Genomic DNA, 115,343 nt, shown 5'->3' with positions numbered 1-115,343 from the left:
CGTCATCAGGTATTATTGCCCGCTAGTGCGTTGACAGGGGCGCTTCTTATGATTACTGCTGATACTATCGGCAGATGGGTGTTACAGCCTGCAGAAGTTCCAACAGGCATCGTGGTTGCGATCATTGGTGCACCTTACTTTTTATATTTACTCGCCAAATCGAAAGCATAATGCGTACGAAGCGAGTTTTACTATGTAGTTCATTCTAGGAGCATAGCTCCATAAAACTTTTAAGGAGTTGTTAACATGTCAGAACGTTTGAACACAGAAGAGTTAAGTATTGGGTATGCAGAGGCTACAATTGTTAAAGGGTTGAACTTAACTATCCCTACGGGAAAAATAACCGCACTAGTGGGCGCTAACGGTTCTGGTAAATCTACAATTCTTAAAACAATGGCCCGGATCATGAAGCCTAAGAGCGGCAGCGTAATGCTGGACGGCAAATCGATCCATAACTTCTCAACGAAAGAGGTAGCTCGTCAGCTTGCGATCTTACCGCAAAACCCAACGGCTCCAGACGGACTAACGGTCTCTGAACTTGTCAGCTATGGCCGTTTCCCGCATCAAAAAGGATTTGGCACAATGACAGCAGAGGATCGCAGCATTATCTCCAACGCAATCACTGTTACAGGTATGGAGCCTTTCCATGACCGTCCGATTGACCGCTTATCTGGAGGACAACGTCAGCGCGCTTGGATCGCTATGGCATTGGCGCAAGAAACTGACATTCTATTTTTGGACGAACCAACAACATTTCTAGATATGGCTCACCAGCTTGAAGTTCTACAGCTTCTGCAAAAGCTGAATGAGGAAGAAGGCCGTACCATTATCATGGTCGTGCATGATTTGAATCATGCTACTCGTTATGCACAGCATATGGTAGCTATTAAATCCGGTACTGTGGTTAGTGAAGGCTCACCTACTGAAGTTATGACACCAGATGTACTGCGGGAAGTGTTTGGAATTGAGGCAGATATTGTTCCAGATCCACGCACCGGTGTGCCGCTGTGCCTTCCTTACGAGCTTGCTGCATACAAAGCTGTGTAATCATAATTGAAAATCATACAACGAACAGGCTCCCGTCATTGACAAGGGAGCCTGTTCGTTGTTACAGTTGTGGTTGCCTACAAATCCATGATACCACTACTAAAAATAGATCAAGGACCATCATTTATACATGGTTAAAGGAGCATGAAACATGAATATTGACAAAATTCAAAATGACCTAGAGCAGCTAATGACTGCAGGGATTGTGAAGAGTCATGAGAACTTAAAAGATCACGTGTATACCAAAATGGGCGGTAAAGCTGATATTTTGGCAGCACCAGCTACTTATGAGGAAATTCAAAAGATCGTTACATATGCGGAACAGAATGGGATAAACCTTACGGTACTTGGGAACGGCTCCAATGTGATTATCCGTGATGGAGGTGTGCGTGGAATAGTTCTGCAAACGGCAGGACTAACGGATGTGGGGATTCGAGACAATCTCTTATATGCGGAGTGTGGCGCTAAGATTATTGATGTTTCCAGATATGCGCTGGATATGGAGCTTACGGGTCTTGAGTTCGCCTGTGGTATTCCAGGAACGGTTGGTGGAGCGTTATACATGAACGCAGGCGCTTACGGCGGAGAAATTAAAGATGTACTGCATAGTGCACTGGCTATAACTAAGAGCGGACAATTAGTGACTCTGCAAGGGGATGAGCTGCAATGGGGTTATAGAAAAAGCGTGTTCGCAAGCGGTGAATACATCGTACTTGAGGCCAATTTTGCTATGACTTCTGGTGATGCATTAGCTATCAAGTCGAAAATGGATGAACTTACTTATCTGCGTGAATCCAAGCAACCGCTTGAGTATCCTTCCTGTGGTAGTGTCTTTAAACGTCCTCCAGGTCGGTTTGCAGGTCAGTTAATTCAAGAGAGTGGCTTGCAGGGAACAAGAATTGGTGGTGCTGAGGTATCCAAGAAACATGCAGGGTTTATTGTAAATGCAGATAATGCAACCGCCAGCGATTACATTGGGCTAATTCACCATGTAAGAGCAACTGTGAAGGATAAATTCGGCGTGGAGCTTGAAACTGAAGTGGAGATCATTGGGGAAGAGTAACTATTAATTAGAAAGAGCCCACAGATTACTGTGGGCTCTTTTGCTGTCATTACATATGGCTTAATCCACTGAAAGGGTATATTTAGCTCTCTCAGTAGTTATTCCAGCCTTGCGATCACTTATGTCCTCAATCCGAAGCCCGTCAATAGCTAAGTCATAGGTGGAGTGTGGTAGCGATACTAGCTCACCATCGGCGTTTAAAGTGCTGCCAAATCCTTTTAATATTAATGCACTCCCAAGATAATCATCGATAACATCCTCCGCACTCCGAAACTCAACAGCCTCTAGATTAAAATGAATCTTATCCAGATCACGAAGCTCTTTCTTTTCAATTACAATAGTTTCATTCACATGACTGTTAATCCAGTCCATAAGTTTCTGTATACTTTGTTCCATTAGATGATCCCACCCTTACCTCGAAGATTATTATGTTTAAGTTACCCTTTTCTTAGGATTTGAATCCTTACTTTTGCCACATCTGAGCGGATTTGAACAAAGGAAGGTACTGAGGAATAGCGAATGTTACAGAATAGCAACAACAGAGATAATCCTCTACAACCAGAATAAGGATAGAAGAAAGTTAACTATTCTAAAAAGGGGGGAGTGTTATTGATTCAGCTAACTGAGGTCTCAAAATATTATCAGGAGAGGTGTGCAGTTGATCGAATTACTTTCACGGTGGAGAAAGGTGAGGTCTTTGGATTTCTAGGTCCCAATGGTGCAGGGAAGACTACAACGATGCGAATGATGACAGGGCTTCTTCAGTCTACAAGCGGAGAAATTTTAATTAATGGCATGAATATTTCATGTCATAAAAAAGAAATCCATGCTCAAATTGGTGTTGTTTTCGAGCTTCCGAACCTATACATGCGTAGTTCTATTCGAAATAATCTGGAGCTGTTCGCTGATCTGTATAGGGTAGCAGGAAATCGAGTGAATGAAGTCATGGAAACCCTCCAGCTGTTAGATAAGGAAAAAGCTAAAGTAAGCAGCTTATCCAAAGGCTGGAAGCAGCGTGTTCTAATCGCCAGAGCATTATTACATAAGCCTCAAGTGTTGTTTTTAGATGAGCCTACGAGTGGATTAGATCCAAATTCAGCCTCACTCATTCGTAATCACATCAAGAGAATTCAAGATGAAGGTACAACTATTGTCTTAACAACGCATGATATGCACGAGGCAGAAGAATTAAGCGATAGAGTAGGGATCATGCACGCTGGTGCATTGGTGGCACTTGATGAACCCCATAGACTTAAGACCATGTATGGTAAACCAGAAATTGAAGTGAAATATCAGCAGGATGGAGAAGTGATTATGAAATCCTGGCCGATAGCAGAAGAGTCTTCAAAAGATCATATTTATCAGCTAATGTCTAATCATCAAATGATAAGTATGCACAGTAAAGAGGCTTCGCTGGCAGATGTATTTGCTGCCTTGACGGGAAGTGAGTTAAGTTGAGTTATCCGTTATGGAAGCTGTTTAAGCATGAGTGTAAGGATATACTACGTAATCCAGCGACTGTAATTCTAATTGTGCTGCCTATATTTATGGCAAAAATAATCATCACTGTAGTGGACAAGAGCGGTCTAGATTTCATGCTTCTTTCTACTTGGATCTTGTTTGCGCAAGTAATGGTTGGAATCATGATTACCGGCCCAGGATTAATTGAGGAGCGAGAGAGTAAAACTTATGATGCACTCTTGATCTCACCGTTAAGCAGAGGTCAGATCATTACTGCTAAGGCGGGGTCTGTTCTTGTCTTTTCGTTATTTTCACAGCTGATAGTTTATGTACTTAATCAAGGGTTGAACATAGATTTATTGTCTTCGTTGATATATATGTTATTGGGTGGAATAATCTTTGTACAAGTTGGAATTATCATCGGATTAAAGGTAAGTTCCTCCAAAAATGGCTCGGCCATCAGCTCTGCTTTTATGGTTGTTTTTTTCTTGGTGGCTTCTGTTTACTTAGCTCTTCCAGAGTGGACCTATCCGATCTTTGTTATTCTGCCAAGTATTGAAATCGTCCAGAATTTGAACAGTATTCTAAATGGAGAAGGAGTATTGCTCCTAGAAAGCCTGCTTTTGCTCTTGTGGATTGTGGTGCTTTCGCTCTGGATTTGGAAGACGGGCAAAGCGTAGAACTTGTCAGAAGCAAATTACCATGGTATAGTTCAAGACGCAATATGCATGAAGAAGAAGTCTGCACGGATTGTGCAGGAGAGGTTCGCGAACTCCCTCTATAAAAAACTAAGAGTATATTAAATCTTATAAGCGGATGCAGCCCTTAACCCGGATGTTGCTTCCGTTTCTTCTTAGTGGAGCAAAGTTTTCGAAATCTCGTTCTTCTTTCCATTACCGGCCAAGGCCGAAGGAAAAGAGAGGGGTTTTTTGTCGTGTCAGAAGGAAGATTGAAAGAGGAAATGCAAGAAGTCACTTTACTTGGTAATCAGGGAACGCAGTACAAGTTTGGTTATGATCCAGCTATTCTTGAGGTGTTTGATAACAAGCATCCAGGGCGTGATTATTTTGTTAAATTCAACTGCCCTGAGTTTACTAGCTTATGTCCTGTTACAGGTCAGCCGGATTTTGCCACATTGTATATTTCGTATATTCCTGAACAGAAAATGGTGGAATCTAAATCATTAAAGCTGTATCTGTTTAGCTTCCGTAACCACGGTGACTTTCATGAGGACTGCGTCAACATTATTATGAATGATCTGATCTCACTGATGGACCCACGATATATTGAGGTATGGGGCAAGTTCACTCCGCGTGGAGGCATATCTATTGATCCTTATTGCAACTATGGAAGACCGGGTACGAAGTATGAGGCGATGGCGGAGCACCGCTTAATGAATCACGACCTCTATCCGGAAAAAGTGGATAACCGCTAATCCCAACAAGTTGATAAGGAGAGATTAAGATGAACAAAAAAGCACTCGTCGTATTTAGCGGCGGACAAGATAGCACCACTTGCCTGGTTTGGGCATTGAAGCAGTTTGAGGAAGTGCAGGTAGTTACCTTTAATTATAATCAGCGTCATGCGGCTGAAATCGAAGTTGCTACAGAAATAGCAGCTAAGTTTAATGTAAAACAGCATATCCTTGATCTTGGGCTGCTTAATCAGCTGGCACCAAATGCACTAACCCGCCAGGATATTGATATCGTTGCTGGCGAAGGTGATGAGCTTCCTAGTACATTTGTTGACGGACGGAATCTGTTATTTTTGTCTTTTTCCGCAATATTAGCTAAACAATTGGGTTACTCCCATATCGTCACTGGTGTCTGCCAAACGGACTTTAGCGGGTATCCGGACTGCCGTGATGTATTTGTGAAATCATTGAATGTTACGCTGAATTTATCTATGGACTATGAGTTTGCGATACACACTCCATTGATGTGGCTGGATAAAAAAGAAACATGGAATATGGCAGATGAACTGGGTTATTTTGATTATGTTCGCGAACACACATTGACCTGTTACAACGGTATTATTGGCAGTGGCTGCGGTACTTGTCCAGCCTGTCTGTTGCGTCAGCGTGGTCTTGAGCAATATGAGGCGGAGAGAATGGAGGCCGGTTCTTAATGCTTAACGAGGTTTCAGTCTGCAAAATATTTACGTTTGATGCGGCGCACCAATTAATTGGTCACAAAGGGAAATGCAGCAATCTGCACGGACATACTTATAAGCTCGAAGTAGTGCTTAAGGGCAAACCAGAGGCTACGGAAGGCCATTCAGACGAAGGGTTTGTTATTGACTTCAGCGATATCAAGACGACTGTGCAACAAAGCCTTGTAGATCGTTTAGATCACGCTTTTCTTGCTATGGGAAATGAACCTGTGTTAGAAACGTTAACGAATACGGGCTCCAAAGTAGCTTTGTTGTCTTTCCGCACCACAGTGGAGAATATGTCTTCATATATTGCCTACAAGCTTAAGCAAGCAGGGTTGCCTTTGTACTCGGTAAAGCTATGGGAGACTCCAACCTCCTGGGCAGAGGTGCTGGCTGAAGATGTTCCGGATGAAGGGCCATCCTACCGTTTATATGGAGGCTGTGACTGTGAGTAAGATTCCTGTAATTGAAATGTTCGGTCCGACTATTCAAGGCGAAGGTGCGGTAATTGGAGTGAAGACGATGTTTGTCCGCACCTATGGCTGCGATTATCGCTGTGGCTGGTGTGACTCTGCTTTTACTTGGGATGGTACTGCTAAGGATAAGGTTCGAATGATGACCTCGGATGAAATTATGAATGAACTTTTAGCTATAGCTGGAGATAATTTCGACTGTGTTACGATTTCAGGCGGAAATCCTGCTTTGATTGGTGACGGGATGGGCACTTTTATTAACCTGCTACATGAGCGAGGGATACAAGCTGCAATAGAAACTCAGGGGAGTAAATGGCAGGATTGGTTCAATGACGTGGATGTGCTGACAATTAGCCCTAAACCCCCAAGCTCAGGAATGACGACGAATTGGGAAATGCTAGATAACATCATGAGTAAAATGGAGAAACTGGGTCGTTCTACGCATAGCTTGAAGGTCGTAGTGTTTGACGATAAGGATTTTGATTATGCAAAAGACATTCACCAGCGATATCCCAATGTGCAGCTCTTTCTGCAGCCTGGGAATGATGATGTCACTGAAGAAGGCGACATTTCTGCTCGACTTTTGGGAAGGCTGGAATGGTTGTTTAATAAAGTAATCGTAGACGCTGATATGAATAGAGTACGTGTCCTTCCACAGCTGCATGCATTGATCTGGCATAATAAGCGTGGCAAGTAAAAAGTATTTAAATGTAACGGGTGTCTGCTCAGCAGATGCCCTTTTTTTATTGATTTAAGCCTTTAAATAGGTAGATAGAATGTCCCATAATCTGGTATGATTTTCATAAAAGTTGTAGGAGGTACTAAATGGGAAATTCAACTGCACTATTAATTATCGATGTTCAAGAAGCTATGTTCTCCTATCCTGATCAAAAGCTGTACGATGAAGAGGGTGTAATGGAGAGAATTATTTCCCTTCAGAACAAAGCTAGGGTAGCAGGTACTCCAATAGTTTATATTCAACACACCGAAGATGAGGAATATACAAAAGGTACGCCCACATGGCAGATCAGTCACCGCATCACACCGCAGGAAGGTGAAGTTATTGTGGAGAAGCCTACTTGGGATGCTTTTCACCGAACCGAACTGCAAGAGGAGCTACAGAAGCTGGGGATCACGAATCTGGTGATTTGTGGGATGCAAAGTGAGTTCTGCCTAGATACGACAATAAGACGCGCATACAGTATGGGTTATAAGAGTGTTCTCGTACAAGATGCTCATAGCACCTTTGATAATGGGGTACTGAATAGTAGTGAGATCGTTAAGCATCATAATGCAGTAATCGGAGGGAGATTCGCCCAGTTACGAGCTGAAAGCGAGGTTCAGTTCTAGATGAGTACACCTCAGGCTGCCATGAAACCTATTCAGCGTTCTCGACTTAGACTATTTGCCGGAAAGCGATATTTTATTTGGAAAAGATATTTGAAATGGTGCACTAGCCGCAGCAAGGTGGCGAAGCAGCGCACTAGTGAAATTTTATCTAATGAAGTGATGACTCATGCTACACCGTTATTAAGAAGTCTACGGAATGTAGATATGGTGCTTCAATACAATAAAATAACCAATTTACGTCTGGCGATAACGAAGCTGGATGGGCTCATGGTGCGCCCGGGTGAGACTTTTTCCTATTGGAGAAGCATCGGTAAGCCCAGTAAGCGAAAAGGGTATCTAGAGGGGATGGTGCTGCATTATGGTGGCTTCCATTCTGGAGTCGGCGGGGGACTGTGCCAGTTGTCCAATCTGATCTACTGGATGACACTGCATACACCTCTTACGGTTACAGAACGGCATCGGCACAGCTATGATGTATTTCCAGATGAACAGCGTACACAGCCATTTGGAAGCGGGGCCACCTGTTCTTATAATTATTTGGATCTTCAAGTGAAGAATAACACGAATCAAACGTATCAATTAAAGCTCTGGCTGGATGACAGCCATTTGCATGGGGAATGGAGATGCGATGAGCAGTCCCTTTATAAATATGAAGTGTACGAAAGTGATCATCGGATAAGCCTAGAACCATGGGGCGGATATATTCGTAGCAATAAGATCAGTCGAAAAATATTCACACGTACCGGCGACCTAGTTGGAGATGAAGCTGTAACGGATAACTATGCGCTTATGATGTATTCTCCGCTTCTTCATGGATAAGAGGATAAGGTAATGGGTTATAACATAGAAGACACGTTATCGTTCTATCCTATGCTATACTCAAAGGAGCGGCTTAACAGCATGAAAGCATTAACCTACCAAGGGAAGAAGAAAGTGAAAGTTAAAGAGGTTGCTGATCCGAAGATTGAGAAAAAGGATGACATTATCGTTCGAATTACTTCTACAGCGATTTGTGGCTCAGATCTGCACATTTTTAACGGTGAAATTCCAGGTATGCATGATGACTATGTTATTGGTCATGAGCCCATGGGCATTGTTGAGGAGACCGGTCCAGACGTAACTAAGGTCAAGAAAGGCGACCGGATCATTATTCCCTTTAATGTAGCCTGTGGTCAGTGCTACTTCTGCCAGCATGAGATGGAGAGTCAATGCGACAATGCTAATGACGCCAAGGATACAGGCGGATATCTGGGTTATTCCGATACTTATGGGGGCTTTGCAGGAGGGCAAGCCGAATTACTGCGGGTTCCTTATGGTAATTTCGGCCCTTTTGTCGTTCCTGAGGATGCAGAAATGGAAGATGAGAAAATTCTTTTCTTATCTGATATTGTTCCTACTGCTTGGTGGGGAGTAGAAAGCGGCGGAGTGAAGCCAGGGGATACAGTCATTGTTCTCGGCTGCGGGCCTGTTGGTCTGCTTACTCAGAAGTTTGCCTGGATCAAAGGTGCCTCAAGAGTCATTGCGGTTGATCATATTGGCTATCGTCTGCAGCATGCGAAGCTGACCAATAATGTTGAAGTTTATAATTTCGAAGAGATCAAGGACATTGAGGCTCATTTGAAGGAGATCACTCGTGGGGGCGCAGATGTGGTTATTGACTGTGTGGGTCTAGATGCCAAAATATCTGCCTTGGAGAAAGTGGAAACGGTTCTGAAGCTGCAAGGAGGCTCGCTTAGTGCATTCAGAATGGCCGGAGATATCGTACGTAAATTCGGAACCATCCAGCTTGTAGGAGTCTATGGACTTAATTACAATATGTTCCCGCTGGGTCAGCTATTTGAACGGAACATTTCATTAAAGATGGGACAAGCGCCAGTGATTCACTATATGCCGTTGCTGTATAAGATGATTAAAGAAAATAAATTTGATCCTACAGATATCATTACGCATCGCCTGCCAATTAGTAAAGCGGAGCATGGCTATGACGTTTTTAGTGAGAAAAAAGAGGATTGCATCAAGGTTGTTCTGAAGCCGTAGCCTTTTAAGAAGCATGAGCTTTCGTCAGAAATGACATTGCTTATGCTTTTTTTAGTGAAATCTAATGAAAATAGATGCATTTTTTCACGGTCTGCGTTAAATTAACATAAGTGACTTAAGATAGTGAAAGGACGCGTACCATGTGAAGCTTAAAAAACCGCCACTTCCTATTCCGATTTTAATGTTGATTGGGATTGTGGCCATCTCTTTTTCCGCCATTTTTATTAAGTGGTCAGCAGCGCCAGCATCTATACAAGGAATGTATCGGCTGTTGTTCACCTCGCTGCTGATGTTGCCTTTTGCAAGACCATACAGCGGAGCAGCGTTCGCTCTTCGTAAAAAAGACTGGATCATGCTAGTGCTCTCAGGCACTATGCTAGCTCTACATTTTTTGCTTTGGATGGGCTCTTTGAAGTATACTTCGGTAGCTAGTTCAACGATGATCATGGCGCTGGAGCCAGTGTTTATTATGCTGGGCGTTTATTTTTTGTATAAGGAAAAAACGGCTGTGTCTGCTATTCTGGGGCTGAGTATTGCTATTGGCGGAGTAGTGTTTATCGGTTGGGGCGATATTGGTATCTCTGCAGATAATCTTAAAGGTGATTTGTTATCGGTTGGAGGAACAGTAGTGGTAGCTGTGCATATGCTTATCGGTCAAAAGCTTGTAGTGCGCATGCCCTCATACCTGTACAGCTTGATAGTCTTCTTATCAGCGGCTGGTGTGTTTGCCATTTACAATCTGTTCATGGGGATTTCCTTTTTTAATTATCCTGCGAATGAGTGGGGGATTTTCCTATTGCTAGCAGTTGTTCCTACGGTGTTTGGCCATATATTATTTAATTGGTTGCTTCAGTATGTATCCGCAACTACGGTATCTATGAACATCTTAGGAGAACCAGTGGGGGCTAGTATCCTTGCTTATCTGCTATTAGGTGAACAATTAACTGCGCTACAATGGGCAGGGGGACTTTTGGTTATGTTTGGACTGGGCGTATATTTGTACGCTGGAAGAAAGAAAACGATTCAGGTGGCAGATGCCATTCAGAATGCTTCATAACAGATATTTTAATCATAAAGGGGTCGCAAGGTATGGAAGAACAAGATCAAAATTTAGAACTGCATCCTGGAAAAGGCACTGCGCCAACGAGTGAGGAACTATGGAACGAAGACACGTACACAGCTTGGGTTGCTCGATTTGGTACACCGTCTGAGGCTGCAGCCAAGTTAATCAAGGAACCAAGTGCAAAGCTGTACCCGCTCTCTTCTTATTTTGGAGATGTACAGGGTAAAAAGATGATGAATCTCATGGGATCAAACGGAATGAAGGCAGTCGCGCTGTCATTACTTGGAGCGGACGTTACTGTTGCTGACTTCTCAGAAGCTAATGCGCGTTATGCAGCTGATCTCGCACAAGAAGCAGGTGTTCAGCTTAACTATATCGTATCAGATGTTCTTAAGCTGCCAGATCACGTGCTCGATGGTTCATATGATATCGTATTTGCTGAATTAGGAATTGTACACTACTTTACCGAACTAGCACCGTTTATGGAAACCGTCCGCCATTTACTTTCTCCTGGTGGGATTTTTGTTCTACGTGATTTCCATCCTGTGACAACTAAGCTGATATCCTCTAAGGGTTCTACAGCGAAGGTTCGTAAGCACAAAGTTAGCGGGGACTATTTCGATACGACATTGGAAGAAAAAAAGGTCTCGTACTCTAAGTATTTGCCTTCCACAGGCAAACCAATAGACGAACAGGAACATAGCGTTGTATATTGGCGCCGCTGGACGCTTGGAGAAATTGTAACAGCTGCTGCCAGTTCCGGGCTTGTGATCCGCCAATTGATCGAAGAACCCAATCTATCCTCGGATGTTTATGATAAAGGAATACCAAAGACATTCACCTTGGTGGCAGGAAAGGGTCAGAACCTGTAGGCTATTCGAATGTAACTGTTATACACATATGAGCTTATCTAAAGGCTACTTCGTCCGTAAAAGGACGGTGTAGTCTTTTTTGCTTGCTTCAAAACATAAAATTTTAAACTTTTTTACGGAGATTATTCCATTACATTGGAAACTTATAGGTAATACAATAATTTTACATTCAACATTTGAAAGCGATTACTTTACAAAAAGGCATTTATAAAGGATTTGAGGTGGATATGAAATGGACGAAGTATTGCTACGAATGGCGGGGATTGATAAATTTTTTCCTGGTGTTCATGCATTGAATCAATGTCAATTTGAGCTGAAGCGTGGGGAAGTGCATGCCTTAGTCGGTGAAAATGGCGCAGGAAAGTCTACCTTAATGAAGATTGCAACAGGAGTCTATTCCAAGGATGCGGGTCAGATGTGGTACAAGGGATCTGAGGTGGAAATTGCCAATACTCGTGCTGCGCAGGAACTCGGGATTAGTATTATCCATCAGGAACTGAACCTAATGCCGCATCTTACAGTGGCCCAAAATATATTTATTGGTCGTGAGCCACGTAAGGCATTGAAATGGTTCGTTGATGATCTGGAGCTAAATCGTAAGGTGCAGGAACTGTTTGATCAGATGAATCTAAAGCTTGATCCGAAGACCTTGGTCTCAGACCTGACTGTTGCCAATCAGCAAATGGTTGAAATCGCCAAAGCCTTGTCCTTTAATGCGGAGGTACTCATCATGGATGAACCAACCGCAGCGTTGACTGATACGGAAATTAACGAGTTATTCCGTATGATCGAGCAATTACGAGAAGAAGGTGTGGGCATTATTTACATCTCTCACCGCATGGATGAGTTGAAACGGATCACAGACCGCATTACAGTCATGCGGGATGGTTGTTACGTGGATACTGTTCGGACGGATTCAATAACCATTGATCAGATTATTAGCATGATGGTTGGTCGTGAACTGTATCAAACGTCGAAACCAACACATTCGTTACAGACAGAGCAAGTCGTACTAGAGGTTCGAAACTTATCCAGTGGGCAAATGTTGAAGAATATCAGCTTTCATCTGAATAAAGGTGAGATTCTGGGCTTCGCTGGATTAATGGGCGCTGGACGTACTGAGGTTGTTCGTGCCGTATTTGGGGCTGATCCTATCGATAAGGGTGAGATTAAGCTGCATGGAAATACGGTTCGTATAAAACAGCCTCACCAAGCCGTGCAGCATGGAATTGGCTATTTGTCCGAAGATCGCAAACGCTACGGGCTGCTTGTAGATATGGACATTAGCATGAATAATGCGATTGCTTCCTTCTATAAATTCCGTAATGCATTCGGATGGATGAGGGATCGGGAGATGCGAAAGTCCGCGGAGCAGCATGCGGAAGCACTAGCAACCAAGACTCCAAGTGTAAGTCAAAAAGTCAAATTCTTATCCGGTGGGAATCAGCAAAAAGTAGTTATTGGGAAATGGTTAACGAGAGATTGCGATGTGTTGATCTTTGACGAGCCAACACGTGGTATTGATGTAGGAGCGAAAAGTGAGATCTATAAGTTGCTTGATCAGCTAGCAGGTGAGGGAAAAGCGATCATTATAGTCTCTTCAGATCTCCCAGAGATTCTAAGAATGAGCCATCGCATTATTGTCATGTGTGAAGGACGTATAACTGGTGAACTACTCGCAGAAGAAGCATCGCAAGAAGCGATAATGAAATATGCGACGATGCGTTCATAATCGTTCAATGTTTATCGGAGGTGTCAAGGTCATGAAGATCGCAGATAAAGGGATTAGCCAGCCTATCAGCTCGAAGCAAACCGGGGCGCAATCAGGGTTTAAACAAAAATTACTAGCATTCGCAAGTTTGATCATTCTGGTCATCGTATTTTCAGTAGCATCAAGTAACTTTTTTCAGTTTTCTAACCTAGTTGGAATCCTCGTCTCGACAGCTGTAATTGGGGTATTAGCGCTGGGCGCAACCTTTGTAATTATTACGGGCGGGATCGACCTTGCTTTGGGTACTGTGATGACCTTCTCCTCGGTGATGGTTGGCGTCATCATTACATTCTGGGGCCTACCTGTTCCACTCGGAATTGTAGGCGGGATTCTAGCTGGTGCACTATGCGGTTTTATAAGTGGTTTAATGGTGGCGAAAATGAATATTCCACCTTTTATTGCTACTCTGGCGATCATGATGGTCACTAAAGGATTGTCACTTGTCATAACGGGTGCCAAGCCGATTTATTTCAATGATGATCCGATTTTTGCCAAGATTGCAATGGGCAAGATGATCCCAGGCATTCCTAACACCATCGTAATCTTCCTATTGCTCGGTGTTATCGCAAGCATCATCTTATCGAAGACAATTATTGGACGCTATAACTTTGCACTTGGGAGCAATGAAGAAGCAACTCGCTTATCAGGTGTGAATACGGTCAAATGGAAGATTGTGATCTATACCATCACAGGGATTTTCAGCGGAATCGCTGGTATCCTGATGGCATCACGTCTAAATTCAGCCCAACCATCACTTGGCACTGGTTATGAACTTGAAGCTATAGCGGCTGTTGTCATTGGAGGCACATCTTTAAGCGGGGGCGTAGGTTCTATTCTAGGTACAATTATTGGTGCACTGATTATGAGTGTACTGACGAATGGCTTACAGATTATGTCCGTTGCTCAGGAATGGCGGACAGTCATTGTTGGTGTTGTAATCATCATAGCAGTGTATGCTGATATTCTTCGCAGACGGAAGCAATGAACGAGGTATTATCTCCATACGGAGTGATATACAAAGCAAATGACGAGGGGGAAGATTTAAATGAAACAACGTCGAAGAGGGATTATCATGCTTGCCAGTTTGTTATTGGCTACTACCTTACTTGGTGCTTGTAACAACAGTGATAGCAAAAAGAGTGCATCCGGTTCAGACAAACCATATATCCCAGTCATTTCAAAAGGCTTCCAGCATCAATTCTGGCAAGCGGTGAAGCAAGGAGCCGAGAAGGCTGCCAAGGAGTTTAATGTCGAGATTACGTTTGAAGGACCTGAAAACGAGAGTCAGGTAGATAAACAAATTGAAATGCTGCAGACGGCGCTAGATAAGAAACCAGCAGCAATCGCGTTAGCAGCTCTCGATAGCAAAGCAGCGATTCCATATCTGGAAAAGGCAAAGGAAAACAATATTCCAATCATTGGCTTTGACTCTGGTGTAGATAGCGATATTCCTGTAGCAACCGCAGCGACTGACAATAAAGCGGCAGCAGCTTTGGCAGCTGATAAAATGGCTGAGTTGATCGGCAAAAAGGGTAAAGTAGGTTTAGTTGTACATGACCAAACAAGCAGTACAGGTCAACAGCGTCGTGATGGCTTCTTAGAACAAATGAAAGCGAAATATCCAGATATTGAAGTGTTAGAGCCGCAATATGGCGGTGGAGATCAGTTAAAGTCCACGGATCTTGCAAAAGCGATGATGCAAGCCAATCCGGACCTTAAAGGAATCTATGGCTCAAACGAAGGATCTGCAGTAGGAGTAGCTAATGCAGTAAATGAATTACAGATGGGTGGTAAGATTGTAGTTATCGGCTTTGACTCCGGTAAACAGTTAATGGATGCTATTCGTAGTGGTGTTGTAGCTGGCGCTGTTACACAGGACCCCATTGGTATTGGGTATCAAGCGGTGAAGGCAGCTGTGCAGGCGATTAAAGGGGAAACCGTAGAAAAGAATATTGATACCGGGTTTCACTGGTACGATAAGAACAATATAGATTCCGATGAGATCAAACCTCTGCTGTACGAATAGAAGAGATTAATAATAGAGGTTGCCTCAAGAAGGCAACCTCTATTATGCTTATCCCAAAAGGTAAACATTTACATTACATGTACTCGATGAGTCAATAGCTGAGGAGGTGTTGGATGTATAAGATTATTCTAGTTGATGATGAAGACGAGGTTCGTGAGGGGATTAAACAGAAGATAGCATGGAATAATCATGGTTTTGAACTTGTTGGAGATTTCGATAACGGCAGAGATGCCCTTGATGCAGTCGAGCAGTATCGACCGGATGTGATTATTACAGATATTTGCATGCCCTTTATGGATGGACTAGGATTGGCTAAAGCTGTAATGGAACGATACCGGGACATGAAGGTCATTATCGTAACTGGTTATGAAGACTTCGAATACGCTAAACAGGCTATAACCTTGAAGGTGACGGAATATTTGTTAAAACCAATTAATGCTCGTGAGTTTGCCGAATATCTAAGCAAGATGAAGCAGGATTTGGATGAAGAGCATTTACAAAAGGCCAATATCGCTAAGCTTCGTATGCAATTAAATCAGAGCTTTCCTTTGCTTCGCGAACGTTTTCTGGAGAAGCTTGTTACTACTCGTATGAAAAACGACGAGATCGAGAATAAAATGAATTATTTTCATATACAGCTGCAGGGTGAGGCTAATCTTGCAATCGTAATCGATATAGAAATGGACAATCGTAGCCTGGATATTGCTTCTGATGCTGAGCTACTGCGCTTTGCTGCTTTTAACATTGTGCAGGAGCAACTTGAGAAGGAGCAGGGCGGTGTCGTATTTCAGACGAGAGATGGGAAACTCGCTGCGATATTATCAGGGGATTCCGAAGAGATCGAAGTCACAACACAACTTCTTGCAGATCAAGTACAAACCAGCCTGAACAAGTACTTGAAGCTGACTGCAACCATCGGCATCGGTAGAAAATACGCTGATTTACAGCAAATTCCACAATCATTCCAGGAAGCGATTTCATCCATAGAATATCGATATCTTTTAGGTATAGATAAGGTTATCTCCATACAGGATCTTGAGTTCGGCAAAGGATTGGATCAAGCACATTTCTCTTCATGGGAAAAGCAATTCATATCCGCGTTGAAGACAGGTAAAGCATCAGCGATCTCGGAGGTCCTCACAAAATGGTTTCAGGAGCTAAAAAGCAATAGCTCTTCTATAGAAGACTGCCGCAGTAGCCTCTACCAAATGCTCGTCTCTCTAATGAACTATGTGGTCGATATCGGATTCCCAAATACAGAGCTTGTTTCGCATAATATGTTTGCTGAGGTTGCAGCCCTTAAGACTTTAGATGAAGCTAGGAATTATTTGGAGAGAACTTGCCATGAGTTGATACTCAAGCTATCGGAACAAAGAACAACCGTCAGAACCTCTCAGATGAAGGCAGCAGAAGCTTATATTCGGGAGAATTATTGTAATGACAGCTTTTCACTTAATCAACTGTGCAGCCATATTTTTATGAGCATCAGTTATTTCAGTGTGACTTTTAAACAGCATACTGGAGAGACTTTTATTGAGTATTTGACTCGTCTCCGTTTGGAAAAAGCTAAAGAGCTCCTTACCGTCACACAGTTGAAGACTTATGACATCGCTGCTAGAGTTGGCTATGCTGATCCACAGTACTTTAGTGTGATTTTCAAACGTAATGTTGGGATCACACCGAAGGAATATCGACAGCGACAGAAGGAGAATCTCCTTCTATGAAACCTCATCGCTTCTTCCGAAGTCGAAGTATTCATAATAATATCGCTATTTCTTTTTCCCTTCTTATTCTCTGCACAACTATAGTTCTGAGCTATACTTCATACCGACTCTCCTCAGCTGCCGTCATGGGGAATTCCGTAGCCTATACTTCACAATTAATAGAACAAGTAAAACTGAACATCGAGAATTATATTAGTAACATGGAGAGTATTGCTGCTTTGGTATTAACTAGTAGTGATCTTGAGAGATATGTAAAAGGTTCGAGTTCGGGACAAGATGGAAAAGTCAAAGATAAGCAGTTAGCCAGCCAATATCTTCGATCTGTCGTCCAATCCCGCACCGACATTTCTTCTATAGTGTATGCAAGCTCAGAGGGGATAACGGTTTCGGATCGACTGGACGCGGTTTTGAAACCTCTTCCTGAGTTGATTGCTCAAGAGTGGTATCTGCAAGCTTTGAACCAGACGGGAGTGGCTGTCTCCTCTTCACATGTGCAGCACTTATTTCAAGATGAATATCGTTGGGTAGTATCGATCAGTAGAAAGCTATCAGATACCTTTTCAGAAATGGAAGCAGATCGACAAGGTGTGCTACTTGTAGATCTTAATTACAGCGTTATTAACAATTTGTGCAAACAAATCGAACTGGGAAAACGCGGTTATGTATTCATCGTAGATCCGTCAGGGAGCCTAGTCTATCATCCTCAACAGCAGCTGATCTACTCGCAGCTCAAGTTCGAGCAATTGGAAACCGTTCTTGGGATTAAAAGCGGGTCGGTTACAGTGAACACAGGGAACGAGCAGAAGCTGTACACGGTGGATACAACCAGCTTTGGTTGGAAGATTGTGGGGGTGACCTATCCAGATGATCTGGTTGCTAACAAACAGCAGATGCAAGGTACAGCTGCCTTGTGGGGAGCAGTAAGTCTCATCTTTGCCATGGCTATATCTGTGCTTCTTTCGTACGCACTAACTAAGCCACTCAAGAATCTTGAAATAAACATGAAAAAGGCTGAACGCGGAGAGTTCGACATTCGTGTGGAAATTGAGAGCACGAACGAAATTGGCAAGCTTGCCCGAACATTTAATCTGATGATCATGAAGATTAAAGAGTTAATGAGCCAGATTGTGATGGAGCAAGAGATGAAGCGTGTGAGTGAGTTGAAGGCATTACAAGCACAGATTAAGCCCCACTTTTTGTACAATACGCTAGACTCGATCATCTGGATGGCAGAGACCGGTAAGATGGAGGAGGTGGTCGAAATGACCTCATCATTATCGAAGCTGATGCGTTCTACGATTGGTGAGGGCGAGGAATTGATTCCGATCGCAAGAGAATTAGAACATATTCGACACTATCTAACGATTCAGAATATGCGCTATCGCCATAAATTCACATATTCGCTAGAAGTGGATGAAGACATTCTTGAATGTAGTATATTGAAATTGGTCCTTCAACCCTTAGTTGAAAATGCGATTTATCATGGGATAAAGCATAATCCTGAGCAAGGCCACATCCTGATAAGGGGCAAAAGAGAGAATAATGATATTACCATTCAGGTTATAGATAATGGTGTTGGTATGAATCCAGAGCAGATGAACAAGTTATTGCTTCAAAAGGCAGATTACAGGATTGGCAGTGGGGTTGGCGTCGCAAATGTGAACCATCGCATTCAGCTATATTTCGGGGACCATTACGGGTTGTCTTTTACGAGTGAAATGGAAGAAGGGACGACGGTCACTTTAAGAATTCCTGCGCTCTATGAGGAGGAGAATCCATGAGCTCACTATGGTCGAAAATAGGCTTGTCTGCTCTACTGGTAATCTTCATTGTAGCGCTCGGGTGGGCAGGTTATCATATGTTTATGAACGATCTTGATCCAAAGGTCAGAACCATTATCTACGTTCCTAAGACTATCGATACCAGTATTGAATTCTGGGAGGTAATGAAACAAGGAGTGGCGACTGCTGCCAAGGAATTCGGTGCAGATGTCCATACGGTAGGAACAGATACCGAGCTAGATGTAGATAAGCAGATTCAATTACTGGAACAGGCGATTGAGGAGAAGCCCGATGCCATTATTTTAGCTGCTACCGACTATTATCGTCTCGTTCCGGTTGCAGAGCAGATTAAGGCGGCTGGTATCACTCTTATTACGGTGGATTCGGGACTGAACGGCGGTGTATCGGAGAGCTTTATCGCCACAGATAATTATGAAGCAGGCCGTAAAGCAGCGCAGAAGTTGATTGAAAATATTCATAGCGACGATCAAGTCGCCATTATGAATTTTGTACAAGGCTCCGCTACAGCTATCGAGAGGGAGAAAGGGGTTCGGGATGCTTTATCTCAGAATGGAGTTAATCTTGTGCAGGATACCCTTTACAGTAACGGATCTTCGAAGAAGGCATATCAATTAACTGTTGATCTTCTAAAGAATCAGCCACAACTAAAGGGAATCATTGGCCTAAATGAGCCCTCTACATTAGGTGCGGGACTGGCGATTATGGATATGGGCTTAAAATCAAAAGTGAAGCTGGTTGGGTTCGACAATTCCAGTAGTGAGGTTCAGTTGCTGGAGAACGAAACGATGCTGGGAACGGTGATTCAAAAACCTTTTACTATGGGGTACTTGGCTGTGAAAACTGCACTTGAAGTCGTTTCAGGTCACAAAGTAGCTCCTGTTATGGATACAGGCTCCGAATTCATTACGAAGGAAAATATGTACACAAGTGAGAATGAAAAGTTAATGTTTCCCTTTATAGAATAAGCAAATAAGAGCGCTCAAAACCATTTTGGCTTTGGGCGCTCTCTTTTATAAAATAGAAGGACCTATTAGTTGTTGTTTAATATATCGGCAAAAGATTGCTGCAACGGTGTTAATATATGATCTTTTCGCCAAGCCAGTACAAAACCACCGCTCTCAGGCAAAACTCCCGGTAGTGGAGCACAACAAAGACGACCTAACGCAAGTTCTGCTTCAATGCTAACTCTAGAACAAATGCCTACGCCATCTCCCTCGCTAACTAACATCTTTAGAGTTTCAGGTGAATTCAACTCGGATCGGTTCCACAAGCGAATATGATTTATTTCTGCCCATTGATCCGCAAATCCCCGTAAACAAGAACCACCCTCATACTGAATCCAAGGCTCAAGCGCGATCTGTTCTAGTGTTAACTTCTCTATAGTTGCAAAAGGGTGACTAGGGGCAAAAATGAGCACAGGCTCGTCGCGGACAACCAGCTGAAAGTTAAAGGATTCATCATGCCAATCAGAAGTATGTAAAATAGCCATTTGAATTTCTCGGCTTCGGAGTCGTTCCTTTAACAAAGTATCACTTTGGATCGTCATTGAATTATTAATCCCAGGATATTGTTTCATGAATTGGATTAGCGCTTTAGGTAAAATATAAGTTGCAGGTATATAACTTGCTTCCAGCTTTAAAGTACCTTGTGTTGGTGAAGAAAACTGTTTAACAGTACGTTCAGCTTCGGCTGTAAGTGAGACAATCTTGAGCGCATATTGATAAAGGGCCCGACCCGCATCTGTGAGCAGTACTCTTCCACTTCGATATTGGAATAAAGGCGTTCCAAATTCATTCTCTAGATTCTTCATATGAAAAGATACTGTGGGTTGTTTAAGGCCTAATTCAGCAGCTACATCGGTTACTTTCTTATATTTTTCAAGTAGGATAACGATCTTTAACTTCATAATATTCATGACTTTCCTCCGTACAATGCTAAGTTGGATAACAAATTATATCTCCATTATAGATTAAATCTATACATATATATAGTTTCTATTGGTATTTTTATCGTTGGCTTTACAAAGTTAAGAAGTTTCTCTAACGAACGAGCTCTAGAATAAGAAGAGTCAGAGGGGCCAAGAAGCTCCGGACAACAACAATAACATATGCGTACAATGCACTTTTACAGTAAACAAGCATATGGGGGCCAAAGCTCCACAACACCATGTTAAAGCTTGCGAAGCCAGTTCCGTATGAACTGTATGAGGAAGCCGTGCTAACAAAACATTTAGGAGGAGACAAAACAATGCAATTCAAAAAATCTTGGGTTATGACTTTGGCTTTAACAAGCGTACTAGCACTTTCAGCTTGCGGTAATGGTGGGGCAAACAACACGGGAGGAAACGCTGCAGCTACAAATGAAGGTAGCGGCGCTAAAATAAGTGGTTCGATTCTAGCTTCAGGTTCAACAGCACTACAACCATTGGTTGAGCTGGTAGCCGAGAATTTCATGGATAAAAATGCTGGAGTGGACATCCAGGTTCAAGGCGGCGGCAGTGGTACTGGTCTTACTCAAGTAGCTGAGAAACAAGTAGATATCGGTAACTCTGACGTATTCGCAGAAGAAAAACTAAAAGATGCAGATGCAGAAAAAGCAGCAGCTCTTGTAGATCATCAAGTAGCAGTAGTAGCGATCGCAGCAGTAACCCATCCGGATGCTGGTGTAGACAGCTTGACTAAGCAACAGCTTATCGATATTTTCACAGGAAAAGTTACAAACTTTAAAGAAGTTGGCGGTGCGGATCAAAAAATCCAAATCATCAACCGTCCAGGCAGCTCCGGTACTCGCGCAACCTTTGAAAGCTTTGCACTTGGAACTAAAACTGAAGATATCCCAGGATCGATTCAAGAAGATTCCTCCGGTACTGTTAAGAAAATGATCGGAGAAACTCCAGGGGCTATCGGTTATCTGGCTCTTTCATACCTTGATGATTCAATCAAAACACTTAGCCTTGATGGTGTAGAAGCATCTGTAGACAATGTTATTTCTGGTAAATATCCAGTATGGGCTTACGAGCACATGTACACAAACGGCGAACCAAATGAAACAGTAAAAGCATTCCTTGACTTTTTCTTGACAGACGAAGTACAAACAGGTGAAGTCGTTGAGCTTGGATACATTCCAGCAGTAAAAATGCAAGTTACTCGTGACGTTGCAGGAAATGTTACAGCTAAGTAATTCACTTCTAAGTAATTTGTAAGGATTAGAATCTCAAGTGATTAGAGGCGGATACATCTGCCTCTCTTTTCACTTTAGAAAGAGGGAGCAATTGAGGGTGAAACTAAAGAACTCACGCATCGAGAAACATCATATTGAAGATTTTGTGGGACGTACATATATGTCCTTCTGTGTACTGCTATTGATAACAATCATTGTATCGATGGTATATTTTGTAGCGTCTAAAGGTATTTCAACTTTCACAAGTGGTGATGTTAGCGTTACTGATTTTCTATTCGGAACAAAGTGGTCACCTGAAGCAGATACGCCATCCTTTGGTGCTTTTCCGTTTATCACGGGATCCTTCTTAGTTACTCTACTTGCAGCATTGATTGCTAGTCCACTTAGCCTTTGCGCTGCGCTGTTCATGACTGAGATTGTCCCAGGGTGGGGTAAAAAATTGCTTCAGCCCGTAATCGAGCTGTTGGCAGGTATCCCTTCAGTTGTTTATGGTTTCATCGGATTAAGTGTTATTGTACCGTTTCTACGCAACAACCTGCCAGGTCAAGGCATCGGGGTAGCTGCAGGCGCGCTTGTGCTCTCGGTCATGATTCTTCCGACGATTACAAGCGTGGCTGCAGACGCGCTGGCTTCATTGCCGCAAAATTTAAAGGAATCCTCCTATGCGCTTGGTGCCACCCGGTGGCAGACGATCTCTCGAGTGATTATTCCGACAACGTTTCCTGCTATTATGACTGGTATTGTACTGGGGATGGCACGTGCATTCGGTGAAGCCCTTGCTGTACAGATGGTTATCGGGAATGCGCCATTCGTACCAAAATCACTCTTTGAATCAGCTTCTACCCTGACGAGTGTAATCACACTTGGAATGGGGAACACAACCATGGGCTCTGCGCACAATAATGCTCTGTGGAGTATGGCACTGGTTCTTATGCTGATGACCTTTGTATTTGTCTTCTTTGTGAGACTGCTTGAAAGGAGAAATAAAATTTGAAGCCGAGAACCGTAAATAAAATTGCCACAAGCCTTATTGTGTTTTTCGCATTGCTCATCGTAGCTATTCTGGTTGGTCTATTAGGATATATCCTCTTTCGGGGTCTTAGTCACATTAGTTGGGATTTTCTATTCTCTGCACCGCAAAAAATTCGAGCAGGTGGAGGAATTGGCCCTCAGCTATTCAACTCCTTATTCCTTTTGGTACTCACGCTAATAATTACAGTACCTCTAGGACTGGGTGCCGGTATTTACATGGCTGAATATGCTCGTCCGGGAAAAATCACCGGCTTTATTCGCTTAATTGTTGAGGTATTATCTTCGTTCCCTTCAATCGTAGTCGGCTTGTTTGGTCTATTGCTGATTGTTAACTATTTTAATCTTGGCTTTTCCTTAATCTCTGGAGCACTGGCATTAACGGTCTTTAATCTACCGCTGATGGTTCGGATTACGGAGCAAGCTTTCCGTAGTGTTCCGAAGCAACAAAAAGAGGCTGGTTTTGCACTAGGATTGTCCAAGTGGAAGATCGTAACCTCCGTGTTGTTCCCAGTAGCATTACCAACGATTATTACGGGTACTATTTTGTCTGCTGGCCGTGTCTTTGGGGAAGCAGCCGCGTTGATGTTCACTGCAGGAATGAGTAGCCCAAGACTAGATTTCACTAACTGGAATCCACTTAGTCCGAACTCACCACTGAATCCTTTCCGTCCAGCTGAAACACTGGCTGTTCATATCTGGAAGGTAAATAGTGAAGGCCTTGCTCCTGATGCCGCGCAAATTGCTGCGGGAGCTTCAGCAGTACTTGTAATTATGGTGTTGATCTTCAACTTGGCAGCACGTTATTTCGGTAGATTTATTTATCGTAAGCTTACAGCTTCAAAAAGAATGAACTAATTCCTAAAAACTAAAGTAGAGATGTAGGAGGAGTAATCGATGGGAACGTCGGCAACAGCAGTGCGTGAATCTTTTCAAACCGAGGACCTGAGTATTTTTTATGGAACATATGAGGCTGTAAAGGGGATTAGTCTTCCTTTTGCTGAAAATACGGTTACTGCACTGATCGGCCCATCCGGCTGCGGTAAATCAACCTTTCTTCGTTCACTGAACCGTATGAATGACGAAATCTCCGGATCAACAACCAAAGGAAGCATCTGGATTGATGGCGTTGATATTAATGCACCTGGCACAGACGTTATCAAACTGCGTCAGAAGATCGGTATGGTTTGGCAAAAGCCCAATCCGTTCTATAAATCCATTTATGATAACATCGCCTTTGGACCGAAGTACCATGGTGTAAAAGGAAAAAAAGCACTCGATGAGATTGTAGAGAGCAGCCTTCGTAAAGCAGCGTTGTGGGATGAAGTGAAGGACCGGTTAAAAGATTCAGCATTAGCTTTGTCCGGTGGACAACAGCAGCGCCTTTGTATTGCAAGAGCGTTGTCAGTTAACCCACAAATTCTACTCTTGGACGAACCAGCATCCGCACTAGATCCGGTTTCCACTGGTAAAGTAGAGGAGCTCATCAAGGAGTTAAAAGAAGAGCTACGCATAGTAATCGTGACACACAACATGCAGCAAGCTGCACGGATTTCTGATTATACGGCTTACTTCTATCTGGGATCCCTTATAGAATACGATAAGACGGATAAGGTCTTTACTAATCCTGAGAATCAAATGACACAAGAATATATCATGGGTCGTTTCGGCTGAAGCCTTTCAACATCGTTCCTTAGGGAACGGTGTTTTTTGTTTCTATTATTTGCAAAAGGCAGATAGATACTGTATCATTAATGATAATGATTATCATTATTACTATAGGGAGTGGATCTCATGACACAAACTCAACCGACTCAAAAGAATAGCGTAGCTGAAGTAATAAGAGAAAGACGCTCTATTAAGCTTTTTAAAAAAGATCCACTGCCACAAGGTCTCTTAGAGGAATTGTTAAATGTAGCTGTATGGGCGCCGAATCATGGGGTGCGTGAGCCGTGGAGATTTATTGCTTTTCAAGGTGATGGTACAAAGTTCTTGGCTGAAGCGGCATTTGCTTTCGTGAAACGTGCTTTTTCTGATCCTGAAGTGGCTGCTAAGCGAAAAGAATATATCTCAAATATTCCTTTAACGTTAATTGTGGTGATGCCTGAGGATCCTCGGCAGAGAGAGTGGGATGAGGATTTTGCAGCAGCGTCAGCACTTGTGCAGAACTTCCAGCTAGCAGCTTGGGAGCAAGGTGTGGGAACGATTTGGAAGACCGATCCTTATATCAATAATCCTGAATTCCGTAACAAAATTGGTGTGAAGCCAGGAGAGAAGATCATAGCTATGATCCATGCCGGATACCCGGAGACTGTGCCAGACAGCCGTCCACGCACGGATGCTTCTGAACTATTGAAGATCATTGATAGTTATCCAGAGAACGATGTAGTGGAATAAGCAGAAGGTTTTACGTTATTTGAATAATGAATATTAAAAGAATATATATCCGAAGCATCCGAAGGGGTGCTTTTTTGTTGTAAGTTCAAGCTCCTAATGTCGTATGGTCGGATAGCAAAATCGCGTTAAATGTTTATAGCAATATATAATGTACATAATGAATGATATTGATTACAATTGGGTTATGTGGATGAATTTAAATAAGGAGGGAAAAGCGTGGGGGAGAACAAGAACATCAAGATGAAACTGGCACGTATACAAAAAGATCTTTCCCAAGAACAGTTAGCGGAAGTTGTAGGGGTTACAAGACAGACGATTGGTCTGATTGAAGCTGGGAACTATAACCCAACGCTTAAGTTGTGCATAGCTATCTGCAAGACATTGGATCGATCTTTAAACGATATTTTTTGGGAGGAATAAGGGTGAGCAGGACAAGGATTAAGGATGAGCGGATTATCAGTGAAATTCAGAAGTTTAGTACGCATGGTTTTATGATTGTGTTCGTGGGCTTTATGGTTAGTCTTTTGGTAAAAGTGTTTATTCTGCAATGGGACATTAAGTATTGGTTGGATACGTTTGTGATTGTGATGGGAGGGTGTTTGTATATAACTGTTCGTTCCGTCAAAAATGGAATATATCTGCTACCGAGTAAAGAAGGCGATGTAAGACGGTATAAGAAAATCAATTTAATTTGGGGAGCTGTCAGTACATTAATATGGGCCGCTTTAATGTTCCTATCTGATTTTAGAGAAGCCGGGGAGTTGGATATTGCTAAAAGTATCATGAGCACCCTTTTGGGTTCCGTTATATTTTTCGTTGGGATTACATGGATGCAGTGGTTCATTATTAAAAGATCTAATAAAAATGCGGACAAAAGTCTAGATGGATAAGAAAACTAATAATTCACTCTTGTAAAACTAATATGATTAGTTTATATTTAAGCTAATACCATTAGTTTTTGGAGGGGTAATGATGAGAGTAACGCGTGAAGGTCATTTATTACAGCTAACTTGGATGCCAAGAGTGTTTCCTGTGAATTGTTACATCATTGAGGAAGAGAATGAGTTGACTTTGATAGATGCGGCATTGCCGTTCAGTGTAAAAGGAATTATAGATACCGCAGCGAAGCTTGATAAAAAGATCACTCGTATTATATTGACGCATGCTCATGATGATCATATAGGTGCACTGGATGAGCTAAAGAGACAGCTTCCAGAGGCTCAGGTGTACATTTCAGAAAGGGATGCAGCATTGCTTAGTGGAGATCGTTCACTTCGTGAGGGAGAACCTCAGACTCCTATAAAGGGAGGCGTGCCCAAGAAGGTAACAACGAGACCAGATGTATTGCTCTATGATGGAGATACCATTGGTTCATTAACAGCAATTCTAACTCCTGGTCATACCCCTGGATCTATGTCTTTCATTGATTCACGAAGCGGCGCTGTTATCGTTGGAGATGCTTTTCAAACCTTCCGGGGAACTGCAGTTTCAGGAACCATAATTCCTTGGTTTCCGTTCCCGGCTCTGGCAACCTGGAGTAAAGATCAAGCATTAAAGAGTGCAATTAAGATTCTAGAGGCTTCCCCGACTATACTGGCTACTGGACATGGAGACTTACTTAGAAACCCAGTACAAACCATGGAGAAAGCTATTCACAAAGCACAAATGATTCAAGATAGGAGTAATTAAAATGTCACCTAGAGCAGGATTAGATCGTCGTACGCTAGTTATTGCAGCAGCAGAAATTGCCGATCATGAAGGAATAGAGGCCGTAACCTTAGCCGCATTGGCTAACAAACTAGGTGTTCGGTCTCCGTCTTTATATAATCACATTAACGGGCTACAGGAATTGCGCACACAACTTGCGATTTATGGACTAGGTGAGCTTTCCAATGCAATGAGCAACGCAGCTAAAGGCTTTAGTGGAGACGCTGCTGTACAGGCGATGGGGCGAGCGTATGTGGACTTTGCTAGAAGCAGACCTGGATTATACGAGACAACGTTGCGAGCCCCTGAACAGGCAAATACGGAGCTGGAAACGGCAAGTGATCATATTTTGAAGCTTATCATTCATGTGATGAAGGATTATCAATTGGGTGAGGAAGGAGAAATTCATGCAGTACGCGGGTTACGAAGCATTCTGCATGGCTTTGCCTCTTTGGAACAAAAGGGCGGTTTTGGAATGGCGCTTGATACGAATGTAAGCCTATCTCGGCTCATCAGTACTTATATTGCTGGGATCGGAAATATGAAGTCTAAATAATGGAGTACATAGGAGATGATGTTGTGATGTATAAGGAATATGAAGAGGAAAGTGTTATCACCTTTGAGGAAACTGCAGAAATCGTTACCAAGATTGGGATTTTGCCGCTTGCCACTCTGATTCCTGAGCACCCATCTTTAAATGGATTAACGAAAGCGGAGAATTGGCATACGGGTTCAGAGCTAGATCCATGGTCATGGCGTGTAAGGTTTCCTGGTGAAGGCCTGGCTGGATACGGTAAATTTGTTAAGAAGAAAGCTATCTTGGTCTCTAGGGAGTGGTTTCCAGCATTTGTGGCAGCTGTAGGTAGTACTAAATCTATAGAAGAACGTTATAATGACGGATTGGCCAGCAGAGAAGCAGTGACTTTACTGCAAATTATCCGTGAACATCAAGGGATTGATACGCGTATACTTCGTGTTGAAGCTGATATGAAGGCTAAAGAAAAGAAGACGGCTTTTGATAATGCGGTTACGGAGCTTCAGGCAACGCTGGACATCGTTATTTCAGGTGTAAAAGAACGACAAAATGCAGAAGGTGAGAAAAATGGCTGGAGCAGTACCTCGTTTGAGACTGTACGCCACTGGATGGAAGCTAACGGTCTTTCCTCATTTGAAGGCGATAGAGAAGAGGCAATAGCTTGGCTACATTCCAAAATGAATGGCATATGGTCGCCTACAGCAATAGCCTGGACGAACAAAGCATTCTCATGGAAATAAAAACGGTTAATCACTACTCCCATGAGAGTGATTAACCGTAAGCGTTTTCTAATAAAATCATATCCATCACATTATTGTTCCAACATAGGTGCCAAGTAAGCAATCAGGAAATACAAGAATCCGAAAAACAGCATAACATAGGCGGTATATTTGATTGCATTAGATGCAACAATTCTTGAATCCACCGGTGCTTGAATTTCGAGCTGTTCTTCTTCAACGCTGTCAATTTCATTGGATATTGGGTCTCTCAACATGATAATCCCCTCCTTGGAAATTAGATCCTTAACTGTATTGTGACATATTTGTGAACGGAAATCAACAATAGTGTGAACAAATATTGAACTTTTATTCAAATTTGGACTATTTATTTTCTGGATATCTAGTATGCAATAAAAAACAACCTGCTTTTGTCCTCGGAAGAGGAACCAAGCAGGTTGTTTGGCATTTCATTTATTCAATAATTTAAGCGAACAATTTAAGCCCAATCTCCATCACGGAAGATCGGTACAGTGGTTCCATCATCCTTAATACCATCAATGCTCATTTCAGGTGAACCCATCATAAAATCAACATGTGTATGACTTTGGTTCATTCCTTTTTCCTGCAATTGTTCTTTGGTCATTGTTGTACCCTCTTGAAGGGTAAAGGCATATGCTGCACCTAACGCCAAATGGCAGGAGGCATTCTCATCATATAATGTGGTGTAATATAGAATTCCGCTCTCGGAGATCGGGGAGTGGAAAGGCACCAAAGCGACTTCTCCAAGATAAGCAGAGCCTTCATCTAACGCGATAAGGGAAGCTAGCGTTTCTGAACCTTTTTCAGCGGTGAAATCCGTTACTTTGCCGTTCTCAAAGGTGAGGGTGAAATTGTCAATAAGATTACCCCCATAGCTAAGCGGCTTAGTGCTGCTTACCTTACCATTCACACCAGACTTCAGTGGGGCAGTAAATACTTCTTCTGTAGGGATATTGGCTAGGAAGGGAACTCCTTTGCCATTGACAGCTCCTGCCTGACACCAAATATGCCCTTCTGGTAGCTCAATCGTCAAATCGGTTCCATGTCCTGTATAGTGCAGCTTGCGGAACTTATTATCATTCAAAGCAGTACAACGTGCTTTCAGGCCATCTAAATGTTGACTCCATGCTTGAATAGGGTCAGCTTGATCCGCACGTGTAGCTTTAAAGATAGCATCCCATAGCAAATCAATCTGCTGATCAGGTGATGCTTCAGGGAATACCTTTGCCGCCCACGATGCTGATGGGAATGCTACAATACTCCAGCTTACGTGATTCCCCATTAACAACTCACGATATGGAGCTAATGTCTGTCCAGAGATCCGCTGATTATCCGCAATTCTTCCTGACTCAACACCGCTCAATAGATCTGGATTCGTTGAAGTTATCGATAGAAATGCTGCACCTTTTTTAGCTAGATCTTCCAATTCATCTGCTTGCCATTGTGGCGGTTCCAAAAAGGAATCGGATGGAGCGAGGTCATAACGAGTACGTGTAACAACCTCATCACTATAATTAACCTTGACGAGCTTCGCACCCGCTTCATAAGCTTTACGTACTACAAGTCGCACTAGTTCTGCGGAAACGATGTCGGAATTTACAACAAGGGTCTGTCCAGGTTGGATATTAACCCCAATCTTCACTGCCAGCAATGCATAATTCTCCAGTTTTTGCTTGAAATCCAACATAGTTTCTACTCCTTTCAATATCTCTAGTCTTTATTTCATATTTACAGTTATTAGAACGCCCAGTTTCCATTAAGGAATACAGGTTCTTCTGTTCCATCAGCAGTAATTCCGTAAATATTCATCTCGGCAGAACCGATCATGAAATCCACATGGGTAACGCTATTATTCAATCCATGTGCAATCAGTTCATCCGGAGTCATATCTTTACCGCCTTCTAAACAGAAAGCATAAGCCATACCTATAGCTAGGTGATTGGATGCATTCTCATCAAACAAGGTATTGTAATAAAGAATATTGGACTCTGAGATAGGGGACTTATGTGGAACTAATGCAACTTCACCTAGGTATTTTGCTCCTTCATCCATACTAATGAGGTGCTCTAGTGCTTCTTGTCCTTGCTCTGCACTAACACTAACAATTCGTCCGTTCTCAAAAGTAATAGAGAATCCATCGATAATGTTGCCGCCATGGCTAAGAGGTTTGGTGCTTCGTACGGTGCCATTTACACCAGTCTTTAGAGGAGCGGTAAATACTTCCTCGGTAGGCATATTGGCTACAAAAGAATGACCTTTCGCATTAATGCTGTCACCTTGTGCCCAAATATGACCTTCTGGAAGCTCGATGCTTAGGTCCGTACCAGGTGCTATGTAATGCAGTTTCTTATATTTTTTTGCGTTGAGTACATTTGCTTTTTGATCTAAGGTGTCGAGATGTTCTTGCCATGCAGCTACTGGATCTTCACGATCAAGACGTACGGTGTGGAAAATAGCTTCCCATAGCTTACTTACACGTTCTTCAGCTGGAACATTCGGGAATACTTTATCCGCCCAAGCCTGACAAGGTACGGCAACAATACTCCAGCTAACTTTGTCGGACATTTGCATTTCACGATATTTGGTGAGTGCGGCTCCCCGTACTTTTTGATAATTTGAAATGCGTACAGGATCAATACCTTTAAGTGCATCAGGATCTTCCGCGATCACGTTAAGAATAGCTGCACCCTTCTCGGCGAGTTCGGTCATTTCACCTGCGTACCAAGTAGGAGGCTCAGTGAACACTTCTGATGCAGCATGTTCAAACTGCTGGCGTGTAATGCTTGCATCACTCCAGTTCACCTTCACCAAGCTTGCTCCAATCGCATATGCCTTGGCGGTAATCATACGAACGAAATCAGCTGCAAGAATCGGTGCATTCACCACCAGAATTTGCCCTGGTTGAACGTTAACCCCAATTTGCACAGCTAAATCTGCATATTTACTAAGCTTTGCCTCGAAATCAGTCATCGATATTTCCTCCAATTACTAATAGTTTGGTACTTTACAAGTATTGTACTAAATTATTAACCGCCGGATGAAAAAAGTCAATTACATGGAATTTACAGTGTAAATTGAGGAATTACATTCATTTCAATGCTATACTGAGAGGGGAAATGATTTGATGAATGGAAGGAAGATTAACGGATGAATTTAGAGATCGTAAGTGCTGAAATGAGCCGTAAAGAGGATAAAAGCTATGTAGGGAGGACGGTATTTACTCTCGAAAACCATAAGGCTCCATATGAGATTACTTTTTTCAGTACAAGAGGAACGGAATGGGATTACAGCCTAAGCTTTGCTGGTGAGCCTGGAAGTGAAGAGCAGTTCTTAGAAACTGACGCGCTACTTGAAAATGATGACGATATATATAATCAATTGCTTGATGCCGCACTAGATAAACAAGAGATCGTTGAAGAGTAAAACATACAAGTGTTGATTGATTACCAGCGGCAATATTCATTGCCGCTGGTTACATCTCGCCTTATCCGATTGTAATCTTACCTTCAGGATATCTGTAAAGTTCCTTACTACCCTTAGGTTTGAGTGCATAAGCTAGAGTAAGCGGACCTGTCCGACCCAGAAACATTAGAAAAATAATGAGCACTTTACCCGCCGTAGTCAATTCTGGAGTAAGTCCCATGGAGAGACCAGAAGTCCCGAATGCAGATACGGATTCAAAGAGTACAGCAAGAAAGTCAGCCTTTTCTGTCACGGATAACAACATCGTAGCAATGACCACTAACATTAGAGACATCAGTGTCATCGTCACGGCTCTATAGACATTTTCTTTGGCGATCCGATGACGAAACATTACAATATCCTCTTTACCCCTTAGTCTTGCAGAAACCGCAGCCACTAGAACAGCGAACGTAGTAATCTTAATTCCCCCACCAGTAGATCCAGGCGCAGCCCCTATGAACATTAGCAGAATCATTAGAAATTGCGTTGATTCCCGCATCAGTGGAATTTCAATTGTAGTGACGCCACCTGAACGTGGTGTTATCGCTTGTAAAAATGTAGCCATCATCTTTCCACCTGCACTCAAGGGCTTCAGTGTAGAATTAAATTCTAGTAAGAAAAATAGAGCAGCCCCAATGACAATCAATATCATAGAGGTCGAAAGAACAACCTTAGAATGTAGAGTAAGCTTTTTGCGTTTTGGAAAGTCAAAAACATCAGATAGGACGATAAAACCGACCCCTCCAAGAAAGATGAGAATCATTGAGGTGAAATTCACTATAGGATCATTTACAAAACGAGTAAGTCCACTAAAGGGCCCATGAATGTCACCGAATAAATCAAAGCCTGCATTATTAAAAATAGATATGCTGTGAAAAATCCCATAATATACAGCTTTCCCGAAAGGCATATCCATCATAAACCTACCGGCAAACACGATGGCACCTGTGAGCTGAATAACAAGGGAATAGATCAGGACTCTGCGGATCAACTGGACAATACCTTGCATGGAATTCTGGTTCATAGATTCTTGCATAAGAATTCGCTCTTTAAAGGATATTCGTTTATTAAGGACCAAAGTAATCAAGGTGGCCATCGTAATAAAACCCAATCCCCCAAATTGAAATAATACGAGTAGAACAACTTGTCCAAAAGTAGTCAGCTGTGTGCCCGTATCAATGACTGCCAAACCTGTAACACAGGTTGCCGATGTAGCCATGAATAATGCATCAATAAAAGAAATGTGCCCTTCTACGGAGGAGACCGGCAAACTAAGTAAAAAAGTTCCGGCAGTGATAAGTATTACAAATCCTAGTGATAAGACTTTTGGTGGAGTTAATTTCAATCCACCGAAGTTCAGATTAGCCAATTCAATTCTCCTGTCATACGTGAAATTAGAGTAGTGCACACAAAATTATAACATAACTTGCCAGACCTTCCCTAAGTGGAGGGAGGGAATTGACATATTTTATCGAATTATTCTAGAATAACACCCTATTCTGCAACTTTAAAGAGGAGGCTTTCTTAATGGTGGTAAGTCCGATTCTGAATCAGATTGGTGCAGTTTTTATTCCGGTAAAGGATATTGAGAAATCCAAAGAATGGTATTGCCAATTGCTTGGTTTGCCTTTGGATGGTGAAGTATTATTCGGGCATCTATACGTGATCCCCATGCAAGGACCAGAAATCGTATTAGACAGCAAAATTTACACTTCTGAGTCCGTTCTTAATATCCCCTCTTTTCATCTAAATACCGAGGATATTGATGCTGCTTATGACTATGTGAAAGCAAATGGCGGGGAGATTCTTACGGATATCGAGCATGACCATTGGTTTAATTTTAAAGATCCGAATGGCAATGTTATCATGGTCTGCCGTTGTTAAGAACGATTAAGAAAGGAATAAACAAATGATAAGAGAGGCTGTTCCTGAAGACGCATTGTATATTGAAAACTTATATCGAATGTTGTTGCCTGAGCAGACAGCTATACAAGTGTCACCGGACCGACTGAAGCGGATAGCTGACAATACGGATAGTTTTCTTTATGTGTACGAAGAAGAAGGGGCTATTGTTGGGACGCTTCATCTTCATTTATGTATGGATGCTTTATGTGACGATCGACCCTTTGCTGTCATTGAAAGAGTCATCATATCACAAGAGGTGAGAGGGAAAGGATACGGTGCGAAACTAATGAGATACGCTGAGCACGTAGCCACCTCTAGGGGCGCCCTTAAGATCATGCTATCGAGTGCGGTCAGAAGAGAGGATGCACATCAATTTTACGAGCATCTTGGATACAATAGCAGCACCAGTAAGCTGTTCAAAAAGTACTTATAGCTATTTATGATTGGAAGTGATGATATGATGGTTACACTTAAAGTGCTTATACCAGAGGATGCAGAAGAATTACTTCGATTACAGCATCAGTTGGATCAGGAATCCAAATTTATGTTATTAGAGCCGGATGAACGACAATCCAGTCTAAATCAGGTCAAAGAGATGATCGAAAGCTTCGCTTTAGCAAATACTTCAATCCTTATTGGCGCAGCGGTTGATAACCATTTGATAGGTTATATATCGGTTAGAGGTGGAAGTGTTAGACGCAATCGTCATAGTGCGTACATAGTCATTGGCATTCTAAGACAGTATCAAGGTCAGGGGATCGGTACAGGGCTATTCAAAGAACTGGATGCATGGGCTAAGAATACTGAAATTGTTCGGTTAGAGCTAACAGTTATGACCCATAATGAGCTAGCTATGTCGCTATATATCAAAAATGGGTTTGAGATCGAAGGGACGAAAAGAAAATCACTTGTAATTGATGGCCAATGGGTAGATGAATATTACATGAGTAAGATTTTGATAAAAGAAAAAAGGATAGAGGATCAGATTTAATCTGATAACTCTATCCTTTTTTTTATGATTAAAAGCTTATGAATTCTCAAGCTCTGACGATTCAGTGTCACCAGTGGTCTCAATGATGACCTCAACCTTGCGTACACGGTATCTGTTCATTTCACGAATGATTAAGGTTACGTTGTCATGTACAATGCTTTTGCCAACGGCCGGATCTGGGATATGACTGTATAACCAGCCTCCAATCGTTGTCACTTCCTCATGTTCGAAATCAAGACCGGTAAGCTCCTTGACCTCAATTAAAGATACCTTACCATCGAACAGATAATTTGTATCGCTTAGTTTCTCAATTTCTCTGCGCTCATCACCGTCAAATTCATCTCGAATTTCACCAACGATTTCTTCCAAAATATCTTCAATCGTGATGAGTCCAGACGTTCCACCATATTCATCAAGCAGCAGGGCGATATGCACCCGCTCCAACTGCATACGTGTTAAAAGGTTCTTAACAGGTGTTACCTCAGATACGGTTAGGACTGGCTGAATCAAGCCTTTGAAATCAAAATCAGGGTTATTGTCATATTGCAAATAAAGCTGTTTCGTATTAATCATTCCGATGATATTATCCTTGCTACCTTCTGCAACCGGGAAGCGAGTATATTGTTCCTTACGGATAATCTCAAAATTTTCTTTCAATGAATGATTGGTGAAAAGACATACCATATCTGTTCGTGGAACCATGATTTCTTTGGCCAACATCTCGTCAAAAGTAAAGATACGGTTGACATAGCCATATTCAGCTTTATTGATTTTTCCACTTTCATAGCTTTCGGATAAGATCAAACGAATCTCATCTTCACTATGAGCGTCTCCATGCTCACTGGCAGGCTTCATCCCGAAAAGGCGAACAAGCAGATTTGCGGAACCATTCATAAACCAAATGAGTGGGTACAAAATTCTGTAGAACCAAATAATCAGCGGTGATGTAATTTGACCGATTTTTTCCGGAATGTTTATAGCTACTGTCTTCGGAGCAAGTTCCCCGACAACGACGTGTAGGAATGTTGCAATGACGAATGCGAATAAGAACGCAAGAGGGTGACTCACACTTGGACTAATATTAGCCCAGTCGAATACCGGAAGGAGCAACTGCTCAAACGCTGGCTCGGCCAGTGCACCAATACCCAGTGCAGTGATTGTAATCCCGAGCTGACAAGCAGATAAGTATCCGTCAAGATTAGCAGACACTCGTTGTACAGCTAGCGCGTTCTTCTTTCCCTCGATCACCATTTGACTGATCTGACTACCTCTAAGTCTCACCAATGCAAATTCCGTTGCTACAAAAAAAGCGGTTAAAATAATCAAAATAGCCACCAACGTCAAACTAAGTCCTATACCCATATAATCTTTACCATCCCTTTCGTTCCTAAAATAGGTTATACTCATATTATGAGTTCTTATGAACTATTCTACGAACTTTTCAGAGAAATATCAAATGGTGGAGGGAAACAGATATGGAATCATTTGCATTGACTCGTGTGGAGATGTCCAGTCTTCTGCTCTCATTGACCGGATTATCAGACCGGAAACCGCTGAATATCCTCCAAGAGGCATGGACTAAATTTCATCTTGATGAAGTACAAAAGGGGACTTCGTTACCCGCTTTTTTATCTACAGATGTTCCACCCATTTTTCAAAAGATCATTAAGGGGCATGATGTAAAAGGCTTTTCACTCGGTGAAATTGCTTCATTAGGCCATCTAATAGAGTATTCCACTTTGACTGTGACTACTATGCAAAATTGGGTGAAGCGTGATTTTAAGGAGTATCTCGGTTCTCCAAGAGAAGGAAAGAAGTATTCAGTTAATCAGGCAGCACTTCTGTTTATGATCGATGATCTCAAATCGGCCCTAAATTTCGAAAGTATTCGTCAGCTATTCCGATTAATGTTCTTAAAGCCAGATCGAGACGATGATGATCTTATAGAACCGACAAAGCTGTATTACGCATATGCTGGACTGTTTGAAGAGATCAAGAGCAATCCAACTATACAAACCCAATGTAAAGTAGATCAACTTTTACACAAGGAGTTCTCCTGGAAAGAAGATTCCCTACTTAGAAGTTCCACAGATCGTGTGATCAATCGGCTGACGCATCTTACGAGATCTCAGAGAGAGTCTGTCCGCAACATACTTCTGATAGCCACGATAGCTGTTCAGACCTGTTATTTTCAATCGCTTGCCAGACAATACTTTAATGCAGCTTTATTTCTTGATTTTTGAACGCTTCAATTTTAATATGTATAAGTGAAACAATCAAAAGTAAGTTTCATAAGATATATGTTGGATATAAGGGGGCTTAGAAGTGAATCAAATGACACTGCTGCGGAATCCGAAGCAAAGGAAATTACTCTTCAGTGCAGGCTTAAGCTGGATGTTCGACGCGATGGACGTCGGGATGATTTCTTTTGTTGTAGCGGCTTTAGCCAAGGATTGGAATCTGGGACCGGAGCAGATAGGTATATTGACAAGTATTAACTCCGTGGGCATGGCTGTGGGTGCTGCGGCAGCAGGGATATTAGCCGATCGTTTTGGACGTAAACCGATACTTCTATGGACACTCCTAATTTTCTCGGCTGCGAGTGGGTTATCGGCTTTTGCAACAGGCTTCGGAATACTCTGTGTACTTAGATTTATCGCTGGATTTGGACTAGGTGGGGAGCTGCCCGTCGCCTCAACATTAGTGTCTGAAAGTATGCCTGCCCGTGAGAGAGGCCGTGCGGTTGTGCTACTAGAGAGCTTTTGGGCTGTTGGATGGATCGCTTCTGCTTTAATTGCATTCTTCGTGATTCCTGATTATGGCTGGCGTGTAGCATTCGGTATTGGTGCTGTTCCCGCTCTATACGCTCTATACTTAAGACGTGCTATAGACGATTCACCGAAGTTTGCTGAGATCAAGAAGGCGCCTGTGTCCTTGAAAAAACGTATCACAACAGTATGGTCACCAGAGTATCGTCGTTCTACGATTATGCTGTGGATTTTATGGTTTACTGTAGTGTTTTCGTATTATGGGATGTTTCTATGGCTGCCTACAGTTATGGTACTTAAAGGCTTCAGCTTGGTTAAAAGCTTCGAATACGTGCTTATCATGACGCTAGCTCAGCTGCCGGGTTACTTTACTGCCGCTTACTTCATCGAGAAGTTCGGACGTAAGTTTGTCCTGGTCATCTATATGCTGTTCACTGCCGTTAGTGCGGCATGGTTCGGAAATGCAACTACAGAAGGAATGCTGATGGCTGCTGGAATCTGCTTATCATTCTTTAATCTCGGAGCATGGGGTGGCATGTACGCTTATACACCAGAGTTGTACCCAACAACTATTCGTTCAACAGGCGCTGGTTTAGCGACTTCCTTTGGACGGATTGGTGGCATCATCGCTCCTTTGTTAGTAGGGGTGCTGGTAGGTAAATCTATAGCGATTGGCTCGATCTTCATGTTATTTTTTGTAACGATTATTATCGGTGCGTTAGCGGTGCTCTTCCTAGGAAAAGAGACAAAGGGAACGGAGCTCCTGTAGAGGATAATTCTTCATTACATACTTGATGTTAATCTACCAACAATGCTAAAATTTAATAAGAACAAAACGGTTCCTTCACAGTTGTGAACAGGGCCGTTTTTTTTAACATTAGAAACTACTATACATTTAGGGCCCCCGCAAAGAAGGCGTTATGCTTGCATTAGTCCTTCTTTTATAAGAACGGAGCGATCGAACATGAGTAAGGATAGGAATCAGCCTCATTTCACGGAATTAGTCTGGGAAAGTACGGAACAAAACGTTCCTATTCCCCCGCGAAATTCATCAGAACCAGCGCTGCCAAAATTATCTACTGCAAATGTAGGGAAGCCTAAAGTGTCGTCTGAACCTTCTTTACAGCTTCAGCTATGGGATCTGGAGACCGACACGCCGGAGCCTGTGACAACTACCGAAGGTCAGTTTGTAGCTAGAGCGAAGGAGTTGGAACATAGAACCGAGGATTCGGCGCTATTTATTCCTTTTAAGAGTTACTGGCCAACGTATGGTCATATGACGGGCACGCAAAGTAGATGGTATTTTTATTGGCGCAATGAAGTTAGACAGGGTAGATATCCGAAAACGGATCTTTCATATATTTTTCTGCACGTGTATGAGCTTATTAATGGTGTAGGTTGGCAAGATCCTTATGATGGCTATAAGCAGCTCAGTCAAATCTGGGAAGCTTATCGTGAAAATTATAAACGTCTGGATCAATATTTGGGTGGTTGGATCGCGGACTTCTCGTTTGTTCATCATTTGAATGTGCCTCTATCTTTAATCGTTGCTCGTTCACGCGGTCTTGCCGGAGATTTGGCAGAGCTAGAGTTAGAGAGATGTCTTACTGTAGCTCCTGAGCAGTTAACCTTTACGGTATTAACAGCAATGTCGGACTACGATATTAGTAAATCGAAGTTTTATATGGGGGAAGGTAAAGAAGCCCTTGAACGATATATTCCACAGGTAGTGGCATTAATCAACGCTTATGTCAGTCGGAAACATGGCTCGAATTTGGTTGAAATGTTCCCACCAGGCCCCTCAGTAATGCGGGAGCGTTATTTATTTCGTAGCGCCGTATATGATATTTCGCTATATGGTTATTCAGTGCTTATACCGGTTGTGCGTATCAGTAAATCTCCACCGCTTCGCAGTTTGATTACAAGGCTATTCCGTTTGACTGAGAATAAATTACGGGAACTGCTGGGGTATCGAGGACGGCTCAAAGGGGTTAATGTGGATGCGGATATGGATGACCTTATCACTCGTTTTCTGAAGCGGGAATTTGAGAAAGAGAAACAGGAAGATAAGGGGCCGGCAGTAGTTATTGATCGTGAGAAGCTTGAAAGGCTGCAGAGTGATTCCGAGATTGTACGAACCATGCTTACGGTTGAGGAAATGAATGAGCTGGAAGAACTTGAGGATAGCGGTTTTGAGATTACTAATGAGGAATCCGAGCTTGAAGAAGTAGTAGAAAAAGAAGAATTTGAAGATATTGAAGATGAAATCATTGTACCGCTTCAGTCTCTTGAGCCTGAATTAACTATAGAAGAAATTCAATCTGCTAACGTAGATACGGAGTGGGAGCAGTTCTCTAATGCTTTAAGTCCACTCCAACACGAAGCTCTGATTGCGTTTATGAACGAGGATGGAACACAAACCATACAGAAGCTAGCGGCTGCAAATGGCACGATGTCAGAACTCTTGATTGATGAGATAAATGATATCGCAATGAACATTCTAGGTGATTTGATCATAGATGGTGAAGAAATTGCAGAAGAATATAAAATTCATCTGCTTAATATTTAATGGGGTGAACTTTGGATGAATGGTTTAAAAATACCCAAACGTATGACGACAGCGCTAGTCAATTCACTGACAGCCGGTGTGGTTCCGCGTATCGGACTAGAACATATAGCCGTTGGCCGCCGGCCAGAGATTGAAGCGATATTGAGAGATATGGATAATATTGCGGAGGGTGGAGCTGCTTTTAAGCTGATTACCGGCAAATTCGGTAGCGGCAAAAGCTTTCTTTTGCAGATGATCCGTAATTATGCGATGGATCGGGATTTTGTAGTAGCCGATGCGGATCTATCCCCTGAACGAAGATTAGTGGGAACGAAAGGACAAGGTCTTGCTACATATCGAGAGCTGATGAGTCATTTGTCTACCCGGACACGTCCAGATGGAGGCGCTCTGGAGATTATTTTGCAAAAATGGATCATTACGCTTCAGCAGTCTGTGATGCAAGAGAATGAATATGGCCCTGATCACCCCCAGCTTGGAGACGAAGTTGAGAAACGAATCTATGCTGTAGCCTCCGAAATGCGCGGTTTGGTACATGGATTTGATTTTGCCAAAGTGCTGGCTACTTATTGGAATGCACATAAACTCGCTGACGATGAATTGAAGCAGGATTCCCTTCGCTGGCTAAGAGGTGAATTCGCTACTCGAACGGAAGCACGAAAAGCACTTGGTGTGGGCGTGATTATTGATGATGATAATTGGTATGATTATATGAAACTGTGGTCGGAATTCACTTCTGCTATCGGTTATAAGGGACTGCTGCTATTCATTGACGAAGGCGTCAACCTCTACAAAATCACGAACAGTATCTCACGTCAGAGTAACTATGAAAAGCTGCTTACGATGTTCAACGATACGATGCAGGGCAAGGCAGAAAGCCTAGGAATTTTTATAGGGGGGACTCCGCAATTTGTGGAGGATGGACGGCGTGGATTATTTAGTTATGAAGCGCTGCGTTCAAGATTAGTTGCAGGAAGATACGGCGCAGCAGGTCTGAACAATTATACTGGGCCTATTATTGCACTGGACATGCTCTCACATGAAGAAATTTTGATCCTTTTGCAAAAGCTTAGAGATATTCATGCCCTTCATTATGGTTACGAAGCACGGTTAACACAGGAACAATTGGTTCATTTTATGGAAGAAGCTGTGGGCAGATTAGGGGCAGACGAGCTCCTGACACCGCGTGAAGTGGTGCGTGATTTCATGGATCTACTTCACACCTTACACCAGCATCCGGAGATCTCTTTCGAGAAGTTAGTGGGCGAACGAACCTCTAAACCTGCTGATACTGAACAAAATGAGTTAGATGGATTCCTCGCGGAGTTTGAATTATGAGTGATAATCCGTTTTATAGGCTGGCTCCCTTTATTAAAGAGTTTATCTATAAGAACCGTTGGGAAACTTTGCGTGAGGCGCAGGTGGATGCCTGTCGTGTGCTGTTTGATACGCCGCATCACTTACTGATTGCTTCGGGTACAGCTTCAGGTAAGACAGAGGCGGCTTTTTTTCCAGCGCTTACTGAGCTGTATGAACGTCCTTCCGGTTCGGTTGGTATTCTGTATATCGCTCCTCTGAAAGCATTGATTAACGATCAATTTACACGGCTGAACGATTTGCTCCGTGAAGGCAATATTCCGGTGTGGCACTGGCATGGGGATGTTCCGCAAGCCGATAAGACGAAACTGGTGCAGAATCCTTCCGGCGTGCTACAGATTACCCCTGAATCGCTTGAAGGACTATTGATGAACCGTCCGAATGCTATCCCGGCGCTGTTCCATGATCTCCGTTATATTGTCATTGACGAGGTGCATGCCTTTATGGGTGCTGATCGGGGGATTCAGGTTCTGAGTCAGCTGGCGAGAATCTCACGAATGGCGGGATGTCATCCGCGTAGAATCGGTCTATCGGCTACGCTTAGTGACTATGCTTCGGTGACGGAGTGGCTGGCGGCAGGTACGCGGGAGAGCGTAGAGGTGTCCGCTCCACAGGGCGGGCGTAAGCTCCGTTTAAGTGTGGAGCATTTCTCTTTCCCGGATGCACGGGATGAAGTGCAGGCGGAGCATTTAGAACGCGCGAAGCAGTCTTATTACGATTTCATTTATGATCATACGCATCTTAAGAAAGCGTTGATCTTCACGAATAGCCGCTCGGATGCGGAGACGGCAACCCTTGAGCTGCGGAGAACGGCCGGGAAGCGTGGGGAACGGGATGTTTTTCACGTTCACCATGGCAGCATCTCCGCGATGCTCCGCGAAGAGACGGAAGCCGCGCTGCGGCAAGGCTCCGGTCCTGCAGTTGCGGCAGCGACATTGACGCTGGAGCTGGGCATTGATCTAGGAGAGCTGGAGCGGGTGCTCCAGGTCGGCGCTCCTTATAGCTGCGCAAGCTTTGTGCAGCGACTCGGCCGCTCGGGCAGGCGTGGTGACGCCGCATCCGAGATGATCTTTGTCACGCCCGAGGAAGAGGATGAGGAAGCACAGCTTCCGGCACGGATGCCTTGGACGCTGCTTCGAGCGATAGCGGTTATTGAGCTATATGTGCGCGAGAAGTGGGTTGAACCACTGGTGGTGCGCCAGCTGCCAGTCGGGCTGTTATACCATCAGACGATGAGCATATTGAAGAGTATGGGGGAGGCGGAGCCGGAGGATTTAAAGGAGGCTGTACTAAGCTTACCTTCCTTCAATAGCATTGATCCTGCCGACTACGATACCTTCATGATTTATATGCTGGGTATGGGACAAATCGAGAAGATGGATGAAGGCAGCTTGATTATTGGGATGGCGGGGGAGAAGATCGTGAATAACTTCCGCTTCTACGCAGTCTTCAAAGACGATGAAGAGCATGTTGTCTATAACGGGACTGAAGAGATCGGTTCGATCACAACAGTACCACCACCAGGTTACTGTTTTACTCTGGCAGGGAAGCTCTGGAAGGTAGAAGAGGTCGATAATCGCCATAAAGCTGTTTATGTAAAAACCTCACGCGGTAAAGTGGATACGTTGTGGCTTGGAGCGGGCGGGGATGTGCATACACGAATTATGACCAAAATACGTGAAGTGTTAGGCGCAACATCCTTGTATCCGTATCTTGCACCGAGTGCGGCTGCGCGGCTTGAACGAGCTCGTCGTTTAGCGAAGGAAAGTGGAATGCTTGAACGTTCCGTTATGCCGGCAGGTGGAGATTCGATGTTTATCTTACCGTGGGCGGGTAGTCGGCAATTCCGCACACTAGAGCGCCTTCTTAGGAACAATTTGAAGAGCTCACAGGGACTTCGATCTATCGTGCCGATGGAACCTTATTATATGGTGGTTGCAGGCAAAACAGATGCAGAAACGCTGGAAGCGGAGATCATCGCTGAGAGTATGGCTGCCGCTGATCCTTTAACATTGTTATCTCCAGATGAAGCACCCTACCTCGGAAAGTATGACGAGTTCATCCCGCATGAGCTGTTGCGCAAAGCTTTTTCTTTAGATGGATTAGATGTTCCGGGGTTGCTTGAAGTGCTAAAACAATGGCGGCAACCACAGTAACTATTTTAAATATTTTTAATCGAGACGCCCGCTTATGCGGGCGTCTCTTTATGTTCGGACGCACAGCAACGTGTATCTCCTTGCGCCGATATAGACTTTCCTCCTATTCCATAAGTTGTATAAAAACAGGGCAGGCAGAGAATAGTATCTAGAAGATTCCTATTAAAGGATGATAACGATGTGGTCTAAAATAGTCTCTTATATTCCAGATTGGACAGTTTTTATGCAGGCAGCCATCACGCTGCTCTTTCCCATAGGGTTATATTACCTTTACAAGCATTTGTATTTTTATGTTGGAAGCGGACGTTCCAAGGAGTCAGGAGCTGACTCTCAGGAGGAACATAAGAAGGCAGACAATGAGGGAGTAAAACAGCAGCAGGGTGCGTCTACAGTGTTTACGCAAGATTATGATGCCGACCTAGCGGCGATAAGAACGGCCTTGGGGGGGAATAGTGATGTGCATTTTCGTGAATTTTCAGTCAAAGGTATTCAGGCACGTGCCGCATTGGTCTATGTGGAGGGCATGCAGGATGAAGAGCTAATCAATCAACAGGTGTTGCAAAATCTGATGTTTGCCGGTGAAATGCAAGCTTCGGAAGGAATATACACCTATATGAAACAGACTATGCTCCCGCTGGCCCAGCTTAGTGATGCTAGAGATTTGGACCATCTGCAGGAGTCTGTCCTGTTTGGATACACTGCACTGATTGTCGAAGGCATGCGTGAGATGCTTCTGGTGGGCTTTCCACATGGAGCAGTGCGCGCAATAACTGAGCCAACCTCGGAAGCTTTACTGCGGGGACCCCGGATTGGCTTTACCGAAGTGCTCAGTGAGAATACCTCTATGCTACGGCGCCAAGGTCTTAATATGAATCTGGAAATGAAAATGGTTGAAGTGGGTAGCGAAATCAAGAAGAGTCTAGTTATCGCTTATATGAAAAACATTGTAAATCCTGATCTGCTACAGGAAGTGAATGAACGGATCTCCAAAATTGATATGGATTTCATTCTGGAATCTGGCTATGTGGAGCAGTTAATCGAGGATGATTATTTAAGTCCGTTTCAGCAAACACAGAATACGGAAAGACCCGATCGAGTGATTGCCTCTTTATTAGAGGGGAGAATTGCAATTTTGCTGGACGGCACACCGTTTGCACTCATTGTTCCAGTGACGTTCAGTATGCTTTTACAGTCTCCCGAGGATTACTATGAGCGCTGGTTTCCAGGTACCCTTTTAAGGGTGTTACGGTTTTGCGCATCATTTCTGGCTCTGTTAGCCCCTGCGCTTTATATTTCCTTTATCTCCTTTCATCCGGGACTAATTCCTACTCAGCTGGCCATTTCCATAATTGAAGCACGCCAAGGTGTACCCTTTCCTGCTTTAATTGAAGTACTGATTCTGGAGATTTCCATTGAAATCTTACGTGAAGCTGGAATTCGTCTGCCGAAGCCCATAGGTCCGGCAATGGGAATTGTCGGAGGTCTGATCATTGGAGATGCCGCGGTACAGGCCGGTATTGTAAGTCCATTTCTAGTAATTGTCGTTGCAGTGACAGCGATCTCTTCGTTTTCCATACCGATGTACAGTGCCGGCATTACCCTCCGGATCTTACGATTCGCAGGCATGTTATTTGCAGCGGTCCTGGGCATGTACGGAACCATCCTGTTCTTCCTGCTGATTTGCAGTCATCTGACTCGCCTTTCAAGCTTCGGGGTGCCTTACATCACACCTATCTCGCCCTTTCGGGTAAGTGACTGGAAGGATTTATTTATCCGTGCACCCTTATCCATTATGAAGCGAAGACCGGAGATGCTGAAGACCCAGAAGAAAAATCGCAAATCCTAGAGAATGTATTCTTGCAGGAGCAGGGGGGAGACTACAGTGTTCAAACGTACGGATGACAAGATCACAACCTCGCAAGCTGCCATAGTATTGACCAATTCAATGCTGGGTGCCGGAATTTTGACCTTGCCAAGAGATCTTGTCAAGGCTGTACAGACTCCTGATGCCTGGGTTTCTGTGGTGCTGGGTGGTATTGTCGTGTTTATAGTGATAATGGTTATGGTGAAGCTTAGCCAGCAATTTCCAGGTAAAACTGTCTTTCAGTATTCTAAAAAAATTGTTGGAAATCTTCCAGGTGGTGTACTGAGTTCTTTGTTGATTCTGTACTTTATTGTGATTGCGGGCTTCGAAATCCGAGTACTGGCGGAAGTAACGTTGTTCTTTCTTCTGGAAGGGACTCCAATTTGGGCGATTGTGATGCCGTTCATCTGGGTAGGCACCTATTTGGTGTATGGGGGGATTAATTCCATTGCCCGTGTGTTTCAAATTGTGTTTCCGATCAGTATCTTTATTCTGATTATTTGTTTTATCTTAAGCTCCAGAATATTTGATATTCATCATTTACGCCCTTTTATGAGTGAAGGCCTGATGCCGGTCATTCGGGGGATGAAGTCGGGCATCCTGATCTTTACTGGATGTGAGGTTGTTATGATCATGACGGCCTTTATGGAGCATCCGCAGGAAGCGGTTAAAGGGATGATGGTCGGATTCTGTATCCCGTTGGTACTGTATTTGGTAACTGTTGTGATGGTTATTGGAGGTCTGTCCATCAATTCTGTAATCACCAGTACCTGGCCTACGATAGATTTGGTACGAAGCTTGGAAATTTCAGGATTCTTTTTTGAACGATTTGAATTTCCTTTGTTAGTCATATGGCTGATGCAGATGTTCTGCAATTTTTGCAGTTTTTTCTTTAATGCGTCACTTGGAATTTCGCAAGTGTTTAATCTGAAGATCCATCCGGTTATGTTCGCCTTAATGCCTGTAATTTTCATCTGCACGATGATTCCTCAACGCATCAACGATGTCTTCAGTCTTGGTGAATCGATTGGCTATATGGGTGTGCTGATTTTTATGTTGTTGCCACTGTTATTGTCGATCGTATTACTGATCAGGAAGAAAGGACTCAAGCAGAATGTTTAGACAGAGGGTAATACACTTACTAATAATATTCATGATTCTGCTTACGCAGCCTGGTTGTTGGAGCAGTAAAGAGATTGAAGACCTGAGTGTTATTACGGGATTGGCGCTTGATAAGGGGGAACCTAGAACGCTCGAACGGGAATTTGAGGAGCGTGGAGGGAGCTACCCAAAGCATAATAAACTTACGGCAACCGTACAAATTGTGCCTGAAAGAACAATCGGGAACTCCGGTAAAGAAGGCGAAAAAACCAAAACCCATTTTTACAATATTTCAGAAACAGGGGATTCTCTGCTTGAAATATTCCGTCAGTTTTCCATTCGCAAGAACCGTCCGATTATAGGCCATCACCTTAAGGTTATCGTCATATCAGAGGATCTAGTGCAAAAGGCGAAGATCAGACAGTTAATGGATTTTGTACTCCGAGATAACGATATCCGTCCCAGTTGTCTCATATTTCTTAGCCAGGGGCTCGCGTCCGATTCGCTTATGACGACTGAGGAGGAGATTCCTTCCTTCCGGCTGGTGGAGATGGTCCGTAACAATTTCAGAACCAGTAAAGTTATGAAGGGCATAACGCTATCGAATCTAGATGCGCTTATGTACTCCAAGCAAAGCTTTGTGTTGCAGAACGTTATAGAGGCACATGGTGAGATCAAATTTTCCGGAGCCGGTATAATCAAGGGAGATACAGGACATTGGATCGGAAATCTCGACCAAAATGACGTGGAGAGTATTGCCTGGATCAAGGGGGATATAAGAGGAGGGAGTCTCAAAGCATATGATCAGTCGAACGAGTCGATTACTTATGAGATTAAATCCGTTAAGAGTAAGATTACGCTGAAAGAGACCGATGATAAGAAGATATCATTTCATGTTGCAATTGAGTCCACTGGACGCCTAATTGAGAATTGGGATGTTGATGCGCATTCCTCGGAAGTTGATTATTTCAAAGAACTAGAGAAGATATTCGAAGAAAAATTAACCCAACAAATCAATGCTCTTATCAACAAAATGCAATCCACTTACAAAGTGGATGTAGCAGGATTCGGAGATTGGTTTAGCATTGAAAGGCCTCATGTCTGGAAACAGATTAAGGATCATTGGGACGAGGAATTTACTCGGATTCCAGTGACCTTTGATCTAAAGCTTAAGATTACCGATTTTGGTACAACATCTGATTGAACGAATTTCCAGACAGAATATCGAAAATTATTTTTAATCGAAGCACCCCAATTAGCGGGTGTTTCGTTATGTTCGGACATATATTGTATTTTTCTAGAAAAAACAAACCATATATCTTAAATTTGACACCTTGTTGAAAGCGCTTAACAGTACAATAATAAGCCTATAACGAAAATAGGGGGCGTCAAACAATGGTCAGCAAAAAAATGAAGGCAACTTCAGCAATTGCGTTATCAGCAGCTTTGGTTTTAAGTATGGCAGCGTGTGGAAATTCAAACAACAACGAGAGTAAAGGCGCTACAGAGTCGAAAGGGAATACAGCTACGAATGCTCCAGATGCCGGAACTACAAAAACCGAAAGCGGTAAGAAGGTCACGATTACTTTTCAAAATATCTACCCGGATCCAGCAACACCTTCTTATAAGATGCTTCATGAATTAGTTGACCAATATGAAAAAGAAAACCCTAACATTCACATCGAACTGGATACTTTAAATACGGACCAGCAAAAGGTCAAATTGAAAACACAAGCCGCTTCCAAAGAAATTCCTGATATTACGATTGTTAACCCGGCTGCACAAATGAAACCTTTCGTTGATGCTAAGCTGTTTGCTCCTCTGAATGACATGCTGGATCAAAATGGACTGAAAGACACTTATCAATCCGGTCTACTTGATTACTACAGCTTCGATGGTAATGTTTATGCGCTGCCAGATGGTAATAACATCGAGGTAGTCTACTATAATAAAGAACTCTTCGAGCAAGCGGGCATCGCAGACACTCCTAAAACATTCGATGAATTACTCCAAGATGTAAAAACCTTGAAAGCAAAAGGCATTACGCCAATCGCGATCGGTGAAAAAGATTCCTGGACGGGTTCATTCTTGTTCATGAATATCCTGCTTCGCACCAATGGAGGACCTGGTTTCCTTCAAGACGTACTTGATGGCAAAAAAACATTTGAAGATCCTGCTTTCGTAGAAGCTGTAGATCGTTTCCAAGACCTCGTGCAAGCAGGTGCATTCCCAGATGGAGCAACTTCCATCGATGCTAATGCAGGTGGTAATATCTTCAAATCCGGTAAAGCTGCTATGTGGGTTATCGGTTCATGGGAAACAGGTGCAATTGACGCTTCCTCAGTCGCTGGTAAAGCAGGAGCCTTCCAATTCCCAAGCGTTAATGGTAAAGGGGATCCAAATGAATTCATGCTCGCACCAGGTAGCGCCTTTGCGATTTCTGCGAACAGTGAGCATTTACAAGAAACGAAAGATTTCTTGAATTTCTTTACACTGAATCTTCCTAAAAAACAATTTGAACTTAAAAATGCTGTAGGGATTGGTCAAAAAGTAGATGGAGACCTGAAAGGCGCAGGATATTCTGATCTGGCGATCAACATTTCAGGATTGTTCAATCAGGTTAAAGGTGGCGACTTGGCCTTTGACAACACCATGAACCCAGCTACGGCACAAGTCCATCTAAGCAGTATCCAAAATCTTTTTGTTCAAAAAGTGGATTCCGCTCAAGTAGCTAAAGAACATCAAACCGCATTTGAAGCTAATAAATAAGAAGGTTTTGAAAACGCGATGCGAGGGTGCTTAAACGCTTCTTCGCATCGTGTTTACATTCTAGGGGGCGGAAATAATGAAGGTACTAAAGGTTCCAGCGCGCACAATCGCCGTCTTCGTGTTACCTTGCCTGCTTTTGTATGTGTGCTTGGTGTTTGCTCCTATCCTAGTATCCTTTTATACAGGATTGCTGCAATGGGACGGAATTACGACTACGAAAACATTTGCTGGACTTGCTAATTTCAAAGAGATGTTTTTTCATGATCCAGTGTTTTGGCCATCTGTAAAGAGAACGTTACTCTATGCTGTGGCTTCCATGGTGGAAATTCCATTTTGTTTGTTGATGGCTATCCTTCTAAATCGGTACGTGAGAAAAGGAAACACTTTAGTTTCTATTTACTTTACGCCGGTTATTTTGTCGGTGGTTATCATTGGTCAGCTCTGGAAAACGATCTATGACCCTGTCTCCATGGGCGGGATGTTGAATGGCGTCCTGATCTCTCTTGGGCTGGATAGCTGGACTCACAATTGGATCACAGAACCTAAAATTGCGATGTTTGCGCTTTATGCAGTATCTCTTTGGCAATATTTTGGCTACCATTTGCTGATTCAATATACCGGTGTTCAGAATATCCCGGATGAGCTGTATGAAGCGGCAAAGATTGATGGGGCTGACGGATTCAAAGCCGATCGATATATTACTTTTCCGCTGATTATTCCAATCTTTAAAATATCTATCGTACTCGCTTTTATAGGATCTTTGCAGGCTTTTGATCTCGTTATGGTCATGACAGCCGGTGGACCCGCTCATGCTACAGATGTTATTTCCACACATATGTACAACAGTTCTTTCTTATCCTTTAAATATGGATATGGTAGTGCTATCGCTTCGTTCTTGGTCATACTGTGCCTTGTGTTTACTGCTAGCATTAATACTATCTTTAATAAGCTTGAGAAAAAATTCAGTTAGCAAAGGAGTGCGCGATCATGCGGAATGTCAAGAAAGGACTCGTGTATCTTCTCTTTGCGATTCCTGTCGTTACCCAGCTATATCCTCTTCTATGGCTAATGCTCTATTCCTTGAAGACCAATGAAGAGATTTTGGGAGGAAGTTTTTTCTCATTTCCTAAAGTATTTCAGTGGCATAACTATAGCGAGGCTTATAAGTCAGGTAGCTATCTAAAGTATTTATCTAACAGTGTAGTGGTTACCGGTGTAACAATGATCTTTGTCATCCTGCTTAGCTCGATGGTAGCTTACGCGATCTCACGGTTCCGTTGGCGTTACGGCAACTTGGTCATGACGATCTTCTTAATGGGGATGATGATTCCCATGCAGGCTACCTTGCTTCCGCTGATGATCATTTTCAAAAATATGCATATTCTGAATACACACTTATCGCTCATATTGCCTTATGTTGCTTTTTCAACCCCTATAGCGGTGTTCATATTAAGTGGCTTTATGAAGAGCATTCCGCATGAAATCGAAGAATCAGCCTTTATTGATGGGGCGAGCGTATATCGGATCTTCCGCACGATCATTCTTCCTGTATCTGTACCACCGGTAATGACTGTGTGTATTCTAACGTTCATCAACATTTGGAATGAGTATATCTTAGCGGCCACCTTCATTTCCTCCGAGAAATTGAAGACCTTACCCTTTGGCGTGTACACATTCGTTAGTCAGTATTCTGTAAACTATGGGAATATCGGTGCATTTCTAGTGATGGGTGCGTTACCCGTCATTTTAATCTATTTCTTCTTATCCAATCAGATTACAAAAGGAATGGTGGCGGGCGCAGTAAAAGGATAAATCTATATTGCAAATTACAATAATGGAATTATAATGAAGAAGCAGCAGGACAGATGAGTTTGAGGAGGGAAGCCTTTTTGAGAAACAGCTTTCATTCCATCCACCATCGATTGTTTTTGCTGTTTCTTTTTTGCATGTCTAGCATTCTATTAATTGTGAGTCTGCTCTATTACAACCGGACAACCGTACAGTTTCATGAGAAAATAAGTGATTTGTCGCAGAAGAATGTCGCTCAGACAGCGGATCTATTCAGCTTACTGTACAAAGGGTATGATAGTCTCTCTAAATCACTCAGCAATAACTTTGAATTGATACGTTTGATTAATGAGACAAGCACAGAGCCCGCGGTAGCTTACATCAATGAACAGACGATTACCAATATTTTAGGAGCTATATTTTATTCTCGGGATGATCTCGTAGGTATTCATGTCATTACAGATAAAGGTAAGATCTATAATTACGGAAACTATATGAATGTGGTTGATCCCGAATATATGAAGGAAGATTGGTACCATCAGCTGCAAGCTTCCTCCGGTAAAATGGTCTGGCTCGGCGTCTATGAACATTCTCTTATCGATCAAGTGGAGGATAGTCCTGTGTTTGCCTTCGGCCGTCAGATTTACGATCTCAATGAACACAAACCGATTGGCATTGTTCTGTACGAGACGAATCCGAAGCCTGTTCTGGATGCGCTGGATAATGTGAAGCTGGGTGAGCATAGCCAGGTGTATTTAATGTCGCAGGATGGACGATTCGTATCCTCTGCCGAAGATCAGGAACCTGATTTAACTCAGCTCCCGTCTTTACAGAACTCCCAGAATGTTGTGGTCGAACAGACAGCCAATCGTCTGCTTGTCGCTTCTAAACTGTCCTTCTCTGGTTGGTGGGTGCTTAGTATCACACCTAATCGCGATTTAAATGTAGAGCTGGTAGAGATGAAACGTTATCTGTTCATTGTATTTTCGATTCTTGTTCTCGTCTCTACTTTGATAGCTTCTATTGTTTCACGAACGATTTCTTTGCCGCTTAAAAAGGTGATTCGAGAGATGAAGCAAGTGGAGATCGGTAATTTTCGGGGAATGGTGAATGTTTCATCTTATCAAGAGATTAATATTCTTGTTGCTTCGTTTAATCGGATGGTTCGCCGGATCGAAGAACTAATCGAGCGGGTAAAACTTTCTTCCGTCAGTGAGAAGAATGCTGAGCTTCATGCCTTACAATCTCAAGTGAACCCACATTTTCTATACAATACTCTGGATATGATTTATTGGATGCTGGATGAGGAAGGGAATGAGCAACTGGGTGAACTTGTTCTCTCGCTATCTTCGATGTTCCGGTACAGCAGTTATTGGGAAGTTGACGTAGAAGTCACGCTACGAGAAGAACTGGAACAAATCGGGCACTATCTAAATATTATTTCTATCCGGCTGGAAGGTCGTCTACGGATTGAGATAAATATAGATGAACGATGGCTTGAGGTTCGCCTTCCCAAGATGACTGTACAACCGGTCATTGAAAATGCTGTAAAACATGGCTTGGAATCGCTCGATCGTCAAGGTATTTTGAAGGTGAGTATACTTGAAGAAGCTGGATTGCTGAATATCGTCGTTCAAGATAATGGCAAAGGTATGGATGCAGAGAAGCTGAATGCGCTGGTGGAATCCTTGGATCGACCTACAACGAAAGAAAATGGAAAAATGGGGATCGGTCTTCAAAATCTGCATCGGCGGCTCCAGCATATGTTCGGAGAATCCTATGGTCTTGTGATTCGAAGCTTACCTGGAGAAGGAACCGTGGTTGCTATTATGCTGCCGATTCCGCAGGAAGGAGAGCATAGTCGTGAACATTCTCATAGCTGATGATGAACGGGTGATCCGAGAAGGCATTAAGCGCACTATAAGAAGTATCTATCCAGATTATTGTGTACATGTTGCTGCGTCGACAGAAGAAGCTGTCAAGATTATGGAGGAACAGTCCATCCATATCGTCTTAACAGATATTCTTATGCCCGGTATGAATGGTCTAGAGTTCATGAGGATTTCTAAGCGGCGGTATCCTTATGTCAAATGGGTGGTCATCTCTGCACACAGTGAGTTTGCCTACGCGCAGGAGGCAGTTCGTCTTGGAGCGAGAGATTATCTACTTAAGCCGATCGGTAAAAGCAAGCTACTTGAGATTATTAGTAACTTATCGCTAGAAATAGAGCAGGATCATAAGCTTATTAAAGATGAAGACCGATTAAGGTCAAGTCTGAAATATTTAAGAGAAGGTGTATTTCAAAGGCTCGCTTCTGGTTTTAATCTCGGTAATTTAGACATCAGCCAATTAATAGAAGACCATCAATGTTTCTATTTGATTTTGCTTCAAATGGAGGCGGGTGATAAAAACATTCGGATAGAACATTTTATTGTAGAAAATGTGTTAACTGAACTGATAGAGCGTGACGGGAGCGGTTTTGTGGTCAGCTATGACCGCCAGAGTCTTCTGGGATTAATCACCTTAAGAGAAGAAGCACGATTAGAATCTTTTCTGGAAGATGGGCGGACCTATTTGAAGCAATATTTAAAAACACCTTTCCAAATGATCCATTCCGGACTTAGCTACGATATAAATACTGTCCCTCAGATCGTAACGAGCTTAAGAGAGGCAGTGAATTCGCAAGTATTGGATTTAACGCCAGCGAAAGGTAGTGGCGAAAAAGCCATCGACATCGCATTGCAATATGTAAAAGAACACTATTTCGAAGACCTTACTTTGGAAAAGATTGCTTCCGTTGTATTTCTGAATCCGGTCTACTTCAGTCAATTATTTAAACAGAAGACGGGTCAAGGCTATAAAGAATACGTGACATCCTTACGATTGGAGCAAGCCAAGTTGCTGCTAGTGAACTCGAAGCTTAAGGTGGCAGAAATCGCCGAACGTATTGGATATCAGGACATGCGACATTTTACACAGATGTTCCGCAAGCGGTTCCTAGTAACTCCGACGGAGTATCGTCAGCAGCTTAACAATGGAACCTACTGAATTTTTGTTCATAGGAAAGGAAAAAGGATCTCTGCAGCCATTAGGGTGGCTATAGAGATCTTTTTTTGTGTGTAGATCAGTATGGGTAACTAGAAGCAGCGTATATAAAAATAACGAAAAATAAAATGATTATGGCGTAAAGTAGAGTGCCGACAATCCCGCATACCAGACCCGCAATAGCTAAGCCTCTTCCTTGCTCATACCGAATCCGTATTTCTTTAAGGGATAAGGCAGACAGAATAACCGCTACAATCCCTAACAAAAATCCGATATAAGGAACAATTATGGAAAGTACTCCTAAAACGAAACCAGCAATTGACTTGCCATTCAGCGGTGTTGGTGGGGGCGGGGGAGGATAATAGTTTTGATTCTCGTTCGGCCCATAACTCATTCAAATCACCTCCTATCAAGCGTGTTATTGGATGTAGTTAATCCAGTGTTCAAGCTGTACACAAGGAATGAGTCCAATAGATTCAGCTAGTCTGATGGAAGCTTGATTTGTTTCAAGCACATGATAGCGTGGAATAAACCCTCGTTCTAACGTTTCTTGTATGGCGGTTTGGACCACCTTTTTCGCATACCCGTTTCTTTGAGAGGATTCTAAAGTATGTACAGCGCCGATTTCCCAGATGGTTTCTTCATTACGGAACGCTAAGCAGGTACTGACCGGATTGTCGTCTAGGAAAATTGACACGGAAAAAGCCCCGTTTTGAAAATAGTCTTCTATTTCGTCTTTCGTGTAATGATTAGCGGCCCACAGCGGAATTAATCTGTCGTCAACCACATGACTGATAACAACATCTTCGTCCTTCGGAAAGATTTGTCCCTCAGCTGTACTGTATGAGTAGAACCCCCGGACTTTCTCCATTGAAAAATGTGATGATAATGCCTTTTTATAGTTCACGTCTTGCAGTTTAAAAACAATTTTTGCTTGCGGAGGCAACAATTGAAACAGAGCCGGAAATACATCTGGGCTGCTGTAATCCATAAATACGATGTAATCCGCTTGAGGATATACTCTATGATCATATGCGTACGCTGAAGCAGGAAGAAGCAATAAAACACCCCATTGATTTCCTTGCTCCACAAGATGAGACTCCATGACTTCATGGAATGAGGTTAGCATTTTTAATAAACTGACATTCTTTAACGGTTCTTTGCGCAATCTGGTCATAATTCGGTCATTCTGGTGCATGTTATTTACTCCCCGCTCAATATATTTCAATATAAATTGCACTTATGCAGATCATTATATTTAGGATAATTATTATATCGCAGAAATACGTCAGCTTGACAGTGACTGTTATAATGTATTAGGAAAATAAAGCTTGCTGTTTGATGCAGCATACGTAATCGGAGGCACAGAATTTCATGACACAATCTATCACACCCGCTGCAGTTCGTGTAGGAGGAGGCCTAACTAAGCAATTCATACTTATTTTAGCCATTGCATCAGGATTAAGCGTTGCAAATATGTATTACAATCAGCCCCTTTTGGCTGATATAGGACGAACATTCCATGCATCCTCTAACGCAGTAGGATATGTATCGATGCTTACTCAGATCGGTTATGCGCTTGGGATGTTATTCTTTGTTCCGTTGGGCGACATCCGTGAACGAAGAACACTAATATCCGGACTTCTTATTGCTGTATCACTATCACTTGTTGGTTTCGCTACAGCTCAGAACCTTATTTGGATGTATATCGCCAGTTTTGCTATTGGCATTACTACGGTCGTGCCGCAGGTCATCATTCCTCTCTCGGCGGAGCTCGCTTTGCCAGAAGAAAGAGGTAAGGTTATTGGAACCGTAATGAGCGGGCTATTTTTTGGTATTTTGCTGGCAAGAACAATATCCGGAATTATAGGAGATATGTTCGGCTGGAGAGCCATGTACTGGATTGCCGCAGCTATAATGCTATTGTTATCCCTTATCTTATACCAACTAATTCCAAAGACGAAACCAGAAAATAATTCATCCTATTCAGATCTACTGAAATCAATGGGGAATTTGATTCGCAGATATTCGACGCTTCGTGAAGCATCATTGATTGGTGCTTGTATGTTTGGTGGCTTCAGCGTGTTCTGGACTTCACTGGCTTTCTTTCTAGAAGGTGAACCTTACCACTATAGTAGCTCTATCACAGGCTTGTTTGGGTTGATCGGTGTAGCAGGTGCTGCGGGCGCTCCATTTATCGGGAGGTTAGCTGATAGGATCGCACCGAAAAAGATAGTAGGTATACTACTATTGCTGACATTGATTGCTTATGGATTCTTCGGTTTAGCTGGATTTACAATTTGGAGCCTGATTGCCGGTGTTATTATCTTGGATCTTGGAGTACAAGGGTCACAGGTTAGTAACCAAACACGAATCTATGCACTTGAGCCGGCGGCGCGCAGCCGAATAAATACGGTGTTTATGGTTAGCACTTTTACAGGTGGAGCTATTGGATCAACACTTGGAAGCTTTGCATGGCAGCATTGGGGCTGGAATGGCGTCTGTCTGATGGGTGGAATGCTAATTGTGGCCGCTATATGCATATGGATAGTCTATAGAGGAATTGAGAAGAAGACATTCAACGCAGGAGGTGCATGAGCATCGCTCAGAAGACGAAAGTCGTAGAAGTTGTCCCTTATGATCCAGAGTGGAAGGTAGAATTCGATAGAATAAAAGAACAGTTGTTATCTTATGTTGGCGACCTCATTATTACGATAGAGCATGTGGGGAGTACTTCCATTGAAGGACTCGCTGCTAAACCCATCATAGATCTTGATCTTGTAATGGATAGCTACGATGTACTCCCACAAATCATAGAACGTTTACAACAGCATGGTTATGAACATCAAGGGAACTTGGGAATCGAGGGCAGGGAAGCCTTCAAAAGACGTCAAGCGGACGAATTCATGAAATATCATCTGTATGTATGCCCTAAGGATGGAAAAGGGTATTTGGAGCATATCGCTTTTAGAGACTATCTCCGTTCAAATGCGGAAGCACGTCAAGCATATGCAGAAGTCAAACAGCATTTGGCGGAACAACATCGCTACGATATGGATGCTTACTGTGAAGGAAAGACAGCGTTTGTCACCTCGATTTTATCAAAAGCCATGAAATAACCCATAAGCAATCATATGCCAGATCGAAGATGGCTTCGATATTCACTGGGGGACATACCGCTCCACTTACGGAACTGCTTGGAGAAATATAACGCATCATTGAAACCGACGGAAGAGGATACCTGGTCGATGGTGAGCGTTCCTCCAAGCAGTTCCTTTGCTTTATCCATGCGAACCTTTAACAAATATTGCTTGGGTGACATTCCGATCTTTTGCTTAAAGGCCTTAGAGAGGTGTGCCCTATGATAACCAAGAGAGGATGCCATGTGGTCGATACTGATCTGTTGATGAAATTGGAGAGAGATCCAGCGGATCGCTTGATTGATCTGGCGGTCGATAACATCCGGTAATTGTGCGGATTTAGGGGTGAGCGAACTTATGTTCGCAAGACCGAATTTGTGCACCAGAAGGCGCAGCCACCCAGAAGCCTCCAAACTTTCCAACCTTGGATAAGCAGACTGCTGAAAGGAAAAACGAATATGCTCATACAAGTTATGTATCTCTACAAGGTTATCTAAGTGTATTAACGGCTTGTCCGGTGTAATCCCCACTTCTTTAAATAGCTGTTGAACGGCTTCCCCTTGCAAGGCCACCCATACATAAGTCCAAGGCTGTTCCATGTCTGCCTGATAGCTGAATAATACCCCTGGGAAAATAACAAAGGTATCTCCTGTACCACATACCTGTGAGTTACTTCCACTCTGAAATATGCCTTTTCCATCTATTACGGTATGTATAAGGTAGTAATCGTGAACGGATGGCCCCATTTTATGTCCAGGAACCGGTTTGCCTTCACCGCTGAACAATACAGTCAGGTCGGGTTCATCTGGAGCAAGATTAAGCCCTGCTGAGAAATGATAATGCTCTGAAGCCATTTGCTTCTGACCTCCTATACATGATTTGAATTACAATTAGATTATAGGACATATCACTAAAATGCAACAAACATCCATATATGAATTGTATTTCTCCATACTCATTGAGACCGCTCTCATTTATAGTGAATAGTGAAGAGAGAGACGGATATCCTCTGACATTCTAGTGTTTATAAGGGGAATTCATTGAGGTTTTCTGAGTGGCTAGCGATGTCGAGACCGTAGAACTCACTACTTAAGGAGGAATATTTCATATGTCCAAAATTACATTTATCGGAGCGGGTAGTACTGTATTTGCAAAGAATGTTTTAGGAGATTGCATGAGAACTCCAGCCCTTCAAGGCTTTGAGCTTGCCCTATATGATATTGATCTTCAGCGCCTGAAAGATTCCGAGAATATGCTGAGTAATATAAAAGCAAGTAGTGGCAGTACTTGTATCGTGAAATCCTATACGGATCGTAAGGAAGCTTTGCGCGGAGCTAAATATGTGATTAATGCGATTCAGGTCGGGGGTTACGATCCTTGTACCATTACAGACTTTGAAATTCCGAAGAAATATGGCTTGCGTCAAACGATTGCGGACACGGTTGGTATCGGTGGTGTTTTCCGCAACTTACGCACGATTCCTGTCATGCTTGATTTTGCGGCAGATGTGAGAGAGGTTTGTCCAGATGCTCTGTTCATGAATTATACGAATCCAATGGCAGTATTGACCAATGTGATGAACACTTATGGTGGTGTGAATACCGTTGGATTATGTCATAGCGTACAGCATTGTATTCCAGGCTTATTCGAGCATCTGGGAATGGATCAGACGGGTGTACAGGCTAAGATTGCAGGGATTAACCATATGGCTTGGCTACTCGAGGTTACGAAGGACGGAGAGGACTTATATCCGGAAATCAAACGCCGTGCTGCCGATAAGCAGAAAGAACATCACGGGGATATGGTTCGTTATGAAATGATGCTTAAATTTGGTTATTATATTACGGAGTCTTCAGAACATAACGCAGAGTATCATCCTTATTTTATCAAGCGTAATTATCCTGAGCTCATCGAACGGTTTCAAATTCCACTCGACGAGTACCCACGCCGCTGTGTAGAACAAATTGAACGGTGGCAGCAAATGCGTGAAGAATTAGTAAATAATAAAGAGCTTGTACATGAACGTTCGCATGAATATGCGTCCTACATTATGGAAGCCATCGAAACGAATGTACCTTTCAAAATTGGTGGTAATGTTATGAATACAGGTCTTATCACCAATCTTCCGAAAGAAGCATGTGTAGAAGTTCCATGCCTTGTAGACCGCAGTGGCGTTACTCCAACCTTCGTGGGAGATCTGCCTCCGCAGTGTGCCGCACTGAATCGTACGAACATTAATACACAATTGTTAACAATCGAAGCAGCGATTACTCATAAGAGAGAGCATATTTATCACGCAGCTATGCTCGATCCGCACACTGCCGCCGAACTGTCGATGGATGACATTACGAATATGTGTGATGAGCTGATCACGACCCATGGAGACTGGTTGCCCGCGTATAAATAAAATTTCATATTGTTACAATTTTATAATTCTAAAGCCTGAGAAATCAGGCTTTTTTTGCTTATCTGTCTAGGACAACTGGGGTCCTACGGAATACAAATATATGGACACCTAAATGCGGAGGTGAAGCATGATGATCATTGAGAACTATACCTTAGCATCGTCCACATCCCATGCCACCCCTTATTATGTGATCAGAGGTGGGCTCCCTGGTCCTGTGTTTATGGTGGTGTCCGGCATACACGGGAATGAAACGGGAAGCATACGTGCTGCTCAAAACCTCGTGTATCGCTTAAGACAAGGAGAACTATATATTTACCGAGGTACACTTATTATTGTTCCTCTTATGAATCAAAGAGCTTATCGCAAACGAATTCGTGGCGTGCCGGATTTGAACCGAACGTTCCCACGTACTCGGAATGGATCTGCTAAACATCCGTTATCCATAGCCTTGCTTCAATTAGTACGGCTTTATCGTCCCACCTGGTACCTTGATCTCCATGAAGCGAACGGTTTATCTCAAAGAAATCCGAAACGACTCGGTCAGTCTATTATCATTAAACCGGGGAGTCAAGGTACAGTTACGGCAAGACGTATCTTAAAAGACATTAATCGTACAATCGCTAATACTTCTTATCATTTTAATATCCGTTTACGAGAGCGCCCCGGCTCGTCACGTGCAGCCGTCTCCCGTATCATAGGAGCGAAGGCATTTACTGTGGAAACCTGCTGGAGTCTTGACCGTGACCTTCGTATTCGCTATCAGATGGACATTGTTAGTCGCTTTTTAAGAAGTGCTGGATTGATGTGATGATGATTATATATGCTGAATGCCAAGCAAGCTGACCCTGAGTTCATAGGAATCGGCTTGTTTTGTGTGGATTTGAAAGATCATTGACAACAATGAGTATAGTGTATATATTACATATATACATTGAATACACATAAACTAGGAGTGAGGGCACGAGTTCATGAACATATTGATATCCAACACTTCCGGTGAACCCATCTATGCACAGATTGTAAGTCAGATCCGCCAGATGATCCTACAAGGAGAGTTAGTCTCAGGTACGCCTTTACCTTCTATTCGACTGTTAGCCAAAGAGCTGCAGATTAGCGTAATTACAACAAAACGAGCTTACGAAGAACTGGAGAGAGAAGGCCTTATTAATTCCATTGTGGGAAAAGGCTCCTTTGTTTCTGGTGCAGATCAGGAGTTTATTCGTGAGCAACGGCTACGGATCATGGAGAACAAGATGAAGGAAATTATTGACGAGAGTAAAATGTTAGGGATTGATTTTGCTGAGTTCAGTGAGATGTTGAAATTGCTGTATGAGGAGGAGACAGAATGAACGATGTCATTCAATTGAATCAAATATCTAAAAAATATGGCCATTTTAGCCTATGCGAACTTACGTTCGGTATCAAGGAAGGGTATATAACGGGGTTAATAGGACCCAATGGGGCAGGGAAAACAACTTTAATTAAAATGATGATGGGTATGGTACAACCCGACCAAGGAAGTATCGAGATTTTTGGCAAAGAAACGTCCATAAAGAATGCAAAGTACAAAGAGCGAATTGGGTATGTTTCCGATGAGAACTACTTTTATGATCAATTAACCATCGATCAGATGAGCAAGATGATTGCTCCCTTTTATAGTCAGTGGGATAAAGAGACTTATAGGAAATACATAGAGATGTTTAAGCTTTCCCCGCGGAAAAAGATTAAAGAACTCTCTAAAGGGATGAAAATGAAGTATTCGCTCGCCATTGCTTTATCACACGGTGCAGATCTGCTCATCATGGACGAACCTACTGCAGGTCTTGATCCCATATTCCGAAGAGAACTGCTTGATCTGCTTAGTGAGCATATCCAGGATGAGAAGAAATCTATTCTTTTTTCCACACATAACACGACTGATTTGGACCGGATAGCAGATTATATTGTTTTTGTGAATGAGGGGCGGCTAGTTTTTAATGAGATGAAAGAATCTCTACCTAATAAATATATGCTGGTAAAAGGCAACAAGGAGTTGCTTGATCGGGATGTGCGAAAATGGTTCATCGGGCTTAGAGAGACGGAAGTTGGTTTCGAGGGTCTTCTGAACAATCGCTCTGAGGGCGAACGATTCTTTAGAGATCATGCCATATGCGAGACACCTACTCTGGAAGAAATTATGTATTTTACGGTAAAGGGAAACGCTTTGTATGTTTAATCTCTTGCTGTTGATTCGTAAAGACATTATTCTCCTGCGGAATTTTATTCCTTTATTTCTCTTGAGTATTTTGTTTGTTGCATATGTACAATTGGATAGCTCCAGTATGTTTGCTACCTTTCAATCTTTACTATTGCTCGTATACTCCTGTTCGATGGATGCACAGAATAACAACACAAAGTTTGTTATAGGACTGCCAGTAAGTCGGCAAGAGATTGTCTTGGCTAAATACTTATCACTGATTCCTTATAGTTTCATTGGTTTGGTTTGCTCTTTTGCTTTGTTTCTAATTTCCTTTTCATTTGGATATTCCATTAGCCCGGTGTATTGGATAGGGGTATCTTTAACGTTACTTATGATTCCTGTGACTGCGTCTATTTATCTGCCGATTCATTATTGGCTAGGATACAAAAACTATTACTTCAATATCTTTTTTAATGTAGTTATAACGATAACCACCATAAATGCTGGATCTTCACTCACCAATTCATTAATTTTCTCAAAAATAACCCATTTAAAGCTGCAAGATCATCTGGTGCAGACAGGTTTGATAGGGATCGTTTATCTATTCATCTTGTACTTCTCATATAAGATTTCACTACGATTGTTTAGCAGGGAAGAGTTATAAGCTAAGGAGGACTTATAGTGTATCATTCATTTTATCTTATTCAAAAAGACTTCATTCTTTTGCGTAAATTTCTGATGCTGCTCATCCCTTTCTTTATTTTTATAGCTTACTCGAACTATCATAGCTTCAGTTTATTTACGGTAATGCCACCCATGCTGTTGTTGATAAGCTCCTGTTCTATGGATACTCAGCAGATGACGCAACGGTTTCTAGTTAATCTCCCTGTGCGGAGACAAGAGCTTGTCCGTGCCAAATACTTCTCAATCCTACCGTATGCGCTTGTTGGGCTGGCAGCAACTGCTTTTACCTATCTCTTGATTATTATGACAGGTAAAGAGGTAACCTCTCATTTTTGGCAAGAGGTTGGTATTGTGATATCTATATTCCCACTCCTCGCTATGCTTTATTTACCGATTCATTACTGGTTAGGGGCTAAAGGAACGCAAGTGGTTAATCTCGTTTTTATGATGATTATAATGGTTGGTCCGAATGTGATTGGTAGTTTGCTTCAATGGTTTCCTAACCTAGAGAACTGGCAGAGCTTTGGCGTGAAGTCTAGCTTTATTCCTTATATCATACTAGGACTCGCTTACGTGTTTTTACTCAGCTGTTCTTATCTCATTTCTTTGCGGATTTTTGAGAAGAAGGATCTCTGATGTTAATAATTTGAGATTTAGATTGAATTCATATACCATTATCACTACAAAGATAAATACTGTAGGGGAAGGGTATACATCCAATGCCTAAAATGATTTATAGTTTTCGTACAAAAATGATTATGCTGCTGATGGCCAGTATGCTAGTATCCGGTGGGATAACCTTTTTAATCTATAAGGCGCTCCAGCGATATTATCACTCTGAGGTGAAGTTTGAGAATCCACTAACCAAAGTTCGCTATGTAATAAGAGATATTGGAGATGTGAATACATTTTTAATTATCTTTATACCACTAGCCATTCTATTTTTCTTCTTATTCACTAAGCCGTATGCAAAATACTTCAAAGAAATATCAAAGGGGATTCATCAACTAGCGTCAGGTGATTTCTCCGAACGAGTAGATATACCCTCCAAAGATGAATTTGGGATGATTGGTCATGATCTCAATCTAGCCATTGAGAATATGCAAGAAGCCATTGAGCGGGGAGACATTGCCGAGAGCAGTAAAGATCAACTCGTGTTGAACCTAGCGCATGATTTGCGTACACCCCTAACGTCGGTTATCGGCTATTTGGATTTTATTTTGAAAGACAATCAATTAACCCCTGAACAGACCAGGCATTACACGACGATTGCTTATACTAAATCTCAACGTTTAGAAAAATTGATTGATGAGCTGTTTGAAATTACAAGAATGAATTACGGCAAGCTTAAGCTTGAGAAATCCTCGATTGATCTCAGTGAGCTTCTCTTACAATTAAATGAAGAATTATATCCAGTCTTTGAGAAAAATGGCCTAACCTCCAAATTGGATATGACACAACCTCTGATGATTTACGGTGACGGGGAATTGTTAGCACGTGTATTTGAGAACCTTCTTACGAATGCGGCCCGATACGGAAACGATGGTCAATTTATTGATATTCACGGTTACTTAGACGCTAACGAGGTAGTCGTTGAAGTAATTAACTATGGAAATTGTATTGAGCCGGAAGAGCTGCCACGAATTTTTGATATGTTTTACACGGGTGATCGTGCACGAACACATCCAACAGGAAGTACGGGACTTGGCTTGTTTATTACTAAAAATATAGTAGAGCAGCATAATGGAACCGTATCTGCGCAAAGCGGTGTGGTGCGGACAATCTTTGAAGTGAGACTCCCGAGAAACAGTAATTGAAGACCATTTCTATACGATGAAGTACCAACCTAAAGAGGATTCGTTGGTGGGTGATATCTAAAAATCGTCCACCTTTGAAATCCTCTTAAAAATATGATATAATTAGCATGCTAATTAATTTGTAAGGTGGTTCGGGGGAACAAGCTGTGATTGAAAATGAGATAAGAGAACTACTGGATAGAATTTCAGCGGAAATGCGTAGAGATTATGCAGCATTGCTTAGAGAATTTAATCTTCATGTGGGCCAAGAACAGTTATTATGCCGGTTATGGAGATCAGATGGAATGACACAGATCCAGTTAAGCGAAAGTCTGAATTGTGAGCCTCCAACTATTACGAATATGGTGAAATCACTTGAGAGTCATGGGTTTGTTGTTCGAAAAAGAGATCCTGAAGATGGCAGAGTAAGCCGAGTGTATCTAACTCCAGCCGGACGTAATCTTTGTGAACCTGTGGAACGTATATGGAATAAGCAACTGGATAAATTATTAACAGGAATTTTACCCGAAGAACGTTTATTATTAAGAAGGCTTATGAAACAGATGGCGGATAATTTATCTTGAATCTGGCATTACTCACCACATCCATTAGCAAGCTAATCAAAACTTAGAAAAGAGGAACATAGATGATTAACAGTTTGACTCGTATTAATGAACTAGCCAGGAAAGAACGTGAAGAAGGTCTGACAAAAAGTGAATGGGTGGAACAGATCGCTTTGCGTGAAGATTATCTACGTGAAATTCGTGGACAAGTTCGTAACAGTCTATCGGGAGTAACGATTGTAGATCCTGAGGGAAATGATGTTACGCCTGAAAAAATTCGTTTATCGCGTAAAGAAACTTTGAACTAATATTCAGCTAATGAAGTGAATTTACACCTTTAGAATATCGTTGAATGGTCTTATGGGCTAATCAGCGAATATCTAAAGGTGTTTTTTTATGATATCAAATGGACGAAAGTGGAATCATATTTATAAAAGTTATCTTAACGGAAGCTTAATTTGATTTTGTTAGCTGATGCTGAAAGTTAAGGTTCACTTAAACTTGTGTTTCACAGGATCTAAGACTGGATTGTTAGAATGAAATGGACAGAAGAGAAGATATAAATATGTGGGGAGCGGGAATTACATGATGAAAAAGACATTTTTCTTTTTACTGAAAGCAATAGGAGTTATAGTCATAGCCATAGCGCTTTTTCTAGCCATTGTTTTTACTGTTAATGTGATCTGCAACAAAATCGAGAAAGGAAAAATTGAACCCTATGGTCAGCTTGTACCTGTAGATGGAAAAAACATGAACGTCACGATTCATGGAAGTGGTGAAGAGACGGTAGTATTATTACCAGGATATGGAACTGCAGCGCCGGGTATTGATTTTAAGCCGCTTGTAGACGAGTTATCTCCATTTTACAAAGTGGTTGTGATTGAGCCATTTGGCTATGGATTAAGTGATATCACCGAAAAAGAACGAAGTACTGAAAATATAGTGAGTGAGTTACATGAAAGTTTACAACAATTAAATATAGACCGTTATATTCTGATGGGACACTCCATATCCGGAATTTATGCTCTAGACTATGTAAACAAATACAGAAACGAAGTTAGTGCATTCGTAGGGATCGACAGCAGTGTTCCGGCACAAGGAGCCGGCGATGAACTTCCAACAGCAGCCTTAAAATCACTTAAACAATCAGGTTTCTACAGATTGCTGGTTAAACTCTCGCCTGATCAAATCATTGCACCCGATGTTGATGCTAAAACGAAAGAGCAAAATAGAATGCTTTCGCTTAAAAACATGATGAATCCAAATATCATCAACGAAGCAGATCATTTCTCAAGCAACTTCAAAGCCGCAGAAAACTTAAAGTTCCCTAAAGAACTTCCCGTGATGTTCTTCTTAGTAAAAGATAATTCGGATGTTGAGGGCTGGGCAGCTTTACACGAAGAACAGATCAAAGATTCATTACATGGGAAGATGATGATGTTTGAAGGCGATCATTATTTACACCATACCCGATCGAAAGAAATCGTGGAGAACTTCAGAAACTTCATGAGTGAGATAAAATAAGAGTGAATAAGAAAACGTCGAACGATTCATATAGTGAATCATTTGACGTTTTTTTTAGCTTATATCATACTACTCATATAACAAGAGATAAACAGCGAGGTAAATCATGAGCAAAAAAAATAGAAAAAGAAACATTCTATTAACGATATTGGCAGCAATAGTTGGAATATGCACGGTATCGATTTTATTAAATAAGACCTACCGTACTACGTTTGAATCCTTGTCTGAAACCGATCGGCGGATGCTGACAGAGTTATCCGAGTTGTATAACCATTTTGAGCAATCCAGTGATCAGCTCTGGAATGAGGATTATCGATTTGAATCCAAACCCTTGTTACTGATACGAACGTCTAAGGACAGCGGTCTGTTTCGTAGAGAAGGGTTTGCTGTGAATGTGCCTATGAAGAAAGGGATTTTTGCTCAAGAAATCAGTCTGCCTGAGTCGATGGGCTTACCGAAGGTATATCGGATTAGTCGTTTTTCACCGACAACCCTCTCAGCATGGTTTCCAGCTAATTTTGGAACGCTAAATCTGAAAGGTACGGAAACAATGTATTTTAAGTATTATCCCAAAATGTTCAGCGATCCCGCGCTGTATTTTGATTTTTCATCTTTTTTATTGCACGAAGGGTTTCATATCTTCAAACAAAAAGACTGGACGTATGATGCCAATGGTGCTGAGCATATCGAAAACTATCCTATAAATGAAGAAAATTACGTATTGATGGGTATCGAATTCAAACTGTTGGATCAAGCAATGGCTGAAAGCAATCCTGAACTAGTTCAACAGTATTTACATGATTGGACAGTTGTACGAAATTACAGATACTATAAATGGCCGCAATTAAATGGCGAGACGAAGACAGAGGCTATCGAAGGTTCTGCAAGGTATTTGGAATATCGTTATAGTAAGTTAACTGGCGGTAATTTAATGGTGCTGGCCACTAAGCAGGAGCCTTACCATGTGACATTTATGCAAGCGTATGATTTTATTGCTAACGGACAAGCGGAGTCGCCTTCTTTCTTAGAAAGAAGTATCCGTTATGAAACTGGGGCTGCTTTGGAGCTAACGATGGATAAGGCAAACTTACCATGGAAAGAAGCGATAGAAGATGTACCTGGGAAGAAACCAGGAATGACACCGTACGAGATTTTGAGTAACTATTATAAAATGAATGATCTAACTACTATTGAAAGCCAGTTAGGTGAAATTAAAGAAGTATACGATTACGATGCCTTACGCAAACAGGGGGCGAAGATCGTTAAGCAGCTTATTGGCGAACAGTAACTTTATATAGCCTTATCCAAACACGTCGAACGATTCATATAGTGAATTATTCGGCGTTTTATTATGGATTAAAGTACGATTCACCTGCGTGATTCTAAAAAAAGATGATTGATCAACGCAATTGTGGGCACTCTATATCCTAATCTTTACTATAGGAAGGACTACAATAGCATGTGCGGAATAGCAGGAATCTTAAAATGTAATGGACAACCCCCGCAAGAGGAAACCTTAAAACAAATGACAGGTGCAATGAATCACCGAGGTCCTAATCATGAAGGCGTATGGCTCGATTCTCAAATTGGGCTCGGTTTTCGTAGGTTATCCGTTATAGATTTACGTGATGGAAATCAACCGATGACGAATGAAGATCGTTCCCTTTGGATTGTTTTTAATGGTGAAATCTATAATTATAAAACACTACGAGATCAGCTTAAGTTAAAGGGACATCACTTTCAAACGCAATCAGATACAGAAGTCATTGTGCATTTATATGAGGAATTCGGTAAGGACTGTGTCCATCATTTACGAGGAATGTTTAGTTTTGCGATTTGGGATGTTAAGGAACAGACGCTTTTTGCTGCCAGAGATCATTTTGGCATCAAGCCTTTTTATTATTACAAAGATGAGAATAACCTTTTATTTGCTTCGGAAATTAAAAGCATTCTTGCAGTTCACGGAGTACCAAGAAAGCTTCAGTATCAAAGTTTATTTAGCTACTTAACTTTTCAGTATGTGCCGCAACCCGATACGATGTTTGAACATATTCATAAATTAGGACCTGCAGAGCGAGTATTTGTTAACGCTAAAGGTGAAATGAAGATCGAGAAATATTGGGAACCCCATTTTCATCCGGTAAAACGATCTTTAGCAGACTATGCGGAAGAAATTCAGTGGAAATTGAAAGAGTCTGTAAACCTTCATTTACAAAGTGATGTGAATAGAGGGTGTTTTTTGTCCAGTGGAATTGACTCCACAGCAATAGCTGCAATGATGAAAGCAGAAGAATCAACAAAGACCTTTTCGATTGGATTTGAAGGGGTAAACAATGAAACCATCATTGCAAATCAAACGGCAGCTAAACTGGGAACGGATCATTATTTTCACATTTTATCTACAGAAGACTTTTTTGATAGTATCCCGAAAACAGTATGGCATCTAGATGAGCCTGTCGCGGATCCTTCCGCCATCGCTCTTTATCATCTCAATCAGCTTGCAAAAGATCATGTCACGGTTGTCCTATCGGGGGAAGGCGCTGATGAATTATTCGGAGGATACCGGATCTATAGAGAGCCAGATGCACTAAGACCCATTTCATGGATGCCCAATTTCATAAAGGATTCGTTACGAAAATCATTGTCTATATATCCATATCATTTTTATGGAAAAAACTATTTACTTCGGGGGCTGACACCTTTAGAGGAACGCTTTTTCGGTAATGCTAATATCTTTAACAAAAGCGGAAAGATGAACTTGCTCCATGAGTCGGTACACGCTCAAAATAGCTTTTTACATCCGACGGATATCGTTAAGCCTTTTTATGATAAGACAGTACACCTAGATCCTACGACAAGAATGCAGTTTATTGATATGAATTTTTGGTTGCCTGGCGATATTTTGTCAAAAGCAGATAAGCTGTCTATGGCACATTCATTGGAATTAAGAGTCCCGTTTCTAGATAAAGAGGTTTTCGAAACGGCTAGTAAAATTCCAGTCTCCAATCGGATTGGCAAAAATACAACAAAACTCGCTTTGCGTAAAGCTATGGAAGGAATTGTTCCTGATGCTATTGTGAATCGCCCGAAATTAGGATTTCCCGTACCGATTCGTGATTGGCTTAAGACCCCGATTTCAGATATAATGTTTGAGCAAATACGCTATAGTGGTATTGAAGAAATATTCAATATGAATATCATCGAAGAAATGTTTATCCAGCATCGGAGTAATAAAGGTGATTATTCGCGTAGAATCTGGCTAATTTACATTTTTTCAGTGTGGTACACGCTTTTTATGAAAGAAGATCTGAAACAACTAAAGAGTGCCGTGCTGTAATGGGGGAGAGATCGTTTGAACATTGGGGAATATGCTTGGAATAAACATGAGCAGCAAATAAAATCAACTAACGAATTTACTTACAGTAGTCCTAAGATAAAGATTGTAGACAATATTGAATTAAGAAATCAACTTGAAGAGACACTTGAAAAATTACCGCAGAAGTTCCTGGCCAAATGGGCTTTGAGCGTTGCTGTTGAACACCTGGATCATCTGGATCAACATCTTATAAATGACCCGCGAATTGATTTAGGGATAGAAACGCTAGAAAAACGTATAGCTGGTGGTATCAGAGCCTTTGACTTAAGAAAAGTTGGATTCATAGTCAATGAATTAGCGAAAGAGTCCACAACCGAAGCAAGTAAGTATGCTGCTCGTTCTTTTGCACAAGCCATTGCAACTGGACATATGAGAGGACACGCTATGGTAAGCAGTGACTATGCTGTTAAAACGGTAAACATATCCAATAATTCCTCGGTGGCTGAGGCTGCCACTAAAGAACGGGAAAGACAATTAAGGATAGCTAAAGAAATGTTTTAAAATTGAAGCTATAAGACTGAACGGTATGAAGATACTGATATAAGTTAATTAATGGTAATAATTAGCTTTTTTATTTAAGAGGTACGTAAAGAACAATCAACAATAAACATATAAATATAACTACACAAAGTTTAATCCGAGATTCTGATACACTTTAAAGTTTAATACTCGTTAGAGACAAATCAATATCTAAAAAGAGATTCAATTGTTCATGAAAGGGAAGCTAGTATGAACAATTTGGAATATTGTATAGATATCAATTATGGACAGCTAATTGGCATTAGTATGGTTTAAATTGGCTTGCTCCATTAATTTATATACTACTTCCTCACAAAACCCGTATTTTGTACATATGTCTATGAGTTGGAATAAGCCCTGTTTACATCTAGGATGTTGTACAATGACAAAAAGTTACCTACATAAATATAAATGTCACCCTCCCTATAATGATAACAAAAAATCTATCATCAAAAAAAAATTTTCTTCAATAAGACTATCTCCATTAGGTAATAGCCTTCGGTATTTAGAAATCATGATTTTGCCAGGAAAAACCCTATCTAACATATCACGCATTTCTTAATGGATATTCTCTTATGTAGCGGTTCTTTAATGTTGTTCTAATTCAGTCAATTTATCTTCGAGATACAAGTACGAGTCAATCCCTCGATGGAATTTTTTACGAACCGTTACACGCTAGATTTTAGGGTCCGAGCCGTACTCTCGTCTAGTAAAGGTTGTGGCTGATTGGGATCCAATTCGCTGGGTAACCTTGTTTTGTTCTCCCCCATTCGAATCCGCCATCTCTTGAAATGGACGAGGTAGCTGCTGAGCAAACTACCAAGCACGTCTCAGCCGTTCATCAAACCGTATGCAGAGTGAAACGAAGTAGTCTTCTTCTCGGTCACAGACAGTCGGCTAGATTCGCTCTCTCCCTTAGAAAGTTATAATAACTTTGCCTTGTGAGTGACCAGTAGAAACTTGTTGTAGCGCCTTATTAATATCATCAAATTTGTAAGTAGAATCAATTGAAGGTTTAATATTGTCATTTTCAATAAGGCTAGTAATCTCTTGTAGCTGTCTTCCATTGGCTTGCACAAATAAAAAGTGATATTCTTTTTTATCTCTTGCTGCTAAACGGTCTAAACGTGCACCTATTAAAGCAAACAACATTTTTTTCCACATTGGAAGATTATTTTCAACGGCAAAGCGATAATTTGGTAAAGCCTTCAATGATACTAATTTTCCTTGAGGTTTTAAAATATCAAGTTCCCTTTTTATTTCGTTTGTACCCAAGGTGTCTATAACATAATCTATATTGGATAGAACCTCAGCATAGTTTTCCTCCTTATAATTTATAAATTCATCTGCTCCAATCGACAGTACACGTGATCGACCTCTTTCACTGCCACTTGTAATAACGTATAACCCCATTGCTTTAGCAATAGGGATTGCCATAGCACCGAATCCGCCAGTTCCGCCAGGAATAAATAGTTTTGCATTAGGCTGAGCGTTGAGCACTTCTTTCAATGCTTGATAAGCTGTTAAAGCAGTAAGTGGGACCGCAGCTGCTTCAATAAAGGATAGATTTTTAGGCATTTTAAATATAGCTTCATCTTTGACCGCCACATATTCAGCGAAAGCTCCTATTTTATTCACCGGCAACCTCGTATAAACTCGGTTACCAACCTGAAAATCAACAACATCTTTACCACATGCTTCTATAACACCAGAAAGTTCATTGCCTAATGTTAATGGGAAATCATAATCAGCAATCATTCGGATACTGCCATTTATAATAAGAATATCTAAAGGATTTACACCTGCAGCTTCTACTTTAACGAGTACCTCACGATTATCGATTTTCGGTATTTTAACATTGTTTATTTCCAAATGAATTTCTTTTGAGTATTTCTGTATTTGAGCAGCTCTCATGTTGTGCCAGCTTCCTTTCCATTTGCAAATCTTATGGCGTACAATTTTCAGTTGTACGCCATTTGTGGTTTCACTTATTCTTATTGCTGTTGAGCTTTTAATTCTTCCATTATAGGGTAGTCTGTATAACCTAAGCTTCCGTTACCAGCGTATAATGTTTTAGGATCAACTTCATTTAAAGGTGTTCCTTTTTTTAGACGTTCCACAAAATCCGGATTAGCTAAAGACCAGATACCGACTGGCACCACATCAGCAGTACCACTATCAATATCTACACTGATATCTTCAAGTGCCCGCCCTGCTCGATTGACCAATAATGGATTTGACCAAATTGAACGAATTTCACGGAGCAGTATTTCATTCCCTAAATGCATAACATGGAGGTATGCTAAATTATACTTAGCTAATTCTTTTACAAGATGGCGATAAACCTCTGGTCCTTGTGCGCCTTCATCAATCCCACCAAGAGGTGTTCCTGGTGAAATCCGGAAACCGGTTCTTTCTGCTCCAATTTCTTCAACTACTGCTTTTGTTACTTCGATTGCAAAACGAGCACGATTCTCCACAGATCCACCGTATTTATCGATTCGTTTATTAGAATTCTCACCAATAAATTGATTAATTAGATAACCGTTGGCTCCATGAATTTCAACCCCATCAGCACCTGCTTTAATAGCTGCTGCAGCTGCTTTTCGAAAGTCTGCAATAGTATTTTGAATATCTTCTTCGCTTAGCTCTCGTGGAACGGGTATTTCCTGCATTCCTTTATCAGTAAACATTTCTACACCAGGTGCGATCGCTGAAGGTGCAACTGCTTGTCGATGATGCGGAGTATTGTCGGGGTGCGATATACGGCCCACATGCATTAATTGTATATACATAAAGCCCCCTGCTTCATGTAATGCATCGGTAACCTTTTTCCAACCTTCTATTTGCTTTTCAGTATAGATGCCAGGTGAATTTAAATAACCTTGTCCATCATCAGAAGGTTGTGTACCTTCACTAATAATTAATCCCATTGATGCTCTCTGAGCATAATAAAGGGAGCTTAGTTCTCCCGGTGTGCCGTCCTTTTGTGCTCTACTACGTGTCATAGGTGCCATTGCTAATCGATGAGGTAATTCCATATTTCCAATTTTCGTATTACTCCACAATTTGTTCATTTTGTAGTCTCCTCTATAAATTAAGTTAGAAATGAAATTGTTATTAAGAAAGATGAGGGTACAGTGCAGGAACGCCACCTGCAAGTCCACCTTGTATCATTCGGCTGTTATCATCAGCAATAATTTCAAAACTGCCAGATTCTATGCCATCAATAGCTATTTTTGCGATATCTGCAGGGCTTACTTTGGGAACTTCTAAGCTGGATGTCATGTCTGTCTCCATAAAGCCAACATGTAATCCTGCTACTCTCACATTATGTGGATACAAGTTTATACGTAAATCGTTCGTCAATGCCCATGCTGCAGCCTTCGCGGCTGTATAAGCACCCGCAGTTCCGGAACTAAACCAAGATAATGCGGAAAGAATATTTAAAACCGATCCTCCCCCGTTTTTCTCAATGATCGGTGCAAAAGCACGAACCATGTATAGCGTACCGAAGAAGTGCGTATCAAACTCCAACTGTATTTTGTCCACATCACCTTCCAGCAAAGAAGCGCCAGTAGATGATCCTGCATTGTTGATTAAAAGCGTAACGTCCTTAGCCAGGATAGCAGCTGCTTCAACTTCTTGAGTGTTGGTAATATCAAGCTTTACAGGTATAACGCCTGGAATATCAATGGTTTCCGGATTTCTTGCACCTGCATAAACCTTAGCCCCTCTGGATAGAAGTTCAAGGGTGAGATGGCGGCCAAAACCTCGGTTTGCTCCAGTTACAAATGCCACTTGTTCAGAAATTATCATTTTATTTACTCCTTTTATTCATCTATTAACTACTATATGGGAATGATCATTCTAAAATGTACACAAGAATAGATCATTCATGAAAGAAAACTAAAGCAAGGAAAGAAACATATTTTGAGAACGATCATTCTAAAAAATATACAAGAAGGATCGTTTAAAGAGATCTATAAACGAGACAATACTCAGTTATGAGAACAATCATTCTAGAATATGCATAAGCAATTATATTTAAATAATAATTACTTATGTAAAAGTTTAATTGATAAATCGGCTATTCGATGTAATTTTTCTTTAGGTACGGAGGTCCTTGTCATTACCCTTAACCCCACACAAACAGAATGCAGATGTTCCGCTAGATCGTCGGCATTGTAATCCAAGCTAAATTCTTCATCCTGCTGCCCCCACAGAATAATATCTTTGAGCAGCTTCTCTGATAATGTGAACGATTCAGTGGACTTCAAATCCACATTGGCATCGCGCATTGCTAATTCCACCGCTGAATTCACCATCAAACAGCCTGAGGGCGAATCTTCTTCACCATTTATTATGAAACTAAAGATAAGCTGAAGTGCCTCAGTTGCAGTCTTGGAACGTTTAACTTCCCTCGTAAGCTCAGCATTCACCTTATCGCGAAAACGGTCCATGGCTTTCAAAAACAGCGTATGCTTGTCGCCAAATGTGTCATATAAACTTCTTCGATGAACTCCCATATGCTCTACAAGATCTGTCAAAGATGTCTTCTCGTAACCCTGTTCCCAAAAAAGCTTCATTGCCTTATCTAATACTTCGTTCTCTTCGAATTCTTTGCTTCTTGCCATTCGATTCCCTCCCTAATAGTAAATGTAACATATTGAGAACGATCAGTAAAGAATAGATTTTCTAATCACAGTTAACGATGTGATCTCTTAGCTTTCTTCTTTACTCCTTCCGACTGGTCTGTGGTGACTTACCTCCGAGCGGATCCCTTCCCTGTTCCTTTTATTTATCTTAGACTTTTCATACAGGACATTTCTTAGTGCATAAATCATCATAGCGCGACTATGTAGGTAACTTTAAGTCAATAAACCACAATGTAGGCACTTTTGTGTCATTGGACAGTAATAGTTCGTAACTTCATCCATCGAAGCAAACCGCAGTGTTGCCGTCCACTGCCCATCACTCACCTCACTTTTTATATGATAAGCAATTTACTAAGATAATCATTCACTTATATCAATTGTTCCAACATAAAAAACCCATATCGACCCTAGTTATAGGGTGATATGGGCGCCTGCCTTGAGATGTTATTTTTTAACTGCAGCTTTCAGAATTTCGATCTTCTCTTGTCGTGATAGATCCGATGAGGTTGAAATGCTATATCCAAATTTACCGCCATCTTGCCAAAAAACGTATTTTGGGAAAACATTTGCTGGTAAATCATCGTCAAAAAATCCATTATTCTTGCTTCCATCGGCGTCCACAGTATACTTCGTAATCGCAAGCGTATCTTTCCCGTTCGTGTATTCCAGGCGAATATCGTCGGCTTCTTCCCAGTCCATTTTTTTCGTGAAGACCGGTTTGCCGCTCTTCTTCCCTTCAGCTCTCAAATCATCGATGAACTTGCCTCCCAAGGGTCCTTCGATTCTCGCTTTGGAGAAAGTATAGCCTTCTGGCAGGTTGGAAGGCTCTTGCAAGACAGCGCCTTTTAAGGTTGCTGCTTTCTGAGAATATTCATCAAAGGAAGTATATTCCTTCGTCAGCCCCCAATAGCTAAGATTAAGTCCGCTGTTCAACGCTTTATATTTATGATAGATGACATACGTGTCACCCGTCTCTTTAACCAATTTCTTCACTCGATTGATTTCATCGTCGATATATTTTTTATCCTCCGCAGGAAGTGCCTTAGCTGCATCCGCCGCTAGTTTATTCATTTTTTCCATTTCTTGCTTATACAACGCACGGTCTACCTTAGACCCATTGAATTCCTCAGGATAGGTGATATCTATTTGACGATCCCCAACTTCTGATTGTACCGAAACAGCTATCGTTGCGTTCCCATCATCTTTTTCCTTGGCATTGACCAGCGTCACGCTGCCAAGCGCGAGAATGATTGTCATCCCTAAGATAGAAATGCGATATGATTTTTTATTAAATTGTTTGATCATGATAAGTCTCCTTTTCATTTGTTTATGTGTCGCAGAGAGGCCGGCAAGTCCCGGCAGGCGATGATCTCCCGAGAAATGTTCCAACACTTGGATGATCGTCTGCCCATACGCATTATTTTGCTGTGGTCTCATTCGATCCAGCACGAAGGCATCACAGGCCATCTCTTGATCTTGTCGCGCTCTGTTCACTGCAAGCCATACAAGTGGGTTGAACCAATGGAGAATCAGAATCAAGTGCATGATCCAATTCACGGCTACATCCCTGCGACGGACATGGGCGAATTCATGCGCCAAGATATACTGAAGCTGTCCTTCATGCAGCGACATCAGTAGACTTGGAGAGATGACGACTGTCGGCTTACAAAACCCAACGACGGCCGGACCGGGAATACGCTCGCTGGAAACAAATTCAACTTTGCGCTTCACGCCGAGCTGCTGCCGTGTATCATGGAACAAGGCCAATAACAAAGGCGTTTCTATACGGCTACCAGCGCGCAGGGCATGTTGCAATCGCAGCTGATCGTATATGGTTTTCGCGACGAGAAGCAGTACACCCGTAAGCCAGATCAGTACCAAGACTGGAACAAAGCCCATGGCTGTAATTTCATTCCACCAGAAATGGTTCTCCGGCTTGCTTCCCGATGTATCCGTGGGTGCGGTTAATTCCGTTATCCTAACGACAATTCCATATTTCTCCGCCACAGAACCCTTTACTTGTTCTCCTGTCTCGCTTGCACTTATCGATGGATCTTGCATTTGCTGGTGAATGCCAGGCATGAAGGATTCCAGAGACAATACATTATAAAGGCTAAGAGAAGACTCTGGTGCCCAAGGAAGCAGCAAGCGGATCGCCACTGGTATCCAGAGCAAATATTTCCATCTGGCTTCCAGTTTGTTTTGGAATAAGAATTGCAGAATCAAGATCAGCATGACCAGAATGCCTGCCATGAACGATCCCTGGATCACCCAGCCGAAGAATGACACAACAGTTTCGTGTAAGCTTGAACTCATTTAGATTCTCTCTTTTCTAGTTCCCCAATTCTGCCGCTATTGTCAAATAACCTCTTCAAATCCTCAATTTCCTGCGTATTCAGCTTCTCATCTTGGAGGAAATTAGCCAACATCGGCATAAGTGAACCACCATACATCTTCTCCATGAAGGAAGTAGTCTCGGAACGCTGATATTCTTGCTCGCTGAACCGAGGATAAAATAATTGCATACGCCGCGAACTCTGCTCCAGCTTCACGCCCGCCGCTTCCTTCTGTACCAGTCGGCTAAGAAGCGTTCGGGTCGTATTCGGGCTCCAGCCCATTCGATCCGTCATTTGTTGAACAACTTCACTAGAATAGCAATCTGGATTTAGCCACAATACCCGCAAAATTTCGAGCTCTGCATCCGTTATGGATGGTATTCGGTTCATATATACAACCTCCAAATCTAACTTGTGCAGAATGCATAGGATGGGTGAACTGCTGCGCATTCTCAAGGCAACCTATCACTTCTTGACCGCTGCTTTTAGAATTTCAATCTTCTGTTCTCGGGTGATATCGGATGACGTTGAAAGGCTGTATCCAAATTTGCCGCCATCTTGCCAATAAATGTATTTTGGGAAAATGTTAGCCGGAAGGTTATCGTCAAAATAACCTTTCTTCTTCCCTTCCTTCGCATCCACCACAAACTTCGTAATCGCAAGCGTATCTTCCCCGTTCGTGTATTCCAGGCGAATATCGTCGGCTTCTTTCCAGTCCATTTTTTTCGTGAAGACCGGTTTGCCGCTCTTCTTCCCTTCGGCTCTTAAATCATCGATGAACTTGCCTCCCAAGGGTCCTCCGATTCTCGCTTTGGAGAAAGTGTAACCTTCTGGCAGGTTGGAGGGCTTTTGCAAGACAACGCCTTTTAAGGTTGATGCTTTCTGGAGATATTCATCAAAGGAAATGTATTCCTTCGTCAGCCCCCAGTAGTTAAGATCAAGTCCGCTGTTGAGTGCCTTGTACTTATAATACATGACATAGGTATCTCCAGTCTTGGCGGTCAAATCCTTCACTCTCTTAATTTCTGCGTCAACCACCTTTTTTTCCGCTGCCGTTGGAGCTTGGACGGCTGCTTTTTTAGCCGTCGACTTCTGGGCTGACTTGGAAGAAGCCGCGTCTACCTCAAGGTTCATCGATGAACCCAATAGTAGAACACTGCTGAGGGTTGCGATGGCTAATTTTGATGCTGCTTTCATGTGAAAAACTCCTTTCTGTGATCCTGTTTTTAAAACTACACGTGTAGTTATAATTCAATACTACAGTTGTAGTTATATTTTGTCAACACTATTTTATCGGACCCTTTTCGAGTATCCATGAAATAAAAAAAACTCCTCCGGAGAGCAGTTTGATCGTACGATGGATTCTTTATTGCTGTTTTTTTCCACCCCAAGGTTCCGGTTCCGGCGTATCTGGCGTTGGAAGCAGTCCTAGATCATGGAAGATTAAATCGGCGATGCCGGTCTTTACATAAATTGGTTTTTAATTAGGGGTTGTTGCATCGTCTCAATTGTATGCTGAGTAATTTTGTGGAATTATACTAATAAAAAAACCGCGATTTACGCGGCGGTTCGACGTTAGGCTAAATGGTTCTACCTTTATCAATTTTCTTATCGATCATCGTTGTTGCGACTCTCGTCAAACAAAGCTTTCAAGTCATCAATTTCTTTCTCGTTCAGCTTCTTATCCTGCAAAAAATTAGCGAGCATGGGTTTCAAGGCGCCGCCATACAGTTTCTTCATGAACGATTTAGTCTCCGACTTCAAATATTCTTGTTCGCTGATGAGTGGATAGAACAAAAAGTTCCGTTTGGATCCCTCTTCCTGTGTTGTTCCCGCCGCTTCTTTCTGCACTAAACGGTTCAGGAGCGTCCTTGTCGTATTCGGGCTCCACCCCACTTGTTCCGCCAATTGCTTGACGACCTGGCTGGAAGGACAATTCGGACTGGCCCACAATACGCGCATCACCTCGAGCTCCGCATCCGTGATGGGTGGTATTTTTGTCATGCCTAAACCCTCCAAAATCAAGTTATGACTACATCTGTAGTCACACTTAAATAGTACAATTGTGGTCTGATCTTGTCAACCTGCATTGTGTTTCATTCTAAAAATAAAGTTTTGCCGATCGATATCTTGACCTTTAGGTTTGACCTAAGATATATCTTGGATATATGCCGAGCTATTATCAATCTATTAAGGCTTCAGGATAATGGCTAAGTAAGAATCGTTCGGCACATTCTCTTTTTTTCTCTATATTTAAAGTAATTACATCTGAATTTTTAAATCGTTATTATCAATTGATAAACCAGTCAAATGCAGGTTAATGGTTATATTCTCATCTTGTCCTCGCTTGTCCATGAAAACATAGCCTCCTCTTCTCCATTCTCTTGCTCAACATATTCCTCTATGTTTAGTGTCAATTAAAAGTCACAGAATTTTCTCCAATTTTAAAGCTCGTAAAAATAAAAAAGAACACCGGTTAACTTTGAGCAAGCCCAAATTAACCGGTGTTCTTGAAGTTATCCAAGTTCGCTACGTTTTGGCTGCCATGGAACACACGAAATGATCCTTGAAAGTTAATTCCCAAAAACAGTACAAACGTTTGTTTTTCAGATTTTCACCTGTTGTGCGGTTTTAAATTTTTCTGAGAATCCTTATTATGTTAACAAAAAAAAATACGACTATGGAGCTCCCTCGGGACTAAGACTGGCCTGTGATTTATTATTCTGCAAAAAGTTTCGCATACGGATTTTCGATCTTTTGTTCGCTGCTGCTCTTACCTGTGTTATTCAGAACATAATATTGATAAAAATGGTTTGAAAAATTCAATGATTCCAATGCTTTAGCCATAAATGGATCTTCCGTCTGATCACTCAATTGGTCCCCTGTCCAAAAATAATGCAACATGAGACGATTCTGGTTATACGGATGTTTGATAATGTAGGCTCCGGATTGATTAGACTTATTCATGATTTCCTGCCATTTAAAACCGACTGTATCAGCACGCTTGATGATGCCGGACTTCAAGGCTTGTACAAACCCATTCGCATCCGGTTTGCCTATGACAATGATATTACTGTCCCCTAGCTCCTTCTTAAGCTTGTTTTTTAATACTTGACGTTCCGTTATAATCGTTGGCTTTATTCCTGCTATTTGGAAGAAGCCTTGAAACTGGTTGAGCAATTGATCCTGTTGTTTTGTTGCTTTGTCCGATGTCAAACGGTCGCTCAAGATAATCGTTAGCGGCTCGCCCTGCAACGTTTTATCGATAATTCGGCTCATCGTTTCAGACGGAACCTCTGGAAACTGTACAAACACCGAATGGTATATTGATTTAAATTGCTCGTACATATAAGCGGCTTCCTCGTCCGCTGTTAGACGATATTCAGACTTCAAAGAATAATTGGGCTGGCGTAAATCCGCTTCCCAATCATCTCTGATCTTTTTGCCCGCTTTGTTCTCAACAACCTGAAGCAGTCCTTCGATCGTCGCATTTTTGTATACATACTGGTCAAAATATGTCTGCATCAACTCATCAAACTTCTCTTCGCCAAGCGTACGATACAACTCATAGATGGCTTGACGGCCTTTTTTATAAAAAATGGCGTCGGGAGAATCGCCAACCTTATCATTGGTCGCATCAAGCGGACTATCTAACGATACTTCATCGAATTGAATCACCTTGAATCCATTTAACGGATTTCCTTGTTTCTCATAGAAATATACCATAGAGAAATCGGCAAATCCTTCATCTAGAAATGATTCCTTCTCGGAATTATTTCCAATTAATGCGTGGAACCATTGATGCGCAATTTCATGGACAAATGCTGAATGGTTTGAAATATCTGGCTGACCCTCGATCATACCCATCTGAATCATTCGCGAATATTCAACAGCGATCCCTTCAACGTACGATTCAACAATTCTGAACTCCGGATAAGGATATTTACCATATTTTTCGCTGAAGAAGTTAATGACTTTAAACGCTTGATCAATATATTGATCGATAATCTGTTTTTTGTCTTTCTGATTATCAAAGTAATAGTATTGTATGGTCAGACCATCTCGTGTAACACTTTCTACTTTAAAATCTGGACTCGTGAAGAAGACAAATTCTCTCGTATTATTCGCAGTGGCCGTTACCATCTTGCGGCCTGCTTCGGCATCCTGTACGGTCAGTGTTCCAGGCATGGAAACCTGGTAATCGGCGGGTACATTCATGGTTACCTGATAATCCGCAGAATCATAATAATCGGATTCAAATGTAGTGCTGTAAGGAGTTTTGTCCCACGTATGATCTGCAGGGTTATAGACCGAAAGCACAGGGAACCAATGAGCGCCATTGATGATATTCTTGTAATGGGACAACCGCTGTGAGCCATAAGGAATTTTTACGTCAAATTCAAGTTCCAGTGTGATAGATTGCCCGGGCTGCAATGCTTGTCCCAATGCAACCTTAAGTGCCTGATTCGTATTATCGAACTTCAAGGGTTGACCTAACGACTTCACATTGTTGATGTCAATGCCGCCCAGGAAATCTTCAGATTTTTTATCCGGATTTTCCTTTGCCATTCGTTCATTTGAATTTTCGAACATACCCGACTGTGTTTCCTTTGAACGGTTTGCATCTGCAAAGGTGTGAAATACAATATTGTCCAGTGTATCCTTCGTGTTGTTTCGATAGGTCACAGTTTCTGTACCGTGAATTGTCATCTTCTTCTCATCAAGCCTTGCGTCTACTTGATAGCGCGCAAGCTGATGAACAGCCGCATCCGCTTCTAGCAACGAATCGTTCTGAATCGTTGGTTTCGCCGCCATCGCTATCCCCGTCCCGAAAACAGGGCCTGTACTTAATGCGACAACAAGACTGCCGGCAATCATGCACTTCGGTAGTTTAGTATTCCAATGTTTAAGTTTATTCATGTTGCTCCTCCTAATGATAAGTTCCTAATCATGATCGTAGATTCTCGAGTATGTACAAAGACTAGTATAAAGCTCTTACTTTACACGAGTTTTAAAGGAACCTTACATTAACCTTAAAAAGGAATCACTTATAGTTTTTTAAAACAGATACTCTGCACAAGTGTATTCCACTAACACGACTGTTGAGAGAATAGAAAACGGCCCATGGATGAGTGGGTAAATCGATAAAACAGCGTTCCAAGGAGGTCCGCTCCCGCACTTGGCTTGACAATACATCTAGCCCAACAGGCTCCGTTATAGTAGCGCCTGTTGGGCTTCAAAAAAGGGTCTTATGTGGCTCTTGAACTAAAAGCTTTAATTTTTATCATAATCAACATGAAAGCAAGCAAAGCGAATATGATTCCACTCCATATGAGCGGATGTATCCCCCATTGAGAGATAAACCAATCACCAATGGAAGCTCCCAACGTAATGCTTTTAGCCTCACTGACACGGAACTCTATAAACGAAATGATGATCGATTTGAGCTGCTATATTTAAAGGAACGGGAAAAGGTACGCAATGACAATTTGGAATAATTCAGCTTCCATATATGCCAGGATTCGAACTCGGAGAAAGCCGCCTCATCTTGCTCGGTTAACCAGTGAAAGTTTCCTTTCAGGTTTTCTTGCAGCAAGACGTTTTCATCGGCTTCTGAAAAATAAAAAAGATAATCTCCGCTATGCAGAGTGACTCCCGCTTCATTCAATTTTCGGCGAATAATCTTCTCAGACAGGTCTTGTCGTTGATAAAGGCCTACATTATCGGCCATCGCATGCATCAGGACCGCCATAACCAGACTGTCTTTATCCAGGTTCGTGTTGATGGCAACAGTAGCGACTTCATCGGTATAGAGGATGTCTCCGTTCAAAAATTGCGTCCGCCAAAAGTCAGTTATCGTTTGTGAGAATAAAGACATACTTCTTCCCCCCTCGCCAACTTCATTTTACTACTATGGCCATTGTACCTTCTTTGCTAAAAAAGCCTCCTGTTGGACCGTCCAAGGGAGCGTAGCTAAAACGATAACAATGGACGGCATCTTCCCTCAACGTTCATTGAATAATAAGTTGTCACATGTTACTTTTCAAGCCTCTTACACCACTCAGCACCATTTTCTCATGATCAGCTCAATCGGACCTCTTTTCATCCACTTTCTCCACAGACTCGAAAAGATAATGGAGATAATGAAATAAACGGTTCCGTATGCCATTGCAAAAGAAAGACTTCCGTTTTCCAAATAACCCACTGTCATAAGAAAACCAATTCCGATCACTACGTGCCCGATATAATGGGTTAACGATAACTGTCCTGTATGGATCATCGCCTGTGTCAGAAGGGAATTTTCAAATTTATCGACCACATAAAGACAGATCGCAATGATGGCGACAGCTGAACAAATGCCAGAGAAAACATACAGCATTGTGGGCGGCATCGGTTTTGTTCCAAAAAGATAAGTTGCTGCTTCTTTACTCAGTACTGGGGAGGTCCATTTAACCAAGAAGAAAGAAATCGATTTAAAAACAACCGTTCCTGTCAACGAATATACTAGTAATTTCGAACGGTTTTCCTTATTCAGCCAACGCTTCCTGCCAATCCACATGCCGATGAGGAAGAAGCTCAGCCAAGGAAAAATGGGATGAAATCCGTTAAATAACAGATTGCGAGTAAACCCTTCTATCGTCCAAAAGCCCATGTATTCCTTAAAACTCGAGTCCCATCCCTTGCTGTAATCGAATACGACTAAAAACAACTGCGATGCTATCAGGATTATCGAAAACAAAACTAGTATTATATTATCGGATACTGTGATCAAGACTGCAGCTACAAGCATAAATACCGCATAATAATGCAAAATATCGGCACTCCAGCCTATTAGCAATAAAAGCACGCCAGATATAAACAGAAAAGCAGCTCTCTTGTACAAGCTGTTCCGGATTTGAGGAATGAGTTCCCAGCTCATTGAGTTACGGGCTTTCGAGGTCATTAATGCCACCCCAATACCAGCCAACACGACAAACAAGGCGGATGCTCTCCCCTCAAAAAGGCCCGCTATCGCTTGCAACCATGCAGGTCCGCCACTCTCTGCCTGCATCGCTAGCTTATAGTTCACCATTACCATGCCGAAGATCGCCAATGCTCTTGCAAAATCAAAGGCAGTTATCCGCTCTTTCGCTTGACTCATGCCGCATCCTCTCCCTTAATACATTTCGCTTTATGACATGACATCGCTCAATAGATAGCAGCAGCTTTTCCCATTGTGAACTGAGTGAGATCCTACTCCGATAAAACTAATACACCAAAATAAAGCACCTCTATAAGCATAGACTTCAATGGTTCAGAACGAAGAACCCAAAATGCCTGTGAAGTATCCGGTTAGCGTCACTCCTAAGGGATGCGGCTTGGAATACCTAAACAATAAACCCTAGGTCTGACCTAAGGTCAATTGTTTTGTTCAAAATTTCAAGAAGTATGTTCTATTTTCCTGATTTTCTGTATTGAACAACAGGCATGCAGGACGCCTCTAGATCACAAGCACGATGCAGCGGGGTTGTGGTGCATAGCTCAAATTAATGATGATTGAACTGAAGTTAAGGGATGGGGCAATTATTTTGGAAACAGACTTAGATTTGTCTAAATGGAAGCGTTTTGAAGCAGAGATCATCCTATTAACCGTAAGATGTTATTTAAAATATAGTCTAAGTTATCGTGATAGATTATCAGATGAAGATAAATCTCTTATTCATTCTGACCAAGGCTGGCACTATCAGATGAAACAGTATCGTCATGCTCTCGAAGAACGCGGCATCAAGCAAAGTATGTCCCGTAAAGGTAACTGCTACGACAATGCCGTCATCGAGAACTTCTTTGGTATCATTAAATCTGAATTTCTATATTTAAAGGAATTCGAAAGTATCGCACATTTTAAACAAGAGCTATTAAATTACATCGATTATTACAACAACAAGCGAATTAAAGCAAAACTAAAAGGCCTGAGTTCAGTACCGAACTCAGGCCCAACAAGTTGCCTAATTAAATAACCTGTTTAACTTTAAGGGAAGTGTTTAGTGCTTGAACAGTCTGATTCAATCAGAAAAGCCATGATTATTTTAAATATTTCCCTGTGAAAGAATGTTTCGCTTAAATGAAATGTATAGGTTCGCCTCAAATATAATTTGGCCACCCCTACTGCCGCCATCAGGCCCCATGTCGATAATCCAATCCGCCTGACTGATGACGTCAAGGTTATACTCGATAACGATAACTGTATTGCCCTTGTCCACGTGCCGGTTCATAATCTGCCACAGCCCCAGTGAATCATTGCTTCAAAGGTATAACCATGTTCCACGTATCGGAAGCGTCCTTAAAACCATCACTGCCGTCCGAGACGGCCGCGAACAAATGAGTCGGCTTGCCGTTCTGGAACAACAGGAACGGCCGCTCTAGATTGCCCAGCGTCTGCACCGTGCCGTCATCCCAACGCACCGTCCGGGAATAGCCTTGCGGCTGCCCATGCAAGCTCCATTTCAGTCCGTCCGGCGACTTGGCGTAGATGCCGCCGTATTTTTCTCCGCATAGATGCCCTTCCATATCTTTGGCGATCAAATTGTATCCTTCGTTTGTTTGCCAGATAAAAGGGTCTTCGATATGGAACGACTCTGGAGGAAACACCGGCTCGTCACTCAGCACCCGGTACAGCCCCTCGTAGTGATCCGCATACGCAACGCCAATCGTCATGCCGCCATGCAGGTTGCCTTCGTAGTGACGTGCCTTGTAGATCAGCAGCACGGAACCGTCCTCCCTGACACACGGAGCCGGATTGGAGGTTAGAAAGCTATCGAATCGGCCGGGACGTGTTGGCAATATCGGTTCATCCGCTCTGCGCCACGGGCCCAAAACGCTGTCCGCTATAGCCAGACCTACCCGTTTGTTCGCCCGCGCCACGATGCATTGAGGATCGGTTAACCCGAAATTCCCGGGCGGCTCTGGATCGCTTAGAGGATGGGTCGAACCCGTATAATAAAGCAAATATTTGTTGTTGTGCTTGACGATATGGGGGTTGTGCGTGCAGCGTCCGTCCCAATATTCCGCTCCCCTCGCCGGAAGCGCCACCTCGCAGAATCGGTACGGTCCCTCGGGGGTATCCGAGTCTGCCCTGACAATCTCTGAAGCCGTCATCCAGCCGGGATGCATCGGCAGTGTCTTCGGCCAGCGCGAGGCAAACATATGGAATTTGCCGTCCTCGCCCTGCACGACGGAACCGCACCATACCCAATAACCTTCCATACGGAAGCCGCCGCCACGCGGAGCCGGCAACATTGTGCTAGTATGCATGTGCAGTCACCTCGTTTTTTCTCGCTGCTCCATAATTGCTGTGAAACATGGTCTCCCATCCTTCCAAATGAAGTGAATAACAGGACTGCTCCATACATCAATGGATCGACATAGTCATGCCGGCGAACCAACCGCCGGCATGCTTGCACATATATCGATCCTAAGGCGTATTCAGCCCCACATTGTCGGCCGCTAGCGGGCGATTCAGTAGAGGCGCGCCGGAATATTCGTCCGCCCCCACATCTGCTGTCGCCCGCATTTGACCGTCCATATCCTCCAGCACGAACGTGTATGTCCCCACAGCTGCAGCAATTGCCGGGCTGCTCGCGGACAGTTTCTGAATGCCGTTCACCGCAGTCAGCAGCGGATTGATATTTCGGATCTGCTCCGAGCTGCGCGATATGTTGCTAATAGTGCTGCCAAACCCGATGTTACCTTGGAACAGCGTATTCGTTGTCGCCGCCTCGTAATAAAGCGTGCCGGTGCTGTTGTATACGATATTGTTCGCCACGACGGAATCCTGCGGAGCATACGCTTTGCCCGAGCCGATGACGATACCGGTTTTGCTGTTTACAATCGTATTGTTGACGATAAGCGCCCGGTAAACTTTCCATTGTTTGCGCAATTGTTCGACCGTCGGACTTGGAGGGGAGCCTCCAGTACCGCCGTCAAAGTCTCCGTTAGGCAAGTAGATTGCTTCGCCAGTCAAATTCTCAAAGTAGTTGTTATAAATCTTATGGTCATTGCCGAACATCCGGATGCCTTCCTGATCCGACTCCAAGCCGTCCCCGAGGAAGTAGTTACCATATACGCTGTTGTTATGGCCATGCCGCAGCGTCAGACTGCCCTTGGAAGTGCGGAATGTATTGAAGCGCACGGAATTGCTGCTGCTCTTGACCGATATGATTTCCGGTTCTCCATCGCAATTCTGAAATACATTGTATTGTATCGTATTATAGCCGTGGGAGAGCGTAAGACCCGACAAGCCGAGACGAATTGTCTCTTTGCCGTTAGCTACCCATGGGCCTACATCATGGAAATAGTTGTATTCGATAATATCGTATTGCGAAATTTGACCTGAGCCATCCTGTCCTTCGTAAGCGATCAGCGGTTCGGTGTCGCTCTTCAGTCCGAAGTCGTTCCGGTCGATGCGGTTATGATGGCTGTTCGTGCCCCGCACTTGCAGCCACATCAGGCCGCTCCCCGAGCTTGGAAGCGCAAACGTATTACGGGTCAGTCGCACATGGTGCGAGCCTTCCAACACCACTGCGCCATTGCTTGTGTTCGTAAACTTTAATCCGTCCAGCACCACATGCGAGGAGTTCTCGACGCGGAAGCCTGATGCTCCCGAGATGATAGCCTGACCGCGGTTTTTCGCTTTAATGACGATTGGTGCGTTGGCAGTGCCGTTTTTGTTCTGAACAGCAAACGGGCTTGTACGCGAATACGTGCCGTTTGCCAACACAATCGTTTTACCCGCCGTAGCGGTTGCAACCTCGGCAGCCAACTGCGTGGAAGTGCTAACTTCGACGACCGTCCCTTCGCTACCGCTGCCGCTTGAATCGCTACCATAAATTTCGACCTCGGCAAAGCTGTTCCAGGCGTTCACCGAGTTGCCGTGGCCAACAATACGAACGTAGCGGACGGGGGCAACATCGGCAAAATCAAACGTCTGCAAGCTGTTGCTCAGACTGCTGACCGCTCCCGAAAGCACTGTACTGAAGTTATAGCCATCATACGAAGTCTGGATATCAAAAGCAAAAGTTCGCTCCACCCCGTTGGTGAAGGCAATCTTCACGTATTCCACCCGCTTGCTCGATCCAAGGTCGTATTGGACCCACTCCCCTTCGCCACTCGCTGACCAGCGCGTGTTAAGATCGCCGTCGATTGTATACGCGACGATATTGCCGTCATCTCCGCTGGCCATAAGTTGTGGCACGGTAATCGCCAACTTGCTTGCGGCTGGCGGAGATCCGCTCGCGGTGCCGTAGAGTTCAACTTCAGAATAGCTGTTCCACAGGTTGGAGGAATTGCCGTGCCCAACGATCCTCACATAGCGGGTAGAATCGACATCCGGAAAATCGAACGTTTGCAGACCTTCCACAAGGCTGCTCACAACTCCGCTGCTGACGGTCGTAAAGGTGGAACCGTCCATTGACGTCAAAATATCAAAAGTAGAAGTGCGGCTTGACCCATTCAGAAATGCAATTTTGATGAAAGACACTTTGCGATTTACGCCCAAATCGTACTGGATCCATTGCATGTCGCCATTCGCCGACCAACGTGTTAAGAAATCGCCGTCCACCGTGTTGGCTGGAACGTTGCCGTCATCTCCGCTCGCCGTCACGTCGGAGCTGCCAATTGTGAACTTCGTATCAGCCGCACTTGCCGTTCCTGGTATTAACACAACCAGCATACAGATCAAAATAATGAACGTCATACATTTGGTTCCCATAATTCATTTTCATCCTTTCTATTATGAAATGATGGTTATTGAATCATTCCCTTCGTTCCGTCAGGCACCTCCTCTCAAGAATACGAAAGCCGGGAGGAGCTTCCTGTCCTCCCGGCTTCGTGACTACAGCCTTTGATCCCGCTTAAAAAACATGCTGGCTCCAGCCTTTGCTCTTCGCCAAAGCTTCAATATAATAGTAATCGCCGTAAATCAGCGATACGTTGATGTTGGTATTGACTGGCTTATGACCGGTTGCGCCGAGCAGGATGCCTTCATACTCCGGCTTGTCGAGCGCACTGTAGTTGTTCGACAGCGAGCGAAGAATGCGCGTGGCCGCGCGCTGATATAAAGCGGCTTCCTCAGGAGCTACCTGCGACGCGATATCGATCAAGCCAGATGCTGCGCAGCTCGCCGCCGAGGTGTCGCGCGGCTCGTCCGTCAAGTCGGTCGCCGCACGGAAATCCCAATGCGGTACATCGTCTTCCGCCAACGCGCTGATGAAATAATGCGCCACCCCTTTCGCCGCATTCAAGTAACGCGCTTCTCCCGTATAGCGGTAAGCGCAACTCATCCCGTAGAGTGCCCAAGCTTGGCCCCGCGACCAGGACGATTGCGGCGCGAAGCCCTGTCCGCCGTCATAACGCTCCACTTCGCCCGTCTCCGGATCGAAGATAACGATATGATGCACCGAGCCGTCGCCTCGGATGAATGAGCGAAGCACCATATCTGCATGGGCGACCGCAATATGCTTGAAGCGCGGATCATCGCTTTCTTCACTCGCCCAGAACAGAAGCGGCAAATTCATCATCGAATCGATGATCGACCAACCCGTCTGGTTGCGGGGCCAGGCTCGAATGAACTGTCCTGCCGGGTTGTACCTGCCCGCCAGATAGTTGGCGGCGAACAGGCCGCGCCGCCGAGCGTCCGGGTCGCCGGTCAGCTTGTAGCGGATAACCGATGTCGGCAGGAACTGAAAGCCAACATCGTGGTGGAAATGGTTGTCCCGCAAGTAACATTGCTCCATGCGTTCGTCCCAAGGCTCCGCCTCCTCCCGATAACGTTGCTCGCCGGTCATATCGTACAGAATCCACAGAATGCCCGGCCAGAAGCCTGAAATCCACTGATCCACTTTGATCTGGTCATATTTGCCCGCCGCCGAAACATGTGGCGCTTCTGTCCAGCCCGCTTCGATCATATGATCAACTTTAATCTTCACTTTATCCCACCAAGCCGTCAGCTCGGATGGTTTCAGTTTCACATTTTCATTGCTCATCTCTGAAGTCCACCCCTTCTCCTAACCTTTAATGGCACCGATCAAGGCGCCTTTCACGAAATATTTTTGCAATAGCGGATAGACCAGAAAAATCGGAAGGGTTGCTACCATAATCGTGGCGTATTTCAATGTCTCGCCCAATATGATGATCTCATCTTGGGAGGCTCCTTCCGCCATGGAGTTTGCCTCGCCAATAATCAAAATTTCTCGCAGGATCAACTGCAACGGATACAGCGACCGATCCTGAAGGAAGATCATGGCGTTAAACCAGGAGTTCCAGTGGCTTACTCCGTAATACAGGCCTACCACTGCAAGCACGGGCTTGCATAGCGGCAGGAAGATGCGGAACAGAATGCCAAAGTCGTTGGCGCCGTCGATCTTGGCCGACTCTTCTAGCGCATCCGGCACTGCCTCGAACGATGTTCGCATGATAATGAGGTTAAATGCGCTTATTGCGGTAGGCAGGATCAGCGCCCACAGTGTGTCCGTAATGCCCAACCCTCTGACCAGCAAGTAGAACGGAATTAATCCACCGCTGAAAAACATGGTAAATACGATAACCAACGTAAGCTGCTTGCGATATTGCAATGTTTTTCTGGACAAAGCGTATGCGGCAAAAGAAGTAAGCAGCAAATTGAGAGCCACGCCTACAATGACAATAAATAATGTGTTGCGGTAGCCGAGCAGGATCATCGGGTTGCTGAATACCGCCTCATATGTTTCAAGCGAGAAGCCCAGCGGCTTCCAAAGAATGCCCTTATGCGCCATCATCAGCGCTGGTTCGCTGAATGAAGCAAATGCCACGTATAGAATTGGGTACACTGTTACAATCATGAGCGCGGACAAAAACAGCGTATTGCAAACCCGAAATATATGTTCACCCAAGCTTACTCGCATACGAACCCTCCTCTACCACAAACCCGTATTGTTCAACTTCCGGCTTATCCAGTTGGAGCCGATAACAAGCGCGAAGTTAATCACGGAGTTGAACAATCCGACAGCGGAGCTGAAACTGAATTGAAAATCTTGAAGCCCGATCCGGTACACATACGAGGAAATGACATCCCCTGTCACATAAGTGGTCGGGTTGTACAACAGAATAACTTTCTCGAAGCCAACGCTCATAATTCGGCCAATGTTCAGGATGAGCAATATAACGAAAACGGGAAGCAGACCGGGTAGGGTAATATGAAGCATCTGCTTCCAGCGTCCACCCCCGTCGATCTTGCAAGCTTCATATTGCTCGAGATCGATCGCAGACAGCGCGGCCAAATAAATAATTGTACCCCAGCCTATATGCTGCCATATATTCGACGAAACGAAGATTGTCCGGAAAAAAGACGGCTCCAGCAGCATCGTAACCCGCTCACCACCGAAAAATGCGATAATATCGTTAATGACGCCGTCACTGCTCGTAAAATCTTTGATCATGCCGCAAATAATGACAAGCGAAATAAAATGCGGCAAATAAGTAATCGTCTGAACCGAACGCTTGAACAGTGCATTTTTCACCTCATTAAGCAACAAGGCGAGAATAAGCGGAGCGGGAAAACCGAAAATGAGATCGTACAAGCTAATCATCAGAGTGTTTTTTAACACCCGCCAAAAATACATCCCGCCAAAAAAGTCTTTGAAATGCTCAAGTCCTACCCACGCGCTGCCCCCGATTCCAAGCCGGGGGTTAAAATCCTTGAACGCAATAATCGAACCGTACATCGGGAAATAATGAAAAATAATGAAATATAACAAAACAGGAGTAAGCATCATGTACAAATACTTGTTCTTAACCATGTCTTTCGCAATATTAAGCGGCAGACGACCGGCATGCGTGACTTTGCTGCGTCCCAGCTTCAATTGAGCCATCTCCTACTCCTCCTATCCAAATCCAGCATTATCGGCAGGGGATGGCTGCACCATTCCCTTGCCCCACGGCAGCCTGCAGCCAGCCGTGGGACGATACATGGAGTTATCTGTTGTTGTAGCGATCCAAAGCGCCTTGATAGATGTCGATTACATCACGAATCCCCATATCTTCCAGCTGCTTTACAAAGCTGTCGAACTTGTCGAGCGGCTCGTTGCCCATTACAAATTTGATGAACATTTCTTCCAGATACGTGTTGATTGCCGTCATCGTCTGCGCTACCTTCTTGCTCTCATCTACAGTAGGCGTAATGAACGCGGGCAAAATATGTTTCGCCGCATCAGTCTCCGACCAAATCTGGACCGCCTCGTCCTGTTGTGGGAACGTGTTGGTCGTTTTTTGCTCATGCATCGGAAATGGACCGTTCGGAACCGTATACTGCGCCAACATCTGCTGTGAAGTGTACTTATCGTTTTTTACGATCATATCAGTAAATTTCGGAACGCCGTTGTCCATCGTGTAGCTTTCGCCTTCAACGCCGAAGTTGTACATCATGGTTCCTTGCTCGCTAAATGCGAAGTCCAGCCATTTTACGATCGTTTCTAGGTCTTTCGCCGATGTCGTCACGGCCGCGCTTGCTTTCGGGTTATATTTGAAATCGCGCTGTCCGGTGAACGGTTTTTCGCCTGCTTTCAATACCGGATAAGGAGCCGCTACAAGATCAAAAGCCGGATTTTGGGCTTTACCGGACTCCAGCCATTTGCCCATGCCGCCGCCCAGCAGGAAAACAGTCGCGCCGGACTCACCGTTCAGAAGCCGCTTATCCAGCGTATCGCGTTCGACGATCGGGAAGTCTTTATCAATCAGCCCTTCGGAATACCACTGGCGGAACAGCGTCATAACATCCTTGTATTGCGGATCTAACGGACCGTATTTCACTTTGCCTAGGTCGTCAATATAGAAGCCGTGCGATGTTTTGTATGCGCCGAAGAACGCGTCCTGCAAATTCATTTTGTTCGCGTATAGCGCCGTCAGCGGTGCTACGGCGCCTTTTTTCTCTTTGAACGCCGTCAGAACCTTATGCCAATCGTCTATCGTTACAGGCAATTGCAGCCCTAGCTCATCCAACCAATCTTTGCGCAGCATTGGTCCGCGGAAGACTAATCCTTCCTCGTTTCGCACCATCGGGAAGACGTAATATTGGCCACTGTCGGTCTTCACCATTTTATCCAGCTCTGGATTAGCTTCCAGCATCTTCTTCAGGTTAGGCGCATATTGGTCGATCAAATCGTTTAGCGGTACGATAACCCCGTCTGAAATCGCCTTTTCCGGTCCACCCGGATAAATACTCCAGTCGTACTCCAGCACATCCGGCAGCTTGCTGGAAGCCAGCAGCAAATTAAACTGTTCTTCAGCTTGACTTTCGGTCGGATGGATGTAGTTCACTTTCACGCCGGTAGCTTCTGCAATCGCCTTCCCGATCGGCGCTTCCGCCAGATTCGTTGTAAATGTAATCAGGTTTCCGTTGATTGGAGCCCAGTATGAGAAAGTATCTTTCGTATCCAGCGGATACACCGGCATATCCGATCCCTCGCTGCCTTTGCTTACGCCATCGCCGCCCTTATTGCTGACGGCGCTTTGAGTCGGCTCTGTCTTATCCTTGTTTCCAGAGCCCCCATTACTGGAGCATGCGGTTAACAACAATGAAAGTACCATTGCGATCCCCAGTGTGAGCTGCAGCCTCTTATGAGTCTTGACGTTACGATTTTTCGCCATTGTGCCCTCCGTTCTTTTCGTCTCGAATAAGTTGGTGTGAATACGCTTTCAACATATCGTTAATCCGGTGCCGCAAGCTATCGTTAAAACCTAAAATATACTGCAATTTCTCAAAAATGAGGGTAACAAAACCGTATGTTTGCTACTTTTTCTTGAAAAGAAAAGCCCTAGAGCTACTTGACTTCCCTGTAGCGCCCGGGCGTTATTCCTTCAAATTTTTTGAATATGCGGTGGAAGGTATTCACATCGTTGTAACCAACCTTCAGCGATATTTCGCTGACCGTATATTTCCCGCCGATAAGCAGCAATTTGGCCTGCACCAGCCGGGTCTTGTTAATATAATCGAGCAGAGATTCGCCGGCAAGTTCCTTGAACAGTTTGGAAACATACGACGGCGTCATGGAGAAGGCTTCCCCGATCATCGAAATGTTCAGGTTCTCGTCCTGGTAATACTCGTTGACATATTTCATGACCTTATCGATTAGCGGATTGCTGCAGTATTCGCGGTTGTTATTAACGTAGCCGCACAGAAGCTCTAGCATATCGTAAAGCTGGCTGCGCATCTCCCCTACCGTCTGGCATTGCATCAGGCGTTCGATGGCGCGCACTCCGTCAGGCATATCCGGCTTGCCCGCGATGCGGATTTCGCCGATTACTTTTTGCAGCGTAGCCATTAGATCGAACATGAGACATTTGGCAGTATGAAAAGGAAACGGCTCCGTCGTCACATTTTTCTGAATGATCTCCCCGACGAAGGTTTCCGCCTTATCAAGCTGCCCTTCGCGAACCATAACGATCAATTGCTGCTCGGCCTTGAGCGGATAAAAATAACCACCTGGAGCAGCCCCTAGGTTGTCGTTGCCGCTCAGGTCCCCATAATGAATAATGCCCCCGCTGCCTGCAATGATACGGTATTCCATCGCCTCAATCGCTTCCTGGAACGCCTGGAAGATGCCATATTCGCCCTCCTGTTGTGCGCTGATGGCAGCGGTCAACTGGACATGGGCATGATTGGAGATGAACGACATCGTTTCTTCCGCGATGTGCGCCAGCTCCCCCCGCTGCTCCGTCGGCGATGCAAGCTGATGGTTGACGATGCAGGCGAGCAACTCCTGGTCCAGCTCTACCGCATAGGCGTTTACTGACTTTCGCGCGACCTCCTCGACCACGTTGGCGATCAGGAATTGCAGCAACCGCTTATTATGGACCTGATCCTCATCCTTCCGATGGAACTTGCCGAAGTGCTCGATGCGCAGCAAAATAACAGAGAATCCACCCAGCGGGAAACGCAGATCATAGGCTGAGAACGATTCGTGCAACGGGATATGGCTGTCGAGTTGCCCCTTCAGCAGCCGCTGCAAAAAGTGCGATCTGAGTGTATTGTTATGCTGATTCAGCTTGTAATGAAGCTCCTCCTTCTCATGGAAGGTGCTGCTCAGCGCCTGCTCCAGAAAGGAGTATTCATTGGAGCCGCGATCAAAGGTAAAACCCGCCTTGAACGACAAGCTCTGGATCAGCGCATGGATCGGCAGGTAGTTCCGTTTGAGGAGCCAATACGTAACGCCACCGCCAACAATAAGGCAAAGCAAGATACTGGCGATCGTCAATTGCTCTACCACGTTCATCTTCTGGTGATATACGTTCGCCGGCAGCGTCATCACATATTTCCATCCCGTAATGGATGAGGTTGTGTAGGATGCAACAAGCCGGTGACCGTCAGTCTCGATCTCAAGTTGCCCCGATTCTTTCGACATATCGCTGTATAATAGAGCAGGTTCCGACAGCGAATCGCCCGTAGACGCAATGAACCGGTTGTCTTTATCCAGAATAAAGATCGTACCTTTCTCAGGCGCCGAAGCTTGCTCTAGCAGCTTACTGCGGTCAATCATGAACAGCAAGACAGCTCCAGGTTGATTCATGATTGTTGAGTTCACATTTTGGGCATACATGACCGTAGGCCGCCACTCATTCTCTTCAGACACAACAACGGAGTGGTAGCCTTTAATGTACCCTTGGTCAAAATATTCTCGTAACGACTGGAACGGCATATGCTCTTCAAGGCGAATATGTTCGTATAACGCTTCGATGTTCATACGGTTGTTGCGTGCGATGACCGTATCGCTATTTTTGTAGTAAATATAAATACCTTCAAGATAATCGTTAGCGATTTCGAATACGCGCAAATCATTAGCGATTTGGTATACATCGTAGTGGTCCGAATCAGACAGATTGGTATCGGCCGAAATAAATGCTGCGATTCGCCTGTTGAGGCTCACCTCGAGGCTTAGATTCTCGATTCCTTTGAACTGGCTATCTATGGCTTGCTCCATCTGAAGAAGAATAGATTGGTTGGCACGGTTAATTTCAGCCTTTACAACGTTCAGCGTCGCGCTGTATATAACGCCGCTGATCAGAATGGGCACGAGCAGCACCGAGACGTAGGAAAGCATCCAGGTCATGTATACACTGCGATTTTTATGCCGGAGCTGCTTCAGATAGATTGTCCACCGGTTTCGAGTTTGGGCCATAGGTTCTCCTCCATGTTAGTTTTAGTCGGAGTCGGGACCGACGTCAATTCTTGTCAGAATAGCCGGACAACGAATATCCGCGACATCCGCTTTATGATTGTTAATACAAACCGCCGGAGACGGCCGGTATTCATAGATGGCCGGCTGCTCCTTGCCGCATATACGATTGTAAGCGATTACACATTGCTCCGGCGCATAAGGAATCCGCTTGCCGAGCGTAATGCCGTGACGACAATTGACAATCGTATTATTCACTACACTGGCTCGATAGACGCGCCAATGTTTCCTCAGTTCCTCCTGCGTCGGCGCCTCGGGATAGCCGTCTGATCCGCCATCGTAGTTGCCGCCGTCAATGAGCAGCGCATCCAACGTCAAGTTTTCCATATAGTTATCAAAAATGTGATGGTCGTTGCCGTAAATGCGAAATCCGCCCATTTCTTCCTTCACGCCATCGCCGATAAATACATTATTATGAAAGCGATTTCCATGTCCGTGACGCGCTGTCACTTGGCCGGCGGAGTTAAGGAACGTGTTGTACCGAACTGTATTATAGCAGCTTTTTACCGAAATAATCTCGGGCTCTCCGTCGCAATTTTCAAACAGGTTGTGTTGAATGGTAATATAGCCGTTCGAGAGAGAGATGCCGGATAGGCCGAGCCGGATCGCTTCAAGCCCATTGACGACACGCGGGCCTATATGATGAAAATAATTATATTCAATGACATCATGCTGCGAGATTTGTTCACCGTCGCCATCAAAAATAACGAGCGGCCCGAGGTCGGCTTTTGGCCCGAACTCGTTGCGTTCGATCCGGTTCCAGCCGCTGCCGCTTCCCAGCACAGACAGCAGGCTATACTCCGCCCCAACCTGTCGCGGCTCAAATCTATTCCGTGCAATCCTCACATGCCGCGAACCATCCAGAATGATAGATTCGCGCTGCTCGACCTGGAAATGCAGTCCCCATACCTCTACATAAGCAGAGTTCAAGATGCGTATACTTGATTCTCCAGCGATCGTCGCTTTTCCTTTATTTACAGCGCGAATGCTTAATATTGCGGTGTCCGATCCTACTTTGCCTTCAATAATATAATCTTCATTCCGTTCGTAAACGCCGTCTGCCAACAAGATCGAAGAACCAGGTTCTGCCCGGCCAATGGCTGCCGCCAACTCGTCGCTACTCGATACCCAATAAATAGTAGTCATTTTCCCACCTGCTTCCTATAGAATAGGCGGATATGAACCGCAGCCTCTTCAGGATCATATCCGCAACTTCACAACCTCTATTATGAAAGATACGTTTCCCATGCCATAGTGTAAAAAAATGAAGCAATCATAAAAATGTAAACTGAGGCGCAAAATGAGCAGGAATTACCTCCTTGCCAGCTGTAAATCGCAACCTGCCGGTGTACAATAAATGAGAAAGGACGTATCCCGACACCAAATCGTGGATACGTCCCCATTGTTGTTGCTTGCTCTGCCGTTCGCTTACCCAAAAAAGAAGTACGCAACCTTCATCTCTTCTTCTTTCAACAGCAACTTTTGTGCCGCTTCGAGCAAAGGCGTGCGGTCATAGACAAGACTTTTCATCGCTATTTTGCCATCGGTAATCGTGAAATAGTGCGCTTCTTTCGACGGATCGTCGCGACGGCGGTAGGACACGCTTCCCGGATTCAGCCACAAACTGTCGTCACTCAAATAATGAATGCATCTGCGATGTGTATGTCCGAAAATAATGCGGCGATCTTCTTTGGCCCCAATTGTCCTGACGTTGCGTTCCGCCCAGAAAGCATCGTACTTGGGCAAGCTATCAATCGTCAAATAGTTTTCGTACAGATGTTGCATTGTATAGCTATAGCCGTCCATCTCGAATGTGCGGTAGACCGGTATGCTTTCGAGGAAGGAAATTTCCGCTTCGCCGAGTAGCCTTGCATTGTAATGCGCCCACTTGATCTCATCCTCCGCCACATCGTGACCGCTATTGCCGTTTCGGTACAGGTCGATAATAATGTCGTCATGGTTACCGCGAACACAATTCGCATCGTTCTTATGCACCCATTCGATAACTTCCCGCGGGAAAGGCCCGTAGTCTACAAGATCTCCCGCGCAATAAATCACGTCACAGTCGGATTCTGCCTTGCGGATCGATTCCAGCGCTTTGACGTTGCTGTGAATATCCGAAATAATTAAAGCTTTCATAATCGATTCAACTCCCTAAGATTCAACATTCTCAGCAGTACCGTCACCACATCCGCCACGTAGCTTTATCGTCTGGCATGAAATGGTCCCGCGGCAGACGCACCTCAATGATTCCGGCGGCAGACGCCAAGGAAACAGCCTGTCTTTCCCAGTCGGGGGTGTCTCCACTGTCCTCAAACCACTGCGGCGCAGGGGCGCCGTCCACAACATTGGCCGTAACGGAACATGCGTGTAACCCTATTTGATCATTCCCGTCAATCAATAGCCTTCGGACAATATTAAGGTTGTAGACATTGCGTATCAGGCTGTTCTCCCATTTATCGAGTGCACTCTCCCTCCTTTATATAAAAAGATGGAACCTTGATCAATCGTCAAAAGCTAAAATAGCCATCAACTATTCCAACTTCTTATCTCCAATTTTTGGAATGAACATCAAATCTTAAAAAAATCACTCACATCTCACGAATATGCATAGAAACATCTTTGTAGCTATTTTTATATACAGCATTCAATGTTCTTAAAACAAAAGTATCAACAACATGATCCTTTTCATTTGGAGAAATAAACAAAACGACATCCGACCTTAGATGTTTCAGCAAGATTTCATTTTCGCAACTCCCTATGTTCATTTTAATTATTATGTTTCTTGCCCTGGTCATATATTGCTTGAAGCCAATTTTGTAGGTCAGATCTTATATGCACAGAATCCTATAGTTGGGGACCCGCCAACATTTTAACGAAAATATACACTAAGCCCTGAATCGCGTCCAGCTTGGTGTATTCTCATACTCTTAGGTGGTCCGGGACGTGTCACGAGCGGACGCAACGAAACGTATTGGACAATCATTCGGCAACATTAACGCGGTACTGAATTAAATGATTATGATATAAAAAAAAGATGTCGAGACTTTCTTGACAGCCTTGCCGCGATTATCGCGGTTTCTATATGTTGCGTGTTTGTTCTTCACTCCCACCAATGCTTCATTTCACTGAATCCAACGTCCCATAGTTTAGCGTTCCCGGAAACGATAATCGTAATTTCGTTCACCTTGTCATAAAATGGTATATTTAAAGGTTCTGCTCCATTATTATATTGTTCATTGTACTGATAATGAACTCTTTGGTTTCCGTCTACCAATATAGTGAGTTCTCCCTTGGAATCTCCCTTGTCTGGAATGCCAAAATAAGAATAGAACGTCACATCTTTTTTGTTCCCCAAGATGTAGGTGTATGATTTTCTTTTATCCCCTTCACTGTAATACACGTTCATTTTGGGTTCTATTTTCTTGCCTGCTACGGTGAAACTTGGAAGATTTTCAGTCATAGGCATGGTTCCATTCATTTCTTTCACATCGTGTAATGCTTGAATTGGGCTTTCTCTTTTCGCTACAACATAATTGATGGTTTCCGAGATCACGATTACTCCAACAAGAAGAACAACAATAGATAGGGCTGAAACAATAAGCTTTTTATAAGAAATTTTTGAAGAACATCCAACTTTATAGGCGATAAATCCTATCGCTGCACCTAATGTATTGGATATAACATCATCTACATCAAAGCTGCCAAGATGAGTTAAAGCCTGCATCGTTTCCAGAACGAGAATCGTCAAGACAAAAAAGGATATGAACTTCCCAAAACTGGAACGATACAACAGAGGAATTACTACTCCAAAAGGGATAAAGGCAGCAATGTTTCCAAAGTTGTATACCCATGAAAAAGTTAGTTTTGGAAATCGAAGTGGAACTCCTTCTGGAACAAGTATAAATGTGTATCCATAATCGCTGTTCCAATGATCTAATCTACTGAAAGCAAAAAACATAAAATATAATATCAACAGCGTGTACAAAATTGTTCCTACAAAGAGGAGTTTCCGTAATTTCACTTCCATAATATCTCCTTTAATAATTCATCGATGGGTTTAGTATATCTTCCCAAAATGACATTAAAGTGACATTGAAGTGACATTTTAGTCACTTAAACGCTCATTAAATGATTTGTTTGTAAAATTGAATCCGAATCTATGTTTAATCATCGTCGTAGTATAGTCTTATAGTCTTATTCAACTAAAGCACCCGCTAGTAGAAGAGCAACACTAATAAATTATACAAAGAATGAATAATAATTACTGACCAAAGAGAATTACTTTTCTTATATACAAACCCAAATATAATACCCAACACAAAAACTGTTAATATGGAACTTAGAATATAAGGGAATTCAAACAGACCTTTATAAAACCAAATAGGAAAATGAATCGATACAAAGAGTAAAGCTGTAACTGTATTTGCTATCCAGAATCTAAAAGAATCCATAAGCTTTCTTAATAAAAAACCTCTAAAGACAATTTCCTCAGTAATACCAACCAATAGAATAGTATTAAGCCATCCGTTAAATCCTATTTGAAAATCGATATTATTATTTAAAACGATAAGATTTATTACAAAATAGAATAGTATCAAGGCTAAGGATACCCAACCTGTCCATTTTAGACTTTTTCTAAAGTTATGATGTAACTGTAAATAGGAAAATGGTTTACTTTTTTCCATAATTATAACTAATAAAATAACAGGAATGACCCAAACAACTATTTTAATAGTGGCTGATGTTATAGCTCTTGGAACGGGTTCCATCAAATCTAAATATTGAACCAACCATAATTCTCTGATACACCATAGGGCGTAAAATATTATGAAATATACCCAAATATAATTTTTATTTACTTTGAATTCTATCAGAAACTCCTCCTTTACTTCTTCGATAATCCTGCCCCGTTAGTTGAATAAGATATAATTATAACTAGGCATCTCGTTTACGGTAAAATACAATAGCTACTGTAATAAAGCTCAGTGTCCATAACATTGAAATACCTGTCCCTTGCATTGGTGTAAGGACACTTATTTCATCAGAGGAAGACGGCATATACATATAAGATCCTGCCGTATCCGGAAAATAATTTAAAAAAATTTTATTACTAGGTAGAAAAACCCTCGTCAATGGACTGACAATGAAATAATAACCAAGCAGTACCACTAAAGCAGGAGTGGTTCGTCTTAATAAAGCACCTACAGCTGCACTGAGAAGTGTGGTTAATGTTAGATAGCCCGTTGCACCTATTAATGTTGTTATCATTGTGTCTATTTCTATCACTACTGTTGTGTCTCTCATCATAATAAAAGTATAGAGTACACCAGATGCAGCAATAATAAACGCCACAGGAATGGTTATAATCGCCAATGCCAAATGCTTCGTGGATAATTGGAACCCACGCCAAGGTATCGTAATTAAAGTAGTTCGAATCTGTCCACCAGTATACTCCGAACAAGTAGCTAAGATTCCAAGAATAATGAACCCTGCTTGAAGATATCCCATAGAAGCAAGTCCTATATTCAGTATATTTTGCGTACCTGTTGCCCCTTGTAGACCAACAGAAGTAAAAGCTGCGGCTAAAACTAAATTTAGAATGAATGTACCCATAAGAGTGAGCCATATCAATGGTAATGTAACTAATTTATCCAGTTCAGCACCAAGGATTTGTGTTAACTTTCTACTAGATGAGACACTCATGCTGCAACATCCCTCCTATGGAATACAACAGCTGCAACAATGAAAACAACGAGTACCCAGGCAAACATGACTAAACCGCCTGTGAAGGGGGTGTGAAACCCGTCGAATAAAGTGCCTGTGGACGTGTTGTCCGTAAACATAAACATTTCAGCGCCAGCCCTATCTGGTAAGTAAAACGCCAACTTTGTAACCCTATACAACAGGACACTAAATGATACAACGGATGAATTTATTATGAGCAGAGCAAGCGGGAGGATGCCATTCTTAGTTAGAAAAGTAATTCCAAGTGCTAAAAGAGCAGTGAATGTCCAGTAACAAACTGCACCGATAAGTCTGGACCATTCAAATGCAGGGGCATATTCACCAAGAATAAGATGCGTTGCCGACACAGTTGTCGTAATAGCAACAATACAAAGCAGTATGCTGATCACAGTCACAGCACCTGCTTTTGCCAGTAAAAAATGAAACCGGGATGAAATAACAGTTAAACTCGTTGTTATCTGTTGTCCTCCACCAGATTCACTGCTCTCTGTCAAATACTCACTGCTGACAGTAAGCACACCAAGAATAATAACGCCTTGCACACCAAGAGCTAACCCGATATAGCCAACTTCTGATAGCCGCGTGCTAACTCCAGCTATAATCTCCTCTTTTTGTACTATGCTGTCCAAGGCAGCAATAAGCGCTGGTGCAAACGCTCCAATGAGAAAAGCAAGCCAAATACCCGGTAAGGAGAACAATTTAGATAGTTCCGCGTTAAATGCTCTCATACAACATCACCTGCAATTTCAGATGTCAGGGCAAAAAAAGCTTCCTCCAGTGTGGAATGGTTACCTATTACTTCTTCCAATGTTCCATCTGCAACGATGGTTCCATGCTTAATAATCACCACATCATCAACCGTCTCTGCAAGCTCTCCCATTAGATGACTGGATAATAACACCGTATTTCCAGATTCAGCACGTTCACGTAAAAATGTCCGAATCCACCGAATTCCTTCTGGGTCGAGCCCATTTACGGGTTCATCTAAAATCAATATTTTTGGATCACCAAGTAACGCAGCTGCTATTCCCAGTCTTCTCCCCATACCAAGAGAGTACTTCCCAACTCTTTTCCCAGCGGCATTGGTAAGACCTACTATTTCCAGAACTTCCTCGACACGTGAGTTAGACAATCCTGCAGCACGTGCAATCCAACGCAAGTGTGCCCGTCCTGTTCGCATACGATGAGCTCCAAAGCCATCAAGTGCGGCACCTACTGTTGCTAGAGGATTATGTAATTCTGCGAATGGCTTTCCATTAATGAGTGCGCTCCCTGAGGTAGCGCGGTCTAATCCAAGCAGGATGCGAAGTGTAGAACTTTTACCTGCCCCATTTGGACCTAAAAAACCAGTTACTCTACCTGGTCTAGCTTTAAAACTGATACCTGATAAGATTCCCCTAGTTCCGCGATGTTTGACTAAGTTATTAATTGTAAGCAACCATAACACTTCCTTTCTGTTATGGTTCTAATTATAAAGAAGCAAAGTTACATCTCGGTTATCATGCTGTTTACTTCTGGGTTAACTTTAGGTTAAGATCTTCCGATAGCTACTCTTGTGCCACTATCATTTGATGTAAAATCAGCTTTCAGCTTCATTTTTTTCAACATATAATTTGAAGTCGATAAACCAATCCCCGCCCCACGCTCATAGGAAGAGTTATCCATACCTGGACCTCTGTCTGCAACAATGATTTGTTCTTTTTCTACATCAACCACAATATTTACATATTTCCCCTCTGCTGCATGACGAAGAATATTCTGAAATAAATTATCCAGAACCCGTGTCATCCATTTAGGATCTGCTTCCCAATAAAAAGTTGCCTCTGTCGGTAAATCAACCTCGATCTGGATTTCTTTTTCTTCAAATACAGGATACCACGCAGCAACAGATGCTCTTACTAAACGTCCAATATCTGTTGAAGTGGGCCTAAAAGGATGTTTCCCTGATGTAAGCAATGTATAGGAAAGTAAATCATCCATTAGATCCCCCACTCTTGTAATCGTATGATTCATTTCTGTTAATGAATTTTGTCCTTCTAGACTCATTGATTCTTTATTTAATCGGGTGACATGTCCTCTCAAAATGGTAAGTGGCGTTCGTAAGTCGTGAGATAAATTCGCTATGAGTCGATGTCGTAACAATTCCTCTTCATGTTCTCGCTTGCGAAAGACTTCAAGCTGCTGAATCATCCAATTAAAAGAATTGCCTAACTGGTCTATTTCATCCATACGATCACTTTGAACAGATATTGGTCTAGGAAATGAGTTATGATTAGCTGAAAATGACATGGCCTCCTGTAAGCGGGTGAGACGTTTACGAAGTCTTAAGAAGAAAATCCAAGATATTACAACAAATGCTACAATAATAAAACCAAACAAAAGTAGTACAACGTAAAATAGATTTAACGCATTCAGCTCTTCTCCATTAATAGGAGATTCAATGAACGCAGATAAGAAAATAAGTATAATTGGAGGCAAAAAGATAAATAGAAAATGTCCTTTTAGAAAATGACGAAATAATGATTTAGTCTGTTTCATAGTTTCACCCGATAGCCTATTCCCTTCAACGTTTCAATAATCTCTGGGGAATCGGGATGACGTTCCAACTTTTGACGCAGTCGATGGATATGTACCATTAGTGTTTTATCGCCAGTTATATATGTTTCTTCCCAGATGGCTTCATAGATTTGTTCTTTTGGTAAAACTTGATTAGGGTGGCGTAAGAAGTACATTAAAATATGATGCTGCTTCGCTGTTAATATAATTTCTTCTCCTGTGCGTTTGTCAAATACCATTTGGCCTTCTGAATCTACTTCAATATAATTTCCTAATGAAATGCGTTCGGAATGTGTTCCGCCACTTCGACGGATTAGTACTTCTAATCTTGCAACTAATTCATCCGTATGGAATGGTTTCGTTAAATAATCATCAGCAAATTGTAAACCTTCTACCTTATCATCTATCGATGTTCGAGCTGTTAACAGCAAAATAGGAACAGCAGGAGCTGCCTTTTTTAATCGTTTCCCCACAGTAAATCCGTCTAAACCGGGTAACATGATATCCAAAATAACGATTTCATGCTGATTTACTTCTTTTTCAGCGCCTTCACCAGAAAGCAGCCACTGAACTGAAAATCCCCGCTGTTCCAATTCTTCTTTTAGAAAGCTGCCTATTTTCTCATTATCTTCAATGTATAATACGTTTCTTTTCAAGTAACATCCCTCGCTCTAAATTGAATTCACTATTAGACAGATTAACATAATCTAAAAAATATTTGTTTAGATGCTCATGAAATCGGCAATGGGATCAAGTTCTTGTCTTAAGCAAAGGACAAGAACTTGATCCCATAAAACAGAAAAACCGCGCCAGGCGCGGATTCTAATGGGACTATGTTATTGTTCACCGACACCAATCCATAGTCCAGATATTGAGCCTCCGACCGTTTCAAAATAAAAGCCCTAATCAATCAGCAATTTTCTGGCCGCCTGCATTATTTTTTTCGGTCAGATCGGGTGCGGAGCGCTGCGCGGATGGTGCATTCTTGACGGATATGGAGACACTGCCTCCATCGCCCGATGTAACTTTTGGCACACCCATATATGACAATGCTTCCGATACGATCTCTTTAAACACCGGCCCCGCCGCAGCACCACCGCCAGCAGCATTAGCAGGCTCGTCAATGCCGACATAGACCACAATCTTCGGATTATTAGCCGGTGCGTATCCGAGAAAGGACGAGTGCACCTTATCGCGGTCATACCCTCCCTTACCGTCGGGTTTAATCGCCGTACCGGTCTTACCTGCTACACTATAGCCTTCAATGTATGCATGGCGGCCGGTTCCATGGACCAGGTCTGCAACGACCTGCTCCAGATAGCTGCTGGTTTCCCTGGCGCTTTCCTCGGAAATAACCTGACGTACCACCTGGGGCTGGGTTACGGTAGTCTTGCCGGTATTCGGATCGGTGGTCGCCTTGACCACGTGCGGCACCATCAGTTTTCCGCCGTTGGCGATGGCCGAGATGGCGGTAAGCTGCTGAATCGGAGTAACAAGCACTTTGCCGTGCCCGAATGCAATCGTCGCGTTCTCTGAAACATTATTCGGAGTCGGATTGACGATTCCGCTGATTTCGCCCGGCAGGTCAATACCGGTAAGATCGTTAAATCCGAAATCATCCACGTATTGCAACAGCTTTTCCGGACCGAGCATTTCATAGCCAAGCTTGACGAAGGCCACGTTACTTGACCGCTTCACGCCTTCCAGGAAGGAGATTTCGCCATAACCGCTTCTCTTCTGGTCAAACAGCGGCTTGCCGTACCCCTTGATGCGGATAGAACCGGACATGAAGGTTGCGTCCGAATCGAACAAATTCTCCTCCACCGCTCCGGCAAGAGGTACAATTTTGAACGTGGAGCCTGGTTCAAATCTTGTTTTGATGGCATGGTTGAAGAATACCCCTGGATCAGAGGCATATTTCCAGAACTCATTCGGGTTAAAGGTTGGCATATTCGCTAGCCCCAATATCTCCATGGTGCTGGGATCCGCGGCAATTACCGTAATACTCTTGGGTTTATATTCTTCATAGGCCTTCTGCATTGCCTGTTCGATATAATACTGGATTGTGCTATCAATCGTCAGCTTGAAAGTACTTCCATTGACCTCCGGCTGGTAAGTGTCCTCCGAGTCAGGCAGCTTGATGCCTTTGGCGTCGCTCTGGTAGAATAGCTTACCATCCGCGCCCTTAAGCTGCTTGTCAAATTACTTTTCGAACCCCATCACCGCATTGCCATCGCGGTCCGTATAACCCAAAATATGTGCGGCCAGTGTTTGTTGCGGATAATAGCGCTTCTGCTCCCTAATCAGGCCAACGCCAGTCTCCAGAGTGTCATGTTCATCCTTCAGTTTCTCAATGAACTCGTTGACCTTGTCGCGCAGCTCCTGGTCTATCTTCCAGCCTTCATTACGGATCTCCCGGTTCTTCAGATACTTGCCGTTCTCGTCTTTGGCTTCCACGAGCGCCTTAAGCTCATCCTCAGGCTTGCCGAGCAGTTCATGCAGGCCGGTGATAACTTCTTCCCCGATACTGAGAGCGGTAATCGCTTCCGGATTGACCACTACCGTGTAGGCCGGCACATCGCTAGCCAGCATCCTGCCGTTGCGGTCCTCGATCGTGCCACGCACCGCTTTAAACACCGAAGTATGGGCCCATTGCTTTGCGGCCTTGGTTTGCCAGAAATCACGATCCAGCACCTGAATCCAGAACACTCTGCCGAGCAAAACAAGAAAAAAGAGGGTAATACACCCTCCTATAAACAGCGTACGAAGTTTTATTCTCTTCACCATAAGCAAACCCACAAACATATATATTGCAATTTTCGGCAAATCGCTCGTTAATAGTCACTGCGTTTTGTTCGCTGATATGAATGGTATCGTCGGCATTCGCCTCCTGATATCCCATATCCATGGCTAGCTGAACAACTTTGGCACGGGATTGCTGTTTTTCCTTGTCCCAGTAAGGCTCATTATTGTAGGCATAGGTAATGCCAGGTTTTATTAGTTTGATAAATGATCACCATAATGAACACCAGGCTTGTTACACATTGTACAATGTATAACAAGGTAAAAACAACCATTTTTGTGAATCCTTTGTCACTACGCTATTTCGGGAACTTAGGCTACATGTAATAGACAATTGGAACATCTTTGTGAATTCTCCATTTCACTGTATGCGGTCATTCAGATAAGGAGCGCTGAGCCAGCATGAGGTTGAGCAAAAATAAATTCAACGGCTGCCTGCTCGGCTTTTATCTTCTCAATTACCGCCATTTATGCCAAGAGATTAACAGCGTCTATTGATGTCCTGATCGTATCCAGCGCCAGTCTGTTCACCGATGGACTGATGCTCATTTTTCTGACTATGCTATGAAACCGTATGAATATTTCTTTTTCTTTTTGGATGATTGCAGAATGTTCCTCGTGCCATCTAATCCAGTATGACCATGTTGTTTACTATACTGTTTAGTGTAAACGCTTTTATTTTATGAACATTACTTTTTAATTTATTTTAAAGCATCTAGACACGGCGAAAATAGTTGTGTTACATTTGTGTGAATAAAGTAATGCAGTTTAGCTGGTGATTTGTAACCTGTAGGTGAAAAGTGACGTTGAGGATGCGATGATTTCCTATTGGAGCGCGTACCTTCAAATCTCTTCAGCATATATATAAAATGTCACTTCCGCCCTAAAGTTAAAGCGCTTAAACTTTAGAAGTGTGAATAGCACTTATTGTTAAGCGGTTTACTTTGGAGATCAGTCTAAAGGGAAGGAGGATTCATTGACGTTAATTAAACTAACCATCACTAAAGGAGGAATTTTTGTGTACTCATTGAAATCGACCTCAGGCACAATGAAAGTGATGTTACTTGTCATGCTTTCGGCGGTTATGCTTCTAGCGACATTAGCCGCCCCTGCACCGCTTCAACGGAAAGTTCATGGAGCGGGTGAATTGAAACCGTTTCCTCAACAAGTCAGCTATCCGGGTATCATTAAACCAAACCACGTCAGTCAATCCTCGATGAACAGTTCTGTATCTTCCTACTATGACTATTGGAAGGCTACTTATCTTAAAAACAACTTGTCCTCGCTGCCCGGAGGGTACTATGTAAAAGGTGATATTACTGGCGAAGCGGACGGCTTCGATCCTCTCGGCACATCGGAAGGCCAAGGTTACGGTATGGTTATTACCGTGCTAATGGCTGGATACGATACGAATTCCAGAACAATCTATGACGGTTTGTTCAAAACGGCTAGAGCGTTCAAGAGTTCTAATAATCCGAACCTGATGGGATGGGTAATAGCAGATAGTACTGGGGCTCAAGGGCACTTCGGTTCAGCAACAGACGGGGACCTCGATATCGCTTACTCCCTTATTCTAGCTGATCGCCAATGGGGCTCGACTGGAACGATCAATTATTTGGCTGAAGCCAAAAAGATGATTGGCGCTATTAAGCTTAGCAATGTGACAACTAACAACAGGCTGAATCTTGGTGACTGGGATACGAAGAGCGCCTTGAATACGCGTCCCTCCGACTGGATGCTCAGTCATCTACGGGCTTTCAATGAAGTTACTGGAGATTCAACTTGGCTAAATGTCATCAACAATCTGTATAACGTATACAGCCAATTTACAGCAGCTTATTCGTCTAGCACAGGTCTGATTTCGGACTTTGTGGTAGGCAACCCGCCTAAGCCGGCCCCCCCAAACTATTTGGAAGAGTTCCCTGAAACAAATGAATACAACTACAATGCAAGCCGTATACCACTTCGTATCGTAATGGATTACGCCTTGTACGGAGACACCCGTGGTAAGGATATCGCTAATAAAATGGTAGTATGGATCAAAGGAAAAACAGGCAACAATCCGAACAATGTGAAGGACGGTTACCAACTGAACGGTTCGAATCGCGGTACTTATGCGACAGCAGTATTCGTAGCGCCTTTTATCTCCGCTGCGACGACTACCAGCACGCATCAAGCTTGGGTCAATGCAGGATGGGACTGGATGAAGAACAAAAAGGAAAGTTACTTCAGCGACTCCTTTAACATGCTGAACCTACTGTTCATCTCGGGGAACTGGTGGAAGCCTACCTACAGTGCAGCGGATACTCAAGCTCCCTCGGATCCAACGAATCTGACCGCAACAGCAGCTTCAAGCAGCCAAATTAATCTGAGTTGGACTGCTTCTACCGATAATGTCGGTGTAACAGGCTACCGGGTATTCCGTGGCGGCGTGGAAGTAGGCGCGCCTACAGACACATCCTTCAGCGATACCGGACTTACCGCATCGACAGCTTACAGCTATATGGTAAAAGCTGTCGATGCCGCAGGCAACCTGTCTGCTAACAGTAATACCGCATCAGCAACTACAAGTTCAACTCCTGATGCCGGTATCAACCTTGCACTGGGCAAGACAGCGGTAGCCAGTTCTATCGAAGGTGTAGGATTTGAAGCTTCCAAGTCAACAGACGGCAACTCTACTACCCGTTGGGCGAGCATCGAAGGAAGCAACAATGAATGGATTTACGTCGATCTGGGCGCAAACCAAAGCGTAAACCGCGTCAAGTTGAATTGGGAAGACGCTTACGCTAAAGGCTACAAAGTTCAGGTGTCTAACGATGCAACAACATGGACGGATACTTACGTAACAACGACCGGTAATGGTTCTATTGACGATATTACATTTACCGCAAATAGCGGACGTTACGTCAGAGTGCTCTGTACTGCTAGAGGGACCGTATACGGATATTCGATATTCGATTTTGAGGTTTACAGCTCTTAATTGAACAAATCCTGGCGGATATGAATCTGTCAGGATTTGTTTGTCTAAAAGAGCAGAATGTAACTTCTCGGGGGGTTCGTTAGTAAACGAATGGCCTCTTTTTTGATCTCATTTGAGTATGTCTTAAACTTCTACCCTTTAATCGCCATAAAAATGCACCCCCTAGAATTTCATCGGACAAACCAGGGGGTTTATCCAATATCTATTCTAAGGGGTGCACTTCAGTTATCATCAAGATTTTTTGATGATAACTGAAAATGAAATATTCATAATTATTCAGCGATTGCCTTTTCAACGTCCTCGAAACGAATCTTTATGAGACGCTGCAGTGCATGTTAGAGGGTTTCGTGTGTAGCTGCTATTGTTAGCGAATACTACTTCATGATACTAATGGATTTCGTAGTATTATTGAAGAATACATCTGCACCAAAATACTCAGCAATGAAGCGTAACGGGAGCATAGTACGTCCGTTTACAAGTTCAGCTGGAACATCCATTCCTGGTGCAAGTTCACCGATCGCTATGGACAAAGTCTGACCTTTCAAGGTAATCATTACGGTTTTCGTAATGTTATCCCAGCCTACATTTGCTCCTAAGCTCTCAGCAACGAAGCGTAGTGGCACTAAAGTTCTGCCTTTAACTACCATCGACTCAACATCCATACTCATTTCGATTCCGTTTAATTTATACCCTTTCTTACCTAGAGTAAGTTCTAATTTCACAGGTTCAGGCTTGGTTGTAACAAAGATATAGCCTAGTCCTTTTGCCGTGAAGGTAAATTTACCTGTCTTATGGTCATATTTGCCGCCTAAGCGTTCCATGTTACCGTCTAATCGAAGCATGACACCGCATAACATGCTAATATCGTTAGTCGACAACTTCTCTTTTGACAGATCGAAGGTTACGGGTATAAGCCCTGTATAATCCGTTACTTCCCGGCCATCCACGAAGATCTTTAATTCATATCCCCGCCCTATAGCTCCGTCTCTTTCATCTACAGGTTTAATGACAACCTTCATTCTCTTGCCTGTATTCAACTGCTTCAACAATTCAGGGGACAATTCAACAGATACGGTGTCATTCGTAACAGTTAGCGGTTTGTCGGCTTTAATAATCGCACCGATCGTATCGTTTTGAATCTCAAGCTCATCTTTTCCGGCTGACATCGTCAATTCAAGGGAATTGCCTTTCTTCAGCTGCTCTTTGATTGTAGCATCAATAAGATCCGCTATCGGTGATTCTGGCGAAGGAGTCGGCGTACTGCTTTGGTCACCAGATCCTCCGCCGTTATTATTTGCAGTAATTACGATAGTTAACTCTATCGTATCCATGCCAGCATGGTTAGAAGCCGTAACAGTGAATTTGTATGTTCCCGCTTCAGTAGGCACCCCTGAAATAACACCCGTAGCTCCTTCTAATTTCAACCCTGCAGGTAAATAATTATCTCTCACTGTCCAAGTAATCGGTTCGTCGCCGTATACCGCTAATGTTACCGTATAAGGTTCTCCAACTTTGACGCTTGGCAGATTCTTAGTGATAATCTCCGGTGCTGTATCAACTGGCTTATCCTCTTTAATCTCGATGCTCAATACTCGCTTATCTATACCAAAATCATTAGTTGCGCCAACAGTGAATTCGTAATATCCTGCCTCTTGAGGCGTACCCGAGATAACACCTGTTGCTTCATCTAGGTTCAAATCTACTGGCAAATCTCCTCCCTGGACCTTCCAAGTAATCGGTTCGCTGCCGTATACCGCTAATGTTACCGTATAAGGTTCTCCAACTTTGCCACTCGGCAAAGTCTTAGTGATAATCTCCGGAGCTGTGTCAACTGAGACATCTTCAGTGATCACTATATTGAACGGTTTCGAGTCACTGCCTGCGTCATTGTTAGCTTGAACTTTGAATGTAAATTGACCCCATTGATCCGGTGTACCCGAGATAACACCTGCATCTTCATCCAAGCTCAATCCTGATGGCAATTGACCATCTACAACAGCCCATTTGATCGGCTTATCGCTGTCAGTGGTAAGAACTGCCGAATAAGGTTGTCCTACCTTGCCATCCGCAAGCGATTTCGTCGTAATCGTTGGCGCAGTACCTGCGTCTTCAACCCATTTCGCATATAATTCAATATCCCTTGAAACAGGATCAGCAACGAAATCCCAGACATCGTTTAATCCTGCATCTTGATACCAACCGCCGAAAACAGTGTTTTCTTTTGTCGGCGCTGTTGGCTCGGTAATTGTCCCGCCCATATCTGCGAACTTCATCACCACTTCGCTGCCACCGTTGGAATCAAAAGTTACCGCATAAGGGTTGTGTGCGCCGATGGAAGGCGTTCTGCCGCTAAGTGGATTGCCGAAGAAGTCTGTTCTTTCCGTCATATGAGGCAGAGCGTTCGCGCGATCCACATATGGGCTTACAATCTCGGCACCTGCACCATAGGCCAGGTTATTACCGTCAGCAAGACGGAACCCGTTCATCGCACTGTAATCAAGCTTGGCATCAACTGTTCCGCTGTTGGTAATCCAATGTTCCGGCGCAGATTTATAATCATTTAATATAGAGTTAAGTTCCTCTTCCGATACATAGCGGTTGTCAGTTGCTGTTACGCCTGCACCTAGATACCCGCCTCCGCCTGCGTTCATGCTACCAAAAAGATTAGCCGGATATACAATGTTGTTCGTAAAACGTCCGGCTGCAAATGAAGCAGATGTTCCCCCGCCTTTTAGACCAACCTGATTGTTTGCCCCAGTGTAGGCAAAAATATTATTTTGGAAATAAATATGCAAGTTAGAGGCCGTCGGATCAAATACTAACGAACTGCTATTCTTCAATGGTGTGACGATGACATTGTTATAGTATAATCCGCTTAATTCCTCGCTCGTTGAAGAACCTCCCGCAAGTAATATAAGACTGTTAAAGCTCTTGTTAAAATCCGGGCTGCGACCGTCGTTCACGCTAATGTTATAGCGAACGATATTGCCCTTGGCAGCATTCATCTGTAAGTACCAACCGCCATAGTTATTTCGGCTGTAATTGTATTCATACACATTGTCCTGACAATAGTTGTCAATGTCCCATGCCATACCGTCATTACTTGCATGATAAGGGTTGTCCACGGCTTCATTATAGCGGAAGATCGTGCCTTTACTTGCCATAATCCACGCTGCCGCATAGTTTTGCGAACCTAGATATGTTGGCGTTGTATTATTTGGCCCCCAGTTCGTAACCAGGTTGCCGCTCTTATCGCTTAAATAGCTGTATCCGCTGTCTGTGACCACATTTCGTTCCACAAGGGAGTTGTTCCCGCCGGACATAACAATGCCATCTCCAACCGAACTAGAAATCCAGTTGTTTCTAAACACAGCGTTTGATGCCCAAGGATAGCTTGAGTTACTCCAAGTAATGCCTGTGTTATTCGTCCCAGGATTGCTTGGTCCGTAGGCATTGTTACGAATACCTTCGTTATCGCAGCGAAGGGTTTTATTTCCTTCAACCAATATATCTACATAACCATTAATAATGATGCCGCCGGATACCTTACTTGCTCCATTTGCTTGGTGCAGCCCATTAACATCATGAACGTAGTTATCTCGAATGACGATGCCTTGCATACGAGCATCAGCATAATCTTGAATATTAAACTGACCTTGTCCCAGCTTGGAAATCCGTGACATTACAGCGATACCGGAACGGCCATCACCTGCTTTATTGCCGATGTTCGTTACTTCAATTCCACTGACTACCCAATAGTTAACGTCATATAACTCAATTGTACCGTTTAAGGAAATGCCTGATGGGCTTGACGCTGTTCCTCCACCATTAATTATCGGACGTTGGTTAGGGTCGGTCGTATTATATTTTGTAAGCGTAATCGGATTTCCTTCCTCACCATCGCCGCGCAGTCTGATTTGTTCGTTCCATACGCTATTCGCATCCAGATAAATGGTTGAACCTGGCATAAATACATATTCATTAATCTTGGAGATTGATTTCCATGCCGTAGCCGGTGTGCGTCCATCTGAATGATCGTCACCGTTATTGGAGAAATAATAATCACGGACTTCAAGTGGTAGAATGTTCAACTCGAATGTGATTTCGGCAGGATTCAGATCCAGTCTAATGGTATATTTTCCTGGCACGATATTATTTCTTGCGAATGATTCTTTGTTAATTTTCAATACATTACCGCTAACCGTATAATCCACATCCCGCTGCAGTGTTACAGCGCCGATCTCCACTCCAGCTAGATCTGCTAAATCAGGATTTACGGTGATATTATAGTCGTCCAGACCAATAACATATGTGCTGTCTTCTAAGTGGCTATACTCTTTGGGCATGAGCTTTAGCGTAATAGAAGATGTTCCGGTTTGGGCTGTTATTCCACTATCGATAACATATACGTCATCGATAAAGTGCCTGTTCTGTATATCCTTAATCGTTCCAGCCTTGTTGCCCCAGTTCGTAGCAAGCTGCAATGCATCAATCTTGGAAATATTGTTCTTAACTAGGGTATCAAAATTGCCGCCATCTGTTGATTGCCTTTGAATGTCTTGTCCATCGATTTTATAGGTCGTTCCCGTTGAT

The 115,343-nt window shown here is 43.1% G+C and carries 103 protein-coding genes, 4 pseudogenes and 1 riboswitch (2 of these 108 only partly in view); of the genes and pseudogenes, 65 read left to right on the top strand and 42 right to left on the bottom strand.

The window, feature by feature from the left end:
- The 3 genes from MKX60_RS21705 to murB form a co-directional block, all read left to right on the top strand.
- On the top strand, positions 1 to 171 hold the end of the coding sequence (locus tag MKX60_RS21705) for a FecCD family ABC transporter permease (RefSeq protein WP_340969887.1). It extends 864 nt beyond the left edge of the window; only the last 171 of its 1,035 coding nucleotides appear in the window; its start codon lies beyond the left edge, outside the window; the stop codon is at positions 169 to 171.
- Positions 172 to 246: 75 nt separating this feature from the next.
- Entirely contained in the window at positions 247 to 1,047 is an 801-nt protein-coding gene (locus tag MKX60_RS21700) for an ABC transporter ATP-binding protein (protein WP_042188632.1), read from the top strand.
- A 151-nt stretch (positions 1,048 to 1,198) separates the two neighbouring features.
- Entirely contained in the window at positions 1,199 to 2,110 is a 912-nt protein-coding gene (gene murB, locus MKX60_RS21695) for a UDP-N-acetylmuramate dehydrogenase (protein ID WP_076283599.1), read from the top strand.
- Between the two features lie 60 nt (positions 2,111 to 2,170).
- Here the strand turns inward: murB and MKX60_RS21690 are convergent, their stop codons facing one another.
- Positions 2,171 to 2,506 (bottom strand): hypothetical protein, encoded by a 336-nt coding sequence (locus MKX60_RS21690; RefSeq protein WP_076283600.1) that lies wholly within the window; start codon positions 2,504 to 2,506, stop codon positions 2,171 to 2,173.
- A 213-nt stretch (positions 2,507 to 2,719) separates the two neighbouring features.
- On the opposite strand from MKX60_RS21690, the gene MKX60_RS21685 reads away from it, so the two are divergent.
- The 17 genes from MKX60_RS21685 (at position 2,720) to MKX60_RS21605 (ending at position 19,808) form a co-directional block, all read left to right on the top strand.
- Positions 2,720 to 3,568 (top strand): ABC transporter ATP-binding protein, encoded by an 849-nt coding sequence (locus tag MKX60_RS21685; protein WP_341060953.1) that lies wholly within the window; start codon positions 2,720 to 2,722, stop codon positions 3,566 to 3,568.
- Positions 3,565 to 4,251, top strand: a complete 687-nt coding sequence (locus MKX60_RS21680) for an ABC transporter permease (protein ID WP_341060952.1) — start codon at positions 3,565 to 3,567, stop codon at positions 4,249 to 4,251. The genes MKX60_RS21685 and MKX60_RS21680 overlap by 4 nt, the downstream gene beginning before the upstream one ends.
- Positions 4,252 to 4,325: 74 nt before the next feature.
- Positions 4,326 to 4,369, top strand: a riboswitch (PreQ1 riboswitch).
- A 163-nt stretch (positions 4,370 to 4,532) separates the two neighbouring features.
- Complete coding sequence (queF, locus tag MKX60_RS21675; protein ID WP_042193989.1) at positions 4,533 to 5,006, top strand: preQ(1) synthase; 474 nt, start codon at positions 4,533 to 4,535, stop codon at positions 5,004 to 5,006.
- 29 nt (positions 5,007 to 5,035) lie between these two features.
- Entirely contained in the window at positions 5,036 to 5,698 is a 663-nt protein-coding gene (gene queC / locus MKX60_RS21670; RefSeq protein ID WP_076298717.1) for a 7-cyano-7-deazaguanine synthase QueC, read from the top strand.
- The gene (locus tag MKX60_RS21665; protein WP_076298716.1) at positions 5,698 to 6,180 is read left to right on the top strand and encodes a 6-pyruvoyl trahydropterin synthase family protein; all 483 of its coding nucleotides are present in this window, start codon (positions 5,698 to 5,700) and stop codon (positions 6,178 to 6,180) included. Before queC ends, MKX60_RS21665 begins: the two co-directional genes overlap by 1 nt.
- The gene (queE, locus tag MKX60_RS21660; RefSeq protein WP_076298715.1) at positions 6,173 to 6,895 is read left to right on the top strand and encodes a 7-carboxy-7-deazaguanine synthase QueE; all 723 of its coding nucleotides are present in this window, start codon (positions 6,173 to 6,175) and stop codon (positions 6,893 to 6,895) included. The genes MKX60_RS21665 and queE overlap by 8 nt, the downstream gene beginning before the upstream one ends.
- A 128-nt stretch (positions 6,896 to 7,023) precedes the next feature.
- Positions 7,024 to 7,548, top strand: a complete 525-nt coding sequence (locus tag MKX60_RS21655; RefSeq protein WP_042188616.1) for a cysteine hydrolase family protein — start codon at positions 7,024 to 7,026, stop codon at positions 7,546 to 7,548.
- A complete protein-coding gene (locus MKX60_RS21650; RefSeq protein WP_341060951.1) occupies positions 7,549 to 8,367 on the top strand; it encodes a VanW family protein in 819 nt (272 codons plus the stop codon).
- 81 nt (positions 8,368 to 8,448) lie between these two features.
- On the top strand, positions 8,449 to 9,585 hold the full coding sequence (locus tag MKX60_RS21645; protein ID WP_341060950.1) for a zinc-dependent alcohol dehydrogenase: 1,137 nt from the start codon (positions 8,449 to 8,451) through the stop codon (positions 9,583 to 9,585).
- Positions 9,586 to 9,727: 142 nt separating this feature from the next.
- Positions 9,728 to 10,642, top strand: a complete 915-nt coding sequence (locus tag MKX60_RS21640; RefSeq protein ID WP_341060949.1) for a DMT family transporter — start codon at positions 9,728 to 9,730, stop codon at positions 10,640 to 10,642.
- Between the two features lie 32 nt (positions 10,643 to 10,674).
- Positions 10,675 to 11,520 carry a class I SAM-dependent methyltransferase gene (locus MKX60_RS21635; RefSeq protein ID WP_076283608.1) on the top strand — a complete coding sequence of 282 codons (846 nt, stop codon included), beginning with the start codon at positions 10,675 to 10,677 and terminating at the stop codon, positions 11,518 to 11,520.
- A gap of 232 nt (positions 11,521 to 11,752) precedes the next feature.
- A complete protein-coding gene (locus MKX60_RS21630) occupies positions 11,753 to 13,252 on the top strand; it encodes a sugar ABC transporter ATP-binding protein (RefSeq protein ID WP_341060948.1) in 1,500 nt (499 codons plus the stop codon).
- Positions 13,253 to 13,283: 31 nt separating this feature from the next.
- A complete protein-coding gene (locus MKX60_RS21625) occupies positions 13,284 to 14,276 on the top strand; it encodes an ABC transporter permease (protein ID WP_076283610.1) in 993 nt (330 codons plus the stop codon).
- A 60-nt stretch (positions 14,277 to 14,336) separates the two neighbouring features.
- A complete protein-coding gene (locus tag MKX60_RS21620; protein WP_060623448.1) occupies positions 14,337 to 15,317 on the top strand; it encodes an ABC transporter substrate-binding protein in 981 nt (326 codons plus the stop codon).
- 113 nt (positions 15,318 to 15,430) lie between these two features.
- Positions 15,431 to 17,041, top strand: a complete 1,611-nt coding sequence (locus MKX60_RS21615; RefSeq protein ID WP_341060947.1) for a response regulator — start codon at positions 15,431 to 15,433, stop codon at positions 17,039 to 17,041.
- The gene (locus tag MKX60_RS21610) at positions 17,038 to 18,822 is read left to right on the top strand and encodes a cache domain-containing sensor histidine kinase (protein ID WP_076283612.1); all 1,785 of its coding nucleotides are present in this window, start codon (positions 17,038 to 17,040) and stop codon (positions 18,820 to 18,822) included. Before MKX60_RS21615 ends, MKX60_RS21610 begins: the two co-directional genes overlap by 4 nt.
- Positions 18,819 to 19,808, top strand: coding sequence for a substrate-binding domain-containing protein (locus MKX60_RS21605; protein ID WP_341060945.1), 990 nt, complete (start codon positions 18,819 to 18,821; stop codon positions 19,806 to 19,808). Before MKX60_RS21610 ends, MKX60_RS21605 begins: the two co-directional genes overlap by 4 nt.
- Before the next feature lie 65 nt (positions 19,809 to 19,873).
- Here the strand turns inward: MKX60_RS21605 and MKX60_RS21600 are convergent, their stop codons facing one another.
- Entirely contained in the window at positions 19,874 to 20,758 is an 885-nt protein-coding gene (locus MKX60_RS21600; protein WP_341060943.1) for a LysR family transcriptional regulator, read from the bottom strand.
- Between the two features lie 332 nt (positions 20,759 to 21,090).
- On the opposite strand from MKX60_RS21600, the gene MKX60_RS21595 reads away from it, so the two are divergent.
- The 10 genes from MKX60_RS21595 (at position 21,091) to MKX60_RS21550 (ending at position 28,431) form a co-directional block, all read left to right on the top strand.
- Positions 21,091 to 22,023 (top strand): phosphate ABC transporter substrate-binding protein, encoded by a 933-nt coding sequence (locus tag MKX60_RS21595; protein ID WP_042132223.1) that lies wholly within the window; start codon positions 21,091 to 21,093, stop codon positions 22,021 to 22,023.
- A gap of 91 nt (positions 22,024 to 22,114) precedes the next feature.
- Positions 22,115 to 23,017 carry a phosphate ABC transporter permease subunit PstC gene (gene pstC, locus MKX60_RS21590; RefSeq protein WP_042128137.1) on the top strand — a complete coding sequence of 301 codons (903 nt, stop codon included), beginning with the start codon at positions 22,115 to 22,117 and terminating at the stop codon, positions 23,015 to 23,017.
- On the top strand, positions 23,014 to 23,910 hold the full coding sequence (gene pstA / locus MKX60_RS21585; RefSeq protein WP_042128135.1) for a phosphate ABC transporter permease PstA: 897 nt from the start codon (positions 23,014 to 23,016) through the stop codon (positions 23,908 to 23,910). Before pstC ends, pstA begins: the two co-directional genes overlap by 4 nt.
- Before the next feature lie 39 nt (positions 23,911 to 23,949).
- Positions 23,950 to 24,726 carry a phosphate ABC transporter ATP-binding protein PstB gene (gene pstB, locus MKX60_RS21580; protein WP_042188599.1) on the top strand — a complete coding sequence of 259 codons (777 nt, stop codon included), beginning with the start codon at positions 23,950 to 23,952 and terminating at the stop codon, positions 24,724 to 24,726.
- A 120-nt stretch (positions 24,727 to 24,846) separates the two neighbouring features.
- A complete protein-coding gene (locus MKX60_RS21575) occupies positions 24,847 to 25,449 on the top strand; it encodes a nitroreductase family protein (protein ID WP_076283615.1) in 603 nt (200 codons plus the stop codon).
- 240 nt (positions 25,450 to 25,689) lie between these two features.
- The gene (locus tag MKX60_RS21570; protein WP_076283793.1) at positions 25,690 to 25,869 is read left to right on the top strand and encodes a helix-turn-helix transcriptional regulator; all 180 of its coding nucleotides are present in this window, start codon (positions 25,690 to 25,692) and stop codon (positions 25,867 to 25,869) included.
- 2 nt (positions 25,870 to 25,871) lie between these two features.
- Positions 25,872 to 26,339, top strand: a complete 468-nt coding sequence (locus MKX60_RS21565; protein ID WP_076283616.1) for a DUF6773 family protein — start codon at positions 25,872 to 25,874, stop codon at positions 26,337 to 26,339.
- 82 nt (positions 26,340 to 26,421) lie between these two features.
- Positions 26,422 to 27,138, top strand: a complete 717-nt coding sequence (locus tag MKX60_RS21560; protein ID WP_341061140.1) for an MBL fold metallo-hydrolase — start codon at positions 26,422 to 26,424, stop codon at positions 27,136 to 27,138.
- Position 27,139: 1 nt separating this feature from the next.
- A complete protein-coding gene (locus tag MKX60_RS21555) occupies positions 27,140 to 27,712 on the top strand; it encodes a TetR/AcrR family transcriptional regulator (protein WP_339241407.1) in 573 nt (190 codons plus the stop codon).
- A gap of 26 nt (positions 27,713 to 27,738) precedes the next feature.
- Positions 27,739 to 28,431, top strand: a complete 693-nt coding sequence (locus MKX60_RS21550) for an AlkZ-related protein (protein ID WP_341061139.1) — start codon at positions 27,739 to 27,741, stop codon at positions 28,429 to 28,431.
- Positions 28,432 to 28,502: 71 nt separating this feature from the next.
- Here the strand turns inward: MKX60_RS21550 and MKX60_RS21545 are convergent, their stop codons facing one another.
- The 3 genes from MKX60_RS21545 to MKX60_RS21535 all read right to left on the bottom strand — a co-directional run bounded on the left by MKX60_RS21545 (position 28,503) and on the right by MKX60_RS21535 (position 31,419).
- On the bottom strand, positions 28,503 to 28,685 hold the full coding sequence (locus tag MKX60_RS21545) for a hypothetical protein (RefSeq protein WP_042128123.1): 183 nt from the start codon (positions 28,683 to 28,685) through the stop codon (positions 28,503 to 28,505).
- Positions 28,686 to 28,906: 221 nt separating this feature from the next.
- Positions 28,907 to 30,136, bottom strand: a complete 1,230-nt coding sequence (locus tag MKX60_RS21540; RefSeq protein ID WP_341060940.1) for an aminopeptidase — start codon at positions 30,134 to 30,136, stop codon at positions 28,907 to 28,909.
- Positions 30,137 to 30,186: 50 nt separating this feature from the next.
- Positions 30,187 to 31,419 (bottom strand): aminopeptidase, encoded by a 1,233-nt coding sequence (locus tag MKX60_RS21535; protein ID WP_341060939.1) that lies wholly within the window; start codon positions 31,417 to 31,419, stop codon positions 30,187 to 30,189.
- A 177-nt stretch (positions 31,420 to 31,596) separates the two neighbouring features.
- Here MKX60_RS21535 and MKX60_RS21530 point away from each other — a divergent pair, with 177 nt between their 5' ends.
- Complete coding sequence (locus MKX60_RS21530; RefSeq protein WP_341060937.1) at positions 31,597 to 31,872, top strand: hypothetical protein; 276 nt, start codon at positions 31,597 to 31,599, stop codon at positions 31,870 to 31,872.
- A gap of 61 nt (positions 31,873 to 31,933) precedes the next feature.
- Here the strand turns inward: MKX60_RS21530 and MKX60_RS21525 are convergent, their stop codons facing one another.
- Positions 31,934 to 33,280, bottom strand: coding sequence for a TrkH family potassium uptake protein (locus MKX60_RS21525; RefSeq protein ID WP_081382769.1), 1,347 nt, complete (start codon positions 33,278 to 33,280; stop codon positions 31,934 to 31,936).
- A 161-nt stretch (positions 33,281 to 33,441) separates the two neighbouring features.
- Between MKX60_RS21525 and MKX60_RS21520 the strand changes: the two genes are divergently transcribed.
- From MKX60_RS21520 to MKX60_RS21510, 3 genes are read left to right on the top strand one after another with little or no spacing between them, the layout of a single operon-like run.
- Positions 33,442 to 33,795, top strand: a complete 354-nt coding sequence (locus MKX60_RS21520) for a VOC family protein (RefSeq protein WP_042193979.1) — start codon at positions 33,442 to 33,444, stop codon at positions 33,793 to 33,795.
- Between the two features lie 25 nt (positions 33,796 to 33,820).
- Entirely contained in the window at positions 33,821 to 34,249 is a 429-nt protein-coding gene (locus MKX60_RS21515) for a GNAT family N-acetyltransferase (protein ID WP_341060935.1), read from the top strand.
- A 24-nt stretch (positions 34,250 to 34,273) separates the two neighbouring features.
- Positions 34,274 to 34,807 carry a GNAT family N-acetyltransferase gene (locus MKX60_RS21510; RefSeq protein WP_341060933.1) on the top strand — a complete coding sequence of 178 codons (534 nt, stop codon included), beginning with the start codon at positions 34,274 to 34,276 and terminating at the stop codon, positions 34,805 to 34,807.
- A gap of 36 nt (positions 34,808 to 34,843) precedes the next feature.
- Here the strand turns inward: MKX60_RS21510 and MKX60_RS21505 are convergent, their stop codons facing one another.
- Positions 34,844 to 36,169 carry a hemolysin family protein gene (locus MKX60_RS21505; protein ID WP_042188579.1) on the bottom strand — a complete coding sequence of 442 codons (1,326 nt, stop codon included), beginning with the start codon at positions 36,167 to 36,169 and terminating at the stop codon, positions 34,844 to 34,846.
- Positions 36,170 to 36,282: 113 nt separating this feature from the next.
- Here MKX60_RS21505 and MKX60_RS21500 point away from each other — a divergent pair, with 113 nt between their 5' ends.
- The 13 genes from MKX60_RS21500 to MKX60_RS21440 all read left to right on the top strand — a co-directional run bounded on the left by MKX60_RS21500 (position 36,283) and on the right by MKX60_RS21440 (position 54,244).
- Positions 36,283 to 37,050 (top strand): DUF1836 domain-containing protein, encoded by a 768-nt coding sequence (locus MKX60_RS21500; protein WP_042188578.1) that lies wholly within the window; start codon positions 36,283 to 36,285, stop codon positions 37,048 to 37,050.
- A 91-nt stretch (positions 37,051 to 37,141) separates the two neighbouring features.
- A complete protein-coding gene (locus MKX60_RS21495) occupies positions 37,142 to 38,344 on the top strand; it encodes an MFS transporter (protein ID WP_042193977.1) in 1,203 nt (400 codons plus the stop codon).
- Positions 38,345 to 38,539: 195 nt separating this feature from the next.
- Positions 38,540 to 40,144 (top strand): TerB N-terminal domain-containing protein, encoded by a 1,605-nt coding sequence (locus MKX60_RS21490; RefSeq protein WP_341060932.1) that lies wholly within the window; start codon positions 38,540 to 38,542, stop codon positions 40,142 to 40,144.
- A 15-nt stretch (positions 40,145 to 40,159) separates the two neighbouring features.
- Positions 40,160 to 41,479, top strand: a complete 1,320-nt coding sequence (locus MKX60_RS21485; RefSeq protein ID WP_341060931.1) for an ATP-binding protein — start codon at positions 40,160 to 40,162, stop codon at positions 41,477 to 41,479.
- Positions 41,476 to 43,674, top strand: coding sequence for a DEAD/DEAH box helicase (locus MKX60_RS21480; protein WP_341060930.1), 2,199 nt, complete (start codon positions 41,476 to 41,478; stop codon positions 43,672 to 43,674). The genes MKX60_RS21485 and MKX60_RS21480 overlap by 4 nt, the downstream gene beginning before the upstream one ends.
- Before the next feature lie 178 nt (positions 43,675 to 43,852).
- The gene (locus MKX60_RS21475) at positions 43,853 to 45,520 is read left to right on the top strand and encodes a spore germination protein (RefSeq protein ID WP_076283627.1); all 1,668 of its coding nucleotides are present in this window, start codon (positions 43,853 to 43,855) and stop codon (positions 45,518 to 45,520) included.
- Between the two features lie 36 nt (positions 45,521 to 45,556).
- Positions 45,557 to 46,660 (top strand): GerAB/ArcD/ProY family transporter, encoded by a 1,104-nt coding sequence (locus MKX60_RS21470; protein WP_076283628.1) that lies wholly within the window; start codon positions 45,557 to 45,559, stop codon positions 46,658 to 46,660.
- The gene (locus MKX60_RS21465; protein WP_076298695.1) at positions 46,653 to 47,843 is read left to right on the top strand and encodes a Ger(x)C family spore germination protein; all 1,191 of its coding nucleotides are present in this window, start codon (positions 46,653 to 46,655) and stop codon (positions 47,841 to 47,843) included. The genes MKX60_RS21470 and MKX60_RS21465 overlap by 8 nt, the downstream gene beginning before the upstream one ends.
- Before the next feature lie 191 nt (positions 47,844 to 48,034).
- Positions 48,035 to 49,408 carry an extracellular solute-binding protein gene (locus tag MKX60_RS21460; protein ID WP_341060929.1) on the top strand — a complete coding sequence of 458 codons (1,374 nt, stop codon included), beginning with the start codon at positions 48,035 to 48,037 and terminating at the stop codon, positions 49,406 to 49,408.
- Positions 49,409 to 49,484: 76 nt separating this feature from the next.
- Complete coding sequence (locus MKX60_RS21455; RefSeq protein WP_042188566.1) at positions 49,485 to 50,378, top strand: carbohydrate ABC transporter permease; 894 nt, start codon at positions 49,485 to 49,487, stop codon at positions 50,376 to 50,378.
- 17 nt (positions 50,379 to 50,395) lie between these two features.
- Positions 50,396 to 51,220: a carbohydrate ABC transporter permease gene (locus tag MKX60_RS21450; RefSeq protein WP_042188564.1), complete on the top strand. Its 825-nt coding sequence runs from the start codon at positions 50,396 to 50,398 to the stop codon at positions 51,218 to 51,220.
- A 77-nt stretch (positions 51,221 to 51,297) separates the two neighbouring features.
- Positions 51,298 to 53,079 (top strand): cache domain-containing sensor histidine kinase, encoded by a 1,782-nt coding sequence (locus MKX60_RS21445; protein ID WP_341060928.1) that lies wholly within the window; start codon positions 51,298 to 51,300, stop codon positions 53,077 to 53,079.
- Positions 53,060 to 54,244: a response regulator gene (locus tag MKX60_RS21440; RefSeq protein WP_076283632.1), complete on the top strand. Its 1,185-nt coding sequence runs from the start codon at positions 53,060 to 53,062 to the stop codon at positions 54,242 to 54,244. The genes MKX60_RS21445 and MKX60_RS21440 overlap by 20 nt, the downstream gene beginning before the upstream one ends.
- Positions 54,245 to 54,320: 76 nt before the next feature.
- Here the strand turns inward: MKX60_RS21440 and MKX60_RS21435 are convergent, their stop codons facing one another.
- Complete coding sequence (locus MKX60_RS21435; protein WP_341060926.1) at positions 54,321 to 54,635, bottom strand: DUF4190 domain-containing protein; 315 nt, start codon at positions 54,633 to 54,635, stop codon at positions 54,321 to 54,323.
- A 24-nt stretch (positions 54,636 to 54,659) separates the two neighbouring features.
- A complete protein-coding gene (locus MKX60_RS21430) occupies positions 54,660 to 55,439 on the bottom strand; it encodes a GNAT family N-acetyltransferase (protein ID WP_341060925.1) in 780 nt (259 codons plus the stop codon).
- Positions 55,440 to 55,615: 176 nt separating this feature from the next.
- On the opposite strand from MKX60_RS21430, the gene MKX60_RS21425 reads away from it, so the two are divergent.
- Positions 55,616 to 56,839: an MFS transporter gene (locus tag MKX60_RS21425; protein WP_076283635.1), complete on the top strand. Its 1,224-nt coding sequence runs from the start codon at positions 55,616 to 55,618 to the stop codon at positions 56,837 to 56,839.
- Entirely contained in the window at positions 56,836 to 57,360 is a 525-nt protein-coding gene (locus MKX60_RS21420; RefSeq protein ID WP_076283636.1) for a GrpB family protein, read from the top strand. The genes MKX60_RS21425 and MKX60_RS21420 overlap by 4 nt, the downstream gene beginning before the upstream one ends.
- Positions 57,361 to 57,371: 11 nt before the next feature.
- Here the strand turns inward: MKX60_RS21420 and MKX60_RS21415 are convergent, their stop codons facing one another.
- Positions 57,372 to 58,235 (bottom strand): AraC family transcriptional regulator, encoded by an 864-nt coding sequence (locus tag MKX60_RS21415; RefSeq protein WP_076283637.1) that lies wholly within the window; start codon positions 58,233 to 58,235, stop codon positions 57,372 to 57,374.
- A 254-nt stretch (positions 58,236 to 58,489) separates the two neighbouring features.
- On the opposite strand from MKX60_RS21415, the gene MKX60_RS21410 reads away from it, so the two are divergent.
- The 13 genes from MKX60_RS21410 (at position 58,490) to MKX60_RS21350 (ending at position 70,411) form a co-directional block, all read left to right on the top strand.
- Positions 58,490 to 59,788: an alpha-glucosidase/alpha-galactosidase gene (locus MKX60_RS21410; protein ID WP_341060923.1), complete on the top strand. Its 1,299-nt coding sequence runs from the start codon at positions 58,490 to 58,492 to the stop codon at positions 59,786 to 59,788.
- 130 nt (positions 59,789 to 59,918) lie between these two features.
- Complete coding sequence (locus MKX60_RS21405) at positions 59,919 to 60,596, top strand: succinylglutamate desuccinylase/aspartoacylase domain-containing protein (RefSeq protein ID WP_341055675.1); 678 nt, start codon at positions 59,919 to 59,921, stop codon at positions 60,594 to 60,596.
- Between the two features lie 160 nt (positions 60,597 to 60,756).
- Complete coding sequence (locus MKX60_RS21400) at positions 60,757 to 61,137, top strand: GntR family transcriptional regulator (RefSeq protein WP_042188506.1); 381 nt, start codon at positions 60,757 to 60,759, stop codon at positions 61,135 to 61,137.
- Positions 61,134 to 62,003: an ABC transporter ATP-binding protein gene (locus MKX60_RS21395; RefSeq protein WP_341060921.1), complete on the top strand. Its 870-nt coding sequence runs from the start codon at positions 61,134 to 61,136 to the stop codon at positions 62,001 to 62,003. Before MKX60_RS21400 ends, MKX60_RS21395 begins: the two co-directional genes overlap by 4 nt.
- A complete protein-coding gene (locus MKX60_RS21390; protein WP_341060920.1) occupies positions 61,996 to 62,631 on the top strand; it encodes an ABC-2 transporter permease in 636 nt (211 codons plus the stop codon). The genes MKX60_RS21395 and MKX60_RS21390 overlap by 8 nt, the downstream gene beginning before the upstream one ends.
- 17 nt (positions 62,632 to 62,648) lie before the next feature.
- On the top strand, positions 62,649 to 63,287 hold the full coding sequence (locus MKX60_RS21385) for an ABC-2 transporter permease (protein WP_341060918.1): 639 nt from the start codon (positions 62,649 to 62,651) through the stop codon (positions 63,285 to 63,287).
- An 83-nt stretch (positions 63,288 to 63,370) separates the two neighbouring features.
- Entirely contained in the window at positions 63,371 to 64,468 is a 1,098-nt protein-coding gene (locus MKX60_RS21380; RefSeq protein WP_076283642.1) for a HAMP domain-containing sensor histidine kinase, read from the top strand.
- A 146-nt stretch (positions 64,469 to 64,614) separates the two neighbouring features.
- The gene (locus MKX60_RS21375) at positions 64,615 to 65,031 is read left to right on the top strand and encodes a MarR family winged helix-turn-helix transcriptional regulator (RefSeq protein WP_256716235.1); all 417 of its coding nucleotides are present in this window, start codon (positions 64,615 to 64,617) and stop codon (positions 65,029 to 65,031) included.
- Between the two features lie 62 nt (positions 65,032 to 65,093).
- Positions 65,094 to 65,318, top strand: a complete 225-nt coding sequence (locus tag MKX60_RS21370) for a DUF896 domain-containing protein (protein WP_076283643.1) — start codon at positions 65,094 to 65,096, stop codon at positions 65,316 to 65,318.
- A 277-nt stretch (positions 65,319 to 65,595) separates the two neighbouring features.
- A complete protein-coding gene (locus MKX60_RS21365) occupies positions 65,596 to 66,534 on the top strand; it encodes an alpha/beta fold hydrolase (protein ID WP_341060915.1) in 939 nt (312 codons plus the stop codon).
- Between the two features lie 106 nt (positions 66,535 to 66,640).
- Entirely contained in the window at positions 66,641 to 67,822 is a 1,182-nt protein-coding gene (locus MKX60_RS21360; RefSeq protein WP_341060914.1) for a hypothetical protein, read from the top strand.
- Between the two features lie 171 nt (positions 67,823 to 67,993).
- Complete coding sequence (gene asnB, locus MKX60_RS21355) at positions 67,994 to 69,871, top strand: asparagine synthase (glutamine-hydrolyzing) (protein ID WP_341060912.1); 1,878 nt, start codon at positions 67,994 to 67,996, stop codon at positions 69,869 to 69,871.
- Between the two features lie 15 nt (positions 69,872 to 69,886).
- Positions 69,887 to 70,411 (top strand): putative immunity protein, encoded by a 525-nt coding sequence (locus tag MKX60_RS21350; RefSeq protein ID WP_149647478.1) that lies wholly within the window; start codon positions 69,887 to 69,889, stop codon positions 70,409 to 70,411.
- Between the two features lie 933 nt (positions 70,412 to 71,344).
- Here MKX60_RS21350 and MKX60_RS21345 read toward each other — a convergent pair.
- From MKX60_RS21345 to MKX60_RS21290, 12 genes and pseudogenes are all read right to left on the bottom strand, one after another.
- Complete coding sequence (locus MKX60_RS21345; protein ID WP_341060911.1) at positions 71,345 to 72,343, bottom strand: NADP-dependent oxidoreductase; 999 nt, start codon at positions 72,341 to 72,343, stop codon at positions 71,345 to 71,347.
- 80 nt (positions 72,344 to 72,423) lie between these two features.
- On the bottom strand, positions 72,424 to 73,506 hold the full coding sequence (locus tag MKX60_RS21340) for an alkene reductase (RefSeq protein WP_149647789.1): 1,083 nt from the start codon (positions 73,504 to 73,506) through the stop codon (positions 72,424 to 72,426).
- A 43-nt stretch (positions 73,507 to 73,549) separates the two neighbouring features.
- Positions 73,550 to 74,248, bottom strand: a complete 699-nt coding sequence (locus MKX60_RS21335) for an SDR family oxidoreductase (protein ID WP_076298629.1) — start codon at positions 74,246 to 74,248, stop codon at positions 73,550 to 73,552.
- A gap of 239 nt (positions 74,249 to 74,487) precedes the next feature.
- Positions 74,488 to 75,066, bottom strand: a complete 579-nt coding sequence (locus MKX60_RS21330; protein ID WP_076298628.1) for a TetR/AcrR family transcriptional regulator — start codon at positions 75,064 to 75,066, stop codon at positions 74,488 to 74,490.
- 465 nt (positions 75,067 to 75,531) lie between these two features.
- Entirely contained in the window at positions 75,532 to 77,403 is a 1,872-nt protein-coding gene (locus MKX60_RS21325) for a M56 family metallopeptidase (protein WP_341060910.1), read from the bottom strand.
- Positions 77,400 to 77,813 (bottom strand): BlaI/MecI/CopY family transcriptional regulator, encoded by a 414-nt coding sequence (locus MKX60_RS21320; protein WP_341060908.1) that lies wholly within the window; start codon positions 77,811 to 77,813, stop codon positions 77,400 to 77,402. The genes MKX60_RS21325 and MKX60_RS21320 overlap by 4 nt, the downstream gene beginning before the upstream one ends.
- 75 nt (positions 77,814 to 77,888) lie before the next feature.
- Positions 77,889 to 78,620 carry a hypothetical protein gene (locus MKX60_RS21315; RefSeq protein WP_341044391.1) on the bottom strand — a complete coding sequence of 244 codons (732 nt, stop codon included), beginning with the start codon at positions 78,618 to 78,620 and terminating at the stop codon, positions 77,889 to 77,891.
- A 411-nt stretch (positions 78,621 to 79,031) separates the two neighbouring features.
- Positions 79,032 to 79,427: a BlaI/MecI/CopY family transcriptional regulator gene (locus MKX60_RS21310; protein ID WP_076283655.1), complete on the bottom strand. Its 396-nt coding sequence runs from the start codon at positions 79,425 to 79,427 to the stop codon at positions 79,032 to 79,034.
- Positions 79,428 to 80,141: 714 nt separating this feature from the next.
- Positions 80,142 to 82,343, bottom strand: a complete 2,202-nt coding sequence (locus tag MKX60_RS21305) for a M1 family metallopeptidase (protein ID WP_341060907.1) — start codon at positions 82,341 to 82,343, stop codon at positions 80,142 to 80,144.
- Positions 82,344 to 82,672: 329 nt separating this feature from the next.
- Positions 82,673 to 82,816 (bottom strand): annotated as a pseudogene (locus MKX60_RS21300) (MFS transporter); the annotation flags it as partial.
- A 26-nt stretch (positions 82,817 to 82,842) separates the two neighbouring features.
- On the bottom strand, positions 82,843 to 83,301 hold the full coding sequence (locus tag MKX60_RS21295) for a hypothetical protein (protein WP_341060906.1): 459 nt from the start codon (positions 83,299 to 83,301) through the stop codon (positions 82,843 to 82,845).
- A 183-nt stretch (positions 83,302 to 83,484) separates the two neighbouring features.
- Positions 83,485 to 84,564, bottom strand: a complete 1,080-nt coding sequence (locus MKX60_RS21290) for a DUF418 domain-containing protein (RefSeq protein ID WP_341060904.1) — start codon at positions 84,562 to 84,564, stop codon at positions 83,485 to 83,487.
- 532 nt (positions 84,565 to 85,096) lie between these two features.
- On the opposite strand from MKX60_RS21290, the pseudogene MKX60_RS21285 reads away from it, so the two are divergent.
- Positions 85,097 to 85,420, top strand: a pseudogene (locus MKX60_RS21285) (IS3 family transposase); the annotation flags it as partial.
- A 64-nt stretch (positions 85,421 to 85,484) separates the two neighbouring features.
- On the opposite strand, the pseudogene MKX60_RS21280 reads toward MKX60_RS21285, so the two are convergent.
- From MKX60_RS21280 to MKX60_RS21190, 19 genes and pseudogenes are all read right to left on the bottom strand, one after another.
- Positions 85,485 to 85,687: pseudogene (locus MKX60_RS21280) on the bottom strand (hypothetical protein); the annotation flags it as partial.
- 10 nt (positions 85,688 to 85,697) lie between these two features.
- A complete protein-coding gene (locus MKX60_RS21275; protein ID WP_341060902.1) occupies positions 85,698 to 86,666 on the bottom strand; it encodes a glycoside hydrolase family protein in 969 nt (322 codons plus the stop codon).
- 208 nt (positions 86,667 to 86,874) lie between these two features.
- Positions 86,875 to 89,154, bottom strand: coding sequence for a chondroitinase-B domain-containing protein (locus tag MKX60_RS21270; RefSeq protein ID WP_341060900.1), 2,280 nt, complete (start codon positions 89,152 to 89,154; stop codon positions 86,875 to 86,877).
- A gap of 157 nt (positions 89,155 to 89,311) precedes the next feature.
- The gene (locus tag MKX60_RS21265) at positions 89,312 to 90,442 is read right to left on the bottom strand and encodes a glycoside hydrolase family 88 protein (protein WP_076299866.1); all 1,131 of its coding nucleotides are present in this window, start codon (positions 90,440 to 90,442) and stop codon (positions 89,312 to 89,314) included.
- A 21-nt stretch (positions 90,443 to 90,463) separates the two neighbouring features.
- On the bottom strand, positions 90,464 to 91,339 hold the full coding sequence (locus MKX60_RS21260) for a carbohydrate ABC transporter permease (protein ID WP_076299865.1): 876 nt from the start codon (positions 91,337 to 91,339) through the stop codon (positions 90,464 to 90,466).
- Between the two features lie 12 nt (positions 91,340 to 91,351).
- A complete protein-coding gene (locus MKX60_RS21255; RefSeq protein WP_042188470.1) occupies positions 91,352 to 92,305 on the bottom strand; it encodes an ABC transporter permease in 954 nt (317 codons plus the stop codon).
- A gap of 103 nt (positions 92,306 to 92,408) precedes the next feature.
- Positions 92,409 to 94,079: an extracellular solute-binding protein gene (locus tag MKX60_RS21250; RefSeq protein ID WP_341060899.1), complete on the bottom strand. Its 1,671-nt coding sequence runs from the start codon at positions 94,077 to 94,079 to the stop codon at positions 92,409 to 92,411.
- Positions 94,080 to 94,252: 173 nt separating this feature from the next.
- The gene (locus MKX60_RS21245) at positions 94,253 to 96,607 is read right to left on the bottom strand and encodes an AraC family transcriptional regulator (protein ID WP_341060898.1); all 2,355 of its coding nucleotides are present in this window, start codon (positions 96,605 to 96,607) and stop codon (positions 94,253 to 94,255) included.
- 21 nt (positions 96,608 to 96,628) lie between these two features.
- Positions 96,629 to 97,810 (bottom strand): polysaccharide lyase 6 family protein, encoded by a 1,182-nt coding sequence (locus MKX60_RS21240; RefSeq protein ID WP_341060897.1) that lies wholly within the window; start codon positions 97,808 to 97,810, stop codon positions 96,629 to 96,631.
- A gap of 282 nt (positions 97,811 to 98,092) precedes the next feature.
- On the bottom strand, positions 98,093 to 98,803 hold the full coding sequence (locus tag MKX60_RS21235) for a metallophosphoesterase family protein (protein ID WP_341060896.1): 711 nt from the start codon (positions 98,801 to 98,803) through the stop codon (positions 98,093 to 98,095).
- Positions 98,804 to 99,767: 964 nt separating this feature from the next.
- Entirely contained in the window at positions 99,768 to 100,694 is a 927-nt protein-coding gene (locus tag MKX60_RS21230) for a VanZ family protein (RefSeq protein ID WP_341060895.1), read from the bottom strand.
- A 187-nt stretch (positions 100,695 to 100,881) separates the two neighbouring features.
- Positions 100,882 to 101,457: a CPBP family intramembrane glutamic endopeptidase gene (locus MKX60_RS21225; RefSeq protein ID WP_341060894.1), complete on the bottom strand. Its 576-nt coding sequence runs from the start codon at positions 101,455 to 101,457 to the stop codon at positions 100,882 to 100,884.
- 145 nt (positions 101,458 to 101,602) lie between these two features.
- Positions 101,603 to 102,370, bottom strand: coding sequence for an ABC transporter permease (locus MKX60_RS21220; protein WP_341060892.1), 768 nt, complete (start codon positions 102,368 to 102,370; stop codon positions 101,603 to 101,605).
- A complete protein-coding gene (locus MKX60_RS21215; RefSeq protein ID WP_341060891.1) occupies positions 102,367 to 103,140 on the bottom strand; it encodes an ABC transporter permease in 774 nt (257 codons plus the stop codon). Before MKX60_RS21215 ends, MKX60_RS21220 begins: the two co-directional genes overlap by 4 nt.
- Complete coding sequence (locus MKX60_RS21210; protein WP_445670766.1) at positions 103,137 to 103,859, bottom strand: ABC transporter ATP-binding protein; 723 nt, start codon at positions 103,857 to 103,859, stop codon at positions 103,137 to 103,139. The genes MKX60_RS21215 and MKX60_RS21210 overlap by 4 nt, the downstream gene beginning before the upstream one ends.
- An 83-nt stretch (positions 103,860 to 103,942) precedes the next feature.
- Complete coding sequence (locus MKX60_RS21205) at positions 103,943 to 104,950, bottom strand: sensor histidine kinase (protein WP_341060888.1); 1,008 nt, start codon at positions 104,948 to 104,950, stop codon at positions 103,943 to 103,945.
- Complete coding sequence (locus tag MKX60_RS21200) at positions 104,947 to 105,624, bottom strand: response regulator transcription factor (protein ID WP_042188454.1); 678 nt, start codon at positions 105,622 to 105,624, stop codon at positions 104,947 to 104,949. The genes MKX60_RS21205 and MKX60_RS21200 overlap by 4 nt, the downstream gene beginning before the upstream one ends.
- Before the next feature lie 250 nt (positions 105,625 to 105,874).
- Positions 105,875 to 107,008: a peptidoglycan D,D-transpeptidase FtsI family protein gene (locus MKX60_RS21195; protein ID WP_341060886.1), complete on the bottom strand. Its 1,134-nt coding sequence runs from the start codon at positions 107,006 to 107,008 to the stop codon at positions 105,875 to 105,877.
- A gap of 162 nt (positions 107,009 to 107,170) precedes the next feature.
- Complete coding sequence (locus tag MKX60_RS21190) at positions 107,171 to 107,755, bottom strand: hypothetical protein (protein ID WP_341060884.1); 585 nt, start codon at positions 107,753 to 107,755, stop codon at positions 107,171 to 107,173.
- 1,150 nt (positions 107,756 to 108,905) lie between these two features.
- Between MKX60_RS21190 and MKX60_RS21185 the strand changes: the two are divergent.
- Together MKX60_RS21185 and MKX60_RS21180 are read left to right on the top strand one after the other, a co-directional pair.
- Positions 108,906 to 110,057: pseudogene (locus MKX60_RS21185) on the top strand (glycosyl hydrolase family 8); the annotation flags it as partial.
- Positions 110,034 to 110,750, top strand: a complete 717-nt coding sequence (locus MKX60_RS21180) for a galactose-binding domain-containing protein (protein WP_256721593.1) — start codon at positions 110,034 to 110,036, stop codon at positions 110,748 to 110,750. The pseudogene MKX60_RS21185 and the gene MKX60_RS21180, both read left to right, overlap by 24 nt.
- A 374-nt stretch (positions 110,751 to 111,124) precedes the next feature.
- Here MKX60_RS21180 and MKX60_RS21175 read toward each other — a convergent pair whose 3' ends face one another.
- Positions 111,125 to 115,343, bottom strand: the 3' portion of a protein-coding gene (locus MKX60_RS21175; RefSeq protein WP_341060882.1) for a stalk domain-containing protein. Its footprint extends 2,555 nt past the window's final position; 4,219 of the gene's 6,774 nt are visible here — the last part of the coding sequence; its start codon lies beyond the right edge, outside the window; its stop codon occupies positions 111,125 to 111,127.

This window comes from Paenibacillus sp. FSL R5-0914 (assembly GCF_038004525.1).
Classification (GTDB): domain Bacteria; phylum Bacillota; class Bacilli; order Paenibacillales; family Paenibacillaceae; genus Paenibacillus_AQ.
The sequence above is the reverse complement of the archived record's forward strand: the minus strand, read 5'-3'. Positions and strand labels throughout refer to the sequence as shown.

Excerpts from the sequence above, each read along its gene's own strand:
- MKX60_RS21700 (WP_042188632.1), top strand. The coding sequence starts at position 247 with ATGTCAGAACGTTTGAACACAGAAGAGTTAAGTATTGGGTATGCAGAG.
- murB (WP_076283599.1), top strand. The coding sequence starts at position 1,199 with ATGAATATTGACAAAATTCAAAATGACCTAGAGCAGCTAATGACTGCA.
- MKX60_RS21690 (WP_076283600.1), bottom strand. The coding sequence starts at position 2,506 with ATGGAACAAAGTATACAGAAACTTATGGACTGGATTAACAGTCATGTG.
- queF (WP_042193989.1), top strand. The coding sequence starts at position 4,533 with ATGCAAGAAGTCACTTTACTTGGTAATCAGGGAACGCAGTACAAGTTT.
- queC (WP_076298717.1), top strand. The coding sequence starts at position 5,036 with ATGAACAAAAAAGCACTCGTCGTATTTAGCGGCGGACAAGATAGCACC.
- MKX60_RS21665 (WP_076298716.1), top strand. The coding sequence starts at position 5,698 with ATGCTTAACGAGGTTTCAGTCTGCAAAATATTTACGTTTGATGCGGCG.
- MKX60_RS21655 (WP_042188616.1), top strand. The coding sequence starts at position 7,024 with ATGGGAAATTCAACTGCACTATTAATTATCGATGTTCAAGAAGCTATG.
- MKX60_RS21650 (WP_341060951.1), top strand. The coding sequence starts at position 7,549 with ATGAGTACACCTCAGGCTGCCATGAAACCTATTCAGCGTTCTCGACTT.
- MKX60_RS21645 (WP_341060950.1), top strand. The coding sequence starts at position 8,449 with ATGAAAGCATTAACCTACCAAGGGAAGAAGAAAGTGAAAGTTAAAGAG.
- MKX60_RS21635 (WP_076283608.1), top strand. The coding sequence starts at position 10,675 with ATGGAAGAACAAGATCAAAATTTAGAACTGCATCCTGGAAAAGGCACT.
- MKX60_RS21630 (WP_341060948.1), top strand. The coding sequence starts at position 11,753 with ATGGACGAAGTATTGCTACGAATGGCGGGGATTGATAAATTTTTTCCT.
- MKX60_RS21625 (WP_076283610.1), top strand. The coding sequence starts at position 13,284 with ATGAAGATCGCAGATAAAGGGATTAGCCAGCCTATCAGCTCGAAGCAA.
- MKX60_RS21620 (WP_060623448.1), top strand. The coding sequence starts at position 14,337 with ATGAAACAACGTCGAAGAGGGATTATCATGCTTGCCAGTTTGTTATTG.
- MKX60_RS21615 (WP_341060947.1), top strand. The coding sequence starts at position 15,431 with ATGTATAAGATTATTCTAGTTGATGATGAAGACGAGGTTCGTGAGGGG.
- MKX60_RS21610 (WP_076283612.1), top strand. The coding sequence starts at position 17,038 with ATGAAACCTCATCGCTTCTTCCGAAGTCGAAGTATTCATAATAATATC.
- MKX60_RS21605 (WP_341060945.1), top strand. The coding sequence starts at position 18,819 with ATGAGCTCACTATGGTCGAAAATAGGCTTGTCTGCTCTACTGGTAATC.
- MKX60_RS21600 (WP_341060943.1), bottom strand. The coding sequence starts at position 20,758 with ATGAATATTATGAAGTTAAAGATCGTTATCCTACTTGAAAAATATAAG.
- MKX60_RS21595 (WP_042132223.1), top strand. The coding sequence starts at position 21,091 with ATGCAATTCAAAAAATCTTGGGTTATGACTTTGGCTTTAACAAGCGTA.
- pstB (WP_042188599.1), top strand. The coding sequence starts at position 23,950 with ATGGGAACGTCGGCAACAGCAGTGCGTGAATCTTTTCAAACCGAGGAC.
- MKX60_RS21575 (WP_076283615.1), top strand. The coding sequence starts at position 24,847 with ATGACACAAACTCAACCGACTCAAAAGAATAGCGTAGCTGAAGTAATA.
- MKX60_RS21570 (WP_076283793.1), top strand. The coding sequence starts at position 25,690 with ATGAAACTGGCACGTATACAAAAAGATCTTTCCCAAGAACAGTTAGCG.
- MKX60_RS21560 (WP_341061140.1), top strand. The coding sequence starts at position 26,422 with ATGAGAGTAACGCGTGAAGGTCATTTATTACAGCTAACTTGGATGCCA.
- MKX60_RS21555 (WP_339241407.1), top strand. The coding sequence starts at position 27,140 with ATGTCACCTAGAGCAGGATTAGATCGTCGTACGCTAGTTATTGCAGCA.
- MKX60_RS21550 (WP_341061139.1), top strand. The coding sequence starts at position 27,739 with ATGTATAAGGAATATGAAGAGGAAAGTGTTATCACCTTTGAGGAAACT.
- MKX60_RS21545 (WP_042128123.1), bottom strand. The coding sequence starts at position 28,685 with ATGTTGAGAGACCCAATATCCAATGAAATTGACAGCGTTGAAGAAGAA.
- MKX60_RS21540 (WP_341060940.1), bottom strand. The coding sequence starts at position 30,136 with ATGTTGGATTTCAAGCAAAAACTGGAGAATTATGCATTGCTGGCAGTG.
- MKX60_RS21535 (WP_341060939.1), bottom strand. The coding sequence starts at position 31,419 with ATGACTGATTTCGAGGCAAAGCTTAGTAAATATGCAGATTTAGCTGTG.
- MKX60_RS21530 (WP_341060937.1), top strand. The coding sequence starts at position 31,597 with ATGAATTTAGAGATCGTAAGTGCTGAAATGAGCCGTAAAGAGGATAAA.
- MKX60_RS21515 (WP_341060935.1), top strand. The coding sequence starts at position 33,821 with ATGATAAGAGAGGCTGTTCCTGAAGACGCATTGTATATTGAAAACTTA.
- MKX60_RS21510 (WP_341060933.1), top strand. The coding sequence starts at position 34,274 with ATGATGGTTACACTTAAAGTGCTTATACCAGAGGATGCAGAAGAATTA.
- MKX60_RS21505 (WP_042188579.1), bottom strand. The coding sequence starts at position 36,169 with ATGGGTATAGGACTTAGTTTGACGTTGGTGGCTATTTTGATTATTTTA.
- MKX60_RS21500 (WP_042188578.1), top strand. The coding sequence starts at position 36,283 with ATGGAATCATTTGCATTGACTCGTGTGGAGATGTCCAGTCTTCTGCTC.
- MKX60_RS21495 (WP_042193977.1), top strand. The coding sequence starts at position 37,142 with ATGACACTGCTGCGGAATCCGAAGCAAAGGAAATTACTCTTCAGTGCA.
- MKX60_RS21490 (WP_341060932.1), top strand. The coding sequence starts at position 38,540 with ATGAGTAAGGATAGGAATCAGCCTCATTTCACGGAATTAGTCTGGGAA.
- MKX60_RS21485 (WP_341060931.1), top strand. The coding sequence starts at position 40,160 with ATGAATGGTTTAAAAATACCCAAACGTATGACGACAGCGCTAGTCAAT.
- MKX60_RS21480 (WP_341060930.1), top strand. The coding sequence starts at position 41,476 with ATGAGTGATAATCCGTTTTATAGGCTGGCTCCCTTTATTAAAGAGTTT.
- MKX60_RS21475 (WP_076283627.1), top strand. The coding sequence starts at position 43,853 with ATGTGGTCTAAAATAGTCTCTTATATTCCAGATTGGACAGTTTTTATG.
- MKX60_RS21465 (WP_076298695.1), top strand. The coding sequence starts at position 46,653 with ATGTTTAGACAGAGGGTAATACACTTACTAATAATATTCATGATTCTG.
- MKX60_RS21460 (WP_341060929.1), top strand. The coding sequence starts at position 48,035 with ATGGTCAGCAAAAAAATGAAGGCAACTTCAGCAATTGCGTTATCAGCA.
- MKX60_RS21455 (WP_042188566.1), top strand. The coding sequence starts at position 49,485 with ATGAAGGTACTAAAGGTTCCAGCGCGCACAATCGCCGTCTTCGTGTTA.
- MKX60_RS21450 (WP_042188564.1), top strand. The coding sequence starts at position 50,396 with ATGCGGAATGTCAAGAAAGGACTCGTGTATCTTCTCTTTGCGATTCCT.
- MKX60_RS21435 (WP_341060926.1), bottom strand. The coding sequence starts at position 54,635 with ATGAGTTATGGGCCGAACGAGAATCAAAACTATTATCCTCCCCCGCCC.
- MKX60_RS21430 (WP_341060925.1), bottom strand. The coding sequence starts at position 55,439 with ATGCACCAGAATGACCGAATTATGACCAGATTGCGCAAAGAACCGTTA.
- MKX60_RS21425 (WP_076283635.1), top strand. The coding sequence starts at position 55,616 with ATGACACAATCTATCACACCCGCTGCAGTTCGTGTAGGAGGAGGCCTA.
- MKX60_RS21420 (WP_076283636.1), top strand. The coding sequence starts at position 56,836 with ATGAGCATCGCTCAGAAGACGAAAGTCGTAGAAGTTGTCCCTTATGAT.
- MKX60_RS21415 (WP_076283637.1), bottom strand. The coding sequence starts at position 58,235 with ATGGCTTCAGAGCATTATCATTTCTCAGCAGGGCTTAATCTTGCTCCA.
- MKX60_RS21410 (WP_341060923.1), top strand. The coding sequence starts at position 58,490 with ATGTCCAAAATTACATTTATCGGAGCGGGTAGTACTGTATTTGCAAAG.
- MKX60_RS21405 (WP_341055675.1), top strand. The coding sequence starts at position 59,919 with ATGATCATTGAGAACTATACCTTAGCATCGTCCACATCCCATGCCACC.
- MKX60_RS21400 (WP_042188506.1), top strand. The coding sequence starts at position 60,757 with ATGAACATATTGATATCCAACACTTCCGGTGAACCCATCTATGCACAG.
- MKX60_RS21395 (WP_341060921.1), top strand. The coding sequence starts at position 61,134 with ATGAACGATGTCATTCAATTGAATCAAATATCTAAAAAATATGGCCAT.
- MKX60_RS21390 (WP_341060920.1), top strand. The coding sequence starts at position 61,996 with ATGTTTAATCTCTTGCTGTTGATTCGTAAAGACATTATTCTCCTGCGG.
- MKX60_RS21380 (WP_076283642.1), top strand. The coding sequence starts at position 63,371 with ATGCCTAAAATGATTTATAGTTTTCGTACAAAAATGATTATGCTGCTG.
- MKX60_RS21370 (WP_076283643.1), top strand. The coding sequence starts at position 65,094 with ATGATTAACAGTTTGACTCGTATTAATGAACTAGCCAGGAAAGAACGT.
- MKX60_RS21365 (WP_341060915.1), top strand. The coding sequence starts at position 65,596 with ATGATGAAAAAGACATTTTTCTTTTTACTGAAAGCAATAGGAGTTATA.
- MKX60_RS21360 (WP_341060914.1), top strand. The coding sequence starts at position 66,641 with ATGAGCAAAAAAAATAGAAAAAGAAACATTCTATTAACGATATTGGCA.
- asnB (WP_341060912.1), top strand. The coding sequence starts at position 67,994 with ATGTGCGGAATAGCAGGAATCTTAAAATGTAATGGACAACCCCCGCAA.
- MKX60_RS21345 (WP_341060911.1), bottom strand. The coding sequence starts at position 72,343 with ATGAGAGCTGCTCAAATACAGAAATACTCAAAAGAAATTCATTTGGAA.
- MKX60_RS21340 (WP_149647789.1), bottom strand. The coding sequence starts at position 73,506 with ATGAACAAATTGTGGAGTAATACGAAAATTGGAAATATGGAATTACCT.
- MKX60_RS21335 (WP_076298629.1), bottom strand. The coding sequence starts at position 74,248 with ATGATAATTTCTGAACAAGTGGCATTTGTAACTGGAGCAAACCGAGGT.
- MKX60_RS21330 (WP_076298628.1), bottom strand. The coding sequence starts at position 75,066 with ATGGCAAGAAGCAAAGAATTCGAAGAGAACGAAGTATTAGATAAGGCA.
- MKX60_RS21325 (WP_341060910.1), bottom strand. The coding sequence starts at position 77,403 with ATGAGTTCAAGCTTACACGAAACTGTTGTGTCATTCTTCGGCTGGGTG.
- MKX60_RS21320 (WP_341060908.1), bottom strand. The coding sequence starts at position 77,813 with ATGAACCGAATACCATCCATAACGGATGCAGAGCTCGAAATTTTGCGG.
- MKX60_RS21315 (WP_341044391.1), bottom strand. The coding sequence starts at position 78,620 with ATGAAAGCAGCATCAAAATTAGCCATCGCAACCCTCAGCAGTGTTCTA.
- MKX60_RS21310 (WP_076283655.1), bottom strand. The coding sequence starts at position 79,427 with ATGACAAAAATACCACCCATCACGGATGCGGAGCTCGAGGTGATGCGC.
- MKX60_RS21305 (WP_341060907.1), bottom strand. The coding sequence starts at position 82,343 with ATGAATAAACTTAAACATTGGAATACTAAACTACCGAAGTGCATGATT.
- MKX60_RS21295 (WP_341060906.1), bottom strand. The coding sequence starts at position 83,301 with ATGTCTTTATTCTCACAAACGATAACTGACTTTTGGCGGACGCAATTT.
- MKX60_RS21290 (WP_341060904.1), bottom strand. The coding sequence starts at position 84,564 with ATGAGTCAAGCGAAAGAGCGGATAACTGCCTTTGATTTTGCAAGAGCA.
- MKX60_RS21275 (WP_341060902.1), bottom strand. The coding sequence starts at position 86,666 with ATGGAAGGTTATTGGGTATGGTGCGGTTCCGTCGTGCAGGGCGAGGAC.
- MKX60_RS21270 (WP_341060900.1), bottom strand. The coding sequence starts at position 89,154 with ATGACGTTCATTATTTTGATCTGTATGCTGGTTGTGTTAATACCAGGA.
- MKX60_RS21265 (WP_076299866.1), bottom strand. The coding sequence starts at position 90,442 with ATGAGCAATGAAAATGTGAAACTGAAACCATCCGAGCTGACGGCTTGG.
- MKX60_RS21260 (WP_076299865.1), bottom strand. The coding sequence starts at position 91,339 with ATGCGAGTAAGCTTGGGTGAACATATATTTCGGGTTTGCAATACGCTG.
- MKX60_RS21255 (WP_042188470.1), bottom strand. The coding sequence starts at position 92,305 with ATGGCTCAATTGAAGCTGGGACGCAGCAAAGTCACGCATGCCGGTCGT.
- MKX60_RS21250 (WP_341060899.1), bottom strand. The coding sequence starts at position 94,079 with ATGGCGAAAAATCGTAACGTCAAGACTCATAAGAGGCTGCAGCTCACA.
- MKX60_RS21245 (WP_341060898.1), bottom strand. The coding sequence starts at position 96,607 with ATGGCCCAAACTCGAAACCGGTGGACAATCTATCTGAAGCAGCTCCGG.
- MKX60_RS21240 (WP_341060897.1), bottom strand. The coding sequence starts at position 97,810 with ATGACTACTATTTATTGGGTATCGAGTAGCGACGAGTTGGCGGCAGCC.
- MKX60_RS21235 (WP_341060896.1), bottom strand. The coding sequence starts at position 98,803 with ATGAAAGCTTTAATTATTTCGGATATTCACAGCAACGTCAAAGCGCTG.
- MKX60_RS21230 (WP_341060895.1), bottom strand. The coding sequence starts at position 100,694 with ATGGAAGTGAAATTACGGAAACTCCTCTTTGTAGGAACAATTTTGTAC.
- MKX60_RS21220 (WP_341060892.1), bottom strand. The coding sequence starts at position 102,370 with ATGAGTGTCTCATCTAGTAGAAAGTTAACACAAATCCTTGGTGCTGAA.
- MKX60_RS21215 (WP_341060891.1), bottom strand. The coding sequence starts at position 103,140 with ATGAGAGCATTTAACGCGGAACTATCTAAATTGTTCTCCTTACCGGGT.
- MKX60_RS21205 (WP_341060888.1), bottom strand. The coding sequence starts at position 104,950 with ATGAAACAGACTAAATCATTATTTCGTCATTTTCTAAAAGGACATTTT.
- MKX60_RS21195 (WP_341060886.1), bottom strand. The coding sequence starts at position 107,008 with ATGCAGAAGGCCTATGAAGAATATAAACCCAAGAGTATTACGGTAATT.
- MKX60_RS21190 (WP_341060884.1), bottom strand. The coding sequence starts at position 107,755 with ATGGTGAAGAGAATAAAACTTCGTACGCTGTTTATAGGAGGGTGTATT.